The 115,343-nt window shown below is 60.1% G+C and carries 100 protein-coding genes, 1 tRNA gene and 3 pseudogenes (2 of these 104 cut by a window edge); 56 read left to right on the plus strand and 48 right to left on the minus strand.

What is annotated here, in order from left to right:
* The 4 genes from AB6804_RS16125 to AB6804_RS16140 all read right to left on the minus strand — a co-directional run.
* Positions 1-643 carry the 5' end (the start) of a maltotransferase domain-containing protein gene (locus AB6804_RS16125; RefSeq protein WP_370887276.1) on the minus strand. 2,756 nt of this gene lie to the left of the window's left edge, so the window shows 643 of its 3,399 coding nt (coding positions 1-643); the start codon lies at positions 641-643; its stop codon lies beyond the left edge, outside the window.
* Between the two features lie 64 nt (positions 644-707).
* Entirely contained in the window at positions 708-926 is a 219-nt protein-coding gene (locus tag AB6804_RS16130) for a hypothetical protein (protein ID WP_370887277.1), read from the minus strand.
* A 78-nt stretch (positions 927-1,004) separates the two neighbouring features.
* Positions 1,005-2,648 (minus strand): glycogen synthase GlgA, encoded by a 1,644-nt coding sequence (glgA, locus tag AB6804_RS16135; protein WP_370887278.1) that lies wholly within the window; start codon positions 2,646-2,648, stop codon positions 1,005-1,007.
* Positions 2,649-2,999: 351 nt separating this feature from the next.
* Complete coding sequence (locus AB6804_RS16140) at positions 3,000-3,653, minus strand: DUF1345 domain-containing protein (RefSeq protein WP_370887279.1); 654 nt, start codon at positions 3,651-3,653, stop codon at positions 3,000-3,002.
* A gap of 211 nt (positions 3,654-3,864) precedes the next feature.
* Between AB6804_RS16140 and AB6804_RS16145 the strand changes: the two genes are divergently transcribed.
* Positions 3,865-4,602 (plus strand): metallophosphoesterase, encoded by a 738-nt coding sequence (locus AB6804_RS16145; protein WP_370887280.1) that lies wholly within the window; start codon positions 3,865-3,867, stop codon positions 4,600-4,602.
* A 59-nt stretch (positions 4,603-4,661) separates the two neighbouring features.
* Positions 4,662-5,993, plus strand: a complete 1,332-nt coding sequence (locus AB6804_RS16150) for a DNA topoisomerase IB (RefSeq protein ID WP_370887281.1) — start codon at positions 4,662-4,664, stop codon at positions 5,991-5,993.
* A gap of 4 nt (positions 5,994-5,997) precedes the next feature.
* Here AB6804_RS16150 and AB6804_RS16155 read toward each other — a convergent pair whose 3' ends face one another.
* The 3 genes from AB6804_RS16155 to AB6804_RS16165 form a co-directional block, all read right to left on the minus strand.
* Positions 5,998-6,702 (minus strand): RES family NAD+ phosphorylase, encoded by a 705-nt coding sequence (locus AB6804_RS16155; RefSeq protein ID WP_370887423.1) that lies wholly within the window; start codon positions 6,700-6,702, stop codon positions 5,998-6,000.
* A 17-nt stretch (positions 6,703-6,719) separates the two neighbouring features.
* Complete coding sequence (locus tag AB6804_RS16160; RefSeq protein WP_035966077.1) at positions 6,720-7,157, minus strand: MbcA/ParS/Xre antitoxin family protein; 438 nt, start codon at positions 7,155-7,157, stop codon at positions 6,720-6,722.
* A 91-nt stretch (positions 7,158-7,248) separates the two neighbouring features.
* Positions 7,249-7,521, minus strand: coding sequence for a DUF2866 domain-containing protein (locus tag AB6804_RS16165; RefSeq protein ID WP_370887282.1), 273 nt, complete (start codon positions 7,519-7,521; stop codon positions 7,249-7,251).
* Positions 7,522-7,772: 251 nt separating this feature from the next.
* Here AB6804_RS16165 and AB6804_RS16170 point away from each other — a divergent pair, with 251 nt between their 5' ends.
* Together AB6804_RS16170 and AB6804_RS16175 are read left to right on the plus strand one after the other, a co-directional pair.
* Positions 7,773-8,003 carry a hypothetical protein gene (locus tag AB6804_RS16170; RefSeq protein ID WP_035966075.1) on the plus strand — a complete coding sequence of 77 codons (231 nt, stop codon included), beginning with the start codon at positions 7,773-7,775 and terminating at the stop codon, positions 8,001-8,003.
* 36 nt (positions 8,004-8,039) lie between these two features.
* Positions 8,040-8,348: a hypothetical protein gene (locus tag AB6804_RS16175; RefSeq protein ID WP_370887283.1), complete on the plus strand. Its 309-nt coding sequence runs from the start codon at positions 8,040-8,042 to the stop codon at positions 8,346-8,348.
* Between the two features lie 77 nt (positions 8,349-8,425).
* Here AB6804_RS16175 and AB6804_RS16180 read toward each other — a convergent pair whose 3' ends face one another.
* Together AB6804_RS16180 and AB6804_RS16185 are read right to left on the minus strand one after the other, a co-directional pair.
* Positions 8,426-8,584, minus strand: a complete 159-nt coding sequence (locus AB6804_RS16180; RefSeq protein WP_035966072.1) for a DUF3309 family protein — start codon at positions 8,582-8,584, stop codon at positions 8,426-8,428.
* A 266-nt stretch (positions 8,585-8,850) separates the two neighbouring features.
* Entirely contained in the window at positions 8,851-10,437 is a 1,587-nt protein-coding gene (locus AB6804_RS16185; RefSeq protein ID WP_370887284.1) for an inorganic phosphate transporter, read from the minus strand.
* A gap of 158 nt (positions 10,438-10,595) precedes the next feature.
* On the opposite strand from AB6804_RS16185, the gene AB6804_RS16190 reads away from it, so the two are divergent.
* Positions 10,596-11,420 carry a TOBE domain-containing protein gene (locus tag AB6804_RS16190; protein ID WP_370887285.1) on the plus strand — a complete coding sequence of 275 codons (825 nt, stop codon included), beginning with the start codon at positions 10,596-10,598 and terminating at the stop codon, positions 11,418-11,420.
* A 26-nt stretch (positions 11,421-11,446) separates the two neighbouring features.
* Here the strand turns inward: AB6804_RS16190 and AB6804_RS16195 are convergent, their stop codons facing one another.
* Positions 11,447-12,103 carry a phosphatase PAP2 family protein gene (locus AB6804_RS16195; protein ID WP_370887286.1) on the minus strand — a complete coding sequence of 219 codons (657 nt, stop codon included), beginning with the start codon at positions 12,101-12,103 and terminating at the stop codon, positions 11,447-11,449.
* Between the two features lie 326 nt (positions 12,104-12,429).
* Between AB6804_RS16195 and AB6804_RS16200 the strand changes: the two genes are divergently transcribed.
* Together AB6804_RS16200 and AB6804_RS16205 are read left to right on the plus strand one after the other, a co-directional pair.
* On the plus strand, positions 12,430-13,590 hold the full coding sequence (locus AB6804_RS16200) for a PHB depolymerase family esterase (protein ID WP_370887287.1): 1,161 nt from the start codon (positions 12,430-12,432) through the stop codon (positions 13,588-13,590).
* Between the two features lie 137 nt (positions 13,591-13,727).
* A complete protein-coding gene (locus AB6804_RS16205) occupies positions 13,728-13,901 on the plus strand; it encodes a DUF3563 family protein (RefSeq protein ID WP_075583151.1) in 174 nt (57 codons plus the stop codon).
* 83 nt (positions 13,902-13,984) lie between these two features.
* Here the strand turns inward: AB6804_RS16205 and AB6804_RS16210 are convergent, their stop codons facing one another.
* From AB6804_RS16210 to AB6804_RS16220, 3 genes are all read right to left on the minus strand, one after another.
* Positions 13,985-14,806: a BPSS1780 family membrane protein gene (locus tag AB6804_RS16210; protein WP_370887288.1), complete on the minus strand. Its 822-nt coding sequence runs from the start codon at positions 14,804-14,806 to the stop codon at positions 13,985-13,987.
* 15 nt (positions 14,807-14,821) lie between these two features.
* Complete coding sequence (locus AB6804_RS16215) at positions 14,822-15,793, minus strand: homoserine kinase (protein WP_370887289.1); 972 nt, start codon at positions 15,791-15,793, stop codon at positions 14,822-14,824.
* Positions 15,794-15,882: 89 nt separating this feature from the next.
* Positions 15,883-16,305 carry a hypothetical protein gene (locus AB6804_RS16220; protein ID WP_035966059.1) on the minus strand — a complete coding sequence of 141 codons (423 nt, stop codon included), beginning with the start codon at positions 16,303-16,305 and terminating at the stop codon, positions 15,883-15,885.
* A gap of 203 nt (positions 16,306-16,508) precedes the next feature.
* Between AB6804_RS16220 and AB6804_RS16225 the strand changes: the two genes are divergently transcribed.
* Positions 16,509-18,035, plus strand: a complete 1,527-nt coding sequence (locus tag AB6804_RS16225) for an AMP nucleosidase (protein WP_035966058.1) — start codon at positions 16,509-16,511, stop codon at positions 18,033-18,035.
* Between the two features lie 43 nt (positions 18,036-18,078).
* Here AB6804_RS16225 and AB6804_RS16230 read toward each other — a convergent pair whose 3' ends face one another.
* Positions 18,079-18,888, minus strand: coding sequence for a hypothetical protein (locus tag AB6804_RS16230; protein WP_370887290.1), 810 nt, complete (start codon positions 18,886-18,888; stop codon positions 18,079-18,081).
* A gap of 331 nt (positions 18,889-19,219) precedes the next feature.
* Positions 19,220-19,969: a TIGR00730 family Rossman fold protein gene (locus AB6804_RS16235; protein WP_370887291.1), complete on the minus strand. Its 750-nt coding sequence runs from the start codon at positions 19,967-19,969 to the stop codon at positions 19,220-19,222.
* Position 19,970: 1 nt separating this feature from the next.
* Here AB6804_RS16235 and polA point away from each other — a divergent pair, with 1 nt between their 5' ends.
* The 3 genes from polA (at position 19,971) to AB6804_RS16250 (ending at position 25,316) form a co-directional block, all read left to right on the plus strand.
* Complete coding sequence (gene polA, locus AB6804_RS16240; RefSeq protein WP_370887424.1) at positions 19,971-22,709, plus strand: DNA polymerase I; 2,739 nt, start codon at positions 19,971-19,973, stop codon at positions 22,707-22,709.
* 138 nt (positions 22,710-22,847) lie between these two features.
* Positions 22,848-24,221, plus strand: a complete 1,374-nt coding sequence (locus tag AB6804_RS16245; RefSeq protein ID WP_370887292.1) for an NAD(P)/FAD-dependent oxidoreductase — start codon at positions 22,848-22,850, stop codon at positions 24,219-24,221.
* Positions 24,222-24,443: 222 nt separating this feature from the next.
* Positions 24,444-25,316, plus strand: coding sequence for a dienelactone hydrolase family protein (locus tag AB6804_RS16250; RefSeq protein WP_370887293.1), 873 nt, complete (start codon positions 24,444-24,446; stop codon positions 25,314-25,316).
* Between the two features lie 9 nt (positions 25,317-25,325).
* Here the strand turns inward: AB6804_RS16250 and AB6804_RS16255 are convergent, their stop codons facing one another.
* Entirely contained in the window at positions 25,326-26,195 is an 870-nt protein-coding gene (locus tag AB6804_RS16255) for a sulfurtransferase (protein WP_370887294.1), read from the minus strand.
* Positions 26,196-26,292: 97 nt separating this feature from the next.
* Positions 26,293-27,399, minus strand: coding sequence for an aromatic ring-hydroxylating dioxygenase subunit alpha (locus AB6804_RS16260; RefSeq protein WP_035966052.1), 1,107 nt, complete (start codon positions 27,397-27,399; stop codon positions 26,293-26,295).
* Between the two features lie 322 nt (positions 27,400-27,721).
* Here AB6804_RS16260 and AB6804_RS16265 point away from each other — a divergent pair, with 322 nt between their 5' ends.
* The 4 genes from AB6804_RS16265 (at position 27,722) to folE2 (ending at position 31,883) form a co-directional block, all read left to right on the plus strand.
* Positions 27,722-28,054 carry an exodeoxyribonuclease VII small subunit gene (locus AB6804_RS16265; RefSeq protein WP_370887425.1) on the plus strand — a complete coding sequence of 111 codons (333 nt, stop codon included), beginning with the start codon at positions 27,722-27,724 and terminating at the stop codon, positions 28,052-28,054.
* A complete protein-coding gene (locus AB6804_RS16270; RefSeq protein WP_370887295.1) occupies positions 28,051-28,938 on the plus strand; it encodes a polyprenyl synthetase family protein in 888 nt (295 codons plus the stop codon). The genes AB6804_RS16265 and AB6804_RS16270 overlap by 4 nt, the downstream gene beginning before the upstream one ends.
* Before the next feature lie 79 nt (positions 28,939-29,017).
* Positions 29,018-30,928 carry a 1-deoxy-D-xylulose-5-phosphate synthase gene (dxs, locus tag AB6804_RS16275; RefSeq protein WP_370887296.1) on the plus strand — a complete coding sequence of 637 codons (1,911 nt, stop codon included), beginning with the start codon at positions 29,018-29,020 and terminating at the stop codon, positions 30,926-30,928.
* A 157-nt stretch (positions 30,929-31,085) separates the two neighbouring features.
* Entirely contained in the window at positions 31,086-31,883 is a 798-nt protein-coding gene (folE2, locus tag AB6804_RS16280) for a GTP cyclohydrolase FolE2 (protein ID WP_370887297.1), read from the plus strand.
* Between the two features lie 51 nt (positions 31,884-31,934).
* Here the strand turns inward: folE2 and AB6804_RS16285 are convergent, their stop codons facing one another.
* Positions 31,935-32,831, minus strand: coding sequence for a LysR substrate-binding domain-containing protein (locus AB6804_RS16285; RefSeq protein ID WP_370887298.1), 897 nt, complete (start codon positions 32,829-32,831; stop codon positions 31,935-31,937).
* 103 nt (positions 32,832-32,934) lie between these two features.
* Here AB6804_RS16285 and AB6804_RS16290 point away from each other — a divergent pair, with 103 nt between their 5' ends.
* Both AB6804_RS16290 and AB6804_RS16295 read left to right on the plus strand, forming a co-directional pair.
* On the plus strand, positions 32,935-34,173 hold the full coding sequence (locus AB6804_RS16290; protein WP_370887299.1) for an MFS transporter: 1,239 nt from the start codon (positions 32,935-32,937) through the stop codon (positions 34,171-34,173).
* Positions 34,174-34,206: 33 nt separating this feature from the next.
* Positions 34,207-34,839, plus strand: a complete 633-nt coding sequence (locus tag AB6804_RS16295; RefSeq protein WP_370887300.1) for a glutathione S-transferase family protein — start codon at positions 34,207-34,209, stop codon at positions 34,837-34,839.
* Here the strand turns inward: AB6804_RS16295 and tsaD are convergent.
* Positions 34,836-35,864: a tRNA (adenosine(37)-N6)-threonylcarbamoyltransferase complex transferase subunit TsaD gene (tsaD, locus tag AB6804_RS16300; protein WP_035966041.1), complete on the minus strand. Its 1,029-nt coding sequence runs from the start codon at positions 35,862-35,864 to the stop codon at positions 34,836-34,838. The two genes, AB6804_RS16295 and tsaD, sit on opposite strands and share 4 nt — an antisense overlap.
* 61 nt (positions 35,865-35,925) lie before the next feature.
* Here tsaD and AB6804_RS16305 point away from each other — a divergent pair, with 61 nt between their 5' ends.
* The 6 genes from AB6804_RS16305 to AB6804_RS16330 all read left to right on the plus strand — a co-directional run bounded on the left by AB6804_RS16305 (position 35,926) and on the right by AB6804_RS16330 (position 43,574).
* Positions 35,926-37,152 (plus strand): NAD(P)/FAD-dependent oxidoreductase, encoded by a 1,227-nt coding sequence (locus AB6804_RS16305; protein WP_370887301.1) that lies wholly within the window; start codon positions 35,926-35,928, stop codon positions 37,150-37,152.
* Between the two features lie 259 nt (positions 37,153-37,411).
* Complete coding sequence (locus tag AB6804_RS16310) at positions 37,412-37,858, plus strand: GatB/YqeY domain-containing protein (protein ID WP_244795555.1); 447 nt, start codon at positions 37,412-37,414, stop codon at positions 37,856-37,858.
* Positions 37,859-37,879: 21 nt separating this feature from the next.
* Positions 37,880-39,760 carry a DNA primase gene (gene dnaG / locus AB6804_RS16315; protein ID WP_370887302.1) on the plus strand — a complete coding sequence of 627 codons (1,881 nt, stop codon included), beginning with the start codon at positions 37,880-37,882 and terminating at the stop codon, positions 39,758-39,760.
* A gap of 427 nt (positions 39,761-40,187) precedes the next feature.
* Positions 40,188-42,242, plus strand: coding sequence for an RNA polymerase sigma factor RpoD (gene rpoD / locus AB6804_RS16320; protein ID WP_075583150.1), 2,055 nt, complete (start codon positions 40,188-40,190; stop codon positions 42,240-42,242).
* Between the two features lie 153 nt (positions 42,243-42,395).
* Positions 42,396-42,472, plus strand: a tRNA-Ile gene (locus tag AB6804_RS16325).
* Between the two features lie 214 nt (positions 42,473-42,686).
* Entirely contained in the window at positions 42,687-43,574 is an 888-nt protein-coding gene (locus AB6804_RS16330; protein ID WP_370887426.1) for a lipid A biosynthesis lauroyl acyltransferase, read from the plus strand.
* Position 43,575: 1 nt separating this feature from the next.
* Here AB6804_RS16330 and AB6804_RS16335 read toward each other — a convergent pair whose 3' ends face one another.
* Both AB6804_RS16335 and AB6804_RS16340 read right to left on the minus strand, forming a co-directional pair.
* Entirely contained in the window at positions 43,576-44,310 is a 735-nt protein-coding gene (locus AB6804_RS16335) for a tyrosine-type recombinase/integrase (RefSeq protein ID WP_370887303.1), read from the minus strand.
* A 38-nt stretch (positions 44,311-44,348) separates the two neighbouring features.
* Positions 44,349-44,582, minus strand: a complete 234-nt coding sequence (locus AB6804_RS16340; protein WP_370887304.1) for a hypothetical protein — start codon at positions 44,580-44,582, stop codon at positions 44,349-44,351.
* 171 nt (positions 44,583-44,753) lie between these two features.
* On the opposite strand from AB6804_RS16340, the gene AB6804_RS16345 reads away from it, so the two are divergent.
* Complete coding sequence (locus AB6804_RS16345) at positions 44,754-45,161, plus strand: hypothetical protein (protein WP_370887305.1); 408 nt, start codon at positions 44,754-44,756, stop codon at positions 45,159-45,161.
* Positions 45,097-46,293, plus strand: a complete 1,197-nt coding sequence (locus tag AB6804_RS16350; RefSeq protein WP_370887306.1) for a terminase large subunit domain-containing protein — start codon at positions 45,097-45,099, stop codon at positions 46,291-46,293. Before AB6804_RS16345 ends, AB6804_RS16350 begins: the two co-directional genes overlap by 65 nt.
* Positions 46,294-47,797: 1,504 nt before the next feature.
* On the opposite strand, the gene AB6804_RS16355 is transcribed toward AB6804_RS16350, so the two are convergent.
* The gene (locus AB6804_RS16355) at positions 47,798-48,463 is read right to left on the minus strand and encodes a hypothetical protein (RefSeq protein WP_370887307.1); all 666 of its coding nucleotides are present in this window, start codon (positions 48,461-48,463) and stop codon (positions 47,798-47,800) included.
* A 1,032-nt stretch (positions 48,464-49,495) separates the two neighbouring features.
* On the opposite strand from AB6804_RS16355, the gene AB6804_RS16360 reads away from it, so the two are divergent.
* Positions 49,496-50,140: a hypothetical protein gene (locus AB6804_RS16360; protein WP_370887308.1), complete on the plus strand. Its 645-nt coding sequence runs from the start codon at positions 49,496-49,498 to the stop codon at positions 50,138-50,140.
* A 218-nt stretch (positions 50,141-50,358) separates the two neighbouring features.
* Positions 50,359-51,000 (plus strand): hypothetical protein, encoded by a 642-nt coding sequence (locus AB6804_RS16365; RefSeq protein WP_370887309.1) that lies wholly within the window; start codon positions 50,359-50,361, stop codon positions 50,998-51,000.
* A 462-nt stretch (positions 51,001-51,462) separates the two neighbouring features.
* Here the strand turns inward: AB6804_RS16365 and AB6804_RS16370 are convergent, their stop codons facing one another.
* A complete protein-coding gene (locus AB6804_RS16370) occupies positions 51,463-51,861 on the minus strand; it encodes a helix-turn-helix domain-containing protein (RefSeq protein ID WP_370887310.1) in 399 nt (132 codons plus the stop codon).
* A 771-nt stretch (positions 51,862-52,632) separates the two neighbouring features.
* Here AB6804_RS16370 and AB6804_RS16375 point away from each other — a divergent pair.
* The 3 genes from AB6804_RS16375 (at position 52,633) to AB6804_RS16385 (ending at position 54,272) form a co-directional block, all read left to right on the plus strand.
* Complete coding sequence (locus AB6804_RS16375; RefSeq protein WP_370887311.1) at positions 52,633-52,773, plus strand: hypothetical protein; 141 nt, start codon at positions 52,633-52,635, stop codon at positions 52,771-52,773.
* Positions 52,774-53,174: 401 nt separating this feature from the next.
* On the plus strand, positions 53,175-53,789 hold the full coding sequence (locus AB6804_RS16380; protein ID WP_370887312.1) for a hypothetical protein: 615 nt from the start codon (positions 53,175-53,177) through the stop codon (positions 53,787-53,789).
* Positions 53,790-53,864: 75 nt separating this feature from the next.
* Positions 53,865-54,272, plus strand: coding sequence for a hypothetical protein (locus AB6804_RS16385; RefSeq protein WP_370887313.1), 408 nt, complete (start codon positions 53,865-53,867; stop codon positions 54,270-54,272).
* Here the strand turns inward: AB6804_RS16385 and AB6804_RS16390 are convergent.
* Both AB6804_RS16390 and AB6804_RS16395 read right to left on the minus strand, forming a co-directional pair.
* On the minus strand, positions 54,241-55,209 hold the full coding sequence (locus tag AB6804_RS16390; protein ID WP_370887314.1) for a hypothetical protein: 969 nt from the start codon (positions 55,207-55,209) through the stop codon (positions 54,241-54,243). The genes AB6804_RS16385 and AB6804_RS16390 overlap by 32 nt on opposite strands.
* Positions 55,210-56,031: 822 nt before the next feature.
* A complete protein-coding gene (locus tag AB6804_RS16395; RefSeq protein ID WP_370887315.1) occupies positions 56,032-56,286 on the minus strand; it encodes a hypothetical protein in 255 nt (84 codons plus the stop codon).
* Between the two features lie 127 nt (positions 56,287-56,413).
* Here AB6804_RS16395 and AB6804_RS16400 point away from each other — a divergent pair, with 127 nt between their 5' ends.
* Entirely contained in the window at positions 56,414-57,214 is an 801-nt protein-coding gene (locus AB6804_RS16400) for a hypothetical protein (RefSeq protein ID WP_370887316.1), read from the plus strand.
* 575 nt (positions 57,215-57,789) lie between these two features.
* Here the strand turns inward: AB6804_RS16400 and AB6804_RS16405 are convergent.
* The 3 genes from AB6804_RS16405 to AB6804_RS16415 all read right to left on the minus strand — a co-directional run bounded on the left by AB6804_RS16405 (position 57,790) and on the right by AB6804_RS16415 (position 59,839).
* Positions 57,790-57,921 (minus strand): hypothetical protein, encoded by a 132-nt coding sequence (locus AB6804_RS16405; protein WP_370887317.1) that lies wholly within the window; start codon positions 57,919-57,921, stop codon positions 57,790-57,792.
* Between the two features lie 81 nt (positions 57,922-58,002).
* Positions 58,003-58,908, minus strand: coding sequence for a C1 family peptidase (locus AB6804_RS16410; protein WP_370887318.1), 906 nt, complete (start codon positions 58,906-58,908; stop codon positions 58,003-58,005).
* Positions 58,909-58,963: 55 nt separating this feature from the next.
* Positions 58,964-59,839, minus strand: a complete 876-nt coding sequence (locus tag AB6804_RS16415) for an ImmA/IrrE family metallo-endopeptidase (protein ID WP_370887319.1) — start codon at positions 59,837-59,839, stop codon at positions 58,964-58,966.
* A gap of 137 nt (positions 59,840-59,976) precedes the next feature.
* Here AB6804_RS16415 and AB6804_RS16420 point away from each other — a divergent pair, with 137 nt between their 5' ends.
* Complete coding sequence (locus tag AB6804_RS16420) at positions 59,977-61,164, plus strand: hypothetical protein (protein ID WP_370887320.1); 1,188 nt, start codon at positions 59,977-59,979, stop codon at positions 61,162-61,164.
* A 262-nt stretch (positions 61,165-61,426) separates the two neighbouring features.
* Here the strand turns inward: AB6804_RS16420 and AB6804_RS16425 are convergent, their stop codons facing one another.
* The 7 genes and pseudogenes from AB6804_RS16425 to AB6804_RS16455 form a co-directional block, all read right to left on the minus strand.
* Positions 61,427-62,845, minus strand: coding sequence for a hypothetical protein (locus AB6804_RS16425; RefSeq protein WP_370887321.1), 1,419 nt, complete (start codon positions 62,843-62,845; stop codon positions 61,427-61,429).
* A 273-nt stretch (positions 62,846-63,118) separates the two neighbouring features.
* Positions 63,119-63,598, minus strand: coding sequence for a toll/interleukin-1 receptor domain-containing protein (locus AB6804_RS16430; RefSeq protein ID WP_370887322.1), 480 nt, complete (start codon positions 63,596-63,598; stop codon positions 63,119-63,121).
* Positions 63,599-64,992: 1,394 nt separating this feature from the next.
* Positions 64,993-66,300, minus strand: coding sequence for a TniQ family protein (locus AB6804_RS16435; RefSeq protein ID WP_370887323.1), 1,308 nt, complete (start codon positions 66,298-66,300; stop codon positions 64,993-64,995).
* Positions 66,301-66,302: 2 nt separating this feature from the next.
* Positions 66,303-67,322, minus strand: coding sequence for an AAA family ATPase (locus tag AB6804_RS16440; protein WP_370887427.1), 1,020 nt, complete (start codon positions 67,320-67,322; stop codon positions 66,303-66,305).
* A gap of 10 nt (positions 67,323-67,332) precedes the next feature.
* Positions 67,333-70,053, minus strand: coding sequence for a Mu transposase C-terminal domain-containing protein (locus AB6804_RS16445; protein ID WP_370887324.1), 2,721 nt, complete (start codon positions 70,051-70,053; stop codon positions 67,333-67,335).
* An 821-nt stretch (positions 70,054-70,874) separates the two neighbouring features.
* Positions 70,875-71,141: pseudogene (locus AB6804_RS16450) on the minus strand (energy transducer TonB); the annotation flags it as partial.
* A 792-nt stretch (positions 71,142-71,933) separates the two neighbouring features.
* A pseudogene (locus tag AB6804_RS16455) lies at positions 71,934-72,074 on the minus strand (DnaJ domain-containing protein); the annotation flags it as partial.
* Between the two features lie 1,449 nt (positions 72,075-73,523).
* Between AB6804_RS16455 and AB6804_RS16460 the strand changes: the two are divergent.
* The 3 genes from AB6804_RS16460 (at position 73,524) to AB6804_RS16470 (ending at position 75,740) form a co-directional block, all read left to right on the plus strand.
* The gene (locus AB6804_RS16460) at positions 73,524-74,387 is read left to right on the plus strand and encodes a hypothetical protein (RefSeq protein ID WP_370887325.1); all 864 of its coding nucleotides are present in this window, start codon (positions 73,524-73,526) and stop codon (positions 74,385-74,387) included.
* The gene (locus tag AB6804_RS16465) at positions 74,384-75,019 is read left to right on the plus strand and encodes an RES domain-containing protein (protein ID WP_370887326.1); all 636 of its coding nucleotides are present in this window, start codon (positions 74,384-74,386) and stop codon (positions 75,017-75,019) included. Before AB6804_RS16460 ends, AB6804_RS16465 begins: the two co-directional genes overlap by 4 nt.
* Positions 75,020-75,383: 364 nt before the next feature.
* Positions 75,384-75,740, plus strand: a complete 357-nt coding sequence (locus tag AB6804_RS16470) for a hypothetical protein (RefSeq protein WP_370887327.1) — start codon at positions 75,384-75,386, stop codon at positions 75,738-75,740.
* Positions 75,741-76,015: 275 nt separating this feature from the next.
* On the opposite strand, the gene AB6804_RS16475 is transcribed toward AB6804_RS16470, so the two are convergent.
* From AB6804_RS16475 to AB6804_RS16485, 3 genes are read right to left on the minus strand one after another with little or no spacing between them, the layout of a single operon-like run.
* Positions 76,016-76,552 (minus strand): zinc ribbon domain-containing protein, encoded by a 537-nt coding sequence (locus tag AB6804_RS16475; RefSeq protein WP_370887328.1) that lies wholly within the window; start codon positions 76,550-76,552, stop codon positions 76,016-76,018.
* A gap of 18 nt (positions 76,553-76,570) precedes the next feature.
* Positions 76,571-76,840, minus strand: coding sequence for a hypothetical protein (locus AB6804_RS16480; RefSeq protein ID WP_370887329.1), 270 nt, complete (start codon positions 76,838-76,840; stop codon positions 76,571-76,573).
* A 2-nt stretch (positions 76,841-76,842) separates the two neighbouring features.
* Positions 76,843-77,229, minus strand: coding sequence for a hypothetical protein (locus AB6804_RS16485; protein WP_370887330.1), 387 nt, complete (start codon positions 77,227-77,229; stop codon positions 76,843-76,845).
* Positions 77,230-77,512: 283 nt separating this feature from the next.
* Here AB6804_RS16485 and AB6804_RS16490 point away from each other — a divergent pair, with 283 nt between their 5' ends.
* The gene (locus AB6804_RS16490; RefSeq protein ID WP_370887331.1) at positions 77,513-77,755 is read left to right on the plus strand and encodes a hypothetical protein; all 243 of its coding nucleotides are present in this window, start codon (positions 77,513-77,515) and stop codon (positions 77,753-77,755) included.
* Between the two features lie 1,404 nt (positions 77,756-79,159).
* Positions 79,160-79,825 (plus strand): hypothetical protein, encoded by a 666-nt coding sequence (locus AB6804_RS16495; RefSeq protein WP_370887332.1) that lies wholly within the window; start codon positions 79,160-79,162, stop codon positions 79,823-79,825.
* Positions 79,826-79,934: 109 nt separating this feature from the next.
* On the opposite strand, the gene AB6804_RS16500 is transcribed toward AB6804_RS16495, so the two are convergent.
* The 3 genes from AB6804_RS16500 to AB6804_RS16510 are packed head-to-tail and all read right to left on the minus strand — an operon-like array spanning position 79,935 to position 85,031.
* On the minus strand, positions 79,935-81,251 hold the full coding sequence (locus AB6804_RS16500) for a TniQ family protein (RefSeq protein WP_370887333.1): 1,317 nt from the start codon (positions 81,249-81,251) through the stop codon (positions 79,935-79,937).
* 37 nt (positions 81,252-81,288) lie between these two features.
* Entirely contained in the window at positions 81,289-82,284 is a 996-nt protein-coding gene (locus tag AB6804_RS16505) for an AAA family ATPase (RefSeq protein ID WP_370887334.1), read from the minus strand.
* Between the two features lie 11 nt (positions 82,285-82,295).
* The gene (locus AB6804_RS16510; protein ID WP_370887335.1) at positions 82,296-85,031 is read right to left on the minus strand and encodes a Mu transposase C-terminal domain-containing protein; all 2,736 of its coding nucleotides are present in this window, start codon (positions 85,029-85,031) and stop codon (positions 82,296-82,298) included.
* A gap of 122 nt (positions 85,032-85,153) precedes the next feature.
* On the opposite strand from AB6804_RS16510, the gene AB6804_RS16515 reads away from it, so the two are divergent.
* Positions 85,154-85,405 (plus strand): DUF6471 domain-containing protein, encoded by a 252-nt coding sequence (locus AB6804_RS16515; protein WP_370887336.1) that lies wholly within the window; start codon positions 85,154-85,156, stop codon positions 85,403-85,405.
* A 309-nt stretch (positions 85,406-85,714) separates the two neighbouring features.
* Here the strand turns inward: AB6804_RS16515 and AB6804_RS16520 are convergent, their stop codons facing one another.
* Positions 85,715-86,212, minus strand: coding sequence for a hypothetical protein (locus AB6804_RS16520; RefSeq protein WP_370887337.1), 498 nt, complete (start codon positions 86,210-86,212; stop codon positions 85,715-85,717).
* A gap of 119 nt (positions 86,213-86,331) precedes the next feature.
* On the opposite strand from AB6804_RS16520, the gene AB6804_RS16525 reads away from it, so the two are divergent.
* The 4 genes from AB6804_RS16525 (at position 86,332) to AB6804_RS16540 (ending at position 89,035) form a co-directional block, all read left to right on the plus strand.
* Positions 86,332-86,901, plus strand: coding sequence for a DUF6471 domain-containing protein (locus AB6804_RS16525; protein WP_370887338.1), 570 nt, complete (start codon positions 86,332-86,334; stop codon positions 86,899-86,901).
* A gap of 533 nt (positions 86,902-87,434) precedes the next feature.
* Entirely contained in the window at positions 87,435-87,662 is a 228-nt protein-coding gene (locus tag AB6804_RS16530) for a BPSL0761 family protein (RefSeq protein WP_370887428.1), read from the plus strand.
* Positions 87,663-87,963: 301 nt separating this feature from the next.
* Positions 87,964-88,626, plus strand: a complete 663-nt coding sequence (locus AB6804_RS16535; protein ID WP_370887339.1) for a hypothetical protein — start codon at positions 87,964-87,966, stop codon at positions 88,624-88,626.
* A 13-nt stretch (positions 88,627-88,639) separates the two neighbouring features.
* Positions 88,640-89,035, plus strand: coding sequence for a hypothetical protein (locus AB6804_RS16540; protein WP_370887340.1), 396 nt, complete (start codon positions 88,640-88,642; stop codon positions 89,033-89,035).
* 306 nt (positions 89,036-89,341) lie between these two features.
* Here the strand turns inward: AB6804_RS16540 and AB6804_RS16545 are convergent, their stop codons facing one another.
* On the minus strand, positions 89,342-90,292 hold the full coding sequence (locus AB6804_RS16545) for a hypothetical protein (protein ID WP_370887341.1): 951 nt from the start codon (positions 90,290-90,292) through the stop codon (positions 89,342-89,344).
* 400 nt (positions 90,293-90,692) lie between these two features.
* Here AB6804_RS16545 and AB6804_RS16550 point away from each other — a divergent pair.
* Positions 90,693-91,325, plus strand: a pseudogene (locus AB6804_RS16550) (IS30 family transposase); the annotation flags it as partial.
* Positions 91,326-91,478: 153 nt separating this feature from the next.
* Here AB6804_RS16550 and AB6804_RS16555 read toward each other — a convergent pair.
* The 3 genes from AB6804_RS16555 to AB6804_RS16565 form a co-directional block, all read right to left on the minus strand.
* A complete protein-coding gene (locus AB6804_RS16555; protein ID WP_370887342.1) occupies positions 91,479-91,904 on the minus strand; it encodes a cupin domain-containing protein in 426 nt (141 codons plus the stop codon).
* A gap of 348 nt (positions 91,905-92,252) precedes the next feature.
* Positions 92,253-92,639: a carboxymuconolactone decarboxylase family protein gene (locus tag AB6804_RS16560; RefSeq protein WP_370887343.1), complete on the minus strand. Its 387-nt coding sequence runs from the start codon at positions 92,637-92,639 to the stop codon at positions 92,253-92,255.
* 274 nt (positions 92,640-92,913) lie between these two features.
* The gene (locus AB6804_RS16565) at positions 92,914-94,401 is read right to left on the minus strand and encodes an aldehyde dehydrogenase (RefSeq protein WP_370887344.1); all 1,488 of its coding nucleotides are present in this window, start codon (positions 94,399-94,401) and stop codon (positions 92,914-92,916) included.
* A 339-nt stretch (positions 94,402-94,740) separates the two neighbouring features.
* Between AB6804_RS16565 and AB6804_RS16570 the strand changes: the two genes are divergently transcribed.
* From AB6804_RS16570 to AB6804_RS16580, 3 genes are all read left to right on the plus strand, one after another.
* Positions 94,741-96,411, plus strand: a complete 1,671-nt coding sequence (locus AB6804_RS16570) for a GMC family oxidoreductase (RefSeq protein ID WP_370887429.1) — start codon at positions 94,741-94,743, stop codon at positions 96,409-96,411.
* A 133-nt stretch (positions 96,412-96,544) separates the two neighbouring features.
* On the plus strand, positions 96,545-97,627 hold the full coding sequence (locus tag AB6804_RS16575; RefSeq protein ID WP_370887345.1) for a substrate-binding domain-containing protein: 1,083 nt from the start codon (positions 96,545-96,547) through the stop codon (positions 97,625-97,627).
* A gap of 517 nt (positions 97,628-98,144) precedes the next feature.
* Positions 98,145-99,023, plus strand: coding sequence for an N-acyl homoserine lactonase family protein (locus AB6804_RS16580; protein WP_370887346.1), 879 nt, complete (start codon positions 98,145-98,147; stop codon positions 99,021-99,023).
* A gap of 86 nt (positions 99,024-99,109) precedes the next feature.
* On the opposite strand, the gene AB6804_RS16585 is transcribed toward AB6804_RS16580, so the two are convergent.
* Positions 99,110-100,060, minus strand: coding sequence for a helix-turn-helix domain-containing protein (locus AB6804_RS16585; protein WP_370887347.1), 951 nt, complete (start codon positions 100,058-100,060; stop codon positions 99,110-99,112).
* 363 nt (positions 100,061-100,423) lie between these two features.
* Here AB6804_RS16585 and AB6804_RS16590 point away from each other — a divergent pair, with 363 nt between their 5' ends.
* The 3 genes from AB6804_RS16590 to AB6804_RS16600 all read left to right on the plus strand — a co-directional run bounded on the left by AB6804_RS16590 (position 100,424) and on the right by AB6804_RS16600 (position 106,052).
* Positions 100,424-102,904 carry an ATP-binding cassette domain-containing protein gene (locus AB6804_RS16590; protein ID WP_370887348.1) on the plus strand — a complete coding sequence of 827 codons (2,481 nt, stop codon included), beginning with the start codon at positions 100,424-100,426 and terminating at the stop codon, positions 102,902-102,904.
* A complete protein-coding gene (locus tag AB6804_RS16595) occupies positions 102,901-103,926 on the plus strand; it encodes an ABC transporter permease (RefSeq protein WP_370887349.1) in 1,026 nt (341 codons plus the stop codon). Before AB6804_RS16590 ends, AB6804_RS16595 begins: the two co-directional genes overlap by 4 nt.
* A 974-nt stretch (positions 103,927-104,900) precedes the next feature.
* Positions 104,901-106,052, plus strand: coding sequence for a porin (locus AB6804_RS16600; protein ID WP_370887350.1), 1,152 nt, complete (start codon positions 104,901-104,903; stop codon positions 106,050-106,052).
* Between the two features lie 691 nt (positions 106,053-106,743).
* On the opposite strand, the gene AB6804_RS16605 is transcribed toward AB6804_RS16600, so the two are convergent.
* Entirely contained in the window at positions 106,744-106,980 is a 237-nt protein-coding gene (locus AB6804_RS16605) for a hypothetical protein (protein ID WP_370887351.1), read from the minus strand.
* Positions 106,981-107,112: 132 nt separating this feature from the next.
* Between AB6804_RS16605 and AB6804_RS16610 the strand changes: the two genes are divergently transcribed.
* The 7 genes from AB6804_RS16610 to AB6804_RS16640 form a co-directional block, all read left to right on the plus strand.
* Complete coding sequence (locus tag AB6804_RS16610) at positions 107,113-108,027, plus strand: LysR family transcriptional regulator (protein WP_370887352.1); 915 nt, start codon at positions 107,113-107,115, stop codon at positions 108,025-108,027.
* 747 nt (positions 108,028-108,774) lie between these two features.
* Entirely contained in the window at positions 108,775-110,385 is a 1,611-nt protein-coding gene (locus tag AB6804_RS16615) for a sugar ABC transporter ATP-binding protein (RefSeq protein WP_370887430.1), read from the plus strand.
* Positions 110,386-110,474: 89 nt separating this feature from the next.
* Positions 110,475-111,569: a hypothetical protein gene (locus AB6804_RS16620; protein WP_370887353.1), complete on the plus strand. Its 1,095-nt coding sequence runs from the start codon at positions 110,475-110,477 to the stop codon at positions 111,567-111,569.
* A 115-nt stretch (positions 111,570-111,684) separates the two neighbouring features.
* Complete coding sequence (locus AB6804_RS16625) at positions 111,685-112,452, plus strand: glucose 1-dehydrogenase (RefSeq protein WP_370887354.1); 768 nt, start codon at positions 111,685-111,687, stop codon at positions 112,450-112,452.
* 300 nt (positions 112,453-112,752) lie between these two features.
* Positions 112,753-113,322 carry a carboxymuconolactone decarboxylase family protein gene (locus tag AB6804_RS16630; protein WP_370887355.1) on the plus strand — a complete coding sequence of 190 codons (570 nt, stop codon included), beginning with the start codon at positions 112,753-112,755 and terminating at the stop codon, positions 113,320-113,322.
* 179 nt (positions 113,323-113,501) lie between these two features.
* Complete coding sequence (locus tag AB6804_RS16635; RefSeq protein WP_370887356.1) at positions 113,502-114,596, plus strand: substrate-binding domain-containing protein; 1,095 nt, start codon at positions 113,502-113,504, stop codon at positions 114,594-114,596.
* Positions 114,597-114,601: 5 nt separating this feature from the next.
* A protein-coding gene (locus AB6804_RS16640) for an oxaloacetate decarboxylase (RefSeq protein WP_370887357.1) crosses the window boundary here: on the plus strand, positions 114,602-115,343 show its 5' portion. Its footprint extends 149 nt past the window's final position; 742 of the gene's 891 nt are visible here — the first part of the coding sequence; its start codon is at positions 114,602-114,604; its stop codon lies off the right edge, out of view.

Consider the following 115,343-nt stretch of genomic DNA (forward strand, 5'->3'; position numbering starts at 1 on the left):
GGCCGTGCAGATCATGCCGCGACACGCCCACGGTCGACGCGAGCCAGCGCGTGTCCGGATGCTTTTCGCGCACCGCCGCGCCGAGCCTGCGCCACACGTGCGCAGGCACCGCCTGCGGCGATGCGAAGCGAAAGCCGCCAATGCCCGCATCGGCGATCAGGCTCAGTTCGCGCGCCCACCAGGCGGTCAGTTGCTGCGCGGCTTCGCCATCGTTGAAGTTCGCGTGCGCGACATCCCGCTGACTCGGCGGGCGGCGCGGATCGAGCCGCGCATCGGCACTTTCGAATGGTTTGAACCAGTGCTTGTTGTCCTGATAGAGCCCGCCTTCCGCGCTCACGCGATCGATCACGATATCGACCAGCAGCGTGATGCCGTGCTTTTTCGCGGCATTTGCAAGTTCGCGCAGGCCGTCGGCGGCACTGGCGTTCGATTCGAAGACAGGATGCAGGCGATGATGATCCGCGACCGCGTCACGATGCCCGTTGCTGCCGGGCACGAACGGGGAGCCGATCAGAACGTGATCGAAGCCCAGCGCGGCCGCGTGCTCGAACTGGGCAGGCCAGTTGGCGAGAGGGCCGACGAGAAGGGGATCGATGAAGTAGATACGAGGCGCGTACGCGTGATGAGCTTGATGGTTTTCCATCGTTCGTCTTTTCCAGAGTCGTCCTGCGGTGGCGGGGATGCGGGCAACGAAATCGCGATCACGCTCACGGGTCAAACTGGCTGAAGGGCCGGTCCGCACGTTTCGGCGCATCGCGCGCTTCGCGGACCCCATGCGAAAGCTCGGCGCCGTCGACGATGCAGGCCCGGGTCGCGTTTCGCGATGCAAATGGATCGGGCACGGCTGCCGCCACGGTCCAATGGGTTTCCAGCGGGCGTTGCATCGCCTGACAGCACGTTGCGTGCCGCGCCTTTTGCGTATCCAAACGGCGCTTCGTCACAGCGATACTATGCGGCAAGCCGGGGCGCATGTGGGACGCCCCGTTCGCATGCGGTTCAAAACGCTACGCGCTCTTCGCGACGAGCGGCTTGCCGTTGCGGTGCGCGTGGTCGGTGAGGGGTGTCTGCACGTCGGCCCGGACAGGCAGACGGCGCAGGCGCACGGCCGTGCGGCTCGGGCGCAGGCCGGTGAGGCCGGAATACAGCGCGATCATCTTCGATACCGCCTCGGCCCAGCCGAAATCGCACGACATCGCGTTGCGCTGCATCGCGCGCCAGACGGGCGGACGCATGTACGCATCGAGTGCGCGGCCCGCCGCGGTGACGACGTCGTCGGGCGTTTCGCCGTCGAACAGAAAGCCCGTGGGCGCACGCGACGAGGCTTGCATCGCGATGGGCGCATCGTGCGTGCCGTCGCGGACATACACGGTTTCCTGCGGGGCGATGTCGGCTTCGTCGGCATCGACGATGGTATCGGCCAGTCCGCCCACGCGCGACGCAACCGGCAGCGTGCCGTAGCGCATCGCGTAAAGCTGGGTCAGGCCGCACGGCTCGAAGCGGCTGCCGTGCAGAAGAATGTCCGCGCCCGCGTGCAGTGCATGTGCGCGGCGCTCGCTATAGCCGATATGCACGCCGACGCGATCCGGCCACTCCTGCGCGAGCTTGCGGAATCCCTTCTCGATGTACGCCTCGCCCTGGCCGATGACCGCGAGTTGGAGGCGCGGATGCTTCTCCAGCAGGCGCGGAAGCGCCTGAAGCACGACATCGGCGAGTTTCTGACCGGTCATGCGGCTGCCGATCGCCATGAGTGGCGCGAACGGGTCGACCGGCAGGCCGAACATGCGCTGCAGCGTGCGCTTGCAGGCGTGCTTGCCGCGCATGTCGTCGAATGAATAAGTCCGCTCGATCAGCGGATCGATGGCGGGATTCCACGCGTCTTCATCGATGCCGTTCACCACGCCCGACAGCTTGTCCGCGCAGCTTTGCAGCACGCCTTCCATCAGGTGCCCGAAGCGCGGCGTGAGAATTTCGCGCGCATAAGTCTCGCTGACGGTCGTGATGCGGTCGCTATGAACGATGCCCGCCTTCATCAGACTCAGTGCGCCGTAGAACTCGATGCTCTGCGGATCGCTCAACGCATGCACGAGCCACTTCTCCGGCACGCCGAGCGAGCGCCCGAGCGACAGCGCGTAGTTGCCCTGGAACGCCAGATTGTGGATCGTGAAGACGCTCTTCGCCTGCACACCGGCGTGCTTCATCAGGAGCGGCGTCAGGCCGCTGTGCCAGTCGTGCGCGTGGACGATATCCGGCTTCTTGACGCCACGCACGCCCTGCGCGACACGCACGGCGGCCGCCGACAGCGTCGCGAAGCGGACTGCGTTGTCGGGATAATCGCGGCCCTGTGCATCCTGATAAAGCCCGGTGCGCGCATACAGTGCATCGCAGCGCAACAAAAGCACCGGCACGCCGGTATCGGGCATGCGCGCGCGCAAGAGCGAGGCATCGCCGCCGGGGAGATCGTGAAGCGTGCAGACCTTGCTGACGTCCACCGCCGTGGCGAGGGCCTTGGGGTACGCGGGCAGGAGAATCGTGGCGTCGACGCCGGCTGCGCGCAGGGCGGCGGCGTATGCGCTGACCATGTCGCCGAGGCCGCCGGTCTTGGCGAGCGGGACGGCCTCGGAGGCGACCAGCAGAACGTTCAAAGGCAAAGTGGACTCCTGTGCGGGCAAACGCGGGGCGATGGCCATGCGCTCGTGCACTCGACATCGGTGACGAGGACCAGCCGGGCCGCGCATTCCGGGTGCTGATCGGGTGATTTCTTTTTGGCTTGCGCAGTGCAGCAATGTGCATGCCACGACCCTGTCCCGTATGTGCGCGCTCGCACGATCATTTCGGACTTATGTTCGACGAGGGTCCGCTGTCGCGCATCTCGCGACAGCGCAAATGCGCATGCGCGTGCCCCGTGTAAAACTGACAGCGGCACGCGTCGCGTTTTTACACAGGACGTTAAAAGCGTATCGAGGTGATGTGAAAGGCGCGTTACGCGCGGCGCGCTGGCCTTACCCGCCGACCATGCTGGCCGCAATGTTCACCGACAATCCGAGGACCGCCAGATTAAAGAAGAACGACAGTACCGATTGCGCGAGCGCCGTGCGGCGTGCGTCCCGGGAGCAGAGCACCACGTCGGATGTCTGCGAGGCGACCGCGATGGTGAACGAGAAGTACAGGAAATCCCAATAGTCGGGTTTGAGGTGGCGGTCGGGGAACCTGAGCGCGGGGTTGCCGGGTGGCGAGCGATAGTAATGCCGCGCGTAATGCAGCGTGAACATCGTCGGGATGAGAAACCATGCGCCCAGCATCGTCGCGCCGGTCAACGCATAGTTCAGATACGCATGCGCGCCGTGACTCTTCGCCGCCGCGAGTTCCACGACGATCGCGACGAGGCTCGCAACCGCCGCGAGGCTCACGATCATCAGTACGGCGGCGGCGTTTTCATCCTCGCGCTCGGCGAGCGCCTGCACGTTGCTTTGCCGGGTGGTGGCCATCCGCAGCCAGATGAGCGCGAGATACAGCCACACGGCCGAGTCCCAGCCGATGAGCGCGCGCACGATCGGCCGCACGTTCCCCGGAATGAGAACGGTGACGCCAAAGCCGATCGCCAGGCCGATCAGGGCGCGGGGACGGGTACGCAACACGGGTGGAAGAAGATTCATCGTCTCGACGGGGAAACGCGGCAGTCAGCGATTATCACTGACGCGCCTTACAGACGCATCTGCACGTAATGTGATGGCCGCAGCGCCTGCTTTCGGGCGACAATCTGATCGGAGACCATCTCGAAACGCTGCCGCCGCTCGCCTCCCAAAACGCAGCGAAAAGCGACCCAGCACGCACACCGGCCGTTGAGCCGGCGCTAAGATTCGACGCATGAATGATCCTACTTATCCCGTCGTCTGCAGGCATCCAGCCAATGAGATCGGCCGCGATTTCGTCGTCGGCGATCTGCATGGCTGCGTCGATGCGCTGCGTTATCTGTTGCGCGAGATCGGCTTCGACGGCTCGCGCGATCGCCTGTTCTCGGTCGGCGATCTCATCGATCGCGGCACGGACTCGCTCGCCGCGATCGAGTTGATCGACAAGCCGTGGTTCTATCCGGTGCTCGGCAATCACGAGGATTCGCTCATCGCGGTCGCAACTGGAGCGATGCGCCGCCAGGCGTGGTACGCCATCGGCGGATCATGGGCCGAAACGCTGGCGGACGAGCAACTCAGGACGCTCGCCACGCGGCTTGCGCGCTTGCCGCTCGTGCGCGTTGTCGGCGAAGGCGAGGGGCGCTTCAACGTGCTGCACGCGGAATTCTTCGGCAGCGACGCCGATCTCGACGCGGCCGAGTTCGCGGACCAGACGCGCAGCCAGATGCTATGGGGCCGCGGCCTTGCGCTCGGCAATGCGGACCCCGGCCTGCAACGCGGTCTCTCGCCCACGTACTGCGGCCACACGCCGATGCGCGCGGTGAGGCAGATCGGCTCGCAGATTTTTATCGATACCGGCGCGTTCGCATCGGAAGGGCGGCTCACGATCGTCGAAGCCGGCACCGACGAACGATGGTCCGTGAAGGAGCGCTGGGCCGCGTCGGAGGGCGCGCGGGAGCTGGCGTTGCCCTAGAGGCACGGGCGTTGCTCAATTCCTCGCCATGAATCGAAAGCAAACAGGCGAGGCAGGCAGTGGCGACCATCGAAAGCAACGGGGCTAGGAGCGCGAGCGGCAATGGCGGCGCGAGCGGTGCGCAGAGCGACAACGCGGCGGCCTGCATCGAAGACTTGCCACCCGGCCTCCGATACGTCGACGACTCGCGGCGCGGCTACACCCGCGAATGGATCGACGGGGAGTTCGTCTACTTCAATACGCAGGGCAATCGCATCGAGGACGAGGCCGACATCCGGCGCATCAAGGCGCTTGCGATCCCGCCCGCCTATACCGATGTCTGGATCTGCCCGGACTCGCGCGGCCATTTGCAGGCCACGGGACGTGATGCGCGCGGACGCAAGCAATATCGCTATCACCCGCAGTGGCGCGAAACCCGCGATGCGAACAAATACGAGCGCATGCTCGCGTTCGGCGCGGTGCTGCCGAAGCTGCGGGCGCGCGTCACACGCGATCTCGCGCTCGACGGCATGCCGCGCGACAAGGTGCTCGCCACCGTCGTGCGGCTGCTCGATACGACGCTGATTCGCGTCGGCAGCGAGGAATACGCGCGGGACAACCGCTCGTATGGGCTGACGACCTTGAGGAAGCGGCATCTGAAGGTATCGGCGGGAACGCTGCGCTTCAAGTTTCGCGGCAAGAGCGGCATCGAACACGACGTCGCCGTGAGCGATGCGCGCGTCGCGCGAATCGTGAAGCGCTGCATGGACCTGCCGGGCCAGGACCTCTTTCAGTACCTCGATGCGGACGGCACGCGCCACGGCGTGACGTCGTCGGACATCAACGACTATCTGCGCGAGATCACCGGCGCGGATTTCACGGCGAAGGACTATCGGACGTGGGCGGGCAGCGTGTTCGCGCTCGCGGCGCTGCGCAAGCTCCAGTGGGAGACGGTGACGGAGGCGCGCAAGCATATCGTCGGGACGATCAAGGAAGTGTCGCAACTGCTGCGCAATACGCCGGCCGTCTGCCGCAAATGCTATGTGCACCCCGCAGTCATCGAGGCGTTCGAAGCGGGCGAACTCGCGGAAGCGTTGCCTGCGTCGCGCCGTCACGGACTCAAGACCGATGAAGCCGCGCTCGTCATCTTTCTGGAAAAAGAGGCGAAGCGCAGGGCGCGCGAGGCGGCGCGCAAGAACCGCAAGGGCGCAGCCGCAAGCGATACGCGGCTGACCGGCATGCTCGCCGATTCGAGCCGCAAGGCGCGCGCCGGTGCGCTGAAGGGAAGCGCCAAGGATGCGGCGGTCCAGGCGATCGAGACCGTCGCGCGCAAGACCGCGCCGAAGGCCGCGCGTCCGGCGACGAAGAAGCTGTCGCGCACGCGGACATCGACGGCGGTTGCGATCCGATGATCGCCTAGCCGACCTGATTCAGCTCGAACACGTAGTCGATCGTTTCGCCGTTCCAGTTGTATTCGAGATACGCGGCGTGATGGCAGTCGCGCAGCATCGTCGTGCGTAGCGCAGCGAGGCATTCGCCCTGCGGATCACGCACCGACGGATACGCGATGCCCGGTGCGCCCGCCGCCCGGATCGCGCGTCCTAGCGCCTTGCCGGGCGCGTAATCGTCCGGCGCGAGAAGGCGTGGATCGAGACCCGCCTGCGCGATGCGATCGCCCGTTAAATCGACGACCTCGCCCCGCGCGACGACCGTGTACAGGCGCATCTGCTGGCGCAGCGGCGCTTCCTTCGTCGCGGCGAGGAAGAGACCGGCGTGATAGCGCGTCTCCGCGATGGCCGTGCGCCGCTCGCGGGCACAATAGAACACGCCGTAGCTGCCGTCGGAAAAGCGGCTGCCGCTCGGATTCAAATGCGTAAACGCGGCCATGATCGGCCCGCATCCCGGCCCGAAGCAGCGTTCGTCGGGTGGCACCAGATCGAGTTCGCCGGTCTCGGTGCGCAGGCGGTCGTTGGTCATTGCTTCGAGCGCGTAGAGGGCGTCGAAATCTTGCGGCGACGCGACGCGGTCGAACAGATTCACCGCCGGAAAACGCGTCGGAATCACCCGATACGCCGGCGACCAGTCGAGTTCGCCATGCGGCCAGCGCGCCCGCCAGTTCATTTCAGCCTGCTTGTCGTTCACGCCCAGCCGCCTCGCATCGCGTCGAGATATTGGCGCACGGCGACGAGATCGCTGATATTGCCCGCCAGCATGCGATCGAGCGCCGGCTTGCCGCCGAACGGCGGCGCGGTGTTGGGACGCCTGACCCAGGTATCGGCGGCGTGCGGTTCGGGCAGCAGAATCTGCAGCGCCTTGTAGATGCCGAGAATCAGCGACAGGCGTTCGAGCGTGTCACGCGGCAGCCGCGCCGATTCGGGCGTGTTCTTCCATTTGAAGTACGTCGAGCGGCCGGGCGAGCCGAGCAGCTTGATCTGCTCGTCGGCTGACAAGGCCCAGTCGCGGGCGATGTTGATGAACGCGCGCAGGCCGGCCGCAGACAAGTCGCCGATATCCGGCGTGGGGCGCGGGACCGGATGTTCGGTCGTCGCCGAGGCAGCGCGTGCGGCGTGAGGCATGTCGTTAAGTCTCCAAAGGAACTCTTAACGCATGGTAGTCCATATATGGATTTATACAAGCGATATTTCGCCTGCACGCGACGACTGCGAGTTAATCTTCGTCTTCCGGCAGGGTGTAGCGGCGGCCGGGAACGTGGGATTGCAGTGCGTCGGCAATATCGGACGGCGTGCAATCGGCCGGCACCACGCAGCATTGCAGATGCGGATCGCTCTTCAACGACCACTCGACCGTCCTGTACGGCTGACCCCAGGGCGGCTCGATCGGCGCGGACAAGCGGCATCGGCTCAGCTTCAGCGCGGTATGGCTGCGCATCGCCCGGGCAAGATTGGAGAAGGATGAACGCGTGGCGGCGTTGCTGGACATGGCACATTCCTCACGTTGACGGCCCCGTTGAGCCAGATGGCGAGTCGAGTGTGTCCGCGGATAATTAAGCCGCGCTTAATCGGCGGTAACGCAATGCCGAGTGCGGCGAAAAGCCGCTTCCATGCTCCAATGCATTGGGATGCGCCGGTCAAGGGGCGCTTCGGCATTTTCACCACGCGCGGCGGCGTTTGTTTGCCGGCGGGTCAGCTTACTGTATATTCGTACAGTTGTCCGCAACAAGGAGTGTGCCGATGATCTCCCGCAACGATTCGCTCGAAGCCGCCGCGCTCGAACGTTTCATGCGCGCGACACGCGCGGTGAACGCGGCATTCGACGCCACTCGAGGCGAGCCGGCTCTGGAGTACGGCGCGCGCTCCGTGGCGCGTTCGCAGCAGCGCCTGGACGACGCACTGCGCGAACTCGAAACGTCCGAGCGCTCGCTCGACGCCATCCTCTCGCGCAGCGCGCGTCAGGATCATTAGAGGCAACAGGGGCATAAATCGATGGAGCGAAACGACTTGAAACTCGCATTCCTGACGATCGCTTTCGTGTTGAGTTCGTCGCCAGTAGCGGCGGCGACGCATTACACGGAAGTCTGGAATCCGCCCGAAGTACACGTTGTGAAGGGCAAGAACAAGGCGCATGGCGCATCGCGCACGGCCGGAAAGAAGAAGCGCAAGAGCGCGACGGCAGTCAAGCAGGTGGCCGACAAGGCTTCCATCGATCAGCCGGTCGCCGCGTCGCCGCGCAAGGGTAATTCGCCGAAGCAGACTGAGCCGGTCATACCGCGCAAGATCGATCCGAACGGACAGGTCATGCGCGTCTGAGGAACCGGCGCGACACCCAGAACGAGAAAGGGGCGCTCCATCGAGCGCCCCTTTCCTTTGAGCCGGCGACAGGGCCCTTATAGGCGTCCCATCAGCAACAGAACAATCACCACGACCAGCACGACGCCGAGAATACCGCTCGGTCCGTAACCCCAGCTACGGCTGTGCGGCCACGACGGAATGGCGCCGATCAGCAGCAAGATAAGCACGATCAACAGGATGGTTCCGATTGTCATTTGACTTCTCCTTGTAAAAGATCGCGCAACCATCCGGCTCGACGTGGCCTCCCCCAGGCAGCCGCACGTCGGAGCGAGCGGCGCGATGCCGCCGGCCGTTTGATGTTGCGATCGACAAGGAGCAAGGAGCAGCATCCGTGCCATTGGCGCAAAACCCTTACTAAACAAGGCGCGGCGCGCTCCCGGCGACGAAGGCGCGAACTTCGGCGATTGTCAAAAGGAAAGAGTTGATCGAGCGCCTTGAAAGAATAGCATTGGGGTCGGTTTCAAAATACTCCGCGGAAGAGCCAGAACAGCAGGCCGGCGAGCGCGATCGAGACCGGCAGCGTCAGCACCCACGCAAGCGCGAGACTTCGCACCGTGCGCCATTGAAGGCCGGAGCCATTCGCGGCCATCGTGCCGGCAACGCCCGACGACAACACGTGCGTCGTGCTCACGGGCAGCCCGTAGGCATCGGCAGCGCCGATGGTAACCATCGCGACCAGCTCCGCCGATGCGCCTTGCCCATAGGTGAGGTGCGTCCTGCCGATGCGCTCGCCGACCGTCACCACGATGCGCTTCCAGCCGACCATCGTTCCCAGTCCCAGCGCGACCGCCACGGCGACTTTCACCCACGTCGGGATGAACTTCGTCGCGTGATCGAGCTGATGCTTGTAGTTGTCGAGCACGGCGCGGTCATTCGGCGCGAAGGCAGGCGCGTTCTGCTTCCCCATCAAGCGCAACGCTTCCGACGCGATGTACATCTCGTTGCGCACGTTGCGGACATTGCCTTGCGGCACGGCGGCGATGGTCTCGCTGGGGCGGATCTGCGAATCGATGGAATCGATCAACGCCTTCAGCGATGCGACGCTGTCCGGCGCGAGCGTTTTGGTTTGCACGTAGCGTTCGACGCGCGCACGCGCATCCGCACCGGGAGATGCGTCGCCGGCATAACGCTGCAATGCCTCCGATGCGCTGTGGCTTACCGCAAGGAACGTCTGCGTTTCGCCCGAGGTCACGGCCTTGTTGAGCGCGTACGCGGTCGGCACGGTGCCGATCAGGATGAGCATGATGAGGCCCATGCCTTTCTGGCCGTCGTTGGAGCCGTGCGCGAACGACACGCCGGTGCACGTCAGGATCAGCAGGCAGCGAATCCAGAACGGCGGCGGCGTGTTCGGCTTCGGCTCCTTGTAGAGCGCCGGCACGCGCACCACGAGCTTCAGCACATAGAGCAGAAAGCCGGCAAGGACGAAGCCGATAATCGGCGAAAACAGCAGCGACTTGCCGACCGACACCGCCTGGCTCCAGTCGACGCCCGACGTGCCATTGGTCCCGTGCAGCATCTGGTTCATCAGGCCGACGCCGATCACCGAGCCGATCAGCGTGTGCGAACTGGAAGACGGCAGGCCGAGCGCCCACGTGCCGAGATTCCAGATGATCGCCGCGATCAGCAGCGCGAAGACCATCGCGAAGCCCTGCGAACTGCCGACGCCGATGATCAGTTCCACCGGCAGCAATTGCAGAATGCCGAACGCGACCGCGCCACTGGACACGAGCACGCCGATGAAATTCCACGCGCCGGACCACACGACCGCGAGGTTGGGCGTCAGCGAGTGCGTGTAGATGACCGTCGCGACGGCGTTGGCGGTATCGTGGAAGCCGTTGACGAATTCAAAACCGAGCGCGATGAGCAACGCAACGCCGAGCAGAATGTACGGGAACGCGGACGATTCGCGCACCGGCGCCAGATCTTCCAGCAGATGCATGACGCAGTAGACGGCGCCCGCCCCGATCGTGAGCAGAAACACGAGAAAAGCGAGTCGTTGCCCCGGCGTGCGGCCTGCGCGGGTGTTCGGAAAGACGATCTGGTTCATGGCGCGTCCTCGAGCCTGGAACATTGCGGAAAAGGCCATGTTTGCTGGTGCGCGTGTCGGTTTCGTGAACGCGTAAGCCTTTGTTATTTCATATGAATGCGCCTAAGAGAACGTCGATATAATCGCCGCGCTCTTCCTGACCAGCAACGACACGATCGATGACCAAGACGACCCCGCCTGCGCCGCGCGATTCGCTCGAACTCGGCGGCTCAGTGTGGCTGAAAAGCGGCGGCGAGACGCTCGGCGGCGCGGCGCGCATCGCGCTTCTGGCCGCCATCCGCGATACCGGTTCGATCACCGCGGCGGCCAAAGCCGTCGGCATGAGCTACAAGGCGGCGTGGGACGCGATCGATACGATGAACAATCTGGCCGGCGAACCGCTGGTCGCCAGCGCGACCGGTGGCCGGGGCGGCGGCGGGACGAAGCTGACGGCATCGGCGTTGCGGATCATCGACACGTATCAGGCCGTCGAGCGCGAGCATCGCAAGTTTCTTAGGCGGGTAGGTGAAGCCATCGATGGCTTCGAGGACGATTGGCGACTGATCGGGAGACTGGGATTGAGAACGAGTGCACGCAATCAGTTGGCGGGAAAGGTCACGAAGATCACGCGCGGCGCGGTCAACGACGAAATCGAGCTTGGATTGCCGGGCGGACAGACGATCGTCGCGGTCGTCACGCATGAGAGCACGGAGACGCTTGGTCTCGCGGAAGGCAGCGATGCGTTCGCGCTCATCAAGGCGTCGTGGGTCATGCTGATGGAAGACGCCCCGGCGAAGCTGTCGGCGCGCAATCAGTTGCGCGGGACCGTCGCGAGCGTGACGCGCGGCGCGGTGAACGCCGAAGTGACGCTTTCACTCGACGACGCGACGACCGTCACCGCGATCATCACGAATCAGAGCGCGGACACGCTCGGCCTCGCGCCGGGTCAGAAAGCGGTCGCGGTGGTGAAGGCGTCGAGCGTGATCATCGGCGTGAACGACTGACGACTGAGCGCGCGGGAACGCGATAGTCAGCTCAGGCCATCGCGGATTACCTGGACGTCGGTCCGGCGATCCGGCTTGTGATAGCTCTTCGACTTCCAGAGCGCCCGCACGTAAGGGTATGGATGGCCAGACAATCCGAGCGCGATTTCGGTGATCCAATGCTGCGTCGGCACGGGCACGCCATGCAGCGCCACGACGACGGCGGCCAGGCTCGCCGCTACCGGCATCGGCGAGAGCTTGCCCGGCTCCGCGCGCCATGCGATGCGCACGAACGCGAGCGATACCGCCGCGCCGAGCATGCAGCCGGCCACTACTTCCGACACCGAATGCGCGTTCACCACGACACGCGACCCGCTGACCACCACGCCGAGCAGCAAGCCGATCAGCACGCCGCCTACCCGAATCGATTCGCGCGTGGGCAACAGCGCGACGAATATCGCGACGGGCAGGACGGACGTCGCCATATAGGCGTGCCCGCTGATGCCGGTGAAGTCCACATGCCGGATTCCGATGCCCCATCCGATGAACGCGATTTTGCTCACCGCGACGAGCGCGCTGCCGAGGCCGAAGAGCGCGATCCATTCCACCGTGTATTTCCAGCGATAGCCGAGCGCCAGCCACGCAGCGGCGGCGAGCGAGACGGGCAGCATGACGCCCATGCCGCCGAGGGCAGTGATGCTCATCCAGACTGAAAAGGGCAAATCGAGGTTCATTGTGTTCGCGAGGTACGGGTGTTGCTGCACTGCGGCAGACGGACCACTTAATTGCGTGCGAAGCCAAGGAGTATACCCGTTCGGATCAGGCCGAATTTGTCGGAAAGAGTTACCCGCTTATGGCGCTCATCCTCTGCGTAAAGCGGGCATCGTATGATAAGTGCGGTCAAAATTTGTTTGCGCGCACTGAGCGCGTTCAGCTAGAAAACGAATTTGGTGCTATTGTGCAATGCAGCAAGATGCGCGTCTGTTTGTCGCGCACTAATCGAATCAACGTTTGTGGAGAGCCCAGCCGAATGTCGAAAAGCCTTACCAAAGTCTGGTTGCGCGGCTTGAGACGCCTGGTCGCTGGCCAAGTGGACCTGAAACCCCTTTCAAAGCCGCGCGCCGCGACAAAGCCGGTGCGCGCGAAAACCGTTAAATCGAAGATCAAGCCCGGCACAGCGACGAAAACCGCCGTCTCGCCCCGTACTCTGGCGCGCCCCGAAGTGCGCGAGTCTCGGGTGCGGCCGCGTGCGTCGGCGTGGGCGCGAGGCAAGTGGGATCGCTCGTATCATTCCGCGCCGCCTACAGCCGGGCGGTTCGTCAATCACCTGTCGTACGCGCTGTACATGCCGCCGAAAGCCACGCTCGGCCGGCTGCCGCTCGTCGTGATGCTTCACGGCTGCCAGCAGACCGCCGACGAATTCGCGCAAGGCACGCGCATGAACCTGCTCGCCGACAAGTACGGCTTCGCGGTGCTTTACCCGGAACAGTCGAAGCACGAGCATCCGCATCGCTGCTGGCACTGGTACGACGATTCGAGCGGCGCGGGCGGCGGCGAAGCGGCGTCGATCGTCTCGCTCATCAACGCGGTCATCGCGAAGCACGATTTCGATGCCGAGCGAGTCTATCTGGCGGGCATGTCGGCAGGAGCGGGGCTTTCCGCAATGCTGGCGGTGCGCTATCCGCAGCTGTTCGCCGCCGTCGGGCTTCATTCGGGCGTCGTGTTCGGCGAAGCGACGTCGGCCATCGGCGCGATGGACGTCATGCGGCGCGGCAGCCGCTCCGATCCGGTCGCCTTGATCGACGCAGCCGTCGATGTGCGCGACTACCCGGGCATGCCCGCGGTCATCGTCCACGGCGAGCTCGATTCGGTCGTCACGTCGGCGAATGCGGATCAGCTCACTAAGCAGTTCTTGCGGCTGAACGGTTTCATCGATGCCGCGGGCAATCGCCGCGCAGGCGATGTCCGCGAGGAAACGCAGGAAGACGGCGTCGTGCGCGATTACTTCAAGAACGGCCGGCGCGTGGTGAAGACGTCGATCGTTCGCGGGCTCGGCCATTCGTGGGCCGGCGGCGACGACACCGTCGCGTTCCACTCATCGAAAGGGCGGGATTCGGCTGCCCTGATGTGGGAATTCTTCAAGCACCAGCGCCGTTCCAAAGAAGCGGCGCAGGCTGCGTTCGTCGCGTAAGCGGCGGCGCATTGTTTCGACTGTTGCTAAATGATCTTTAGTATCAGTGTTCTAGCGTAAAAAGCTGGCGTCGCATCAGGGATTACCCTATAATCGCTTTCATAGGTAGTTACCCCAGTATTCCAGCGAGGCCAACCATGTTCCTGCTTTCCCGCTTTTTCCTTTTTCTGACCAAGTCCGCTGACCAGCGCGATCGCGAGCGCGACGACGAGTACCTCGCCGAAGCGACTGACATTTACGATCTCGAATATCGCATGAAGAAGCTCGACCAGCGCGCAGCGGCGCGTCATCCGTCGTGGATGTCGAACTAAGTTTTATCGCTTCATCGTTCGCGGTGGATGTGAAAATGCCGGCTGTCAAAGCCGGCATTTTTCATTTGTGCGAGCGATTCAGCTTACGCGCCGGACACATCCGACGCATTCGGCAGGTCGGGCGTATCGGGCGACTGAACGCCGAAGCATCCGCGATACGTCGCGTAGAAGGAACAATAAAGCGCCGTCGTAACGAGGATGGATGCCGGCATCAGCACCGCGAACGCCATTTCCTGGCCGACGCCGATCGCCTGCATCAGCGCGGTCAGCCCGAACGACACTGCCAGCGCAACCGCGATCCACAACACGCCGTATAGAACGAAGGCGCCGCGATTGCGCCAGCACGAAACGAGGCTGAAGAACAGCGCCTTCGCCGTCGGCACCTCGTGCCACGCGATGAGAATCGGCGCGAACCAGAACAGCATCGCGATGGGCAGATAACACGCCATCGCGACCAGCACGGCCAGCGGATTGAAGCTCGCAGCGACGGTCTCGGGATCGCCGGAAGGGCCGTTGCCCATCATCAGGTTGAGCAGCGTGCCGCCGTCGACGAGCGCCGAGACGCCGAAGATCACGCCCATCGCGATGATATACAGCACCCCGAGCGCCAGCAGCCGGCGCGCAACCGCATTGCCGTACGAGCGAAAGCCATCGACGAGAATGGTCGGCCACACGGGCTTGCCCGCGATGGTATTGCGGCATGCCGACATGAAACCCACCGCGATGCCCGGAATGAACAGCAACGGCAGCAACGGGCCGATGAGCGGCACGCGCGAGATCAGCGTCATCACGAACAGATACGCGAAGAACAGCGTGAGGAACGCGAACGGGTTGCGGCGGAACAGCCAGATGCCCTGGCGGAACCATACATAGCCGGTTTTGGCGGGAACTTCGATCAGTCGCATGGATGAGTTGCCGGGTTACCGTTGGGCGTGAGAAGAAGCGGCATGGATTCGCTCGCGCAGAATGCGTTCGAAATGACCGGGATCGTGCGGTTTCAGCAACTCCGCCTCGCGCGGGCGATGGAAGTCGTACAGCCGCGAGACCCAGAAGCGCATTGCGCCAGCACGCAGCATGTCGTTCCAGTGACGGTCTTCGGCCGGCGTGAACGGACGCACGGTCTGATACGCGCGCAGCAGGGCATCGACGCGAGCGGGATCGAGCGCGCCCGTTTCCAGGTCGATGCACCAATCGTTCACGGTGACGGCGACATCGAAGAGCCACTTGTCGACGCCTGCGAAGTAAAAGTCGAAGAAGCCGCCGAGGCGCGCGTGCTCGCGGCCGTGCGCGAACAGGACGTTGTCGCGGAACAGATCGCAATGGCACGGGCCTTCGGGCAGCGTGGCGTAATCCGCCGAGGCGAAGAACGCCGCCTGATGCGCGAGTTCGGTTTCGATGAGTTCGCGCTGGCTGTCGCTCAGAAAACTGGCGATGGCCGGCACGTTTTCCTGCCACCACGACAGGCTGCGCAGATTCGGCTGATGCCGCGCGAAGTCACGGCCCGCGAGATGCATGCGCGCGAGCATCTGCCCGACTTCGATGCAGTGCGCGGGCGTCGGCGCCAGTTCCGGCGCGCCTTCGAGCTTCGTGACGATGGCCGCCGGCTTCCCCTTCAGCATGCCGAAGAGCGAACCGTCGCGGCGCGGCATCGGATCGGGCACCGGCACGCGATGCGACGCGAAATGCCGCATCAGATCGAGATAGAACGGCAGCTGCGTCGCGGTGAGTTTTTCGAAGATCGTCAGCACGTACTGGCCGTGCGTCGTCGTGAGAAAGAAATTGCTGTTCTCGATGCCCGAGTGAATGCCGCGAAATTCGACGACATCGCCGAGATCGTAGTGTTGCAGCCAGTCGCCGAGTTCGGCGTCAGTGACGGGGGTGAATACGGCCATGCAGAATACGTCGGTCTGGTGGATGGCCCGAGCGGGCCGAATGAAGGAGCCCGCTGCTGACGAGCGGGCTTGGGACTATCTTACTGGCGTCAATAGCGCAGATTGACGGATGGCAGGCGCGTGCTCGCCTTGCCGTTGTCGCGCACTTGCGGCGACGTATCCGCAGGCGCGCTCATCTGATAACGCGTGCCGAAATTCGACTGGACGTTGATTTCGACGGGCTTGCCCTTGTCGCGATACTCGGTGATCTCCGTGCCGTTCGAGCTGAGTTCATGGAAGCTCGGCTTGCGCGGCGGCGAGATTTCCACCTTCGAGCTGACGTTGGCGGGCGGGCGATTGATGGCCTTGAGATCCGGAAGGCCTGCGGCTTCTTCCGGCGACATGGCTTGTTGCTTGGCCGGTTGTGCTGCCGGGTCCGCTGCCGATTGTGTGGCGTTGGGCACGGGTTGCGCGAAAACGCCAACGCTTGCGGCGGCGAGGACTGCCGCGGCGGCAGAAAGAAGGGGCTTCATGGGAGTTCTCCAGGCGATGGCGGATTCTAGCAAACCCTAACGCAAGCGAAGCATTGCCTTATTCTGCGCCGCTTTTGCGGCTGGCGGCATTGCACAAAAAAAGATGCAGGCGGAGGCACCCACGCGATGAGGGGCTTCATGGTTCTCACTTTCTTCCGTGTTAATGTGATTTATCACGAGGGCACAAAGACACGCACAAGACCATGACAAACGACCGCACTCAGAGCACTCAGGGCACGCCCGCAAACGACTTCCCGACCGAATCCTTCGACGATCCGGCCGCCGCCGTCACGCGCCTGTCCGCGATCTACGAAGCGAACACCGCCTTTCTGCGCGACGCCTTCGCGCGGTATCGGCGCAACGAGCAGTTCACGCATCGCGTGCGCGCGTGCTATCCGTTCGTGCGCGTGCGGACCGAGCTGAACTCGCAGATCGATTCGCGGCGCTCGTACGGCTTCGTCGCCGGGCCGGGCATCTTCGAGACGACGCTCACGCGCCCCGATCTCTTCGGCGATTACTATCGCGAGCAATTGCGGCTCCTCGCGAAGAATCATCACGTGGGCATCGAAGTGGGCGTGTCGGCGCAGCCTATTCCGATTCACTTCGCATTCGCCGAGGGCATTCATCTCGAGGGCGATCTCGACCGTGATCGCCTGCTCGCGATGCGCAATGTCTTCGATACGCCCGATCTCGCATTGCTCGATGATCGCATCGTCAACGGCACGTACGAGCCGGCGGCGGGCGAGCCGCATCCGCTTGCGCTTTTCACGGCGGCGCGCGTGGATTTCTCGCTGCATCGGCTGCGCCATTACACGGCGACTTCACCGACGCATTTTCAGAACTACGTGCTGTACACGAACTACCAGTTCTATATCGACGAGTTCGTGAAGCTCGGCCGCACGATGATGTCGCGCGCCGACGATGAAGAGACGCGGGCGTATCGCAGCGAGTATTCGTCGTTCGTCGAGCCGGGCGATGTCGTCACGCACAACGCGAACCTCGACGCGCAGCCAGAGGAGGGCGCTCCGCTGGCGCGCCTGCCGCAGATGCCGGCGTATCACCTGAAGCGCGCCGACGGCAGCGGCATCACGATGGTGAACATCGGCGTCGGGCCGTCGAACGCGAAGACGATCACGGATCACATCGCGGTGCTGCGTCCGCATGCGTGGATCATGCTCGGTCACTGCGCGGGCCTGCGCAACACGCAGCGTCTCGGCGACTACGTGCTCGCACACGGCTATGTGCGCGAGGATCATGTGCTCGATGCGGACCTGCCGCTCTGGGTGCCGATCCCGGCGCTCGCGGAAGTGCAGGTGGCGCTGGAGAAAGCGGTGGCGCAAGTCACGCAGCTGGAAGGCGTGGAACTCAAGCGCGTGATGCGGACGGGCACGGTCGCGAGCGTCGATAACCGCAACTGGGAGTTGCGCGAACATCGCGAGCCGGTGCAGCGGCTGTCGCAAAGCCGCGCGATTGCGCTCGATATGGAAAGCGCGACGATTGCCGCGAACGGCTTCCGCTTCCGCGTGCCATACGGAACGTTGTTGTGCGTGTCGGATAAGCCGCTGCATGGCGAACTCAAGCTGCCGGGGATGGCGGATCAGTTCTATCGTGCGCAGGTCGACCAGCATTTGCAGATCGGCGTGAAGGCGATGGAACTGCTGCGGATGAACGGGTTGTCGAAACTGCACTCGCGGAAGTTGAGGAGCTTTGCGGAGGTGGCGTTTCAGTAGGAGCGGGGCAGGCAAGGCCGCGTGGCTCGCGGCCTCGAGCTTCTTATTCCTGCGGACGCGGCGCGGTGAGCAGCCGCGTGTAGTTCATCCATCCCGTCACCGGCGCTTCGGTGCCATGCGAAGGTGTGCAGCCGGTCTGTTGATCCAGTTCTGCCGGCGTGCAGTATGCGCCTTCATAGGTGACACGAACCCACGGCGTGTTCGTACCGGATGCTTCGGTGACGTTGCGAATCGTCGAGGTATCGGCGCTCAGCTTCGAATCCTTCGGAACGATCATAAGCGCCGCGCACGTCGAGCCGGGACAAGAACGCAGATTCATGTCGATGCCACCGAGCCACATATCGATGACGCCGCGGTCGTTCCAAGCCGCGGCGACCGGCGCCGCCTGGATGGGTTGACTCGGCGGCGCGGCCGGCGCGCGCGCGACGCTCAGCCTGCTGATTCGGTTCAGATCGTCGTTGCTGATGCGGCGGACAAAGCCGAGCGTAGCTTGCTGGCCGTCGCCGCCTGTCATCGTCAGGTTGTAGGCCGTGTGGTCCGCGTTCCACTTCTTGCGAAGCGTGAGGATCTCTTCCTTGCGGTCGACCACGGTGTTGACGTTCACCGTTTCCGCGTCGGGGTCGACGTCGCCCAGCGTAACCGCCAAAGGCGTGTCGCCCTGGACGATCTGCAGGCGGCTGTCGGCGTATTGAATCGTTGTCAGCCCCGCCGTCGAGTTCCAGACTCCCGAGATATCTTTCAGAAGAGCCACCTTTTGGTCCTGCGCAGGGTTGGACGACGAGTTAGCCAGCGGACTCGTTCCCTTCTCGCAACTGGCGAGCAGCGAGACGGCGATTGCCGCCGCGACGGCCACACCTAGTGTTCGATTCAACGCTTTGTTCATGCTTGATCCAGGCTTGCCACTCGGGCAATGACGGCGGCTCTTCAATCAGGCGCCCTCTCGAAGAACCGGGATTATCGATGGGAGCGGTGGAATGGACGCGGGACTGCAGCGCGTGCGCTCCCGTATCCGCATCCGATGCGGCGCCGGCGCGCGGGCTTAAGCAGCCGGCGCGCGCGAGAGCATACCGTTCGGACCACTAGGCTTTATGGAAATCTGTCAAGCCGCGGCAAGGTTCTGCCGGGAGAGATGAGGGCGGGGAAGGGAAGGACCGCGCGGTCCTTCCCGAAGTGGGTCTACAGCCTCACAGATAAAACATTCGATCCTCGTCCGACTTGCCTTCAGCCGGCGCCTCGACCGCTTCCTCGCGATCTTCATAGAACCGCAGCACCGCATCCAGCACCTGATCGGGATCGTCTATGACCTGCATCAAATCCAGATCTTTCTCGCTGATCACGCCATTGGTGAGCAGCGTGTTCTTGAACCAGTCCAGAAGCCCCGCCCAGAACTCCGCGCCAACCAGCACGATCGGCACGTGACGCGACTTCTTCGTCTGAATCAGCGTGAGCACTTCGGCCAGTTCATCGAGCGTGCCGAAACCGCCGGGCATCACGACGACCGCATCCGAGTTCTTGACGAACGTGACCTTGCGCGTGAAGAAGTGACGGAAGCGCAGCGAGATGTCCTGCCACTGATTGCCCGACTGCTCGTGCGGCAATTCGATGTTCAGGCCAACCGACGGCGACTTGCCCGCGTGCGCGCCCTTGTTGGCCGCTTCCATGATGCCGGGGCCGCCGCCGGAGATGACCGCGAAGCCTGCATCGGAGAACTTTTGAGCAATTTCGATGGTGCGCTGATAGTACGGCGACTCCGGTTTCAAACGCGCCGAACCATAGATACTGATGGCAGGGCGGATCTCCGAGAGGTACTCGGTCGCCTCGATAAACTCTGCCATAATCGTGAACATCTGCCACGACGCGCGAGCCTTCTTGGCCGTCGCGCGCTCTTGATCTGCGAGCGATCGCAGACTCGGAATCACTTTTCTCTTGTTCATAATGCCTGAAGAACTCAGTCTTGAAGGTAAGACCCTGCTATTGGTCGACGGTTCTAGCTACTTGTACCGGGCTTACCACGCGATGCCAGACCTGCGTGGTCCCGACGGCGGTCCCACCGGCGCGCTGTATGGAATGGTGAACATGCTGCGGCGCCTGAGGCGCGAAATCAATGCAGAGTATAGCGCGTGCGTCTTCGATGCAAAGGGCAAGACCTTCCGCGACGACTGGTACGCCGACTACAAGGCCAACCGTCCTTCCATGCCCGACGACCTCTCGAAGCAAATCGAGCCTATCCACGTCGCAGTGCGTGCGCTCGGCTGGCCGCTCGTCATGATCGAAGGCGTCGAAGCCGACGACGTCATCGGCACGCTCGCCGTTCAGGCCGAGAAGCGCGGCATGAAAGTGATCGTGTCGACGGGCGACAAGGATCTGGCTCAACTCGTGACGGATCATGTCACCCTCATCAATACGATGACCAACGAAACGCTCGATCGCGCGGGCGTCGTGAACAAGTTCGGCGTGCCTCCGGAGCGCATCGTCGACTATTTGTCGCTCATCGGCGATACCGTCGACAACGTGCCCGGCGTCGAAAAGTGCGGCCCCAAGACCGCGCTCAAATGGCTCACGGCATACGAAACGCTCGATGGCATCGTCGCACACGCCAGTGAGATCAAAGGTGCGGTAGGAGACAATCTGCGCAAGGCTCTCGACTTCCTGCCGATGGCCAGAAAGCTCGTCACCGTGCACACGGAATGCGACCTCGCTTCGCAAATTGCGTCGATCGAAGAGACGCTGCCGAGCCGTCCCGAAGCGCGCGACGAACTGCGCGATGTCTTCCTGCGTCACGGCTTCAAGACCTGGCTGCGCGAGATCGAAATCGCGGATGCAGTGGAAGGCCCGACCGACACGCCGCCCGCCGAAGTCACCGAGATCGTTCATCACTACGAGACCGTGCAGACGTGGGAACAGTTCGATGCGTGGCTCGCGCGCATCGAGGGCGCGGAGATCACATCGTTCGATACCGAAACCACGTCGCTCGATCCGATGGTCGCGCAGATCGTCGGCATCTCGGTGGCGGTCGAAGCGGGGCATGCCGCGTATATTCCGGTCGCGCATCGCGGGCCGGATGCGCCCGTGCAACTGCCGCGCGATGAAGTGCTCGCGAAGCTCAAGCCCTGGCTCGAGGATGCATCGAAGAAGAAGGTCGGACAGCATCTGAAGTACGACGAACAGGTGCTCGCGAATTACGGCATCGACTTGCGCGGCGTCGAGCATGACACGCTGCTGCAATCGTACGTGCTGGAATCGCATCGTCCGCATGACATGGACAACCTCGCGCTGCGGCATCTCGGCGTGAAGACCGTCAAGTACGAGGACGTCGCGGGCAAGGGCGCATCGCAGATCGGCTTCGACGAAGTGGCGCTCGACAAGGCCGCCGAATACGCCGCCGAAGACGCGGACGTCACCTTGCGTCTGCATCAGGCGCTGTATCCTCAGGTCGCCGAAGAAGAGGGCTTGTTGCGCGTATATCGCGACATCGAAATGCCGACATCGCGCGTGCTGCGCAAGATCGAACGCAATGGCGTGCTGATCGACCGCGAGAAGCTGGATGCGCAAAGCAACGAGATCGCCAAGCGGCTCATCGAATTGCAGGCGCAGGCGTACGAACTCGCGGGCGGCGAATTCAATCTCGGATCGCCCAAGCAGATCGGGCAGATCTTCTTCGAAAAGCTGGAGTTGCCCGTCGTGAAGAAGACGCCGAGCGGCGCGCCTTCCACCGACGAAGAGGTGCTCCAAAAGCTTGCCGAAGACTATCCGCTGCCAAAGGTGCTGCTCGAACATCGCGCGCTGTCGAAGCTGAAATCGACCTATACGGACAAGCTGCCGCGCATGGTCAACGCATCGACGGGACGCGTGCACACGAACTATGCGCAGGCCGTCGCGGTGACGGGGCGGCTGTCGTCGAACGAACCGAACTTGCAAAACATTCCGGTACGGACCGGCGAAGGGCGGCGCATTCGCGAGGCGTTCATCGCGCCTCCGGGCTGCAAGATCGTCTCCGCCGATTACTCGCAAATCGAGTTGCGCATCATGGCGCATATCTCCGGCGATGAATCGCTGATGCGCGCGTTCAGACAGGGCGAGGACGTGCATCGCGCGACAGCGTCCGAAGTGTTCAGCGTGACGCCGCTCGAAGTCGACAACGATCAGCGACGCATCGCGAAAGTCATCAACTTCGGCCTGATTTACGGCATGAGCTCGTTCGGGCTGTCATCGAATCTCGGCATTACGCGCGATGCGGCCAAGCTCTATATCGACCGCTATTTCGCGCGATATCCGGGCGTCGCCGCTTACATGGACACGACACGCACGACCGCCAAAATGAACGGCTTCGTCGAAACCGTGTTCGGACGGCGTCTGTGGCTGCCCGAGATCAACGGCGGCAGCGGCCCGCGCCGTCAGGCCGCCGAACGCGCGGCCATCAATGCGCCGATGCAGGGCACCGCCGCCGACCTCATCAAGATGTCGATGATCGCGGTGCAGGACTGGATCGAAAGCACGGGCATGCGCACGAAGATGATCATGCAGGTCCACGACGAACTCGTTCTCGAAGTGCCGGAAGAAGAACTGCCGGACGTGAGGAAGCGTCTGCCCGAACTCATGTGCGGCGTCGCTGAACTGAAGGTGCCGCTCGTCGCGGAAGTGGGCGTCGGCAACAACTGGGAAGAGGCGCATTGAGGGTTCGGCGCCGCGCGTATGTCCGGCATGCGGCGGCGGCGCTTGTCGATGCGACGCCGGCTCGCGCACAATGAAGCGAAGCGCCAACACGCAGCGCGTACTCGCGCACTCGATTCCAACGCCATAGGGAGAAGCTCCATGCATCGCTTCATCATCGTCGGCGGCGGAGCCGGCGGTCTCGAACTCGCGACGCGTCTCGGCGACCGCTTCGGTTCGAGCGCCGGCAAGCCGGACACCAAAGCGCCGCGTGCGCAGATCACGCTCGTCGACCGCAATCCGACGCATATCTGGAAGCCGCTGCTGCATGAAGTCGCGGCAGGCAGCATGGACCCTTTCACGCAGGAACTCGAATACGCCGCGCAGGCGCTATGGCACGGCTTCGAGTTTCAGCAGGGCGAACTGATCGGGCTGGATCGCGCGCAGAAGCGCATCAGGATCGGTGCGCTGCGCGACGACGAGGCGGGCGAACTGCTGCCCGAGCGCGAACTCGAATACGACACGCTCGTGCTCGCCATCGGCAGCACCACGCATTTTTTCGGCGTCGAAGGTGCGCAGGAGTTCTCGATTGCGCTCGATACCGTCGGCCAGGCGGAGCTGTTTCGCAAGCGGCTGATCGCGGCGTGCATGCGCGCCGAACACGTCGTGCCCGAGCCGGTTGCGGCGGGCGTCGACGAGAGCGCGCCGCTGCCGGCCGTGGAAGCCGCGCCGCGCATTCAGGTGGCGATCGTCGGTGCGGGCGCGACGGGCGTCGAATTGTCGGCGGAACTACGCAACACCGCACAAGTGCTGGCCGCTTACGGGCTGCACAAGCTCGATCCGAAGCACGACATCGGCATTGTGCTGATCGAAGCGGGGCCGCGCATTTTGCCGGCGCTGAAAGAGAGCGTGTCGAGCGCCACGGCGGAACTGCTCACCAAGCTCGGCGTTCGTCTGATGACCGGCGAGACCGTCGCCCAAGTCACGCGCGACTCGATCCGCACGGCGAGCGGCAAAATCATCCGCGCCGACCTGACCGTGTGGGCGGCGGGCATCAAGGCGCCCGCGGTGCTGTCGCAACTCGACGGCTTGCCCACCAATCGTCTCGGCCAGTTGATCGTGCGCCGCACGCTGCAAACGGAAATCGACGATAACGTCTTCGCCCTCGGCGATTGCGCCGCGTGCCCGTGGCCCGGCACGGAGCGCAACGTGCCGCCGCGCGCGCAGGCGGCGCATCAGCAGGCGAGCTTTCTGTTTGCGGCGTTCGAGCGCCGCATGCAGGGCAAGCCTTTGCCGGAATATACGTATCGCGATTTCGGCTCGCTCGTGTCGCTCGGGCGTTATAGCGCGGTCGGCAATCTGATGGGCGGGCTGATCGGCGGCAACATGCTGATCGAAGGGCTCTTCGCGCGCTTCATGTATATGTCGCTGTACCGGCTGCATATCGCGGCGCTGCATGGCTACGCGCGCATGATGCTCGATACCGTCGCGCACTGGCTGCGCCGGTCCACCGCGCCGCGCGTCAAGCTGCACTGACGGCGCGCATCCGCACGGCAAAGCTGTTTAGAATGAGCGGCGCGCCGATGTCCGGCGCGCCCGGGCATGCGGCCTTCGCCCGTGACAGTCGTCCAGCGCCGCGCTGCATGATGTTCAACGAGAAGCGCGGTTTCCGGTTCAGCGCCATCGACGGTACGCGGCCCGATACAGCCGACGCCCGCATCGGCGGCGCCTTGGCGGCTCTTGCCGCAGGAGCTTCGTATGCTGACTCCCGAAGTCGACAGCCTCATCCCGCACGTTCCGTTCGATCGCCGCGGCTTCATCAAGGCCGCATTGGGCACCGGCTTCGCGGCTGCCGTGCTGCCGGTCTCCGCACAAACCATTCATACCGATAGCGACGGTCTTGAGGCCGGTTCCATCGCCGTGCGCGGCGCGGACGGCACGCTCGTGCCGGCGTATCGGGCGCAGCCGAAGGGCAAGACGCATCTGCCGGTGATCATCGTCATTCACGAGATTTTCGGCGTGCATGAGCATATCGCCGATATCTGCCGCCGCTTCGCCAAGCTCGGCTATCTCGCGATTGCGCCGCAGCTTTTCACGCGCCAGGGCGATGCAGCGTCGATGCCGTCGATCCAGCAGATCAACGATCAGATCGTCGCGAAGCTGCCGGACGCGCAAGTGCTGTCGGACATCGACGAGACCGTCAAATGGGCGGGCGAACATGGCGGCGATACGAAGCGTCTGGGCATTACCGGCTTCTGCTGGGGCGGGCGCATCACGTGGCTCTACGCCGAACACAATCCGAACGTGAAGGCGGCGGTCGCGTGGTACGGGCGGCTCGTCGGCAACAAGACGGCGACGACGCCGAGCAATCCGATCGACAACGTCGGCGAGCTGAAGGCGCCGGTGCTCGGACTGTACGGGCGGCAGGATCAGAGCATTCCGCAGGACACCATCGAGCAGATGAAGCAGGCCATCGCGCACGGGCCGCAGAAAGCGCGCGGTTCGCAATTCGTCGTGTATGACGATGCCCCGCATGCCTTCTTCGCCGATTATCGTCCGAGCTATCGCAAGGCCGACGCCGAGGACGGCTGGAAACGCGCGCTCGCGTGGTTCCGCGAGCACGGCGTCTGAAACGACGGCCTAGGGGTTCGCGCCGGTCGCGACGGGGCGGCCCGGATCGGCGCTCCATTCGCTCCACGAGCCGGGATAAAGCGCCGCGCCATGCAGGCCGGCGACTTCCATCGCCAGCGCGTTGTGGCATGCGGTGACGCCCGACCCGCATTGCAGGACGACGCGATCCACCGGCGTCGGGCCGATCAGCGATGCGAACGCTTCGCGCAGTTCGTGCGCGGTCTTGAAGCGGCCTTCCGGCGTCAGATTGTTCTTGAAGAAGTGATTCAGCGCGCCGGGGATGTGGCCGCCGACGGGATCGATCGTTTCGTTCTCGCCGCGATACCGGTCCGCCGCGCGTGCATCGATCAGCAGATGATCGCGCGTGCCGATGCTGCGCTCGATCGCCTGCGCATCGATCGTCACCTGGAGCGGCGCGGCGGCCTTGAAGCTCCCTTGCGACGTCGGCGGCACGGCCGTGTCGAGCGGCTTGCCGGCTGCTTCCCACGCTTGCAGGCCGCCATCGATCAGCGCGACGGAGTCATGGCCGAGCCAGCGCAGCAGCCACCACAGACGCGCCGCGTACATGCCCCCCTGAGCGTCATAAGCGACGACCTGCTGTCCTTCGTTCAACCCGAAACTGGCGAGCTTCGCGACGAGCGCCGCACGGTCCGGCAACGGATGGCGGCCGTTCGTACCGGTCTTCGCGCCGGACAGGTCGCGGTCGAGATGCAGATAATGCGCGCCGGGAATGTGGCCAGCGGCATAGGCGGCTTGTCCGGCTTCGGGCGCGGCCAGATCGAACCGGCAATCGAAGACGACGACGCTGCCCGGCGCCGTGTCGAGCTGCCCGGCGAGGTTCGTCGCGGATATGAGCGTGGTGTAGTGAGTGTGCGGCATGACGGCTCCTGAGGCAGCGCTTGCAATGCGGGAATAGCCATAAGTCTAAAAGAAAAAACGGGCTCGAAAGCCCGTCTTTTCGCATTGCAAACCGCGCTCAGATGGCGCCGAGCTGGTGGCGCAGGAACTCGTGGAAGTGCTGCATGCCCGATTCCATCGGGCTTTGATACGGCCCGACCTGATTCTCACCGCGCGACATCAGCGCGCGTCGGCCCGCATCCATGCGTTCGGCGATTTCATCGTCCTCGCGCGCGGTTTCCATGTACGCCGCACGTTCCGCCTCGATGAACTCGCGTTCGAACAGCGCGATTTCCTCGGGGTAATAGAACTCGACGATGTTCGTCGTCTTCTGCGTGCCGTGCGGAATGAGCCACGACACGACGAGCACGTGCGGATACCACTCGATCATCAGACCGGGGTAGTACACCATCCAGATTGCGCCGAAGTCCGGCGGTGCGCCGTTACGGAAGCGCAGGACTTCGTCGTGCCACTTGCGATAGATCGGGCTGCCGGGCTTTTCCAGATTCTTGTGGACGCCAACCGTCTGCACGCTGTACCAGTCGCCGAATTCCCATTCGAGGTTGTCGCACGAGACGAAACTGCCGAGTCCCGGATGGAACGGCGCGACGTGGTAATCCTCCAGATAGACCTCGATGAAGGTCTTCCAGTTGTAGTTGCACTCGTGGACTTCGACGTGATCGAACATGAAGCCCGAGAAGTCGAAGTGGCGCGCGGTGCCCAGCTTCGCGAGATCGGCCGCGACGTTGCGGCCCTGCGCCTCGAAGAGCAGGCCTTGCCAGTTTTGCAGCGGCGTTGCGCCAAGATTCAGGCAGGGCTTGTCGGCGAAATGCGGCGCGCCGAGCAACTGGCCGTTGAGATCGTAAGTCCAGCGGTGCAGCGGGCAGACGATATTGTCCGCGCTGCCGCGGCCGTTCAGCATGATGGCCTGGCGATGGCGGCATACGTTCGACAGCAGTTCGATGTCGTTTTGCCGATTGCGGACGAGCACGCGCCCTTCGCCCTCGCCGGGAAGCGCAAAATAGTTTCCCGCTTCGGGAACCATGAGTTCGTGCCCGACGTAGCGAGGACCTTGCTTGAAAAGTGTGTCGAGTTCGCGCGTAAGAAGCGCTTCGTCAAAGTAAGCCGTGACTGGCAGTTGGCTATGAACAGCCTTCAACTGCAATGCATTGCTCAGATTGGACATTCCCACTCCCGTTAAGACGTGAAAGCAGTGAACAACCCAACCATCGAAGATTCGATTTAGGGAGCCCGCGATTATACCGAAATCCGCCACACCGGGGTGTATAAGGTCTTGATTTGGGTATAAATTGTCGCAAGAGTTCCGTCGAACCCGCGATTTTTGCGCGCCCGACGCGCTTCTTGTTCGTTTGAATTTCTCGCGGGCGGCGAAGAGCGGGCTTGCCCCGCGTGTCGTCCGGCATCCGTACCGGGTGCGGGTCGAAAATTTGGCTTTTGCCGTAGAATGTGCGACTTGGTTCCAATTTTCAACTGCACATCCACGATTCATGGCGAAGACCGCAGTCCAGGCAACAGGCGATCAAACCGGCGACAACACGCCGGGCGCAGACGCCGCGTTGCTTCCGGACAATTACGAAGCCGCGCTGGCCGAGCTCGAATCGCTCGTGGCGCGCATGGAAGAGGGCGCGCTGAGCCTCGAAGAATCGCTCGCGGCGTACCGTCGCGGCGCGACGCTTGTGGGCTTTTGCCAACAGCAGCTCGAAAAAGTGGAGCAGCAGGTTCGCGTGCTCGACGGCGAGACGCTCAAGCCGCTGCCCGCCGACGTACAGCGCGCAACTCAGGGCGCGGGCGCCGCCACCGACAACGGGGACGATCTATGACCTTCGAACAATGGATGCGCGCCACGCTCGACCGCGTCGAAACCGCGCTCGAGCATTATCTTCCCGGAACCGACATCGCTCCGGCGCGGCTCCATGAAGCCATGCGCTACGCGGTGCTCGGCGGCGGCAAGCGCGTGCGCCCGCTGCTCGTGCACGCGGCCGGCGAACTGACCGGCGCGAGCGCGCACGCGGTCGAAGCCGCGAGCGCCGCACTCGAAATGATCCACGTGTATTCGCTGGTGCACGACGACATGCCGGCGATGGACGACGACGCCCTGCGCCGCGGCAAGCCCACGGTACACATCCAATATGACGAAGCGACGGCACTGCTCGTCGGCGATGCGCTGCAATCGCAGGCGTTCGTCGCGCTGACCGCCGCAGGCAACGGCCTGTCCGATAGCCAGCAGGCCGCGCTCGTGCGCGAACTGGCCATCGCAAGCGGTTCGGTCGGCATGGCGGGCGGGCAGGCGATCGATCTCGAAAGCGTTGGACGCAAATTGTCGCGGCTCGAACTCGAGACGATGCATCGCAAGAAAACAGGCGCGCTGCTGCGCGCATCGGTGCGCATGGGCGCGCTCGCGGGCGCGCAGCCGGGCGCCGAAGCGCTCGCCGCGCTCGATCAGTACGCCGCCGCCGTCGGCCTCGCATTCCAGGTCGTCGACGACATTCTGGACGTGACCGCCGACTCCGCCACGCTCGGCAAGACGGCGGGCAAGGATGCGCAGCACGACAAACCGACTTACGTGTCCATCATCGGACTCGACGCATCGCGTGAACTCGCTGCTCAACTCGGACGCGACGCGCACGCCGCCATCGAGCCGTTCGGCCCACGCGGCCAGCGGCTTGCTGAACTTGCAGACCTGGTCGTGAACCGGGTGCATTGAACGTTGAATGCGTGACGAACCCCACGGCGCAACAATCGCGCTGAACGAATCACGCCAGTTTTCCTAAAATGGGACGACGATGTACGACTTGCTGAAATCCATCGACGATCCGGCCGATCTTCGGGCCCTCGATCGACGCCAACTGCAGCCGCTTGCCGACGAACTGCGGGCCTACGTGCTCGACAGCGTGTCGCAGACGGGCGGCCATCTGTCGTCCAATCTGGGCACGGTCGAGCTGACGATTGCGCTGCACTATGTCTTCGATACGCCGAGCGACCGCATCGTGTGGGACGTCGGCCATCAGACTTATCCGCACAAGATTCTGACCGGCCGCCGCGATCAGATGCCCGGCCTGCGTCAGCTCGGCGGCATCTCCGGCTTCCCGCGCCGCGCGGAATCCGCCTACGACACGTTCGGCACGGCGCATTCGAGCACGTCTATTTCGGCGGCGCTCGGCATGGCGGTCGCGAACAAGCTGCAGGGCGACAACCGCTACTCGATCGCCGTGATCGGCGACGGCGCGATGACGGCGGGCATGGCGTTCGAGGCGATGAACAACGCGGGCGTCGCCGACGACCTGCCGCTGCTCGTCATCCTGAACGACAACGACATGTCGATTTCGCCGCCGGTCGGCGCGCTCAATCGCCATCTCGCGCGCCTGATGTCGGGCCGTTTCTACGCCGCCGCGCGCGCGGGCGTCGAGCGCGTGCTGCGCGCCGCCCCGCCGGTGCTGGATCTCGCGCGCAAGCTCGAAGAGCACGCGAAGGGCATGATCGTGCCGGCCACGCTGTTCGAAGAGTTCGGCTTCAATTACATCGGGCCGATCGACGGTCACGATCTCGAGTCGCTCATCCCGACGCTGCAGAACATCAAGGAATTGCGCGGCCCGCAGTTCCTGCACGTCGTCACGAAGAAGGGCCAGGGTTACAAGCTGGCCGAAGCCGATCCGGTGCTGTATCACGGCCCGGGCAAGTTCAATCCGGCCGAAGGCATCAAGCCGTCGACCGCGCCGTCGAAGAAAACCTACACGCAAGTGTTCGGCGAATGGCTTTGCGATGCCGCCGCGCAGGACTCGCGCGTGGTCGGCATCACGCCCGCGATGCGCGAAGGCTCGGGCATGGTCGAATTCGAGAAGCGCTTTCCGGACCGGTACTTCGACGTCGGCATCGCGGAGCAGCACGCGGTCACGTTCGCGGGCGGCCTCGCGGCTGACGGCATGAAGCCCGTCGTCGCGATTTACTCGACCTTCTTGCAGCGCGCTTACGACCAGTTGATTCACGATGTCGCGTTGCAGAACCTGCCGGTCGTGTTTGCGATCGACCGGGCGGGTCTCGTCGGCGCGGACGGCGCGACGCATGCGGGCAACTACGACCTCGCGTTCCTGCGCTGCATCCCGAACATGACGGTGATGGCCGCATCCGACGAAAACGAATGCCGCCAGATGCTGTACACCGCGCTGCAGCAGCCGAACCCGACTGCCGTGCGCTATCCGCGCGGCGCGGGGACGGGCGTCGCCACGGTCAGGCAGATGACCGCGCTTCCCGTCGGCAAGGGCGAGATTCGCCGCGAATCGTCGCAGAAGCTCGGCTCCGGCAAGCGTATCGCGATTTGCGCGTTCGGCACGATGGTCGCGCCGTCGCTCGCCGCCGCCGACGAGCTGGATTTGACGGTCGCCAACATGCGGTTCGTGAAGCCGGTCGACGCCGATCTTCTGCGCGAACTGGCCGCGACGCACGACGCCATCGTGACCATCGAGGAAGGCTCGATCATGGGCGGCGCGGGCTCGGCCTGCGTGGAAGCGCTGCTGGCGAGCGGCGTCGTCAAGCCGGTGCTGCAACTGGGCTTGCCGGACGCTTTCATCGACCACGGCGATCCCGCGAGGCTGCTCGCGAGCGTTGGCCTCGACGCCGCCGGTATCGCGCGTTCGATCCGCGAGCGTTTTCTGACTGCCGTCGAAAGCGCGGGCAAGCTGACCAAGCGCGTCGCCTGACGCGCAACCCGGCTGCCGAGGCACGCCCCGGGGTGCGGGCGCGCCGGACTCAAAGTCAGCCATGCGGCGCGGGGTTTTCCCCGCGCCGCTTGCGTTTCATCGCTTATCGCCGCTCAACGCCGGTCGTCTCCGCGGGCGGCGTAAAAGGACATAACAAATGAACCAGATGAATCCCGCCTTCGTCATGCCCGACGTGCAGAGCACGCCGGATACGCGTCAGATCGATATTGCGCGTGTCGGCGTCAAAGGCGTGCGGCATCCGCTGTCGGTCAGGACGGCGAGCGGCGTGCAGCCGAGCGTCGGCGTATGGAACCTCGACGTGCATCTGCCCGCCGACCAGAAAGGCACGCACATGTCGCGCTTCGTCGCGTTGCTCGAAGAGCATCGCGCGCCGCTCGATCAGTCCGCGCTGCAAACCATGCTCGCCGCGATGCTCACAAAGCTGGAAGCGCATTCGGGCCGTATCGAAGTGAGCCTGCCGTATTTCGTGATGAAGACCGCGCCGATTTCGGGCGTGCAAAGCCTGCTCGATTACGAGGTGACGTTCGTCGCGGAAAAGCGCAACGGCGACACGCGCCTGTCGCTGAAAGTGCTCGTGCCGGTGACGAGCCTGTGTCCGTGCTCGAAGAAGATTTCGCAGTACGGCGCGCACAATCAGCGATCGCACGTGACGATCACGGCGGAACTCGCCGGCGATGTGGCGGTGGAAGAACTGGTGCGTATTGCGGAAGAAGAGGCGTCGTGCGAACTCTGGGGCTTGCTGAAGCGGCCCGACGAGAAGTTCGTGACCGAACGCGCTTATGAGAATCCGAAGTTCGTCGAAGACCTCGTGCGCGATATCGCGGTGCGGCTGAACGCGGACGATCGCATCGCCGCGTATGTGCTGGAAGCGGAGAACTTCGAGTCGATTCACAATCACAGCGCGTATGCGGTGATCGAGCGAGACAAACGCTAAGCGTTTCCGCTCTCACGCCGAACGAAAAACCGGTCCTCGCGACCGGTTTTTTCATGCAAACGCCGGTTGCGCGGATACATGCGCTTCCCGCACCGACTCGACGACGAGCGACGCCAGCCGCTCGACCGGCGCTGAACCGCCCGCCGATGCGCGGTGCAATGCGAGCGGAATCGAGGGCAGCGACGGCAAGCCGCATTCGGCTTCGTCGAGCGCGCGCACGGTCGACGGCAGCCCGTAGCACGTCCGCACCGTCACGCCGAGCCCTGCGGCTGCGGCGGCCCAGAGGCCCGCGAGGCTCGGGCTCGTGAACGCGACGCGCCATTTGATACCCGCGCGATCCAGCGCCGCCGTCGCCGCGCTGTGAAAGACACACGGACGATCGAACGCGATCAACGGTAGCGGCTCGCTCGCGTCGCGCTGAAACGGCACCGTCGATGATCCGATCCAGCGCATCCGCGGCGCGGCGATCGGCTCGAATTCCTTCGCGCCCGCCAGGCCCCATACGAGCGCCAGATCGAGCTGGCCGGTATCGATCCGTTCCAGCAATTCTGTATTTCGCGCGACGCGCGCCTCGATCCGCACCTTCGGATGCGCCCGCGCAAAGCGGCCCAGCACATCCGGCAGCACGGCTTCGCCGAAATCTTCCTGCAGGCCGAGCCGGATCCACCCTTCCAGATCGACACCGCGCACCGCGACGGCGGCCTCATCGTTCAGTTCGACCAGGCGCCGCGCGTAGCCGAGCATCACTTCGCCGGCGTCGGTCAGCGCCAGGCCGCGCCCGGATTTGCGAAAGAGTTCGATGCCCGCCTGTTCCTCCAACTTGCGAAGCTGCGCGCTGATCGCCGACGTCGACCGTCCGACCTGATCCGCAGCCTTCGCAAAACTTCCCAACTGCATTCCCGCGACGAAACTGCGCAGCACGGCAAGATCGAATGTCGTTTGGCTCATGGCAACTGTCCCGTTTAATCGAATGATCGATGCAAAACTATTTGATTTTCAGAACGATGCTAAGGCGTCAGACTGGCCGCAGTCAATGATTGCGAGGTGCGGCATGGCAACGACTTTCGACTCGACCGCGCCTGCGGTCGGCGGTGGGCATCGGTGGAAAGTGCTTGGCGTGGGCGTGGCGGCGAACGCGAGCTTTGCCGCCGCCGTGGCCGGGATACCGACGACCGCCGTGTGGTTGCGCAGCGGCTATCACTTGAATAACGCGGAACTCGGGCTCGTGCTGGGGGCGCTCGGGCTGGGCGCGGCGGTATCGGAATTGCCGTGGGGCCTGCTGACCGACCGATGGGGCGATCGCCGCGTGCTGCTGATCGGCCTCATCGCGACCGCCATCGCGCTCGTCGCGATGAGCGTGTTCGTCGCGCCATCGGCAAGCGCGGGCGCACCGTCGCTCGTTTGGCTCGTGACCGGCATGTGCGCGCTGGGACTATTCGGCGGCAGCGTGAACGGCGCGAGCGGCCGCGCGGTGATGGCCTGGTTCGCGGAAGGCGAGCGCGGCCTCGCGATGAGCATCCGCCAGACCGCCGTGCCGCTCGGTGGCGGGATCGGCGCGGCGTTGTTGCCGTGGCTCGCGTCGTCGGTCGGTTTTTCCGCCGTATTCGGCGCGCTGGCCGCGATGTGCGCAGTGTCCGGCGCATTCACCTGGCGCTGGCTGCACGAACCGCCGCGCGCCGCGCAGCCGCCGCAGCATCCGCAGCAAAAGCGCGCCGCGCCGCTCGGCGATGTGCTCGTCTGGCGCATGGTGCTCGGCATCGGCGTGCTGTGCGTGCCCCAATTCGCGGTGCTGACGTTCGCCGCCGTCTTTCTGCACGATGCGGGCCGCTTCGGCGTCACGTCGATCAGCGCGACGATGGGCGCGCTCCAGCTCGGCGCGATGATCATGCGCGTCTGGAGCGGCCGCTACACCGACCGGCATGGCAATCGTCGCGGGTATCTGCGCGTATCTACGTGGATCGCGGTGGCGTCGTTCGCGGCGCTGGCGGCGGCGACCGCGCTCGGCGCGGCGGGCGCGCCCGTATTGCTGGCGACGATGATCGTCCTGGCGGGCGTCTCGATATCGGCATGGCATGGCGTCGCGTACACCGAACTGGCGACGCTCGCTGGCACCGCGCGCGCCGGCACCGCGCTCGGCATGACGAACACCGCCGTCTACGCCGGCCTGTTTCTGACGCCGATCGCCATTCCGCACGTGCTGGCCGCCGGCTCGTGGACGGCCGTCTGGCTCGCGGCGGGCGTGTGCGCCTCGCTTGCGCTGCCATTGTTTCCGAGGCCCGCGCGACCTTAAATTGGGCCGTCTCTCACACTACCGGGCGCGCGAATGATCCTCATTGGCCAATACGATTCCCCGTTCGTGCGACGCGTCGGCATCGCGTTGCATCTTTACGGCATCGCGTACGAGCATGGTCCGTGGTCCGTCTTCGGCGATGCCGGCAAGATCGCGCCGATCAACCCGCTGATCCGCGTGCCGACGCTCGTGCTCGATTCCGGCGACGTGCTGATCGAAAGCGCGATGATCCTGGATTATCTCGACGAACAAGCGGGTGCAGCGCGCGCGCTGATCGCATCGGACGGCGCCGCGCGACGCGAGGCGCTCAAGGTTTGCGCGCTGGCCACGGGTCTCGCCGACAAAGCCGTCGCGCTGGTCTACGAACGCGTGTTGCACGAGGAGGAATCGCAGGCGTGGGTGGATCGCTGCAGGGGGCAGGTCGAGCGCGTGCTCGATGCGCTAGAAGCCGACCGCGCCGCGCGCCCGACGCCCTTCTGGTTCGGCGAATCAATCGGTCATGCGGATATTGCCGTGGCGTGCGCGCTGCGTTTTGCCCGCGAGGCGCACGCGCCGGTTTTCGCCGGCGCACGATGGCCGGCATTGATCGCGCTCAGCGATCGCTGCGAGACGCTCGACGTGTTCCGGTCGGTCGTGCAGCCGTTTAGTCCGCCGAAAAAGAACTAGGCGCGTGCGAGCGAGGTCAGGTCCCAGCGCGGCTTCACGGTGAAGGCGTAGTCGCGCACGGCCTGCTCCGGCCAGCGCGTGAGCCGCAGCGCGCCGGCCAGTGCGATCATCGCGCCGTTATCCGTGCAAAGCGACAAATCGGGATAGTGGACGTCGAAGCGCCGCTTCTTTGCCGCCGCCGACAGCGCTTCGCGCAACTGCCGGTTCGCCCCGACGCCGCCCGCGACGACCAGCCGTTTCAGGCCCGTCTTCTTGAGCGCCGCAAGCGACTTCGCGACGAGCACATCGACGGCGGCATCGACGAAACCGCGCGCCAGATCCGCCTTCGACTGTTCGCAGACGTTCGCGCCGAGCTTGCGGCTCTGCGTCAGCACGGCGGTTTTCAAACCGCTGAAGCTGAAATCGAGGTCGCCGGAGTGCAGCATCGGACGCGGCAGCGTGACCGCGCCCGGCGTGCCGAACTCCGCGAGCCGCGATACTTCCGGCCCGCCGGGATAGCCGAGGCCGAGCAACTTCGCGGTCTTGTCGAACGCTTCGCCGGCGGCGTCGTCGAGCGTTTCGCCGAGCGTCTCGTAGACGCCGACATCGGTGACGCGCATCAATTGCGTATGTCCGCCCGATACCAGCAGCGCGACGAACGGAAACGGCGGCGGCGCATCGACCAGCAGCGGCGACAACAGATGCCCTTCGAGATGATGGATGCCGACCGTCGGCTTGTCCCACGCCATCGCCAGCGCGTTGGCGATGCTCGCGCCGACCAGCAGCGCGCCCGCGAGCCCCGGCCCTTGCGTGAACGCGATGGCGTCGATGGCGGCGCGCTCGACTTTCGCCTCGCTCATCACCTGTTCGAGCAGCGGCAGCGCCCGGCGGATGTGATCGCGCGAGGCCAGTTCCGGCACGACGCCGCCGTACTCGCGATGCATCGCAATCTGCGAATGCAGCGCGTGAGCGAGCAGGCCGCGCTCCGTGTCGTAGAGCGCGAGGCCGGTTTCGTCGCAGGAACTTTCGATGCCGAGAACGAGCATGATCGGGACGTCGGAGGGTAACGGGAAAGTATACCAGCGGGCGCCGGTTACAATGCGCGGCATGGAATCCTTCGACATCGCCGTGATCGGCGCGGGCGCGGCCGGCATGATGTGCGCGGCCGTCGCGGCTCAGGCGGGCCGGCGCGTCGTGCTCATCGACCACGCCGAGCGCCTCGCGGAAAAAATCCGCATCTCGGGCGGCGGCCGCTGCAACTTCACCAACATCAACGCGCAGCCGGCAAACTTCTTGTCGGCGAATCCGCATTTCTGCCGCTCGGCGCTCGCCCGCTACACGCCGCGCGACTTTCTCGCGCTGCTCAAGCAATACCGCGTGAAGTGGCACGAGAAGCACAAGGGCCAGCTTTTTTGCGACGATTCCAGCGAAACGGTCATCGACGTCCTGCGCAGCGAATGCGATGCCGGCGGCGTCGCGTGGCGCCGTCCGGTGAGCGTCCATGCGATCCGTCACGACGGCGCGCGCTTCACGCTCGATACCACTGCTGGCGCGATTCACGCGTCCGCGCTCGTAATCGCGACCGGCGGACTTTCGATTCCGAAGATCGGCGCGACGGATTTTGGTTATCGCGTCGCGAAGCAGTTCGGGCACAAGCTCGTCGATACGCATCCCGCGCTCGTGCCGCTCACGTTCACCTCCGCTGACTGGGCCCCGTTCGCCGCGTTGTCCGGGCTTTCGCTGCCGGTTCGCATCAGCGCGGGCAAGGGCAAGACGCGCGGCGAGTTCGACGAGGACTTGCTGCTCACGCATCGCGGGCTTTCGGGGCCGGGCGTACTGCAAATCTCCAGCTACTGGAACACATCCGAACCGATCCACGTCGATCTGCTGCCCGAACTGGACGCGACGGAACTTCTGCTCGACGCGAAAGCGGGATCGAAGAAGCAGATCGGCAATTTCCTGACCGAGCATGTTCCCGCGCGGCTCGCGCATGCGTGGCTCGACGCGCAGCGCGTGCCCGTCGATGCGCGCCTCGCCGATCTGCCCGACCGCACGCTCAAGGCGCTCGGCGCGTCGCTGTCGGACTGGACGCTGACGCCGAGCGGCACCGAGGGTTATCGCAAGGCGGAAGTCACGCGAGGCGGCGTCGATACGCGCGAACTGTCGTCGGCCACGATGATGAGCGAACGCGTGGCGGGACTGTACTTCGTCGGCGAGGCGGTGGACGTCACCGGCTGGCTCGGCGGCTATAACTTTCAGTGGGCGTGGGCATCGGGCGTCGCGGCGGGCAAGGCGGCAGCCGAGTACGCGCACGGCATCGCAAAGGTCGCCTGAGGGGGCGCGCGGGCGGGCGTTTTGCCGGTCTCGAAACGCGAACCCGTTTGCTATACTCGGACGGTCATCGGAGGATTCCTTGTGCGCTCTCGCGCCGCTCCTTCGCTCTGACTGGCGTTACGGCGGCGCGCATCGCTCGGAGCTTCCAACGACTCGCTACAGTCCCGCTTGAGGAGGCGCTCCCAAGCGGGTTTTTGCTTTCGCGGCGCGGTCGAACGTCGGTCGGGACTTTCCATTTCGCAATTGCACCGGGTGAACGATGAGCCTCAAAGACCAGATCAACGACGACATGAAGACCGCCATGCGCGCACGGGAAACCGAGCGCCTCGGCACGATTCGTCTGCTGCTCGCGGCGATCAAGCAGCGTGAAGTCGACGATCGCGTGACGCTCGACGACGCCGCCGTCACCGCGGTCATCGACAAGATGATCAAGCAGCGCAAGGACTCGATCAGCCAGTTCGAATCCGCCGGCCGCACCGATCTCGCCGACAAGGAAAAGGCCGAACTGGCCATTCTGTCCGCGTACATGCCCGAGCAGCTTTCCTCCGATGCCATCGCCGCCGAAGTGCAGGCCGCGATCGCCGCGACGGGCGCGGCTGGTCCGCAGGACATGGGCAAGGTGATGGGCGTCCTGAAGCCGAAGCTCGCGGGCAAGGCGGACATGACCGCCGTATCCGCGCAGGTCAAAGCCGCGCTCGCCAAGTAACGCACGCCGCGCTGACTACCGGTGATTCCGCACGCATTCCTGCAGGATTTGCTCAACCGCGTCGATATCGTCGACGTGGTGGGCCGCTACGTCCAGTTGAAGAAGGGCGGCGCGAATTTCATGGGCCTGTGCCCGTTCCATAACGAGAAGAGCCCGTCGTTCACGGTCAGCCCGACCAAGCAGTTCTATCACTGCTTCGGCTGCGGCGCGCACGGCACGGCAATCGGCTTCCTGATGGAACACACGGGGCTGACGTTTCCGGAGGCGGTGAAAGACCTCGCGCAAGGCGCGGGGCTCACCGTGCCGCAAGAGCCTTCGAATTCGTTTCGCGGCTCGGGCGGCGGCGACAGCGCGCCCAGCAAGGCGGTCAGCACCGCGTTGACCGACGTGATGCAAACTGCCTGCGATTTCTATCGCAAGCAGTTGCGCGCCGCGCCGAACGCCATCGCGTATTTGAAGAAGCGCGGCCTGACCGGCGAAATCGCCGCGCGCTTCGGCCTCGGCTATGCGCCCGACGGCTGGCAGAACCTCGAAACCGCGTTCCCGGATTATCGCAACGACAATCTCGTCGAAGCGGGCCTCGTGATCGTCAGCGAGAAGACGGACGCGCAAGGCCAGGCGCGCCGCTACGACCGCTTCCGCGAACGCGTGATGTTCCCGATCCGCAATGTGAAGGGCAATGTCATCGGCTTCGGCGGACGCGTGCTCGACGGCGGCGAGCCGAAGTATCTGAATTCGCCGGAGACGCCCTTGTTCAGCAAGGGCAGCGAGCTGTACGGCCTGTTCGAAGCGCGTCTTGCGATCCGCGAACTGGGTTATGCGCTCGTCGTCGAAGGCTATATGGACGTCGTGGCGCTCGCGCAGCTGGGTTTCGCGAATGCCGTGGCGACGCTCGGCACCGCCTGCACGCCGGTCCACGTGCAAAAGCTCTTCCGCCAGACCGACACCGTCGTGTTCAGCTTCGACGGCGATTCCGCTGGCCGCCGCGCCGCGCGTCGCGCGCTCGAAGCGGCGCTGCCGCACGCCGCCGACAACCGCACCGTCAAGTTCCTGTTCCTGCCGAAGGAGCACGACCCGGACAGCTACGTCCGCGAGTTCGGCACGGACGGCTTTGGCGAGCAGGTAGACCGCGCAATGCCGTTGTCGCAATTTCTGCTCAACGAGGTGCTGAACGACAAGGAGCTGGAACAGCCGGAAGGTCGCGCAAAGGCGCTCTTCGACGCCAAGCCGCTCCTGCAGGCGCTCCCGGCGAACGCGTTGCGGGTGCAGATCCTGCATATGCTCGCTGACCGGCTCGATACACCGTTCACGGAAATTGCGGCGCTGTGCGACATCGATTCGCGCGCCGCCGCCGTGGCCCGCGCGTCGGTGCCGAAAAGCGAACGTCGTCGCGTGACCGGCCAGGAACAGCGCGCGCTGCGCAATCTGGTGATGTATCCGGGCATCGCGGTATCGCTCGATGGAGATAGCGAACGCACGCTCGTCACCATGACCGAGCACGGCGAACTGTTCAGCGAAGTGATCGGCCACGCGCGTGAACTGGGCGGCGCGGCGGAATTCCAGATGCTGTCGGATGTCTTGAGAAATGCTGCAAATGCGCCTACATACGAGGATATCTTCCAGGAAATTCTCGCCTATGATGAAAACGTGCGAGATCTGCTGCTTCGCGATCCATCGGATGAAGGTGCGGCGGACCGCGTGGAAGAGCAGAAGCGTCTGTTAGCGGAGGAATTGCAGGCGACGGTGGTGAAGCTGCGTCACGACACGTATCGAGCGCGCCTGGACCAACTGGCGCGGCAATCGAACTTGTCGGCGGAAGAGGTCGCTGAGTTCTCGGACTTGTCGGCGAAAGTCGCGCAGATCAAGGCTGGCAGGGCCGCTAGCGCAGATGCCGAAAGGTGAACTGCTATAATAAAAAGTTCAAAATTCGTTGTTTTTAGTCACTTAGTTTGTCGGGTTCGCGTCAGATCGACGCGGGCCAGCGAGCGACGCGTGACAGAGTAGATCGGGAAGGTCGGGTAGGGTGAAGCAAGGCGCTGGCTGAATCGGCTGTCGAGCGGACGCGGTAGCGGCGAGTGCAGTAATGCGCCGCGAAAGCGTGCCGAGACACGCGGGAACGAGCGGATAAGCACGCCGACGAACAGACGGGCGCAAGCGAAGCGGCTGCTATTGCGGGTAGAGCGATTCACGATCGGGCGCAGTGCGTTCGAACCGCGATAGGGCTCCGGGCAGGGGCACGCGGCAGGTCAGCAGGAAGCGGCGTGCGCATTGGGTATTCACGGTTCAATCGGTTGCCGTCCGGCAGCCGCGAGTCGAGACTAGAGCCTGTATGGCGAACTCCATGACGAAAAAGCTGAACGATGTACCCGTCGAAGACGACGCAACGCAAAACGCAGAGCCGGCCGCCGCACCTGCGGCGAAGGTCGAGAAGGCCAGGGCTCGCGACCGCCGCGCAAAGGAGAAGGCGCTGCTGAAGGACGCGTTCGCGTCGAGCGCGCCCGGCACGGTCGAAGAGCTTGAAGAGCGCCGCTCCAAGCTGCGCGCGCTCATCAAGCTGGGCAAGGAGCGCGGCTTTCTCACGTACGCCGAGATCAACGATCACCTTCCGGACAACTTCACGGAGACCGAGGCGATCGAAGGCATCATCAGCACGTTCAACGACATGGGCGTGGCGGTGTACGAGCAGGCGCCCGATGCCGAGACGCTGCTTCTTAACGACAACGCACCGAATGCATCCTCCGACGATGAAGTCGAGGAAGAGGCCGAAGTCGCGCTGTCCACCGTCGATTCCGAATTCGGCCGCACGACCGATCCCGTGCGCATGTATATGCGCGAGATGGGCACGGTCGAGTTGCTGACGCGCGAGGGCGAAATCGAGATCGCGAAGCGCATCGAGGACGGCCTCAAGCATATGGTCATGGCGATTTCCGCCTGCCCGACGACCATCGCGGACATTCTCGCGATGGCCGAGCGCGTGCAGAACGAGGAAACGCGCGTGGACGAACTCGTCGACGGCCTCATCGATCCGAACGCGGAAGACACCGACGGCTTTTCCGAACAGGAAGCTGAGGCGATCGAGTCCGAGGAAGAGGAAACGGACGAGGAAAGCGACGAAGAAGAGGAAGAGGACGACGGCGCTGCGCAAGCCAGCGCCAACGCCGCTCAACTCGAGGCGCTCAAGCGCCAGTCGCTCGAGAAGTTCTCGCTGATTAGCGAGTGGTTCGAGAAGATGCGCCGCGCGTACGAGAAGGAAGGCTACAAGTCGAAGGCCTATCTGAAGGCGCAGGAGGCGATCCAGACCGAGCTGATGTCGATTCGCTTCACGGCGCGCACCGTCGAGCGCCTGTGCGACACGCTGCGCGCGCAGGTCGACGAAGTGCGTCAGGTCGAGCGGCAGATTCTGCATACGGTCGTCGACAAGTGCGGCATGCCGCGCGCCGAGTTCATCTCGCGTTTTCCGGGCAACGAGACGGATCTCGACTGGGCGGACAAGGTCGTTGCCGAAGGGCATGGGTATAGCGCCGTGCTCGAGCGCAATATTCCGGCCATTCGCGAACAGCAGCAGCGCCTGCTGGATTTGCAAGCACGCGTGGTGCTGCCGCTGAAGGATTTGAAGGAAACGAACCGTCAGATGGCGGCGGGCGAATTGAAGGCGCGGCAGGCGAAGCGGGAGATGACCGAGGCGAACTTGCGTCTCGTGATTTCGATCGCGAAGAAGTACACGAATCGCGGCTTGCAGTTCCTCGATCTGATTCAGGAAGGCAATATCGGCCTGATGAAGGCGGTGGACAAGTTCGAATATCGTCGCGGCTACAAGTTCTCGACGTACGCGACGTGGTGGATCCGGCAGGCCATTACGCGGTCTATTGCAGATCAGGCGCGCACCATCCGCATTCCGGTTCATATGATCGAAACGATCAACAAGATGAACCGCATTTCGCGGCAGATTCTGCAGGAGACCGGTCTGGAGCCGGATCCGGCGACGCTTGCCGAGAAGATGGAGATGCCGGAGGACAAGATCCGCAAGATCATGAAGATTGCGAAGGAGCCGATTTCGATGGAGACGCCGATCGGCGACGACGACGACTCGCATCTCGGCGATTTCATCGAAGACAACAACACGGTCGCGCCGGCGGATGCGGCGTTGCACGCGAGCATGCGCGATGTGGTGAAGGACGTGCTGGACTCGCTGACACCGCGCGAGGCGAAGGTGCTGCGGATGCGATTTGGCATCGAGATGAGCACGGATCACACGCTGGAGGAAGTCGGCAAGCAGTTCGACGTGACGCGCGAGCGGATTCGGCAGATCGAGGCGAAGGCGTTGCGCAAGCTGCGCCATCCGAGTCGGTCGGACAAGCTGAAATCGTTCCTCGAAGGCAGTTGATGCGTTCGGCGGGCTTGTATTGAGAGACGTTGTAAGGCAAACTCGCAGACCTTCGAGAGTCGCCTTGCGCATCGTTCTGAAGCATCAGAAAGCGCCGCTGCGGCGCTTTCTTTTTGTCTCTTTTTGCTTGCTGCGCTTGTATGCGCTGTCTCAGGGCCGGAAGCTTAACTGGTATAAGCTGTCGACTCATAATCGACCGACAGTGGGTTCGAGTCCCACCCGGCCCACCAATATTCCTCCGTAAAATCAAAGATTTAGAGAAATTTAACGCGTTTCAGGGACGTGCCAGGGACAATTTTGAATTCGGAATCCTAAACTGACGGTTAGCTTTCGGTGAAGGTATGTTGCTTTTTCACGATCGAGCCGGTGGACGGCGATGCCGGTCCGGTCAAGCTAACAGGTAGGGTTGCAGTGAATTCCAGTCAAGATGGGCGCGTGCCTCTGCTGAAGCAATGCGTCGGGCAACTCGGCTTGGCTCTGATAGTGGGGCTGCTGCGGTTTTTCGCGGTGCTGCCCTACGCGTGGGTTGCCCGCCTGGGTCACGCGGTGGGCACGGTGCTGTATGCGATTCCGAGTTCCCGAAAACATATCGCGCTGGTGAATCTGCGCCTGTGCTTTCCGGACAAGCATGCGCGTGAGTACGATGACCTGGCGCGAGCACACTTTCAACACGTCATTCGAAGCTATTTCGAACGGGGTATCCAGTGGTTTGGCAGCGAGCAGTCGCTAAACAAGCTGGTGCGTATTGAAAGCCGCATCGACCTGGACGCCCAAGACGCGGGGCCGACGATTTTTCTGGGCTTTCACTTTGTGAGTATTGAGGTGGGGTGCATTCTCTACTCCACGCGTTTGCCGGCGGCGTCCTTGTACACGCGCATGTCGAACGAGCGGCTGTGCGAACTGGCTCGGCGGCAGCGCGGGAGATTTGGCGCGCAGATGATTGAACGCTCGACGAGTGCGAGAAAGATCGTGGGATTGCTGCGCTCGGGCATCCCCGTGATGCTGGCGGCGGACATGGACCACGGCATCGAGAACTCCGTGTTCGTGCCGTTTTTCGGCGTTCCCACCTGTACGCTCACCTCGGTCTCGCGCCTGGCGAAACTGGCCGGAGCGAGGGTCGTGCCGTTCGTCACGCAGGTGCTGCCCGATTACCAGGGCTATCAACTGACGGTGTACGAACCGCTCAGCGAGTTTCCCTCAGACAGCGATACGCTCGATGCAAGTCGAATCAACGCGTTTCTTGAGACGCTGATCCGGCAGTGCCCCGAGCAATATTATTGGGTGCATCGGCGTTTCAAGAATCGCCCAGCGGGAGAGCCTGGGGTGTACTGATTCAGCGTGAGCTTGCCACCGACATGCCCAGCGCCGACTCCAGCCGCGCCATCTCGAGGTCGTTTTGGTTGCCGTCGATCCACTTGGTGTAGATGCGCAGGAACATCTCCACCGTGTGGCCGAGTTGCTTGGCGCAGAACGCGGGCGTCATGCCGGCCATCAGCATGCTGGTGGCATAGCTGTGGCGCATGTTGTAGGGGCGCCGGTAGCGGATGCCGAGCCGCTTCAGGATGCGCGACCAGTAAACGCGCAGGAACGCCTCCTCGCTGTGCCAGGGGCGGCCGTACCGCGGGTCCTGGAACACGCGCCCGCCCGCGAGCCCTGTGACCGCACGTTGGCGCTGTAACGCGGCGCGTGAGCGGCTATTGAGCCGCACCAGCCGCGCTTCGGCCGTCTTGGTGCGATCCTTCTCCTCCCCGCCGACCAGCACGCGCTCGATCGAGACCGCGTCGCCGTAGAGATCCACGTAGCGCCATTCGAGTCCGTTGAGCTCGGAGGTGCGCAGCCCCGTCCAGAACCAGAATTCGATGTAGTTGTGAATCTGCGGATCGACCTTCGCTGCTTCGGCGATGATCGCCTCCGACTCGGCGCGCGAGAACGTATCGGCAGGCTGGCGCTGGTGCTTGGCGCGCGGCACGGCTTCGGCGAGGTTGGTGGACAGCAGTTTGTCGGTGACGGCGAGTGTGAACGCCTGACGCAGCACGGAGACGTAGTTGTTGATGGTCTTGCCACTCAAGTCGACTTGGTGGAGGTGGTTCCTGCGGGCCTCAGCCCCTAGGCGAGCCGGTGGGTGATGTGCGCGACGTACGCCTTCAGGGCTTCGCCGATGGTGAAGCCGTTGTGCAAGGGCGCGATCTCTTTGAGAGCCACGCGAAAGGCACTCGCGTGCTCGCACGAGGAAAAGCCGAGCAGCATGGCGATGCACTCGCGCCCGCTGTCGGACAGTTGTTCATAGAGGTGTTGCGGCGCAGTCGCTGCGCCGACTTGATCATTGACCATGGTGTTCATTTCGGTGGTTCCGTGTTGGGTTGAGGCGGGGAGCATTACCGCTCTGACGCAACGCGAAAGCGAGTCGTTTATGTGGTCATTTGCATCTGTGCGATCGGTGCAACGGCCGCGAGCGAATCTGTCGTGAACCGTTGACCGGGAAGCGATGCCCACCCTCGGGAAGGACGGTCCATGCCACGCAGCGCCTTTACCCCCGCTGCGGCGCAGCGCCAGCTGGTGCTCAAGCTCGCGGCATGCGGGACCTCGGTGGCGGAGATCTGTGCGCTGGTGACGGGCGCGCGTGGCCGTCCGGTGACCGAAGAGACACTGCGCCGCCACTTCGCGCAGGAACTCACTGAAGGCGCGGTGCGCGCCAACAGCAACGTCGCGCAGTCGCTCTACAACAAGGCGACCGGCGGCGACACGATCGCGGCGATCTTCTGGCTAAAGTGCCGCGCGCACTGGAAGGAGACGGCACAGGCGGTCGAGGTCACCGGGGCCAACGGCGGGCCGCTACGTGTGCAGTCGATGAGCGATGCCGAACTCGAAACCATCGTCACCCGAGGACGGCAGTCGCATCAGTTCCGCCGATTGCGTTGACGCCATCAGCGTCGAGAAGGCAGCGGCCGAACTGCTTACGCGGCGCCGTGCTCGGTCGGATATCGTCGAGTATGCGAATGCGATCGAAGTGCCGGGCCGTCCGGTTGGAGGGGACGCCGGCGATGACGCGGACGCCGACGACTGCGATGAGTTCGAGCCGATCGCAAGGCCGCTGGCCGCGCATCATCGGCTGATCATGGAGCGTGTGGAGGCGACCAGCCGCACGCCGCACGGACGGCTGATGATCTTCACGCCCCCAGGCAGCGGGAAGAGTACGTATGCCTCGGTCGTCTTTCCGTCGTGGTATCTGGGCGCGGCGCCCGAGCGCAGACTGATCCTCGCGAGCTATGGCGATGCACTCGCGAGCCGTATGGGCCGGCGCACGCGCTCGATCGTGCGACAAGCCCGCTGGCAACGCATGTGGAACACGGAACTGGCCGCCGACTCTCATGCGGCGCACGCGTTTGCGCTTAACAACGGCAGCGAATATCTCGCGTGCGGCATTCTCTCCGGGGTCACCGGCAACCGTTGTGGCGGGCTTTTGATCGACGATCCCGTGCGCGGACGCGAGCAGGCCGACTCGGAAGTCGTACGCGACAAGGTGTTCGACGCCTATGAGGACGATCTGAAGACCCGCCTGGTGCCCGGTGGCTGGATCGTGCTGATCCAAACGCGCTGGCACGAGGACGATCTGGCGGGCCGCATCTTGCCCGAGGGCTGGCACGGCGAGAGCGGGCGCATCGCCTGCCGGGACGGCAATACATGGGACGTACTGTGCTTGCAGGCTCGCTGCGAGACCGACACCGATCCGCTCGGCCGTGAAAAGGGCGACTACCTGTGGCCCGAGTGGTTCGACCGCAAGCACTGGGCGCAGTATGAATCGAACCCGCGCACCTGGGCGTCGCTGTATCAGCAGATGCCGGCGCCGCCCGAGGGCGATCTGTTCAAGCCCGAGCGCATCGCGGTAGTCGACATCGTCCCGACGACCTACATCGAGTGGGTGCGCGGCTGGGACTTGGCGAGTGTCGAAGGAGATGGTGACTGGACGGCGGGCGCGAAGCTTGGGCGGCTCATCGATGGGAAGCGCAGGGATCGGAAATCGTGCGCGGTTCGTGGTGCAGGCAATGTTTAATTGAGGACGAGTTCGGTCCGCGAGCCACCGAGAGCCATTTCTATCAGGATGGCCTCGAACGCTTGCAATCAGCCGCGCGCCGTCACAACGGCGAATGTCTTGCCACCGAGTACACCGGTTCGCACGACCGTTACCGCTTCCGCTGTGCGGCGGGCCATGAGTGGACACAGTCGGCCAGCCCGATCTGGCTGGGGCACTGGTGCGGCCGATGCGTGAAGACGGCACAGCGCACGTCGATTGAGATGTTGCAGGCGTTGGCCGAATCGCGCGGCGGGAAGTGTCTGTCGACGCAGACGGAAGCGGTAGGTGTTAAGCTCACTTGGGAATGCCGTTTGGGGCATGTGTGGCAGACCACGCCGGCGGTCATTAAGCAGGGATCGTGGTGTCCCAACTGCGCGAACCTTGAAAGGTCAAAGAAGCGGCGCCAGCGCCAGCGGTGGGACGTCGAGGGCTAGCAGGGCAAGCCGGACAGCCGCCGCCATGCGACGTCCATTCGGTTGGTACGCGCGGGTCCGGAACGCAGCCGGGGACAATTCCGGGGACAGTCGAGGGGCATGGAGGGGCATACAGGGGCATGGCCCTTCGACATATCAAACACTTAGTGCCCCTGTGTGCCCCTACATGCCCCAATGGCTGGGTTCGAGTCCCACCCGGCCCACCATGCATTTCTTAGCCTTATCAAACGCTTATTGTGCCGTTAAGCATAAAATGGCCACTTGGACACCTTATGCTTTATTGTCCGTTGGGCCAAGTTATGCTTTATTCGCAGCCTCACACCGCCGCGTAGGGCACCGGCCTGCCTGACCCTCCCGCGTGACACCTCCAGGTCCCCTTCGCGCGGTTGTAGTGTGTCTGCGGCGCCCGCCCGCTCGGGCAAGGTCGCCAAAATTGTACGGTCCGCCGCGATACTCGTGAATTGATGCCCGGATTCCGCGGTCCACATACCGAAAACTTAAACGTGGCTCTCTCCATCGGTGGTAGCCATCGCCGGCACGACATTTTCGGTGACCCTGCTCTCAGGCTCCATGAGCCGCAACCCGCCGGCAGCGAATGTTCTTCTCTGTGCTGCCGATCCCGCTCTTCCTTCTCTGACGGCTTCAGAAGCCTCCAACCCTCGCCGCGCTACTCTCGGTCTCCCTCACCGCCTTTCAAATGGCCTGTGGCGCCGTTTCGACTGCACCAATCGCATACTTCTCCAATATCCGCGAGCTGAACCGGTCTGCGAGCAAGACGTGGCCATGATTTTCCTGCCTCGATGCCGACGGCCTGAGCTTTCGACTTTCTTATTATCCGCTCCGCGGCACTGTTGCGATCTCGCCTTCGCACACGGAACCCAAAGGCCTGCGAAAGGCTTTTCCACGGTGCTGACTTGTCGGAGAGCGGAGCCCCAGCTCTCAGCAGCGCGGTGCCCCAAGCTCTCAGCAGCGCGGTGCCCCAAGCTCTCAGCAGCGCGGTGCCCGGGCCACTCCGTAATCGCAAGTGCCAACCTCTTTGCCAGCGGCTTTTAAATCAAATGGTCGTCGGCCCAATCAGTCGGACCGGTTTCTTTCCAGGAATCGGGAACCTGTTGAGGGAGGCATTCTGTTTCAGTATCAAAAAAGAGAAGGTCTTGACCAGCTCCTTTCCACGAACTGCGAAACTCGTATGGCAGGCACTCCACTTCTCCAACGAAACATAGAGCGCCTTGAGTGCCCATTGAGATGAATGCCTCGGCGTTACGATATTGGTCGTAGAACGCATCGTCCGCATAGCAACGCGCACGCTCATCCCATTCATTAAAATCGTTTTGCAATTTTCTGGCGACTTTCGACCCGAAAGGAACGGCTTGCAACCCGTATCGCAGCAGTTCGAAGAACGGGGGCGGCGTGTTCGGAGTCGCCATCTCCTGGTCGTGACCGACCATCTCAGCCAATTTAGCGAGGAACGACAGATACCCGTTTTCCGCGCAATTTACGTCGAAGTAAAATGCTTCTCCCCATGAGTAGACCGCACCGATTTCAAGTCCTGCGCTGAGTTGCGGATATTCAGCTAGTCCTTCGAAACGGATGAGTTCTTCGCGTCGCTTACCGGATTGTGGGTCGAACAGTGCTGTAACTGGTATCCCCGCGTTCGCGCGCTTCTTAAGACCGCAATAGGTAACGTAATATCCAAGAAAAAACTGGTCCGTCATGCCGCACTCCAAAAAATGCCTATAAATTGTTTTGAGAATTCGGCGCCCACAGATGATTTCGAAGCGTCGAACAAATCTGGTTGAAGTGGCCTGCTGAGACGGCCAATCTATAGTTGAACTTTATCATACAATTCTCTTTGTTTTCAATGGGTTGCGCGAATTTTGTTAATAATGAAAATTACCTACTAAATGAATGTAATTTTTTGATTTCCAGGTCTTAATGCGCCCGGGCCCATTCCAAAAGGTCGGGCTTTTTCGCGCGACGCAGCCGTGCTTACAGATGCTTTTGGCGACCATCGGAGGCAGCGAGGGACGCTCCCCCCAATTTTTTGCAACGCCTGCTCGGAGAACGTCGGGGACGGCCATCTGACCATCTCGCCGATGCACTACGAGCAACTTCATGAGAACCAAAACGACTGCATCACCAGCGAGTTGCCCACCGCCGGCCGGCGTCGTGGTCGAAATAGGCGACCCGCCGACCGGCCGTGGACAACGCGCGGCGCCGCCTAAACCGGAGGGAACCCGCCATCAAGTTCGCGCGAGCATTGTCAGTCGCCATCGCACCGGGAGGATCACGTCGTGCGCGCAGCCCGCTTCCACATCGACCATCCGGTTCGCTCGACATTGCGATCTGCGTCTGGGAGCAAGGCATTGCGGCGAACCAAGCGACGTGAAGGCGAGGTTAGGGTAAACACCTAGATTGAAAAATCATATTCCATTTCCGGCCGCTTTTTTGTTTTTCCCGAAATCACTCGCCTTTACTTGAGTTGGACGCTCTTTTCAATGCCCCACTTCGGCTCTAGAATGCACTCATTCAAATGCCTGACCGGGAAACGAGGCGCGGGGTTAAGGTAGAAAAGTACGTTGGCTTAAATTCGTCTTTTTCGTTTGTTCAACGCCATTAATTTAATCAAGCGACGAGGTACCTGTTTTGCTCTGAATATATTTGATCTCTTGCGCCGGGCACCTATTCGAGCATTCCGGCGTGGTCTCGACGAACTGTCGATTAATCAATTGATTTGGAGTGCAACAATGTACATGGAAGGATGTTTCCTCGTTTACCCGAAAGTCGAAAAGATTGAGGGGCCGTATTCAGAAGGTTCTAGCGATTTCAAGGAGATGGTAGTGGTCGCACCGCCCGATTATCCTAAGTTGGCTGACGGGCTAGAAATCGGCGCCATCTACAAGGCGGTGTTGCGACCCGACGGGAGCAATAGCGCAGTATTGCACGGCATCTCCTCGCGTGAGCAATATCGCGACTGGTGTGAGAAGTTGGTCAGCTTGGTCACGAACGGCAAAAAGCTGCGAGAAAGACCAAAAGACGAGGTCGAATGGTCGAATAAGCTTTCAGAACTCGTCCAAGATAAGGACAACTATCCGGAAACCGACGGGCGTGGACCCTTCTGGGAGATGCTCCGTTATGCCATCCGCGGGATGACTTTCGGGCCGGTCGTCTGCAAGAAGCTGGATGCGGATTTTCACAAATGGAAGCTGAAGGCCTCCGTCTTGGGCAATTCGGATTTCGTTCAGATGTACAATTTTATGTGGTCCACCTTCCGCTTGGTCGGTGACGCAGGGATGGTTATACATCCATGTTACTGGGATGAAGACACGGAGCCAAAGCTCGGAGTAGAAACGATTAAGCTACTTCGCGGTGACGAGTACGTCGACATTTGAATCTTGATTACGTAGGGAAACGCTCAGGCGAACGCAATGCAACGTTCGCCAATTCCAACTGTAATCGCAAACTTTTTTGCGTCCACCGTAATCGGAACGGATAGGAATTGGTTGTGCTCTGAACTTACTTGATCTCGTGCGTCCAGCGCTGTGCCGTGCTTTTTGCGCGTGCTTTCGGCGCGACCGCCGATATCGCAAACCATTCGGAGCATAAATATATGAGTAAGCCCGCGTATTTCGAGGTCAATCCGCTGGTACGGAAAGTAGAGCCACCGTATTATCCTGCCGAGATAATGTGTCCAGGAAGCCCATGGAATGTTTCAACGCACATGGTTGTAGTCGCGCCTCCTGATTATCCCCAGCTCGCTGAAGGACTTGAAATCGGTGCGCTCTATGAGGTGGTGAGGAACCCTGGGGGTACAACCAGTGGTCATTTCTTTCTCGACAACTATTATTTCGAAGGGTGTGAGAAGTTGGCTGCTCTCATTACGGGCGGCGAGCGACTTGCAGAACACCCGAGTCGGATGGTCGACTGGTCGATCCAACTGTCGGAGTTGGTAGTCGACGAAACCAAATATCCGGAAAGCGAGGGTCGTGGGCCGTTCTGGGAACTGCTCCGCTATGGTCTCCGCGGTATGACCTTCGGTCCGGCCGTTTGCAGAAAGCTCGTCGCCGACTTCGAGAAGTGGTACATCGACGCTTGGGCACTAGGTGACCTGAGTTTTACGACTGGTATGTTTTCATGCAAGACTGCTTCGAAACTGCGAACGGTACCGGTATGGTCGTTTATCCGCAGACGTGGTGGGACAAGAAGGGAGATTTCTGGTAACCGAAGCTCGGGCAAGAGACCGTTGAGCTGATTGATGGCCCCCGGAAAATATGGAGTTGCGATTTCAATGACGATGACGCAATCTAATCTGTAAGCAAGCGAGCGCGAGCACATGCTGCTGCGCTCGCTATTTTTTTTCAGGCTAGCGATCCGGGCCGGCCGTCGCGGACTGCCCGACTGCAGAACTGGTCTTTTGGTCCGTGACTCTCCGCCACCGTTGCAACGTTTGCTCGGAAAGTTGCTCTGCGTGCGCAAACCGCTGCCGCTCAACTTCCGCGCAAATGTTGGCGCCCTGATTCTCCGGCGGTGCCATTGACACTGACGAAAAAGAAAACCCGCCATCGCAGGCGGGCAAAATAAGAGGGCGGGTGCGATCCAAGCGCCCGACAGAAGTTTCCTCTGCGACACGGTTCTCTACAAGCGTCGCGGTGAAATGCTGAATTTCGCGATCGACGACAACTCTCGCGTCCTGCCCCGTGGGCCACAGTCGACCTTATTCTTCTTCGCCTGCCGAAGCTTGGTAGGCCCTCATCGCAGCCTGCTGGTCGGCTTGATACCCCAGCACCGATGCCTTCAACACGAAACAGTTGTTTCCCGCTTTGTGGTGAAGCTTAAGCTTTCCCTGTTCGATCAGCTTTGCGACGTGCGGAGGGGACACGAATAGCAGCCTCGCCGCGTCGGCGGTGGACATGAAATCGTCGGCATCAGCGCGACGCGCAAAGTGCTGACTCAGAACCTCGTTGAGTATCGCTTCCATGCCGTCCAGAAGTTCAGGTCGAACATCGGCTGGTAAACGGGGGCCCAGATTCCGAACCAACTCTTCCAGGCGCTTCCGAGCGAGTGCCATCGTGTCTGCCTCTGCTGGCGTCGCAATATTCGCGCTTGTCGACATCGTGGCTCACCAGTGATACGTATCCGATCGAGTGTAGACCATCGGCGAAAACAAGGAAGCGAAGCTGCCTGTGATCCGGCAACGAAGAAATAAGCAACGCCTCGACTTACTGCGCGGACCCGTATGAGTCGCGGCGCAATTCCGCGCGGACGTCGCGGTGAGGCGCGGTCCTGCTGTGATTCCCGTTACAGCTTTTGCTGCGCAAACGGCCGCCGTCGCGCCGATGAGGCTATCTCGAAGCGTAGCAGGCGCTAATCGCCGGCCGGATTCGATAGGGCGCGTCCACGCACGCCGACGATTGATGGCAAGGATGCTCGACAGGCGGTTCGAGCGACGAACCGATTGACGAGGTCGCGAATCTCGTTCTTCCGGATGGACAGGAACGAATCGAACCATCCACCACCTGGCTGCCAACCATCTACCCGAAAGCGGCGCCCACCTCGCCGTAGCCTGGGCGACTCCTGAATCGGGCATCCAGGGTGCAGCGCCGACACCGCATTCGCCACTGTTCGCGACCGGGCAGCGCCGCGACACGACGCCCACGCCTGCCACAGCGCAATTCCCCGCGTCCACGCTCGCTTCTATCAACCAGCAACCCGAACCGGCCATCGGGTCAACTGAAGGAAAGCGGATGTCCGCCGCGCGGTGCGGTCGCTAAATCCGTCGGGATCAGCGACGAACTCAACGGTGATTTTTCGCGGTCGCTTGTTAGTCCCATGTCGCCGCCTCAAGCCGAGCCGCCACGCACGGTATCGCAGGTACGTCGCCGCGATGCGCGGCTGGCTCGAAAGCGAAGTCGGACGTTGCCTGAACCGGCTGGTCGCGGCACGTGCACCGGCCGAGCTCGTGCTGGAGCGGCTGGACTTTCGCGCTCCGGGCCTGAGCCGCCGGCTCAACAGGCTGTTCACATGAAGTTCCGAATCCTCAAGTTCGTCGTGATTCGCGCCGATAACAGAGCTATGGCGCGGAATTTTCGAGCGACTTCGGAAGTACATGAATCGCGCGCCGAAAAGGGTGGCTGTCGAGTGAGTAACCAGGTTGTGTCGACACCGCGACCTCTATCGGCGGTGCAACGACGATCCCGGTTCGCTGAAAGTCAGCGCCAGGCGGCCGAATGTCGCGAATGCGCGAAATTTTGTGTGATCGCACCATCTCCCGTGACCGTCATGCGTGCATGGACGCTCTATACGACAGTGTGGCCCCTTCGTGCTTCACCAGTTCGCGAGGACAGAAGAGATGGGACCCGCACCGGGGTGCGATCGACGCGCCAGAGAGAAGTATTGGATTGTTGATGATTTTGCAGGAGAAGGAAAATGACTAAGCTGAGCGAATCCCAGACGGACCTCGTCGCGACGGGCCAACTTTTGCCGCTGCGATCGTTGGGCAACAGGCCGAAGCATACTCGCGGAATGCCCGATGACACGCCCGTTCTGGTGTTTCCAGTGGCGCCGTATGAAGCTCATCTGTTTTCCAAGGTGGCAGACAGTGCTTGCTTTGGATGTGGACATGTCCCGCTTGTCGACGGAAACTTCATGACCATGCGTTATCAGATGGATGATTTGCAAGTCAATTGGGTTGCCCAGATGACGGACCCAGAGGTTTGGTCGGCTATTGAGTCTTGGAAGCGCGTCGGAAAGGTTGTTGTTCTTTTTGCCATCCATGAAGCCGATGGTAGCCGGCGCGGTCTCATCGGTAGCGTCGACGTTGAGAATCATAGGCTAGCCAAGGAGACGTTCCGGTATCCCGAACAGGCCCCGACGGTGCACGCGTGGCATCAGATGGCATCGCTTGTACGCCTTGGGCTTCTCCAGCTGGGAGCGACAAGCGATATTGACGGCGTGCCGCTTCGACATGTGCTGACGGGCGTTCTTGTCACCGAGCGTCTCGAGGCAGTTATAGGCGAGACGGCGCCGCTCGTAACCACCTAAGGGCAGAAAGCAATACTCTTCAAAAGCGCGGCCGTGGCCGCGCTTTTTTCTTGTGCTCTCGACGGAGCCTTGGCCATGCGAGATGTGATTGAAGTCGCCCGGTTTGCCGAAGGGCACTGGACCGAGCAGCCCGTACTGGTGCTCACGCATTGGCGTGGCCTGAGCAGGGATCTCGGCATTTCGCCGGACACTGAGCACTTGGAGCCGGAGAGCGCCGCCGCGCAAGGTGTGTGCTTTGGGGTGGAGGCGGGCATCCAAGGAGTGAACCTGCGGCGCATGTCTGCAGTTAGCGAGCTCCGCCTCGCGAAAAGGACCTGCGTCGACGCCTCCAATTACAGCGACAGAACCGGCTCGACGATCTGTTCTGTTGACGACGGGGCATCGCGTCCATGGCTGCATCGGTGGGAGTCGGACCTGAACAAACGTCTGAAGCTGCCTTTTTTGCAATGCTTCACGCTTGCGCCGGCCTTATCCTCTGGCTGATTCTGACGCTAGGTCGCTTTCCTTCAGTGCGGATTACTTGCCAGCCATTCCACACGACGGCTTCGAGATCCAGACCCCGCGTGGGTAAGCACATCACAGTTTGGAATTGATTCGACGGGTCCAGAAAGTGTCGAGAGTAGAATTCAAAGAAACCTTCGAATATCAAGCTGGGCACTTCGTCGAGAATTAAAAGTGTCGGACAGTATTTCCCTGAAAGCCTTGCCGCGGCAGTAATTAGTTCAATAATCACGCGCTCAATTTCTCGGGAGCTGAGAGAGCGCAATGCAAGACCAGGGTGTGTCCCGTGAAGGTCACATGTCAGGACATTGGAGCCATCTTCGCTCGGTTCAAAGCGAAGATTTGAAACTTCGGCATGAGCGAAGCTGTTGACTTCGCTCAACAGCGAACGAACAGTTTTCTCTGGGAGCTTCAATGCGTCGGAGAGCATCGCTAAATCGTCGTCGATTGAAAAATTAGGTCTTGAAGGCCTGAATAAGTTGAAACCTATCGGCACGAAGGCGACGGATTTTTGGTCGATGGAATATTTTGTGCCTTCACTGTCACATATGAACTGTAGTGTCTGAAGCTTGGGGTTGAGCAGTGAAAGCCTCACCTCAAGGGGTTGGTCCGACCATTCCTCCCAGCGTTTCAGAATGCGTCGGTCAAAGAACCCGGCGATCCACTCTGTAAGTGCAGTCTTGCCTGTCTCGTTCGGTCCATAAAGAAGATTTAGCTTCGCCAGCTGCACGGTTTGGGGTGATGTAAATAGCGGTCCACGCAGAATCGTCAATTCATGCAACCATCCGACAGGCGGATAAAGTCCCTCATGTTCGAGTAACACGCGAGCCTCGTGTAACGCTTTGTAGCTGAGCAAGGTTTCCGGCGAATAGGCCACGCCGCTGTTGTTATCAACCGCTTTGGCATGAACGCCGCACAACCATATCCCATTGCTTGCGCTGCTAAGCTCTGACGCCGATAGGCCGCCTTGTCCTCGCGGTCCAGCTGCAGACGCGGAATAAATGTGAGCGGCGTAACCCGTTTGCGACGTGGTGTTGTGAGTTGGTCCCGGGCCCGCCGTCCTTCGATTACATCCAGGAAAGCTGCATACATATCCGGCATTCCGTTCGATTGTCTTCCGAACGGCGGCAGTGAAATTCTCTCGCGTCATGCTCTTGTCGATCTTGTTTGATATGCCTTTCCTATCTATCGAGAGCGCTCGCAAATCTCGATGGTAGGAAATAATAGCGTAGAGCACGTGGAACGTGGGCGACTGCACTTAACCAACACGCCGCCGGCGCGAGCTTACTAAAGTTGGCCGGCAAAGCGTCGAGTGACGATCCGTTTTCTTGCCTAACCAAGCAGGACGGACGTTTCGACGTTGTCAGTGAACGTTGCTTGTTGGCCGAACCGAGCTGCACGGCCTTCCTTTTCCTGAACTCGAGTCTCGCCGCGCCGACCCAGCGCAGCATGTGGTTCTCCGCCACCCTGGAGATGTTGAAGCGCGGATGCGCAGCGATCCTCCAAGCGGCAAATATGGGTGCGCCGAAATCCGTGGCTCGCTGCGCGGAGTTTCGGATACGAAGCGGATACTCTCGGTTTCAGCGCAAGGTCGGCGGTGTCGCGTCGTCACGGCGCAAAACCCAACTCGCGCGAACTGTCGCACCGACCGGCCACGACCGGCTTGAAGCAGATATGCCGGGACGTGGAGGGTGGAGGGTCCTGCCCGGCGGTGTTTATGCCGACAGTCCCGCCGCTTCAATCAGACACTCGCCAGTACACGATTCATCTCGCGCTCGGTCAAAAATGCCATGTAAACCTTCTTGGGCAGCGCCACACGTTCGAGTTCGGGCAAATTCCTGAGCAGTGGTATGTCGCCTCCTTCAGTGAGCAGATTGATCCGTCCGCGCGCAAAACACACCTTGACTTCTTCGACCGAGCAAGACTTCGAGAGCGCCTTAATGGCGTTGATGTTGCCGTCACGTTTGATACGCGCGGCCCATGAGTCTTTCGACATCGTGATTCTCCGTATAGCCTGCCGCGGCATTGCAGTAGGTTTGACAAAGCATGCCTCCAGCTCACCGGCGTAGCGATGTCTGCTAAAGTGAAGGCATTTGCTAAACCATTGATTGGCGAAATCTGACATGCTCTCCGTACGAATTTGTCCCGACTTGCACGCGCGGCTGAAAAGAGCAGCGCATCAGCGCGGCGTGTCGATCACCACGGTGGTGGAAGGTCTGATTGAAGAGAATCTGCTTGAGGACGTCACGGCGCAGTTGAAGTTCGACAGCCTACAAGCAATGGCGCATGCGCAAAAGGGTGAACTCCAAATGCTTGAGAGCGTCGTGTTAGCCGCCACCGAACCAGGAAATAAAAAGGACTCGGCGTCTCTTTTGATCAGACTCCGAGACACGATTCAGCGAAACCGCCAAGCCAGGACTCGCACGCAAAAGGAGATCAAGGCGAGCCGCGAGGCGCACGCGCAGATGCGCGACTCACCGCCGCCCAGAAAGCGCGACGCTTCTGTGTTCGACGGACTTGGAGCCGCAGACACGGCGGGCGTTGAGCTCTCGCAACTACCGTTGCCAGAGCGGCGCCGTCTACGTTTGCGCGCTGCCTTGGGCCGATGCCCGAAGGGAACTCGAACCCGCCTTGCCGCTGCGCTTGGAGTATCGCCCTCCTTTTTCAGCCAAATGCTATCGAGCCCCAGCAGTCCAGGCGCACGTCCCGTCAACGAGAAGCGGGCTCGCAGCTTGGAGGTTGAGCTTGGATTGCCCGAGCGGGCGCTCGATGCTATCGAGCCTCAGGCGGCGATCGTTGACATTCAAAGAGCGCTCCTCGACCTTGAATCGGTCCTGCGCGAGGTCAAGCCGCATGCCGCCAGGTCACCACGAAAGCGTCGCCGACCACTGCGTGAGCAATCTCCCCCGTCCTTGCCGTATTGACATAGGACCCGCGAGAGCGCTTCATGGCCGCGACTTCACTAGGCAAAAGGAAGTGTTCCGTAACCGGACGCCTTTGCATCGCCTGACTACGTCTATGCTGTTTTAGAGGAATGCAGCGCGTACTGCGAAGGCCGAGAGGCTACATTTAGGAGAGCGTACATGGCAGAGCATGGTTTCTCTCGTGGGAAGCGGGATGGTTCAATTGCAGGCCACGAGCGATATTCCGGGAATGCCCCCGCGGCATGTGTCGGCCAACGTGTTGCTTACCAAGCGACTCCAAACGGTAGTTCCAAAGGCGATTGGCATAGCAGGCGCTAATCGCCGCCGGCGTTCGAGAAGACCGCGTTCACACGTCCGAAAGTGAACGCGGTTGTCCATGCTGGAAGCAAGCCGGTCAATCTGCCGCTGCACGCCTAGTCCCCATTTCACTTCGCTCCAAGCATCCGGGCGTCGACTGCGAAGGTCAACCGGCGCAGCGTTGGCTCCTTCGGCGTGGAAGTAGCGACCGACCTCACTCAAGCCTTCGCTGCTTCCCCAGCCGCCTAGAGCCGCAGTGTGAGGCACTCGCCTCAGACCTACTCAATACACTGTTCGCGATCGATCATGGTCACCGGATCGGTCGGCAGTGGCGTTCCCGTTACGCCAATAATGCCCCACGCATATCCCGCGACCAGAACGAGCACCATCTGAGACGCGAGCGTGAACATGCGAAGATGCCACTGTAAAAACCAGCATTTCACGGCCGGCGCATCACGAACCTCGTTCAGCGTCTGTCTCCGCGCATCAGGTCAGTCGACGAAACCCGTGGTTTGGTAGACAACCCAAAAATCTCCCGTCCAGTCGGAGTTCTGGAAGTAGTCGTAGTCCATGTCGAAGTAGCCATGGTCGTTCGCGCTTGGTCCGCTGGAATTGCGGATGCGGAACGTTCTTTTGGACTGATCGTAACCAGTGGCCAAGACCGCGTGTCCCATGATCGGAGTCAGCTGATCTGGTCTAGGCTTGTGCAGCACCTTGGTGGATTTATCAAAGGGGCCATAGATCCGGAATCCGAAAGCGAATGGGTAACCGCTGGCGATGCAACTTTCAAGGACGGCAATGTCCCTGCTCAACGGTTCATAGGAGATAGTGCGGTACTTGCCCGCCTTCTGTAAGAGGTTTGAAGGCGGCGCTTGTATCGCGCGGGCGTTTGGGGGAAAGAGGTGGGTGCGCGGGTCGCCCGGTACATTGTCGTAAGGCCAGTCACTTTCGGGGCAGACTCCAACATTGGCCACAGACGCGATGGCGTCCCGCAGCTGTCCACCAGCATCCAGTGTTAGGCTTCCCTCAGTTTTACGTTGCTGATAATAAATGAATAGGCGGGAGGGCGTGAAGTCGTCAGGCTTTTTGTGAACTCGCCTCGCATACTGAACGGCCGCTGCTATCGCATTGGCGGTGCAAGTTCCCATATCGCCCTGGTCATAAGCGGGGGGAAACTTTCCGGAAAGGTCGGCCGACGCCGGCCGCGGTCCTGGATTGGCGAACTGAGGCGTAACGAGCAAGCGGTCGCGCGGATCTGGACGGTCGGGAATCCAACCGCCAGGTAGAGATTGTGGAGTACCCGAAGTGCCGCCCTGCACGGTCCTCGTTAAGCCCACGCCAGCAGCGACGGCCAAACCCGCAGCCAGGACCGTGCGCCGATCGATGAAACGCGCCATATCCTTCTCCTAGACTTGGCTGCGGTGATCGCAAGATTCTTACACCGCCGCACCGTTATTTGAAAACAGCAGCCGCGCTTTCCGGCTGCCCCTGTTCGTTGAGGACGACGACGCGAAGAAGGACTTGCTTCGCCTCTTTCGAGTAAAAGCCGTGAGCCTTTGGATCGCGGGAAAGGTATAGTAACCGGGCGAAGCGAACGACATAGACAGGGTGAGTACCGCTCAACGTCACCGGAATCTGGTCATTGTCGGCAATGACCAGCCCCGGCCCAAGCGGGACTCGAGAGCACGAGGCCGCATTCGTATAGCCCGGACAGGGACACGGGGCTGGAAAAGTTTTCGGACACAGGCTCTTTCTAACCGCCCCGCTTGCAAGGTCGACGATCGTGCCATACTCCAAATCCCGCTCCTGGGGCTTGACGTAGCGGTCAATCAGTTGGACGGCAAATTCGTCCGCGCGCAATTCGATCTTGTATTGAAGGTAGTGGAACACCGAAAAGCCATTTTCGGTGCCGTGATACGCCGCAGATTTGTCACCATGAACGATGTGGCCGAGCTCATGAGCGAGGACGAGTTGCAGGATATGTTCGCGCACCTTAGCCCTTTGGGTCTCGCTGTACACCCGGGCGTAGGCGTCGAGGTCGTCAATCAGATCGTCAAGCAACCTGAGGTCACAGCGAATCGTTCGGGTCGATGAGTCGGCTCTGCAGTTGCTATAGATACCGGGCACGGGGCCTATCCGCGAGTCCCCGACGACGATAGCAATTGGTGTCTTTACTGTGACTTTGGAGGTTTCCCGCGGGAGGTCGTCAAATGTCTGGATTACATAGCGTCCAACCGCTGGCCGGAACTGGTCCATGACGATGGTGACGAGATGTCGTGCGTCGGCAGGGGAAATGGCGTCAGCGGCCACCGCCTGATCTGCGGCCATCACGGCTATAGCCTGGACTGCCGTGGCGCAGAAGAAGAGCAACCTGAGGTATCGCAACACATCAGACCTTGGAATAAGGGGCCGCATCGTCTACTCTACTGTGCCAATACCAATGCTATCTGACAAGGGGTGAAGCGATGGCACTTTGGAAATCTTGGCAAGCGACCGTCGCGTTGGCTCTTGCAGGGTGCGGAACGATCCCCGACGTGACGATAAACTACTACTATCCCCGTGCAAAGACGCAGTTCGCGGTTACGCAGACCATCGGATGCAGCCCAAAAGTGACTGGCAAGCATCGGATTATTCGTTCGGTGATCTCCGTGGCACCGTCCACTACCAATAGCGCGGACGTCGATTGGAAAAATCCGGACGGTTCCACCCATCAGGGGCAACTTCGCTATCGTGCTTTTCATGGCAGTTTTAGCGACGCCGATGCGACAGTGACCTTGACGCCCGATGGGCGCTTGGCGAGCATCAATGCAACCAGTACCGGCCAAGCCGACACGATCATCAAAGACGTGATTACAGTGGCCGGCGCCGTCGCGCTCCTTGGGGTGCCGCCTGCCGGTCCATTCGTCGAGACTGTCGAGGACCAGGCATGTGACCAGGTTGACAAGTATTCGGCGATCGTGGCGGAGGCAGGAGCAAAGAACGCAGCGCTTCTGACGCTGACGTTCAACGCGCTCATCACCTATACCGCCGTAACCGGTGCGGATCCGGTCTTTGCGATCGATAATGCGATTTCGCCTGGCTATGACGAACAACTCGGGAATCAGACCAGCATCAATTTCGTGCCCGATGTGGCCAGCAAGCCGGCGTACGACGCTTTGAAGCAGGTTCTTGGCGACCGGATGACGACTATGCTGAAAGTGACTTCGACCAAGGAAAATCTGCGGGTCATGAATTCCACCGCGCCGACAACTGTGGCGCCGGCGGACGGATTCCCGCTTGAGCTCAACAAGGTCGCGTTATTGAACCTCGAGATTGACGGTCATGCGGGCGACATGCTTCAGTCTAGCCAGATCTGGGGCGGTGTCGTGCCGGTTCCGATGCGCGAAACCTATCAAGTCCCAATTCCCTCGCCGGCAGCGTTCGGGAAGACCGCATTCGGCATCGGACTTTCGGACTTCGGCTCAATCACTTCTCTGCATTACGGAGAGACCAACGGCGCTCCGGATGCCACTGACGCCGTGGGTCAGATCGCTAAGGCATTGCAGCCGAAGACACCCGAGGACAAGGCCAACGCCTTGAAGGGACAAGCCGACCTGATCGCCCAACAGCAGCGGCTCATCGGATGCCAAGTATCGCCCACAACTTGCAAGTGATCAGGGATGCAACTACGCGCCTTATCCGGAAGGAATCAAGCGGTTGAGAACTGGCCAAGACCGTCGCGGCGTCTAAAGTGGCGGGTCGGTTTTCGCGGACGGACCTCGGTCTCGCCCGCCAGCGCACGTCTGGAAGCTTCTTCTCGGTCACCGTGGAAACGGTGCGCTTGTGCATCCCTCATGTCGCACCTTCATGCGAAACCACGGATCCTCAGTTGCTGCCTAATGCACGTGCGCGACCGGTGCCTGACCAGCCGCCGCCTCAAATCGCTGGGAGAAGAAGCGAGTCTTTCGGTTCCTGACTCTCGGCCAATTTTTCCAGTGCCTGCTCGAAGACCCGATCGGCGTTCGCGAACCGCAGGCGCTCGCTTTCGAAAATCGCTTGGATGTCTTCCCTCGTCAAGACCAGCACCCCCGTCTCCGCCGCCGCGCGAAGGTCTGCCTTTACTTCGTCTCGAGTCATTGCCGTGACGATGATCGGCAAAACGCGAACGTGTTGCAGGCCAGACGTAGCGAGCATCTTCCGCAATGCCACTTCGCGAGCGCTCAATTTCGACAACTTGCTCTCGGCTCGGAGCAGCCCGAGCGTGCATTCGACGACAACAAAATCGCCCCGCGGGCTGACTGCCAGAATGTCGAAAGAGTCGCGCGTCTTCGGGCTCATCCCGAAGCTGACGGGCGCGAATCCTAAACCCCACAACACCCAAGCGACGGCCGACTCGAAGTCGTCTGCCGCTTTGCCTCTCGGGGGAAGTTCTGGAAGCAAATATCCCCGCAACAAGGTCCCGGTCTGATCCACGCTCGAAAGGACCGCCGCGCGCGCGTTTTGATAAGTCTGCGGATCGGCGAACCAGCGTAGGTGATGAGCGTGCCCGGCGTACGAAGCGATGCACTGAATCACTGCGCCGCGCGGCACCTCCAGTGAGAACTGACCAACGACGTCGCCTGACCGTTCGCTCCAATCGAGCTGGTTGCCGTCGACCGATCCGCGATTGACCACGATTCCCTTGTCCAGAACTCGATACCCCAGTCGCGCGTTCGCACAGTCGAGGTCTGGCGCCAGCCAAAGCCCCAAAGCAGCATTTCCATCTTTGACGCTCGATCCGACCCAGACCTCAGCTGCGGCGTGTGCGACCACTTCGAGCATCGTCTGCGTGTTTGGGGCGGCGCCGAGGCCGTATTCGACGCTTAGCTCAGTTAGCGAGTCGAAAGGCCGCGCGGCGGCTTTAAGCATCCAGTCTGTTTGCGGCTGCGGGGCGAGCTTATCCCGTCTGCCTCCGCACAGCGTCAAAACCGCGAGCCGATTTCCCTTCGTGAGTCCCTCGTGATGAAGAAGATCTGGCGGTCCAACGGAGATGTTCTGATTGTCGTCGGTATGAAGGACGAGCTTGCCCTCGGGGATTGTGAAGCCGTCGGACGAGGCGATTTCTTCAATGGCTCGGACGAAAGCCGAACTTCCGCCGGATAGTTCTAGCTCGCCCGCAATAAGATCGCCGACCTCGAACAAAGCCTTGGTCGGAGTACGGAAAACCGAGGACAGATACATGCGCGCAGCAAGAATGACGCGAGCGTCGCCGCGTTTGACGGCTACGAAGCTCAGTCTCGCTTTGGAATATGCGGACGTCCACGGCTCAATCGCCTCGAAGAAGGCAGCGATCATGTTTTCGACGTGCTGGTTCACAGGTTCTCCAGGTGGAGCGGCAGCTAGATTAACGGCGTTTCTACGAGCATGTAGGGAAGGGGCGGGAGCAGGGTCGTCGCGCGCGACACCTGCAGTCCCTGGCTGCCAGTGCAGAGCACCCCGCGTTCAGACGAACTCGCGGTGAACTCGTTGCTTGAACCTCGCGATGGCCCCCGACCAAGCGGCCGCCTTGCGATTTTGTTACGACGGTCACACAAACGTCAGGGTGCCAAAGCAGTCCATCTGGATGGCGGACCTGTGCGGACAATGAAGCTAGGGCGTGACAAGCTCGGCAAGCTTGGCCGCGACGTCCGCCATCGACTCTTCGGCAGTGCTCAGGCCGCTTCGTGATCCAAGCAGCGGGCTGACATCGCGGAGAGCGTCATACGTCGTCTCGTGCACGATGGGAACGAGCAGGTCACGCGCTAGGAGTGCCGAAAGCTCTTTGTCGGCGATGCCCTCTCCCCGGACGCGCTTCAGCAGCGCAGGGGTCACCAGGACGATCCCGACTCTCGACTTCGCCAGTCCCTTGTCAATTTCACGGAGCAACGACGTGCCAAGGGCGACGTCCTTCTCGCTGAACCAGACCGAGACCCCGCGCGATTCGAGCAGATCATGCAGATCCTTGGCGGCCCCTTTCCGGTCGTCCCACGCATGGCAGAGAAAGACGTCCCGTAGATCGGGCACGGACGCTCGCTTCTCAACGTTTTCGCGGACCGGAGTGAGCGTACGCACCTCGGCAGGCGTGTACATAACTGACGAACCTGTTCGCGACCAGCGCGGCCTTACGCTGGTGCCGGACCCGCCGACGCTGCTCCGGCTTCCCCCGCTGCTCCCCGACGATGAGTAGGGTGGCGAGTAGGAAGAGGGCGAATATGAGTATGACCGGTAGCCGCCATAGCGGCTACTACATGCGGGGCAGGCCGCTGCCCCGCTCGCTGTGCGATGGCCCTGTGCTGGTGCGGTGCATCTAGCCATGACTTAATCCTTCCATCTGTATCCGCTTGTTCAAGTAGAGGGTTAACAGCCGTTGGTACCGAATGCCATCGAGTCTTTCCGGCCCTACCGCAGAGCGGTGCGGAATAGGGCTGGAAATGCAGAGAAGATGCGCGACGACGCCTACTTTTTCGGCTTGCCCGCGCCGTTGTGAGCGGGGCGGTCCATCGTGTAGCTTTGTCCTGCCTTCGGCGTAGGCGGCATCGGCTTGCCTTTCACCGCCGTTCGTTCTTGCCCGGTCTTACCGCCTCGTGGGCCAACGACTCCATATTCGCCAGATCGCGGCGCAATTTGGCCGGGTTTTAGTTTCTCTGCCATTGCTTAACACTCCTAACCACATGCGACGGCTTGACCCAGCGGATCGCCGGTTTGCTGTCGCGCACTTCCCAAGAATCAGTCGCCTACTCAGCAACATCTCGGCGGCTGGCCAGTGGCGTCACCCCGTACTTCTTACTACCCGTGTAGCCACGAGGCAAACTATACCACAAGCGAACCGTCTAATGTTTGAATTTGCACAAAATAAGGGAGGAGTGGGGGCGAGAAACACAAGATCTTGTGTGCATGCCACCCTTGATCACCACTCCCAGATTATCTGACCCTTTTATTCCGGGTCGCCGGTGCGGTTGACCGATGACGACCGGATCTGGCTTTGGCGCATCCACCGCGTCGGCGGGCATAAAAGAAAAGCGGCTTGCGCTCGCGAGGGCGTGTGCTCGCGCGCATCAGCGACCAAGGCACGATGTTTGCGATATCGCGGCCGAATGCGGCGCGAGCCAGCCGTCGCCGGCCGGCGGCCACACAAACAGGGGAAGCTACTTCTCGAAAGCTGGGCCGAACCGCCAACTCGACCCTGGCGGGCCTTGCCGAAAGTCACCAACAAATTGTCCGCTGCCCAGGCCTCCGCGAGGCAAGGTCACAACAATTGTGCGGTCTCGGCTCTACCGCGTTCGTTGGCGAGCAAATTCAGCGGGATCCGCGCCGAAAGGTTGATCGCGACGCTTCCGGATAGGCCCCAGCCGGCGCAGCCAGACATTTTTGGTGACCTTCGCAAGGGCGCCGACCTGCCAAAGGGCGGCGTATACGCGCCAGCAGCGCGAGTCAGCGGCCTATCGGGAGAGCGACATCCGAGCAGAGTGACTCGGCCGAAAAGCTCAAGCGTTTCCTGTATATTCCTGCAGTATGTCGTAGACACCGGTCAGCCCAGATAAATCTTCTTTAGACACATGGGCGATGATTTCGCGAAGATTCAACGTCTTCCCCTTAGCGGCAACCTCTGGGTAGATCCGCTCGATAATCTTTCTTGTTTTTTTCCGACTTTCCGCGCTAAGCTGCTGTCTGTGTTGATTCCAGCGTAGAGCCAGGACGCGCGCTTCCTCATTGGCGTGAACATATAGCTGGCGGACGCCAACATCTAGGCTTCGCGCCGCTTCGCTAACACTGACGACGACGGCAGATGAGTCATTTAATGCAGCTAGTTGCGCGCGAATCCGGTCCCAATCGTGAACTTTGCGCGGCGCTCGCTTTTTTACTTCAGGAAAGAGGGAGTCCAAATCATGAATGTTGGCGTACGCATCGGGCCAGTCGGTGGGGTTGCCGGCCAGCAGCTGTGGAAGTGTCAATCCGGTTTGTGAGGCGATGCGCAAAAGAGCGGACAGTCTAGGCGTGCCTCCCTCAGAAAGCCAGTAGTGAACATTGGTTTTCGGAAGGCCAATGCGTCGAGCGAATTTCGCGCTTTTCCCGTCGTCCAACCGCTGGACCAGCTCGCGGATGCCGTCGAGCAAGGCAGCCAGTGACGGCCTTGATGTCAAGCTGTATTGCACAGAGAGCGTGGCGCCGAGCTGGCCCGCAATCCAAATTTCTGCGGACGTGGCCGGTTCCGAATCACCAGCCCCAAGAAAGCCCCCACAAGAAGTACACCACCCTGGTACGACATAAATGGAATTGTGCCGAGTGTTGGCGCGGCCACAGTCGGGGCACGCATGCACGAGCCGCGTTTTGTGTTTAGAGCATGCACTTACGACACCGACATCCCACGACAGCCGAAAGTAGGGCGTAGCGCCTGCCGCTCGGTCATCGGCAAGGCAATGCGGGCACCACTGCGCCGACGTAGCCCGAGCACCTTGCTCTGCGATGACGTCGCGCCACGGAAGCAGTGTCAGCGAAGCCAGATTCTCGACGCTGGTCAGCTTCGAAAGTGCGCACACCCAGTCGTGTGCCGTATCGGACATTCCGCTCAGATTAATTGCATGCCATCTCCAGCCGTCCGGGAGGCGCCACTGCATGCCTCTTTCAACGGTGTGTCCAAGTTTGGTCGCTGAAATGCAGTGCGACAGGGCGAGCCGACAGAAATAGCTGACCATGCTCTCCACTTCCGGCGTTCCGACGCCGATCGGTGCGACGGGATTGAGCAGCGAGCGTGGGATTAACAGTTCTTCATTCATGTTTTGCTGACGTTTCATTCTTATCCTGGCGCACGTTTGATTTTGGGCATCACCCGCGTAAAGCTCGGCCCAATGGCGCTCTCTCCGTCGATGATTTCCTCGAGAATCCGCTTGCGCTGTGCCTCCGTAAGGAGCGCGCGTTCTAGTGAATCGACCGACCATGAACCAGCGGCTTCGGCTAGCTTCGCGGCGCGGATAAGCACGCTGCTCAACGTGCCGACGCATCCGAGCGTGTTCTCCAGCAGAGGCTTTGTGTATTGCGTGAGCTGTCCTCCCCAAAGGTTGAGCAGCGTTCTTTCAAACGCGAGAACGCACGCTCCGAACGCCTTCACGTCTTCTGGTCGGTCGTCGCGGTAACGCTCGAAGTGAAGTACGTGAGTGCGTCGCGCAAGTTGCGCGGAAAGAGAAACGAGCAGATACAGGTCGTACGATCCGACCAGGACCATCTGCGTACCGCATTGGTTTGCCAACGACTTGAGCGTATCAAGCTGAATCTCAAGCCGATGGTTGCCGCGGGTCTGGCGAATGATGTGCGCCGCCTCATCGATGACGAGAAACTGAACCTGGCGCTCGCGTAGCCCTCGCTCGACGGCAGTCCGAAGGGCAGCTAGGCTGTTGCCAGTAGCATTGCGCGGCCGTATTGCTCTTCCGGTTTCGTTGTCGACTCCATACAGCATCTTGGGTGCTTCAAGGTCGTCACCGAGCTGGCTCAGAATCCGGCGGTAAAAGAGCCTCCACGAGAAATTGTTCTCGCCCGACGACGGCGCTTCAACGTAGACGGCGGGGATGACGCCACCGTTTGCTTCCATTTGGGAACGACCTTTCTCGAGTGCGGCCTCAACCATGTGCCGCGATAGCGTCGTTTTTCCAGCGCCTGTCGGGCCACATACGAGCAAGATGCTGTCTTGGCTGCCGGTGTAGATGAGCGTATCGAGTTCGCTCATCACCTCCGTGACGCGAGTGTGCTTGATGCGCTTTGCCGTGAGCACCCTTGCCGGGTCGATTGCCGGTGGCTGCAATTTTTCGTTGGGTTGTGACATGTGGTGGCGTTTAAAAATCTTCGAAATCAATAAGGTCGTCGTCGGCATCAATGGTCTCTTCGGACGGCGACAACGGCGGGCTAACGGGTTGTTCTTGCTGAGTTGGCGCTGCCGTTCCCTTCGGCGCATCGGCTATCTGCGGCGCCTCCGGCTTGAGACCAACTCTGCGCGGCGCGACGACAGGTTCGACGCTTGCAAAGTGCAGGTCGCTGTACAGGAGCCGGTTCTCTGCCTGGCGCTCAAACTCTGTCGCAAGCGCTCCCTCCGGCGTGAAAACCTGAATAAAGTCGCGAAGCCGCTGTTTATCGCGCTCGGTATCCGAAACGGATCCGTGCCGACGGGCGTATTCCTCGGTCAACGTTCGCTTCTCGACGTCCGTTAGCAGAGCTAGACCTTGCAGGGTGCGGCAATGCGCACGGACCCAAGTTTCCTTGACGCGAACATAGACTGAAGACGCATCCCAAGGATCGTAGCGGACCTGCACGCTCTCGCCATCGAGCTGTGCTGAATCGAACGCATCGCTCCAGTAGAGCCTCTGGTCCACTTTGACACCACGTTGACGGTGGACCTGGCGCGTGCCCGTGCGGTCGACTGGCGGACACGTCGCAATCAGGAAGTCGCGATTAAATTGGATATGCGTCTGCGAACGTTTGCCGTTCTCTCGCATGCCGCGTACGAAGGCCTCGCGCGGTGACTCTTGGAGTGCCGGATGAAGGTTTTGGTCGTAGAACTCGCAAGCCCAATGCTCAATGCCTGCGTAGAGCGCGCCGAGCGTCCACTCTGCGAGCTTTTGAGGCAGGTGGGAGCCGGTGACCATGCGGACGTTCTTGGTCGCCTTCGTATTGCCAGCAAGGTTGTGGATGTATTCCGTGTTCAAGCGACCGAACATGCGCTCCAGCACGGCTCCATGCCTTGGCTGCCCGGCCGGTCGAAAGCGCAGGTTGGTACCCATCGCACGAAGAAACGACTCGAATGCGGCCGACAGGAAATCGCTGCCATTGTCGACGACGATGAATTCGGGAAGGCGATTGAACCTTCGCACCATGTCCCGGACCGTCATCATGACCGACGTGTACGACGGCGAATCGAACGTTAGGTAGAACGCCACGATGCGTCGCGACCAGGCGTCGACAGCAAGCGACAGCCACGGTCGGCCCAACGGCTTTCCAGTCCGGCTCGAAATCACCTCAATATCGAGTAGCGTGTGGTCAATATGGACGTACTGGAACGGTCGGCTTCCATGCGCCGGTGAGTCGTGGTGCAGGACGTCTATGAACGTGCTTTGCTGATATGCGATTCGCTTTCCGAGTCGCGTGCGGACGTCATCATTGGTCTCCAGCGTCTTAATCCGGTCAATAAGCGTCGGATAGGAGGGCGCCTTTTCGCCCGCCTCATCAAACGCGATGAGAATCATGCGATAGCAAGTTCTGTAGTTGATGGCCTTGCTGTTGCGCCACTCCGTGTCGATGACTTCGTCCATCAATTCGACCTGACGCGCACTCAAGCGTGGCCTGCGATTGCCCTTCGCGCCGGTTTGGGGCACCAATGCAAGAACGTCGTTGTCTCCATTGGCGAGCGCGATTTCTTGGCGCGCTTTCCAGCGGCGAAGCGTGCGGCCGGATACGGATGCTTGGCCCGGCTCTGCCTCAAGCAGGGCCTGCCTGCGAAGCGCAGCCTCGAAGTCTTCCTTCGAGAAGCGACTCAAGTCTTGGCTGGATTGCTTGTCCTGTTGAGGGCAAGTCACTTGGCCTTTTTCGTGCGCGCTCTCGAGCCATGACCGCGTCAACGAGATTGTCGACCCGTCCTGTCTGTTGCAGACGACGGAGTCGCCGGCAACCATCACGATGGTGAGCTCGTTGCCTTCGTAGATGAACTTCGCGCCGTCTGCGATGTTGAGGGCGAAGCGGTCAACACCTGGCAGGTTACCCGTGCGGCTGTCGGCAAGCATGAAATCGCGCAACGCTTCATCGCGGTACAGGTGAAAAGAGCGCTTATCGGCGAGCGACTGGCCATCAAGGTCGGTGGCCACGCGGTTTCCCGCGATCGCCTGGTTCAGAAAGTCCGCGTCGAACTCATGCGGAGCCGCGAGCAGTTCCATGAAGCTGAGGGAGCCATGCTCTTGCAGCGCCGTGTGAAGGCGCGCGAGGACGTCGTCCGGACATGGTTCTGCCAGATGAAGATAGTCGGCCAGGTAGAGCAGGTTATCCACGCGCCGGCGCGGAATCGATGCATCGCTGAAAACGCGATAGCGGATACCGAGGTCGGCGAGCTGTTTCTCGATTTGCGGCGCATACCATTGGCCGTCGCTGTCTTTCGAGAAGCGATACGGGTACTTCTCCGCGAGCCGGGCGAGTTTTGCTTCAGACTTCCATTCCTCCAGCGTAAAGCCGTCTTCGCTAATGGTGAGGAAATCCGGGACGTGGAGCACGTTGCGAATCTGGCCGGTCGATTCATCTTCCAAGCGGAGCTTCAATTCGCAGGGGCGCGTGTAGTACTCGTGCACGTCGTTGGCGTGCTCTTTCGTAACGGCGACGGCAAACTCAATGTGGCGAGTTTCAGTGCGAATTTCGCGGCCCATCTTCTGGCTGGCCAGGACGGTGACCACGGCTCCGGCTTGGGGCATTGCCGGACTGACGGGCGCTTGAATGCGGGCGTCGAGAATGAGTTGGCGACCTGCGCAAGGCGTGCCGAGTTTGTCGAAGAGGGCGGTGAGTTGGGTTAGGTCGAGCATTACGTCGTTGCGAAATGAAGGTGCATATAGAGGTGTAAGAACACCTGCGGCGCATGATCACCACTTCGGTCGCATATGACCGAAAATCGCCGAAGTAACTCTTCGATAAAATGATCGGGGTGGACGAGGGAAGGCGCGGAAGCGGAACGACCGAGAAGTCGCTAGGGTATGCGGCGGGGGGGAGTTGCCGGATTAATGCGCGGTAAGATCGATCCGAAGCTGGCGCTGTTGAAAGCGCGGAGTCGGATACTCAGCCGGCAGCGGCCGAGGAGAGGAGATGGCCGGATGGCTCGACGGCGAGCATCGCGAGACTGCAGCCGGCAATTTGGGAATGGTGCAGCGAGATGACTCTTGGGGCCCTTGCCGCCGCTCAGGGAGTCGTACAACGCGGCCGTGCCAAGCGCTTTCGTCGCTCGGATTCTGGTTACCCAAGCGTTTGCTCGCAGTCTTCACCGGGTGTATGCGACTGACTACGCGCCTCCGCCCCGCACACAACTCGTTTGCATCGCTCCGCCCGTCGAACAATAGCCGCGCCAATTTTCAATCATTGCCGAGTCGAACGAGATTTGCTCCTCGTTGGTTTCCGGCCAATAGCTTGCAATGAATCTGCATTGCTGGCTGAGGAACATGATCACGGGCCGGTATTCGCTCGGTCTGTGCGGCGTCTGCTGGAGCAAGATCGCGTCCGGACATGAAGCTTTAATGGAAGCCAGGTTCCGCGCGGCAGAATCATATGCGCCATCTGCGTCAGGGTGCTGCGCCTTGATCGCGTGGACCCACGCAATAGCCTTGTCCCGACCGGACTGAAGCGCTGGGCTGTCGCCGTTCGGGCTTAACGTTATCGTGAACGACGCAGGGGCTTCTCCGGAAACATCCACCGGCATCGGGTCTGACCTCTGGACTGCACGAAGCGCAGCGTCATCCCATTGGGAGTTCCCGCTCGAGCGCGAAACACTCGCGGACAACAGGGTGCCCGTCCGGCCGAGGCGAACGGCAATCACTGTTTCTAATCCGGAGGTATCGCCCGCCCATATGATGTTCGGTCGAACCCGGCGCTTCACTCGTTCCGCATAGAAGCTCGAAGGAGCCGCCTGGGGTGAGCTAGAGATCGGTTGCGCCGAGACCATGACTCCGCTCTGGCCGGATGTTGTCACATCCGCATTGACAATCGGTTCCGCAGGAGCGGGCGCAGAATCTACCGGCTGGTTCAATATTGCAACGAGGCGATCGCGCTGTTCGTTGTACCAGGTCACGAGACACGACTTGTTGAAGCAATTGGCGTTTCGCCAGTTCCATGCCCTGCGAGCGGTGTCGGCAAACGCCCGCTTGTCGGGTGCGACGCCCTTAGCTTGTGCAAAAACGGTTGCCAAGTCTAAATCCAGAGACGCAAGCTCGGCGTCGTTGCAAATCAGTTTCTCGGACGTGGAACGCGCTTTCGTACAGTCAAAGCTGGTGATGACTTTTGGCTCGTTGCGCACAGGCGCACCATAAGCGGCCGCGGGTGCATTGGATGACAAGTCACTGACCGCGCTGTTTGCAGATTGCGACGGCGCTGCTGTTTCGCTGTTGCTCGAATTGTGCGACGCGCCCACTACCATGCGGATGAAGATGGCAACCACGATGCCGACGATCCAGAACCATCCGGAGCGCTTCTTCCCACCGGTAGCCGAAGCCGAACTCGGAGGGACTTCCGAAGCGGTAGGCTGGGGGTTCGGTGAAGCCTTGTGTTCTTGCTTCTCCCTTTCTGGCGGCTCAGCGGTGCGTTGCTGTTCTCCGCCGGATGCCGGACGGACCGGTTCCTCTTCGTCAAGAAGAGCTGCATCGTATCGTTGCCGCTTTTCAGCATCGCCCAAGACCTCATACGCCTCATTCAGGATCTTCATGATGCGAGTGGCGTCCGGACTGCTGTTCTTATCCGGATGGTAACGTTGGCTCAACGCCTTGTAGGCCGCTCGTATGACTTCGGGCGGCGCGTTGCGGGATACCTTTAGGTTGTCGTAGTGCGTGTGCGGTCGAGACATGCGCGGGAATCGTTTTGAATTTGTCTCTGGATTACGGCACGGCCCACGAAATATTTAGCACGGTAGAAGGGGCGTCTTCACGCTCAGCCACGTTTTCTCGAGATCATTCGGAATCAAAAGATCGGGAGGGCAGCCGCGGACGCAAGCCTGGCGACGCGGTGGCACCGCCGCCGAACGTGAGATGGGTCAGGCTGACTGGCGACGAGCGCTATGGCGCCGCAGCCGGCCCTCGCGGTGAGCCGCAGCAACAGGACAATCACGGGCCGGCTCAGAAGATTTGCGCAATTGCCTTGCATTGCAGGAAAAAGCCCGCTCAAAATCAATGGGCTTTTCACGATTTCGATTCCTCGCAGCGCTGATCACGACGCGTCGGGTCCCGTGCCTTTTCAGCACCAACTTTGACACATTGGTTGAGACCGCAGCGAACGCAGTTCGTCGTTCGTGTTTTTCAGGCTGACTGATTGGTAGTCGCCATGAATCTTCGCGAGGAGCGGTCGGCTTTCTCCCAGTGCCAGCATCGCACGGTCTGCGTTGTCAATGCCTGCGACCGACAGGTTAGCGCGTTCCGCCGGTGCCACAAGTTGGTCGGTCATCGTACCGAATTTGTCGAATGGCCGATGTCGCGACGTCGGAGGATTGCTTCTTTTTTGATAAGCGTTTCGAATCGCCCTCGCCCTCATCACGGTAAATCGGTCGTATGCGACTGAAATGGTGCAAAATGACGCTTCGGTCGCGGATTCCTGCAGGACGAAAGGCTAGCAGCATCGGAGCGCTTCGCTAGCTAGACGCCGCGCTCGTACAAAAGTACGGCGGGCGCCAAGCTCAGCAATGCAAGCGCGGCCGGCCGGCGTAGACGAGCTGCGAGTTGGCGCATCGGAATCTCGAACTTTGAGGGGGAGTGCCATGACTACGCCGGAACAGCGTACCGCATCTGTGTTGGCGACCAGGGATTTCCTGAAACGCTCGTTGACGGGAAGACCTACGAGGTACCGGGCGCCGTCCGAGCTCTCGCGAGGGGGCTTCTCCTGGGCTATCCGACGCCCACCGACATCTTGTTGTCATCGCTGGAGGCTCCCCAGATTTGGGCATTACCGGATGGATCGGCAGAGATATAGTGACCATCGGCGAGGGTCTCTCGCCAGCAGGACCAACCGGCGCCGCCCTGAGAGCAGGCTGGGCGATTGGACGCCTGGCGCTGGGCAGCGGCCGGTCCGTCGGATGGAACGGCGAAGTCTAAAGGCTCCGTCGATGAAGCGACACACGCTGGCCTCGGCAAGCCGCCGTTTCGGAGCGCCGGCCGGTGGCGGATCCGCTTCTACAAACAGTTGACTTTCAGATAAAACGAGCGAACTACTCGGCAAACATCTCAGTGCCGAAATAAGCCAAGTTAGCCAACATAGGCTATACTTCCTCAGTAGCTGCTTCCAGCTCACTCTAGGGAGGTGCCTCATGCCATTGTTCTTTGCTCCGCCGGAGACAAACGCGTCACGGCGCGAACGCACGGACCACCTTGCCTCAATTGAGCAGGGCATCGCACAGATGCTCTCCCGGTTCAAGCCTGGGCGCAGTGGCTCTTTCTCCGTACAAGACCAATTGCACGTCGTGCTTGCCAGCGCCGCCGTATCAGGGCTGCCTGCAGTTTCCAGTTCGATGATCGAGCGTGTAGCGGCGCAACTTCGCAGCCACAACGTAATCGACGAAGCACTCGAGAAGGTAAACAGCGCCCACGTGAAAGCGCTGCGTGGAGCGGGACTGAATGAATCGGTTCTCGAACTGCTGCAGTCCTGGGTCGAGACGATGGTCGAAACGCGTTTGGTGCAACGGCAGATTGAGTTTGAGCGCGTCATCGAGTGCGTGCGCGAGCAAATTCCGCAGGCGCGGGTAGAAGCGCTGCAGGACGATCCAGCTCGGCTGCTTTCGGCAGTTGCGATGGGGCAAGCGCTCGGAGGAATCGGAGATGAGTCCGTGCGTCAGCGGGAAAAAGCTGGAGAGCTCTTTTCTGTCCTCCGACCCGGGCGTAAGCGCGGTCGCGAGTATCCGGCCTTCCAGGCTTGGACGGGCATTTCGGGTGAGCCGCTCAAGCAGGTGCTCGATGCGCTTGAGCGACCGGAGGGCGCAGCTGCGTACGCGTTCTTCACTTCGCCGAGCGATCTTCTGGGAGGGCTCTCTCCCGTCGAAGCGATGCTCGGAACGATGACTTCTCAAAGGAGTCTCGCGGACGATGCTGCAGGATTTTTATCGGCTCCGTCCGCAGAACGGTTGGAGGCGGTACTTCAGGCAGCCAAGGCATACGCGGCGGTGCTCGCATCATGAGTTCAGCGGCGCCGCCTGTGATTCGTGGCAGTGAACTCGAACTAGAATTGCTCGACCCCAACAGCGAAACACTCGTGCGTCTGTTTTCGCATCCGGGCGGAGACTGGGATCCGCCCGATGCAAAGTACCGCAATCTTCGTGTCGATCCGCCGGCTGGTCACAAGGATGACTATGCGGTGCTCTATATGGGTAACACGCTGCCGACGGTGGCGATCGAATGCCATATTCTGTCTGCGGATGCGATGGACCGCTACACATGGCTGACCGAGCGGGCCAAAAGGTATCGCGTGGTCAGGTACACCCTCGACGGTCCCGCCGTGTTCATGCCAATCGACGGTGCTCGCAACCGCTCTGCCTTGGGGCTGGCGGGCGGCCAGAGGAAATTCGCCGGATACGAGCCCTATCAGGAGGTGGCGCACGCGCTGTTCAGGCGTTATGGGAACGTCATTCACGGCCTGAGCTGGGAGTCTTTCCACCGGAATCAGCCGGGTCGGGTCTACGCACTTTGGCACCACCATAAGCCGACAGTCGGGTTGAGAATCACTTCGGCGAACCCTTATCCCTTGCTTATTGAGGATAACGAATGGAATTCGTTTCTCGCAGCTAATCCCGATATTGACGAAATCCGGTAGTGGCGCGTGGATTCCCGAAGATGAGCATGTATGCGCGTGATGCTCAGCCCTGAGAACCCGTAGCCCGTCCTTACGACGGGCTACGTCTTTCGTCGTCCAGCTCTTGCGTCAGCAAATTGCATTGGGCCGTCGACTGGCTTGGTGACCTTGCACGGAGACTGTCGGCTTACACGCCGTCGCGGGGATGTCGGTCCGCATCGATAACAGGATTTCCGCGATCGCAGGCCGTGACGCCAGCAGAAACACTGCAGCCAAGGATGCCGGTGGCCGGCCGGCAATGATGCGGCCGAGCGTTCGGTTCGCGGCAGATCTGCCTATACGGGATTTTCGGCTTGTGCCGTAACCTCGTTCAAAGGAGATCGCCGTGCAGGTGCTCATTTCCCCGCAATTCTGTACCGACCAAGCCGGGCGCCGCCATCACGACGCGATAGGAGCGGTTTCCAAGACGAGCTCCCTCGCAGGCGAAGAGCCGAAGGGCACCGACGATGCTAGCGTGAGCCGCTTCGAGCAACGCCTGGCAACCTTCATACTCGATGGCAAGCGTCGCGGCGGGATGGAGTTTGGGTCGGCGGAGGTCGTGCAGCTGCTGCGGAACGTCGCCTTCCACGACGGCGAATCCTTCGCATGCGAGATGCTCGACCTCGCGAGCCAAGCGTGCGACTCCGACATCGCCGACTATGAGCTGTACCGAGAGGTGGCGTCTACGCCGCTGAGCGCTTGAGCGACCTCTCGCCAGCAGTTGTCTGGCCGGCTGCTCGCAGTCGGCCTTCCGCCGATTTCTGCAGGCCGGCCTTGCCTTCTTGGTGTTCGACGGGCTCGTCTGCGGCACCGAACTCAGCTTCCATCTCTTCCGACGACGCTGCGGCCGGCGGGTAGCGGTGCGCATTGGCGGCCAAATCGGCAGCGATGAGCGCTTGAGTGCGTTGGTCTGAGAGGGCTGTCGCGCGCTTGAGCAAAGCCTTCAGAGGGTATTCGGATTAACGTGTGAAAACCGCTTCACACGTAAGCTTCGATTGACCTCACCGAGGCTGTCCAGGACCGGAAGTACGGATTGGACAATCTCGGGTCGGCAGACCTACCCCGAGGTCTGTTGTATCGCGCGACGTGCTGGCGTACCAGCGCGCCGAGGAGTGCATCGCGAGACGCCCGGCTCGTACCTGTATCACCCAAAGAACGTCTCTGAATCAGGTTACGCGCCGAGTTGACATCCGCGTGCCGACGGTGTCCGCACCACAGGCATTTGAAGTTCGCCTGTTCGGTGCGGTTGTTTTTATCCACGTATCCGCAGGCCGAATCGGCCTGTGAGGAATACGCGGCGATGACTTTGTTGCATGTGATGCCGAAGCGCTCTTCGAGGTCCTTGAGCTTGGCCTCGAAGAAGCCACGGCCCATGTTCGAAAGCAGCCTGTTGAGCCGGCGGCTCAGGCCCGGCGCTCGGAAGTCCAGCCGCTCAACGACAAGTTCCGCCGGCGCGCGCGTCGCGACCAGCCGGTTCAGGCAACGGCCGACCTCGCTCTCGAGCCAGCCGCGCATCGCAGCGACGTACTTGCGCTATCGCGCGTGCCGGTTGGGCTTGAGGCCGCGCTTCTGGAGATACTGCGCAAGGTTCATGATGCGCCGGTCGTAGTATTCGAGCTTCGAGCGCCACTGCCGGCCAATCAGGTCGCCCTGATCGGTCGCGAACAGCGTATTGAGTCCCAGGTCCAGGGCGAGCGCTTCGCACCGCGGCTGGTAGGCGGCGCGTGACGCCGCGAGGGCAGCGGTGACATCGGTCAAGATGCCCACGCCGAAAGTGCCATCGCTGCGTTGGTTGACCTGCACGGTCAGCGCCCGGACGCCGGCGCGCGTCGTGAAGTACGGATAGGTCTGCAGCGGCAGGTTGACGGCTTGCCTTTGTCGAGCGTGGACAGTCGCGCCCACATCCGGAAATGCGACGCCGTTTGTGACGGACTCACAGTCACCATCCGCTGGTCGACGACCATGTTCAGACGGTGCAGCGCAGGTCGGCGGTGACGCTTCATCACAGCGCGGAACATAACCTGTGCAAGCTGTCGCACCTCATAGGAGATAACAACGCCATCACGCATGGTCAGCGGCACAGACAGCGTCTGCCACGCGCGCCGGCGATTGATGAAGTGCAACTGATGCTTGAGCGAGGACGACGACGGCAGCACATCACAACGGTACAGTTTGCGGGTTTTGGTGGGCACGCAGAGTATAGCTCTGCAATGTCACCGTGCCACCGTTCTTTCAAACCTACCCTACAGCTTTCCACACGATAATCCGAATGTCCAAAGTTTATAGGTTGGTCGCCATGTCGAAATCCCGCGTTCTATGCACGTCACTCTAGCGCCTTTCGGAGGGCAGAGCCATCGGCCAGGAGGACGGCTCCACGATCCGGCCGCGCTGCCAAAGCCGGTCGACGCCGCACAGCTTCATCGCGGCTGGCGCCCGCAACCGCTTGCTCCGCCGCATGGCACTAACAAGGCGAGAATGGCCACGATCGCGATCAAATCCGATGCGCACCCGCGGGCACTCGGCATCGCCTCTATCAAGCGACGCGCCCATCCTCGCGACGGCTACCGCGAAACGCGCTCGGTTGCAGAGGGCGCCATCGGTTCGGCCCCGCTCAGGTGCTTCAGGCGGCGGCGCCTCATGCATCGCTCGCTGGATGAGAAGGCGCTGCTCCACAAGTTCATTGACCCGGAAACGGTATTGTTACAAATAAACTCATGATGGCAATTTTTAAAATGAATCACTAAATAGCGGCGATTTTCAGCCTAGGTGAATTGGATGGCGCGTTTCAGGACGAATACTGCATTGTTTTAATGGATTGCGAATGTTATACATCCCACAGTCACGCGTCGGCCGAGCACAAGCCGCCCGACGTCGGTGTCGGCTCTTCCGACTGAAGAGATGCGGCGGTGGCCTCCATGCGTGGACGGGTTGTGACCGGTGGCGCGCTGGAGAAAATTCCGCACCACGGGGATGGGGCCTGAGAAAGCGGACACGCTGGCGAAGCTAGAGGCGTGGGACCCGAAACAGTCTGGCGGAGTCGTCGAGCTAAGTGACGATGGAAGGGGCACCTGCGCTAACGACAGGGGCCCCGGTATTGCCTTTCTACTCTCAAAAAAGATATGCTCACAAAGGAGTTTCTTTAGTGAGCGTATGTTTCCATTTCTCAAAAACGAGATCCTCACTGAAGGATGTGCTCGATCATTAAAACCACATGCTCACGTAAGCATATGCTTTTGTGATTTCGTTTTTCAGCGATTGAGCGCCGCTGCGCGGCTGGCAGCCAGGGCGGTGCGGTGGCGGGCGCGAGGATCATGTGTCGGCCGTTGGCGGCGCGAATGTTCTCGAAGCGAAGGTCGTTTCATCGCGATCCTGCTCAGCGCTGTCTCGATGTTCTCTCGTGAGTAAGGGATTCATGTTTTCCCAGCGCGGTATGTTGGCCGCTGCGCGGCCGGCAGCCAGGGGAGGAGGCGACTGGGCTCTGCGCCTGTGTGTTTCTGTTTGCACTGACTCTATGCGCGCGCTCGAACGTTGAGCGCCGTATGCGAGGCCGATGCCGTCACGAGCGGGTTGCCATTGTCGGTGTGATCGATCTTGCGTTACTCGTTGACGGGAGCAAGAGCACAAGTTCCGCGAACACTTGCGAGCGTTATGCGCCTCGTGTTTTCGCCTGGTTGCCATGCGCGCCGCGCGCGTGCCGCTCTTCGCCGGTCCTATTGGCAAACTGGGGTTGTCTCTCGGTCTTCGCGCAAAGCGCAATGCCTCTCGATACCACTTGTTTTGGCTGAAGAGCGCGCGCCGCATTTCCGCAACAGCGACATTGGCAAAACACATATAGGACCCAACACTGGGCGAAATATAAATTCCGTTTTTTTTAAAGCTGCCGGGAAAATAGCACGAAGCGTTGAAACGTAAGACGAATCGCGTTATAATAGTGGCCAGCTTTATTTTGCATTCTTGCTCGCCGACCAAGCGAGAGGAGTGTGGACCTTTCCGAGGACGAGTTGAACTCGATGCACTGAAACACCTTTGATCTTGGCGCTGGCGCGATATGACTTGTCGCGTCCGCTCGAGTCTGGAGCAAATGCTCCGGGGTGTTGTCGTCCGTGCTTAGACGGATGTGCATTGGATCCGCTGCAATCGCTGCGGCAAAACTCTCATTGGAATAAACCAAAAATGGAAGCGACTTTCTGTCTCAACATCGCAGGCTGTCCCGTCGGAATTGGCGGCATCATAGACTTGCGGTCACTCCCTGTACGCCCGAAGCAAACGGTCGGGATGCCCGCCGACACTCCGGTACTGACGTGTCCGGTCGCGCCCGCAGACGCTCGTTGGCTGTCAAAAAGTAATGGCCGGGCCTGTTTCGGCTTCGGGTATATTCCGCGCAAAGACGGCCTCCTGATGACCATCCGCGCGCAGATTGGCGGGCTGCAAATCTACTGGGTCGCCGAAATGGCCGACCCAGAAGTATGGGCTGCAATCGACCGTTGGAAGAAGCTGAAGCGCGTTCCTGTTTTGCTGGAGACTCATGAAGGTGAGCGAATCGACCACGCGTTTGGTGTGTTCGACTTTCCTGCGGGAACGTTGCACAACGAGGCGCATCGGCATCAGCCTGACCCGGAGCCGACGGTCCAAAGGTTTCAGCGTATCGTATCCTTCGTGGGAAGCGGAGCTTTGCAGATGCGGGCAGGGACGGACATCGCAGGTGTTCCGTTGCAGCAGGTACTGACCAACGTCCTTATCACGGAACGCTTCGCGCCGTTTGTAGAAGCGTCGCCGGTCCCGGTGTAAGGACTCGCCGAAAATGAATGGGAGGTGCGCGTCTTCAGAGCCGCGCGCCTTCTTGGTTGCAGTCGCTCTCCCCGAATATGGCAGTTCGCAGAATATGCGACAGAGATTTTCATGGCAATGTTGCGGACTTCGACTCCTCGATTTTCGCGCTAGCCTCTTGGATCATTGCGAAAAGTCCACGAACACCGCCAAGAACCTCGCGAGAAACCAGTTGCTGAACCTCGCGGAGGTTCGGTGCTTTCCCACTGGAGAGAATATCCGCGACTGCCGCTTCGATCGCGCGGGCGGCTTCAAGCCGATGTTGTTCGCTACGGTGGCGTTGCTGCTCTAACCACTTCGCCCCGATGATGTGCGCCTTCGCATTATCGAGACGATAAAGCCGTCGTCGATGCACGTTCAGTCGCCGCGACGCGTCGCTGACGCTGACCGCGTCGTCTGATTGATGTAGCTCGTCCATCTGCTCCTCGACGTGGCTGCTGTCGCTTCGACGCGGCGATGCGCGCTTTTTGTAGTCGGGGAACAGCTCCGCCAACGAAGGAGTTTCACGCAAGCACGGAATCTCGCCATCAACACATCCAGTAAGCAGCGCCAGGAGCGACACGCCCGTCTGCGATGCGATACGCAGGTGAGCCGCAAGTGTGGGAACGCCTTGCTTGAACCAGTAATGCACGGTTGACTTGTTCGAGCCGATGCGCCGCGCGAACCTTGCGCTCATCCCGTCGTCGAGTTGGTCGATAAGCTTCCGAACTCGCTCCATCATGGCGCCGCGATCCGGTGCCGAGATTATCGAAGCCTGCGCGGCCAGAAGCTGCCCGACCTGCGCAGCTTTCCACGTCTCGGCAGCAGACGCTGATGCATGCGCCTCTTGGACTCTGCCGAGAGGTGCTCCGCAGTAGCAGCACCATCCAGGAACAACGCATGCAGCGTTGTTCCTCGCCCCGGTACGGCCGCAGTCTGAGCAGGCATCCGGGAGTCGGGTGCCATGCTTTGCGCAAACATCGATGTCGCCGACATCCCACGCGAGTCGGAAATAGGGCATTCCTCCTTGAACCAAGTCCTCTTCGAAGCACGCGGCGCACCATCGAGTCGTCGCCGGCGCCTTGCTGCTTTTTGCGATCACGTTGCGCCAAGGACGGAGCGTCAACAAGTCGAGACGCTCGACGCTCGTCATCGCCGACAACGCGCACGCATATCGTTCCGCGACATCGCCCATGCCGCCGAGGTTCACATCCTTCCAGAAGTTTTTTGGCGGAGCCGACCAACCGCACGTCTTCGAAATTCTGTGCAACAAGTCTGTTGAAGATACGCAATGTGCCACTGCGAGGCGGCAGAAGTAGCTCGTGAGGCTCTCCACATCCGCCGTTCCGACGCCGATGGGCGGGAATGCATAAAGCGCCGAGCGAGGAGGGCAATTGTCGTCTTCCATCGGGTCGTCCGTGGCAAACTGGCCGTCTCAGATGCGCTCATGCAGCGATCAGGTTGGGGCCGATTCCCGATTCACCATCAAGAATCTCCTCGAGAATGCGATTGTGCTGAGCCTGGGACAGAAGCGCGCGCTCGAGAGAGGCCGTCGTCCACGCATTCGTGATGGTCGCGAGCCTGGCTGCACGGACGAGCACGCCGCTCAAAGTACCTATGCATCCCAGGGTGTTCTCATGAAGCGCTTTCGAATATTTCGTGAGCTTTCCGCCCCACAGTTCGGGAAGCGTTTTTTCGAATCCGGATACGCAACGCTCGAAGGCCTGGACGTCCTCAGGCCGATCCTGCCTGTAGCGTTCGAAATGCACCACGTGCGTACGACGTGCGAGTTGCCCCGAGAGGGAAACCAAGTGGTGCAAGTCATAGGAGCCGATGAGCACCATTTGCGTTCCACACAGGTTCGCAAGCGACTTCAGTGTATCGAGTTGAATCTCCAGCCTGTTACGGCCGCGAGTCTGCCGAATGATGTGTGCGGCTTCGTCGATAACGAGGAACCGGACCTGACGTGCACGAAGGCCACGCTCGACAGCGGTACGCAGAGCCGCGAGCGTTGTTGCCCGATTGGCTGCGCGAGGACGGCTCATCCGCCCGGTTTCCGGATCTACCCCGCAAGCAAGCTTGGGTGACTCGGCATCGTCGTCGAGCTGCGAAAGGATTCGCTGATAGAGGAGTCGCCAGGAGAAGTCGTTCTCGCCGGACGAGGGTGCCTCTGTGAAGATCGCGGGAATGATTCCACGGTTTGTCTCGAGTTGACCCTGCGCCTGTTTGAGAGCATTGTTGACGATGTACTTGGCGAGCGTCGTCTTGCCGGCGCCGCTTGGGCCACACACGAGCAGAATGCTGTCCTGGCTGCCCTCATAGATCAGTGTGTCAAGTTCAGTCATCACCTCGTTCACGCGCGTGTGTCTGATTCGCTTCGCAGCCAGGGCTTCAATCTGCGAATTGACGAGCGACTTCTCGTTACGATGTTCGGCGGTCATGTCAAATCTCCTCAAAGATCGGCGAAGTCGTCGAGGTCTGCGCGCAAAGCACGATCGACATCGAGCTCCTGAGCCAGCGGGGTGCCATCAGAGGAGTCGCATTCAAATGCCAGCCTGCGCGCAGCGGGCGGTTCGCCTACGAGCACGCTGCGATGAGGCGCTACGATGGGCTCGATGTTTGCCATCTGCAGCGCGGTGTACAGGTCTTTGTTCTCCGACTGGCGCTCAAACTCGAGTGCGAGTGCGCCTTCTGGCTTGAACACCCGAAGGAACTCTCGCAGGCGCTGTGCATGTTGCTCGTCGTCAGCAGGCGCTGTGAGACGGCTGTTGTATTCGGCAGTCAGAGCACGTTTCTCGACTTCAGTCAGTTGTCCAAGCCCGCAGAGGCTTCTACTGATGGCTCGAACCCATCCGTCTTTTAGCAGGACGTAGACAGATGACTTGTCCCACGGATCGTCGCGCGTTGCCAGCGATTCGCCAGCGACGTTTGGCAATCTGAACGAGGAATTCCAATAGAATCGATTGTCGACTTTCACGCCGCGCTGAGGGTTCACTGTGCGGACGCCGGAGCGGTCGACGGGCGGACAGGTAGCGATAAGGAAATCCCGATTAAACATGATGTGCCGTTGAGGGCGGTGTCCGCTCTCTCGTAGGCCACGGCGAAACGCATCTCGCGGTGATTCGCCCAGTGCGGGATGTGTCTCCTGGTCGTAATAGTCAAAGGCCCAGTGCTGCAACCCAAGATATAGACAGCGCAAAGTCCACTCGGCCAGGTTCTTTGGCAGATGTGAGCCTGTAACCATCCGCACGTTCTTTGTCGCTTTCGTGTTGCCCGCAAGGTTATGAATATACTCAGTGTTGAGCCGACCGAACATGCGCTCGAGCACTGCACCATGTCTTGGTTCTCCTTTCGGCCGGAAGCGCAGATGCGTGCCCATCACGCGAAGGAAGGTTTGGAACGCCAGTGTCATGAAGTCGCGACCGTTGTCGACAATGAAAAATTCCGGAAGGCGATTAAACCGGCGCACAATGTCCCGAATGACCATCATGACCGAGCGATATGAGGGCGGATCGAATGTGAGATAGAAGGCAATTATTCTCCGCGACCAGGCGTCAACCGCCAACGTTAGCCAGGGACGCCCCAACGGCTTGCCGGTACGACTCGAAATTAGCTCGATGTCGACCTCGGTATGGTCGATGTGAATGTATTGGAAGGGGCGACTGCCATGCACGGGGCTGTCGTAGTACAGGACATCGATAAACAGGGATTCCTGGTACGCGATGCGTTTTCCATGGCGGGTTCGCACGTCGCGATTCGTCTTTCGCGCTTTGATCCGTGCAATTAGGGTCGGGTATGACGGAGCCTTCTCGCCCGTACCGTCGAAGGCGATGACCATGTTTTGGTAGCACACCGTGTAGTTGATGGCGTTGCTAGTGCGCCACTCAGTGTCGATGACCTCGTCCATGCGACGGAACTGTGTTTCCGTTAGCCTCGGAGTCCGATTGCCTTTCGCAGCGTTGTTGGGTACCAGCGCGAGAGCGGCGTTATCACCGTTAGCCAGAGCGACGAGTCTCCGAGCCAGCCAACGTCGCAGCGTGCGCGAGGACACGTGTCCCTCGGCAATCATCGAGTTAAGAATGGTCTGTCTTCGAAGGGCCGTCTCCAGTTCCGCCTGCGAGTATCGGCTGACGTCTGTGCCTGAGGTCGTCGCTTCTCTTTGGATGGCGGTGATTTGGTTCTTCTCGTGTGCGCTTTCAATCCATTCACGCGTGAGCTCGACGTTCGTGCCATCTTGCCTACTGCATAGGATCGACTCCTCTCCGACGAGGGCCATCGTCAGTTCTTGGCCATCAAACAGGAACCGGGAACCCGGCGCGATTTCGAGCGAAAAGGACTCCGCTCTAGGCAGCTGTCCGAAGTCTCTATTCGCGATGAGCAGATCACGTAGCGCTGCGTCACGGTAGAGGTAGAACGCCTTCTTGTCTGCGAGTGGCTCCTCATCAAGAGCAGTGGCGACGAGATTTTCGGCGATCGCCTGGTTCAGGAAGTCGGCGGAGAACCTGTATGGAGCTTCGAGCAACTCGAAGAACGATAGTGCGCCTTCATCAGCTAGAGCGGCGTTGAGCCGGTCGACGCTGTCCGGCGAAAGCGGTTCCACACCCGGCAGGAAATAGTCGGCTAAGTCAAGGAGATTCTCCATGCGTCGACGTGGAATGCACTCTTCGCTAAAGACTCGGTACCGCACGCCCAACTCGGCAAGTTGCTTTTCAATCTGCGGGGAACACCATTGTCCGTCGCTCGCACGAACGTAGCGGTAAGGGTATTTCTCCGCAAGACGTAGTAGCTTCGCCTCTGATTTCCATTCTTCTAGGGTGAAGCCGTCGCTGCGAATGGTGAGATAATCCGGGACGTGCTGGATCCTTTTGATTTCGCCTGTGATCTCGTCTACAAGATTGAGTTTCAGTTCACAAGGCTGCGCGTAGTATTCCAGGACGTCTTTCGCGTGCTCCTTGGTCACGGCCACCGCGAACTCGATGTGTCGGCTTTCAGTCCGGATGTCGCGCGCCATTTTCTGGCTCGCGAGAACGGTGATGACGTTCCCACCTCGTGAGCTCACGTCGCGAACCGGCGCATGGAGCCTCGCGTTGGCAACGAGCTTCTGGCCGCCAGGCGGAGTGCCGAGGTTTTCAAATAGTTCGGCAAGTTGCGATGTGCTCAGCATGGCGTGTTGCGAGAGCGCGACCAAGATGAGATCGTGTTGGGAGGCGCGTTGTCAGGGTTACCCACGCGACCCGCATATGATGAAATGCTACATGGCGCAAGTGCAGACACCGAGCATGAAGGACCAAACAAACCACGAAGCAAGCCATGAGCAAACAACTGAGCACGGAGCCCGAAACGGACAATGTCTACGAGGAGTGGGAGGAGGCGGCGAGGGAACTCATCGTGTCGAAGATGAACGAGCTTAAGCTCAGCTACAAGGAGTTGGCCCAGCGGCTCGAGCGACTCGGAGTCGTTGAGTCGGCGGGTCAGCTTAATCGCAAGATCAATCGCAAACGGTTTTCCGCTGCCTTCATGCTCGCATGCCTCGACGCGATGGAGGAGGAGAGCTCCGGCTAGCAACACGGATCGTTCCGTTGTGTCGGTCGATGCCAGTGCAGTGTTCGTACTGATCTTCGCTCTCTCGGTCGACATTGCCACCTCCGCTATCACGGCCCCGCCCTCTTCGCGAAGCTCTCTCTACGACGTTCGCAATTGGTTGCTACAAAAAACCGTCTCGTTGAGACAAGGACTCATTGACTCAGCTATCTCTGATTAAGTGATTGCTTACTGCGCGGCCGACGAACATTGAATCCCCATGTCGCGCAATCAACATTTTCCAGGTCGCTTTACAGCGTCGGCGAACGCACAACGCTACTTCACTGAGATCTAGTCGTCGCAAGACGAATCAATGAAGCGACCCAGGATCGCTGCAAAGTCGGATGGGCACCGAGAGTCCGATTCACGTACCCAGATCGAACGGTGCAGCAGTTCCGTAGGGATCGCGCTTCTTGATGCATCGACGATGGTCAGCTGAGTCGGCTGTCGTCGCTCGATGTCCGCACGTAGCAGTTCGACTCTTGCACGGTATGCCGTGGGCCGATTGTGCAGCCGGTTTCCGGCGATTGTTGCGCCAATCGTTTTCTGTGCTATACCATCCGGCAATAGGCGAACGAGTTGCCGAAAGCCGTAGTCCGCTACCAGCCAACTGTTGAGCACGACGTTGAGCTTGGTTGCGCGCTCGATGATTGCAGACACCGGTTCGAGTAACGGCAGCGGCTCTGGAAGAGCGATTATGTGCGCGTGGCACGGAACTGTATGAATGCGTGTGTTGGGCCGAAACAAAATTCCTTCGATGCCCAAGTAGAGGATGGAGACTGAGTCCATGGCGGCCATCTCATATGGCGTGCCGCGTGTTTTCTGCGGGCGATGAGCCCGCGTTGTTGGATTGCGGCGGGGGGCGTGGTCCTCTCAAGGGGCTTTTTTCTTTGTGGCTGAGAGGGCGCATGGGCTACCACATCAGAGGGGAATTAAAGCACAGGTCAGAAAAAACGCAAGACGAAGACACGCACAGTGTCGATTCAGCATGGGCTCATCTTGCCTCTCGAGCGCTTCGGGCCGCGCTGATTTACCAAGGAGTGAGCTACGAAGAGCTGGCACGCAGGCTCGTCGCCCGGGGCACTCAAGAATCAGAACGTTCGATCGAAGGGAAGATACACCGCGGCACGTTCAAGTTCGCGTTTCTCCTCCAGGCCCTTATCGCAGCCGGCTCTGCGCTGCCCGGCACTTGGTTGAGTACGCAACAGTTGCAAGGGTCGTGGGAGGATAGCGCCGCAGCGGCCTTCAAGGCTGACCTTGCGACTCAGCCTTGGTTGGATACGGACATGCTGAGCAGCCGGCTTGAAGAACTGGGCGTGCATGTTCAAGCGGATTCGCTCAGCACGCAGATCGAGGATGGCACGTTCAGCGCCGCGTTGTACTTCCAGTGCGCCACCGTTTGCCGCTTTGACGCGTTGTGGCTTTACCTTGACGTTTCCATCGTCAACAACGTGGCGGTGCAGAGAAAGTTGCTTTAGCAACGATTGCCCTGCAAAGGCTCTTTCTTGAACTTCCCGGACAACGGCATATACTTCCGTCATCGCGCCGTTTACCCCATGCGCAGTTGGCCGAGGTCATAAGTCAAATTTCAGCAGCCTCGCCGCTAGAATCGCCGTCCGGTAAACCGGGCCGCTCGAAGTGACGAGCTGACCGGATACCCGATGTCGGCCCTCTTACAGAGGGTAGTCATGCCAATCTGGTCCCTTCCGCCCGTCTCGAGTGAGCGTTGCATCCGCTTGCTCGAATGGCGCATCTTCGAAATCCTTCCGCAAGACACCCGTCATTTCGTTGGCTTGGACGCGAGCGATCGAACCGGGCGAGTCAGTTCGGCCATCGAGACTTTCGATACGGTGGCCTGGCAAGGCACAACACAGTCCGGACGCATCTACACGCTCGTAGGCGAAAGCGGGTATGCGGCGGATGCGCATTACGTTTGGGACCGATGGTGTCGCGTGAACGGCGTTACGGAGTGCATCGATGTGACTGACAAGGTGAACTCGTGGGCACGCACATGACCACGGCTGAGGAGCGAACGCGATCTGTCGTCGGCGCTCGCGACCTGCTCGAGACTCTCGCGGATGGTCGCGGGCCTTATTGCGCAGACCTCGTGCGAACACTGGCCATGACGTTGCTGCGACACTACCCGACCTCCATAGATATTGACGTTTCGGCGGCCGCGCTACCGAACCTGTGGGCAGAGCCGGAGAAGGTCGCAAGCCGTCGGGAGCAGCGTCGATGATGCGGGCAGCGGGGGGGTGCGTGTGCTGCGACGAGGCGCGCGGGATGGTTGGCGTGGGGGCCGTCGTTGTGCTCGATTGCGAACGTAGAGGCGGGTTGGCGTGACGCGCCTCTGTGCAGGGCGTAGCTTTCCGCCGCTGCCGCTGCCGCTGCCGCTGCCGCTGCCTGGCTGCGCTTTTCCTGATGCGTCGCGTTTCGTATCGAGACATGTCGCGGTGATACCTCGAAGCACCAGGCGCAGCGCACACGTCGGCGCTTCTCTTCGCCAACGGGGTTTCGCATCGATTTCGTAAGGAGCGGCGATGCCACGTTCAGCACGAGAGAATAGCGACCGTCCAACGCTCGGCGACGCCCGGATGGAATACCTATTCCGCCGTGCCGCCGTGGCGGCAGTCCTGTGCGATCCGATAGCGGCCGAAGCGCTTCTGGACCTTCCCGACGCAGAGGTCGGACGGCGCTTCAAGATTTGTCTCGCGCGAGTAATGGGCGTGGCCACAGTCTTGAACGTGGACCTTCGTTCGCTCCGTGAACAAGACGAGAAACAACGCTGCAAACGCAAACGCGGCGCGATCCGCCGAATGTCGTCGCGGAACGCCCTTGTCGCTGAAGGCAAATTGCTGCGAGCAAAAACTTTCTGCGAAGCCTCGGACATCACGGAGCAGAGATTATGCAAACGCGTCGCCAAAGGGCGTATTTTCAGTGTTGAGATTGGGGGTGAACAGTTTTACCCGGCGTTCTTCGTCGCGAACGGGCTTGACCGGAACGATCTATCGAGGGTGGCGCGACGGCTTGGCGGTTTAGCCGGATGGAGCAAGTGGAGCTTCTTCACACGGCCTCAGGAGTCGCTTGGCGGCCTGACACCGCTTCAGGCACTTTTGCGCGGCGACGTGAAGCGAGTCTTGCGCGCGGCGAAAATGGTCGAAAAACACTCTCGGAAGCTCGAGAACGGCAAGGTACCGCGTTAGGGACGCAGGAATCGTGAAGATAATTGAGCAGCTCTCGAACTTCGCTTTGGACAATCCGGTACTACTGCTTGCGCCGGCGATCAGCTTTGCGCTCAGCTTGGTGGCGGTGCGTGTAAAGACTCGGTACGTGAATGAGGGCGTTCTGTTTTTCTGGAAACCCGGCGCACGGCGCGAGGGTGAAAAGCCGAACGCAGTTGAGGAGGGAGAGCTGTCCGTTGGAAGCCACATCGACCTGACCATCGCTCTCAAGAAGATTCATGAGCTCGCAGTGGCAGAGGGTGATCTCGGACACGAATACTGGTACCCGGTCGGGAAGCTTCTAGAAAGGGCGAACAGCATGCAAGCAGAGATAGATTCGCTCAGCAAGGAACTGGAGCGCTGTCGCGCGGTGCTCATGAAAGCGGAGTGAAAAGAGCGCGGAAGAGCGAAGTGTTCGCTTCTTGGCGAGCGGCGTTTCCCGTCTTGTCGCGCGGACGTGTGCTTCGTCTGCTTGGCTGCGTGTGCAGGGCCAACTCTGGAGCAGACCGTCAAAGCGTCGATCGTGACCGATTGACAAAACAATCGCGACGGTGGCGCCGCTTTGGCTCGACGTTATCCACGGAAATTGTGGGCAAGGCTGTGGAAAACGGAAGCGCTGCGCGATCGTTGGTCCCCGCCAGCCCAATCGAACAGCGCCCAGACCACTTGCCGCAGCGTATTTCCCAAGACGTAAGCATCAGCGCTTTTCTCGCGGCGCACATCGTTTGAGGATTTTTTGCCATCCATTACGGGCAATCGTGGCGTCACGGAGAATGTCGAGATATTCTCCGTGGTCCACACGATCATCGGCCCGCAACGAGGCTTTGGCGTGCTGCTCTAGCGCCGCTTGCTGTTGCCGGACGCTTGCGCCTAGAGAGATAATCCGGCTGTAGGCCTCGCATGCATAGGCAAACGTCTCGCGCTTAGTGTAGTCAACGTTAAGGAGATACTCCTTGCGACGGCTCTCGTCTAGGCCGACGGTGGCTCGCTTGCAGTTATGGAACACGTGTGCGGCCTCGTGGACGACGAAGTCTGCGAATGGGTCTGTCTCCTCGAAGTACGCCATCGAGACGTAGCAGGTGGTTTCTTCGCTCAGTCCAACGATGTCTGTCGCCGCTTGCGACAGAACAGGCGCGCCGACACTTGCCAGATAGATGTTGGCCAACTCCCACGCAGTCGACAACCACGTTTGCTGAGTGAGTACTGCCGGGATGTTGTCCGGGGTGAGAAACACGACGCTGCGAGCAAGTGTGTCCAAGATGATGGAACGCTCGTCGGCGGGGAACAGCCCGCATACCATCGGCGCGAGCTTGTCGTGTGCCCACGCATGCAAGTCGCCCGGCAAGCTCACCCGGTTGCGGAAACCGTGCGCTCGCCGGAGAGTCTCTTCCGCCAGCGCAGTCTTCAGACGTTGGGTGGCCCGTTGCGCAACGTCGACAAAGTTGTTCCCCGGCCAGCCCGCGAAGTTGCTGTCGTAGGCACCGCTCGCGAGGTAGCGGTGCACCTCGGAGTCGAGCCACTGCTGCGTACCCACTATGGGCTGCTCGTCGTCGCGCCCTTCAAGATCCGATGACGCTTTCATATCATGAAGCCGGTCGATGTTTGCTGGAATGAGGCCGAAGATACCGCGGAACTCGACATACTTCAATTTGACGCCCGCGCTATGGGTCAAGCGGTGTCAGCGAAGTAGAAGTTCGAGACTGTTACAGTAACCGAGGCGGCCCTGTCTTCTTGCATCGGATCGTCCGTTGCACGATGGGGCAAAGACATCACCGAGCAGCATAGATGCTGCCACCCCCTGTTCCAAAATTCGACCTCCCAGGCGGCTGCCCAAAGCGCCTGCAAGCAGGTGGTCGGTTGCGTCGTGGTTCCCGACGAACCGTCCACGGTATAACTCTCGATTCGAATCCAGAACTATATTCGCGAGGGCGAGAACCCGCTGTGGAGAAACCAACGTCTCACCAGCCTCTTTCAGATAGCGAACCTGACCGTCTTGTAGGGCGGCCTCAAAAGCGAAGTGCAACACCTGTCTCGTATAAGGTGTTGCAATGCCCGACAAAACTTCGTATCAGCAGCTTCAACCTGAAGAACGCCTCGCCATCGCAAGCCTGCGACCGCAGGATGTGAGCATTCGGGCCATGGCCCGAATGCTCGGGCGCTCGCCGTCCACCGTGAGCCGTGAACTAACGCGAAACAGTTCGCCTGCTGGCTACGCATCAGTGCCGGCTTAAGCGCTCAGCGCCGCCCGCCGTAGCGCGGGCCGCCGCCCCGCGAAGCCTTACCTACAAAGCGTTTGCTGGCGGGTCGTGCTCACCCTGCTCGAATGGAAATGGTCACCTCAGCAGATATCGGGCACACTGAAGCGCATGTATCCAACCGACCCGACCCAACACGTATCGCACGAAACCATCTACACGGCTATCTACGCTCAGCCGCGTGGCGAATTGCGCCGCCAGTTGATTGCCTGCCTGCGCCACGGCCACAACACCCGCATGTACCGCACGCGCGGCACCGACCGGCGCGGGCAGATTCCCGACATGGTGAATATTCACGTGCGCCCGCCCGAAATCGAGGACCGCCTGCTGCCCGGTCATTGGGAAGGCGACTGTATCAAGGGTGCCGGAAATCAATTGTCTGTCGGCGTCCTGGTTGAACGGACCAGCCGTCTAGTGCTGCTCGTTTACTCGACGGTTTAGCTGCCGTACGGACGGTCGCATTGGAACCTGTTTAGAGCCGACGAGTTTCATTTCGTCGGCTTCTGCCGAGCCCGGCCGACCTGGTGAAGCGGCGGTCGATACCGGCCCAATACGGTCCGGGTACTTGGCCAACCGCCACTATTGCTCGCTCGCCCAACCCAAGGGAGCTGGGACGGCGCAAGGCCCCTCAACGCCAACGGACGTAAAGTCAGCCGGGCCGACGATCTCGAGGTATTCCATATCCGGCGAGTAGTCAAACAAGAAATGCCGAATTCCTGGCCTCTGATGTACGCAGTCGCCCGCCGTAACAAGAGTCTCGTTCTCCTCGTACATGAAGCGCGCCCACCCCTTGAGCATGTAAACGATGTGGAACTGAGCGGCGTGAACATGCCATCCGGTGCCTGATTTGGGTTCGGCATTGGCGCGAACGAGTTGCGCGATTACTTTGCCGTTCGTCGCCGCGGAAATGCCAAGGTCGCGGTAGATAAAAAAGTCACGCAGGCCGCCTTCTGTGAAATCCGTATCCGAAGGCTTCACGTGCGAAAAATGCGTTTGGTTATCCATCAATCTTCACCAATCGTTAAGTAGGAAATTGTGGCGCTCGATTCTTAATACGCGACCGGTCGCACGATGAGCAATACACAAGGCATCCGTCCGGCGTCTTACCGACGGCCAGAATCAAAAAAAGACCCGTTGGGAGCGGTTCTTCCTTTGATTCTGATCGGCTTCAGTCGGAGTTCAAAGCCTAAGCCGGCGGCCATGCCCCGCGGCTTGAATGGCTCAACCTAAATCGGTTCCGGAAAGCGCTGCGACGCGTCGGCGCCCCCTGTCTCGCATCTGCCTGCGGCCGCGCACAGTCGCAGAAAAGCTCCGCTGGCCCCCACATGTCGCGCACGTTGAACGCATCCGCGGCTACTTTAAAATGTCGAACGACAGCTCTTTCAATGCTTCATTGGCGCTCCTGAAAGCCGCGACTGCAGCTGGGGCGCCGGCATAGACCGCACTGTGCAGTAGAACTTCCTGGATTTCGACTACCGTCGCGCCATTTCTAACGGCGCCCCGAATGTGGCCTTTGAGCTCCGCGGTTTTCCCGAGCGCAGCGAGCATCGCACATGTGCAAAGGCTGCGCGTTTTCAGCGGCAAGCCACTGCGCAACCAGGTACTGCCCCACGCGTGTTCGTTCAGGAATTCTTGCAACGGTCTCGAAAAGCAGTCGGCCGCGCCCATAGCGAGGTCGACGTAATCCTCGCCCATCACCTCTCTGCGCATAGCCTCGCCGTCACTTGCAGCAAAACTCATTCTGAGAAACTCCATTAACAACAGCACACCCGCAGAAAAAGGCTGACGACAACTGACTTCAGTCCGGTGGCATAGCTTAGTGGCTCTTCACTTCAGAAGCGGGCCGATTTGCCGGAGCAAGCGGGTGTTGCGCAACCAAATGCACGTTAATTGCTTACGGTGCGTGCCGCAGACCACATTGACACTCGAAATCACCCGGCGGCCCATGTTTTGCTCGGTGGCGCCCAGTCGGTACGGGAAAGAATCCACTCGGCACCACTGGGAAAATCACCGTTCAAAGCCAGCGTTGAACAAAGGGATTTGGCGGAGCCTTCGCGGCCGCAGACAAGAAAACACTCTTCGTTTCAAGGTATTCGTAGAGAGCCTCTTGGCCATTTTCTCGACCTAGCCCAGACTGCTTGGTGCCGCCAAATGGAACCAAGAAACTGTAAGCCCGATACGTGTTAACCCAAACCGTACCCACCTTCAGCGACTTGGTCATTCGGATCGCTCTCCCCATGTCATTTGTCCAAACTCCTGCGACCAAACCGTAGATGACGTCGTTGCCCAGACGTACTGCTTCCTCTTCGTCATCAAAGCCGATAATAGAGAGGATTGGGCCGAACACTTCCTCTTGAGCTATACGCATGTCGTTGGTGACATCGGCGAAGATCGTAGGCTCAACAAACTGGCCGCCGATCAACCCAGGGCCAGTCGCAGGGTGACCGCCCATGACGCAGCGAGCGCCCTCAGATCGAGCCACGTCGATATACCGGAGTACTTTCTCGTATTGGGGGTGCGTTGCGATGGGCCCAATGCTTGTCTCCGAACTCATCGGATCACCGAGCTTGACCTCGCGAGCCAAAGAAACAAGCCGCTCGGTGAACTCCTCTTTGATAGAGTTCTGCACAAGTAGGCGCGAGCCTGCAATGCACATCTGACCAGCGGCCCCAAAAATTCCGGATACAACGCCCACGGCAGCAGCGTCGAGTTCCGCATCGTCAAAGACGATATTTGGCGACTTGCCCCCAAGTTCAAGAGACACCCGTTTCATTGTCCTCGCAGCAGTCTCGTAGATCTTAAGGCCTGTTGAATCCGCCCCAGTAAACGATATTTTCGCGACGTCCGGATGTTCGACAAGCGCAGCGCCGATTTCTTGACCGAAGCCTGCCACTACATTGAGAACCCCGTCCGGAAGCCCGGCTTCTTTAGTGAGCGCGGCGAATTCAAGGGAGCTCGCAGACGCAAATTCGGATGGCTTAATGACAACGGCACATCCCGCGGCCAACGCCGGCGCACACTTGAGCGCGATGAACTGAAGGGGCGAATTCCATGCAGTCAACGCGACAACCACCCCGATTGGCTCGTGCGTTGTGTATGCGACCATGTTGGGACGATCGATGGGCATTACGGAGCCTTCAATCTTGTCAGCAAGCCCACCGTAGTAGTACCAGTACTCTGGTATGGTTCGCAGCTGTCCCAGCATTTCGGAATACAGCTTGCCGTTGTCTCGGGTCTCGATCTCGGCGAGCCTTTTCGCGTCTTTAGTTATTGCATCTCCGATACGGCGCAGTACCTTTCCGCGCTCCGTCGCTGTCATAGTGGCCCAAGGCCCGTTGGCCATTGTACGCTTCGCCACGTTGACCGCACGAGCCGCGTCTTCCGAGCTTCCACGCGGAATCCTGGCCCATACCTCACCACGGTACGGGTCCGTCGTATCCAGCCATTGACCATTGCTGGGATCGACGTACGCGCCATCAATCCAATGTTGGTACGTTTTCATCCACGCCTCCTGTAATACAGTTAGAAGTATGGACACAGAGTATCGTGGCGTCGCGCCGTAGTATCAAGACCGCGACTTGAGAAGCTACTTATCGCCGGGTGAGAAGCCGCCAGAACAAGCCATCTTTTTGCTGGGCAAGGGTTGGCGTATAGGATCAATCAAAAATGACGTGTGGAATCAGGAAGGCATGCGTTTGTCGTTCTATAGTGACCCGACGACGACTTCTCCATTATTGCCGTCGTGATAAAAAAACGACCGTTACGAAGACAACCACGCAGGCGGCCAACGTCCGGCAAGGCCGGGAACCGCTTCGCGTTAGAGATTACTATGCCAACCGAAATGCCATCCGAAGAGTGGGTCTGGGATCATATTGTTGTGGGAGCCGGTAGCGCTGGATGCGTCGTCGCGAATCGACTAAGTGAATCGGGCTCACGTAATGTGTTGCTTCTCGAAGCGGGGCCTGTCGACACGCTGCTCATGAAACCGCTCGGATTGAGTTGGTATGTCAATCTCTCGCGTTACGAATGGGGCTATTGGTCCCGCCCGGACGCGTCGCGAAAGATGCGAAGTGAGCAGTGGCGAAGGGGGCGGGTAATTGGCGGATCCAGCAGCATCAACGGTATGCAGTTTGTCCGAGGCGCGCGATGCGACTTCGACCGCTGGGCCGCTATGGGCAATTCTGGCTGGGCGGCGGACGACGTTATGCCTATATTCAAGGCGCTAGAATGCTGCGAATCTGACTTTCGTGAGTCTACTGATTTCGAAGTGCGCGGTGGGACCGGACCTCTTTCGATAAGGCAAGCACGACGCTGCCACCCTCTAACTGAGGCATTCATCGCGGCAACACAAGCCGACGGCTTCCCTTACAACCGTGATTACAATGCGGGAGACCAAGCGGGGGTCGGATACATGCAATTCAACCAGCGCCACGGAATGCGATGCAGTTCTGCTGACGCATTCTTAAAGCCAGCTTTGAAACGCAAAAATCTGCATGTGTTGGCTGAAGCCCCTGTTCGACGAGTACTTTTCGAAGGAAATCGTGCCATTGGGATCGAGTACGAGCACGCAGGTCAAATCCGAGTGGCAAAGGGCGGCAGCGTAGTGTTGTGCGGGGGTGCAATCAACACGCCGAAAACGCTTATGCTCTCGGGTGTCGGCGACGCCAACGAACTCACAAAACATGGCATTGACGTAATAGTGGACCGGCCCACAGTAGGTAAGAACCTTATCGAACACCCGATTATAAGACCGACATTCCGGACCAAAATGCCAACTTATAATCCCACGGGTGGCCTGTTGCAGAAAATCGGCTTCATGGCGAAATTCGCATTTAGTGGTCAAGGGCCAATCGCGACGCCGATGGAAGCGAATGCTTTCCTCAAAACTTCCCCGGAACTGGCGCACCCGGATATACAACTGCATTTTTTTCCCCTGGGAATTGTTTACTCATCTAACCCGGCAGTTTACAAGGGCCAAACTATACTTCCTTTTCCCTCTTTTTCAGTTTTTGTAAACAAAAATTATCCCGAGAGTCGAGGCGCGATTAGCCTAGCGAGCGGCGATCCCAATGACGCGCCAGTAATTAATCCAAATCTATTAGGCGACGAGCGGGATGTGGCAACACTGGTTAAAGCGGTCCAGCTTGTGCGTCGTATCGTGTCTCGCCGCCCGCTTAACCAGATGATAATCGACGAAGTTGAGCCGGGTGGTCCCATCAACACCGTTGAATCGATCGCTGAATACGTGCGGGCGCGCACAGGGCTTGCCTACCACCCCGTCGGCACTTGCCGCATGGGCGTGGATTCTCAAGCCGTCGTGACACCGGATCTTCGTGTGCGGGGAGTCGATAATCTTTACATCGCGGATGCCTCCATTATGCCGGACCAAATCAGCGGCAATACAAATGGAGTCTGCATGATGATCGGAGAGAAGCTGGGTCGGCAATTGATGGGCGATCATACAAGTGATTATGGACATTCTAAGCCTGAAAAGACCGTTATGCATGCATAGTGAAGTAATCGTCGAGGGGCATAAGGTTTTGGCGAAGTACTCAGCGACAAAGGCGCTATCTAGGCCTGTAAAGGTGTCGCGGATAGGCAACTGATGAATTTTCAAAAGGTTAATATTAAAAGGACTGGAGACGATGAGACGCTGTTACAAACAAACGGTGATCACTTTAGCGATGTGTATTGGGACTGCGGTCTCGGCGGCAGCTGCGACATCGGGCGTGCTTGTGACAAAACAAGGAGATATAAAACCCATGTGCGGCAGCAAGCCGATGGTCGTCGGTCTCGCCGATGGATATGGCGGCAACACCTGGCGGAAGACCACACTCGCTGAGCTGAAAGATGAGCTTGCTCGCTGTGGCAATGTAAAGCGACTCATTTATACCAATGCGAACGGTGACCAGCAAAAAGCAAATACAGATGTCAATAGCATGGTCGCCCAAGGAGTGAATGTGCTCTTGATCCTTCCTGACTTTGGAGCAGCGCAAATCCCGGCTTTGCGCGCCGCGACCAAGGCTGGCGTCACTGTGATCCCCTATTTGAGTACTTTGCCCGGTCGGGCGGGGAAGGATTATACGATCAATGTCTCCGACGACCTTTTCGCGAGAGGTGCCACGCAGGCTGACTGGTTCGGTAAGAACCTAAAAAGTGGCAATATCATTTTTTTGGGCGGCCTCGCAGGTTCGCCGACGTCTCAAGCAGCGCTCGATGGCTTCAAGTCCCGCCTAGACCGATATCCGGGCTTAAAACTGCTCCAGAACGATTTTGTGGTGACCAACTTAAATCCGGTCGATGCTGCTAAGGCAGTCCAAGGCATGATCGCTAGATATCCGAAGATCGATGGAGTGGTGACTGACTACGGCGTTACTGCTCTGGCTGCTGTTAAGGCGTTTGAGCAATCGCACCTTCCAGTTCCGGCGGTCGCCACGGCAGGCAGTAACAACGAACTTAGCTGTAAGTACACGGAAACGAAGAAATCTGGAAAGCCCTTCGCCTACACCTCACTGGACGGAACTACATCGATTGTGCGCTTTGCGGCGCGTCGCGGAGTTTCAGAATTCCAAGGCACGCCTAATAACGAGCCCACGAGCGTAATCGAGTACGTATACGCAGACAGCGGAGCCGGAATCGATCCGAAATGTGACCTCTCCGCTCCTCCCGACGCGGATTTCTCTTCTGCACTGCAGGCAGACAAGTTGAAAATGCTCTTCTCCCAGTAGAGGTGACCTAGATGCTTCATTCAAATTTCCTCTACGATGGTTGCGATACTTGGGTATGGCGAGAAGTCGAGGCCACTCGACAATACATCGATGCCGCCCAATCCGTTTTTAACGATCTAAGAGAGGTTGCGGGTCAGCTTGCGACTGTGGTGCTATTCGCAGAGTGTCGACTAATCGGCGCCGGGGACAATCCCTTGATGCTGACCGCGGAGCAGCGCTGGTTCATTGCCCAGGACCGATCGGCCTCACTCAGGCCGTCGCCACTTAGCGCACATCATCATCGACACCTGGTTCTTGCGGTTGCTCGGTTTGGGGAGACAATCGCGGCCTTACGAAGACTGAGGCCGTCGGTCAACGGCTGTGAGGAGGCGTTGCGCACACTGCGTGGCGCATGGCGAGAGATGCTACATACCTCGCACGCCCTTCCTGGGTTCGATACGGTCGATCTATCTCAAAGCTGCTGTGGATGCGTTAATTCCCAGCAAATCAGAACAGCCTAATACCAAACGGAGCCAATATGACTGCCTATTCAATCTGGCTGCTTGAATACGCGTATACGGAAAGTTGCCCTGTCGGTACACTTGTTTACGGAAGGCATAATGAAGGGTCGGCGAAGGTTCCATTCGGTTACGTCTTGATAAAAGGTCTAGACACGACAATTCTTGTCGACTGCGGGTATGACAACAGAGCTCACGGTGAAGCGCTCGGAAGGAAAAGCGGAGCACGTCGATGGTATCCGCCACGAGCGGTGCTGGCAGAATGCGGGGTTGAGCCCGAACATGTTGACCACGTAGTGATTACTCACGCACATTACGATCACATGGGAGGGATGAGATTCTTCCCGAACGCGACGTTCTACTTGCAGGAAGCCGAACTGTCAGAGTGGATATCGACGATTTCCCTCCCGCAATCCTTTGAGTGGATGATGTCGGCTACAGATCCAGCCGACGTAATGTACGCGGCAGAACTCGCCGAAGAAAAGCGATTGGTTTTGGTTAGGGGTGACCTTGAAGACTTTGTCCCTGGATTAGACTTACGCCTTGCGGCGGACAGCCATACTGCCGGATCTCAATACTGCGTCGTGAGGAACGACGGGCTTCACAATAGCAAGGATGCTTACGTGTGCGCAGGAGACCTTGTATATGTGCACGAGAATCTTCACGGAGGCACGCCCGAAGATCCGAAGTATGTGCCGGTGGGATACGCTATGGGCAGTCAACGAAATCTGCTATTGGCAAGCGAAGCTATGATGCAAATTGTAGCAAAGGATTATAAGAGGGTATTAGCTGTACATGAAGAAAAGATGTTCTCTATTTACCCATCGAAGACGACTAAGATCGGTTTGAGAATCGCCGAGATCGCGTTGCGAAACGGACAGTCCAGCCTCGTGACGTGATGCGGCATATAACCGACGGAGTCCATGTTAATACGAGCCCCGAATCGCAGCACTCCTGGTGGCGATGTAGTGGTTGCGCTTGGCTCTCAGATGGATTTTTGTTTTAAGAGTTGGTACGGTGCAAAGCCGTAGCTCTTCTTAAAAGCCCTGCTGAAATGCGAGAAATCGCTGAAGCCGCAGGCAGCTGCGACATCTGCTATATGTCTCGCACGTCCCTCCGCCAACAATGCGTGGCTCGCGTCTAGCCGCTTCTGCCACAAACAACGAACCGCAGTCGTTCCATGGATTGCGAAGACCCTGTTCAGAGTTCGTCGCGACACTCCGATCGCGTCACAAAGGCAATCGACGTTGAACTCGGGATCGGATAGGTTGGCGTCGATGTGATCTTTAGCACGTTCCCATATTTCAACGTGCCGGTCGCGAGGTGCTTTCAGTCCTCCGAGTTCAGTCTCAATAGAGGCGGCGATGATGTCTATGACCGAAGAAGCCAGCTTGGAAGCAGCGCTCAACTCTAGCGTGGGGCTTAGTCCCGCTGCTCCGCGCACGACAGAGCCAGCGAACAAACCCATCGGTGACGCGCCGTTAAGCGTCAAGGCTGTTAAACGCTCTGCATCAGCAAGTCTGCAAAGCATCTGTTTGCGCGGTATCCGCAAACACACAAGCTGATAATCGGAAGAGAAGATGTACTTGTATGAGCGGGCCGTGTCGCAAATGACGATGTCGCCTGGGCCTTGTTTCGCCTGTCGGCCATTCTGTTCGACGATTGCCGAGCCCTTGTTAAGCAGGCACGCTACGAACTCGTCACCGTTGTCACGACTTATAGCGCTCGCGGTTCTAACGTAGTGAAGGCCGGGCGCAGCTATGCTCCCGACGCCAAGTTGACCGAAGAGGCTGTAATAGATGCTCGCGTGGAATGTCTCGCCTTGCTCCTCGACATGAGCACAATCGACGTAGGGATAAAGATGGCAAATAAGGTCAAGGTACCGATCAAGGCGTTGAGACGTCTGCACGACTGAGCTGTCAAATTCTACGATCATAGCGTCGATTACTGACATTAAGCGCAAGCTACGGTCGTGACTTGCTAACCTACCGAACTTATATCTGAAACGGCATGGCCTTCAATGCGTGCAAACCCGTAACGGACATCTGTGTGGTCTATTTGCGCGGGGGCGCAACGAGCCGGAGTGGGATATTCAGTACCTTGGCGTGAGAAGTCCAGTTTTTATGGCGTGCCCGGTCGCGACTCCCGGGGCAAGCCGCTTTATATTCTCAGGCAGTAGTCGGCAAGTGACATGAGCGCACGACGAAGCCTTAGATTTGCCCGTAACGCAGGTAAGCGGACCAGTTGTGCGGGAACTTGAAGAATGCGATCAAAGAGGTCTTAGGATCCGGAGGCGGGCATGGAACAAAGCAGCAACGTTGCACTAAGTATTCAAGCCGTTACGAAAGTCTTCGATGGCGTGAAGGCGCTCGATTCGGTCGGGTTTGACGTATTGGCAGGCGAAGTTCATGGCCTAGTAGGCGGAAACGGCGCTGGAAAGTCGACGTTAATGGGTGTCGCATCTGGGGCTCTCACTCCTGAACTTGGACGTGTTGCAATCGTCGGTCGTGAGACTGCAGGAAACACCGAACAAGCCCGGGAGCTCGGACTAGCCATCGTCAGGCAGGAACCCGCTTTAATGCCCGACCTTACTGTTGCGGAGAATTTATATGTTGGTGTGCCTAAGCCGCTCCGCCCTCCGCTGCTCGCAATCGCGCCTTGGGCCGAAACTCTGCTCGAGGAGTGGAGCGACGATCTAACTATCCGAGCGTCGGACCGCGTCAGCAGTCTTGGTTCTGCCGAGCGCTTCATCGTGGAGATTGTAAAAGCACTTGCGACGAAGCCAAAGGTCCTTGTCCTTGACGAGCCGACAGAGCACTTGATGAAAGCGGACGTGGAAAGGCTTTTCGACCGCATACGGAAAGCTGTCGATGACGGGTGCGCCGTCGTCTACATATCGCATCGAATCAGAGAGGTGCGAGCAATTTCCGATCGTGTCACCGTGCTTCGCGATGGAAAGTGCGAGGGAACCTACCACGTAAGCGATCTCACTGAGCACGATATTGTGCACCTCATTGTGGGAGGCGCGCTCGACCGGGAGTTTCCACCAAAACGCGCTCAAGTCGGCGCTGTGAAAGCGCTCGAGCTTACCTCGTTCCGTGGGCTTGGTTTTTCATGCGACTCGCTTTGTATAGCGAGCGGAGAAATAGTCGGTCTGGCAGGCATCGATGGGAACGGGCAGCGAGAACTCATGCGTGCGTTAGCCGGGCTGGAGCGCAGTCGAGGATCCGTAGAAGTTTTCGGAAAAAAAGCGAGGCTAAGTAATTCGCGAGGTTCAGTCGGCGCGGGAATTCTGTATCTACCGGGCGACCGTCATCGAGAGGGAATCTTCGCGGATCTGTCGGTCCGAGAGAACTTTGCGGTCCGCAGTCTGAGCATTGACGCGCTGCGAGGTTTCGTGGGGGCTAAAAGGGAACGAAACCGTGCACTGCAGGCAATCGAACAATACGCTGTCAAGACATCATCTATCGAGACCCCGATCCGAAAACTCTCCGGCGGCAATCAGCAGAAGCTCGTCCTTGCAAGTGTGCTCGCAGGCAAACCGAGAATATTGCTCGTCGACGAGCCAACGCAGGGCGTTGACATCGGAGCTCGGGTCGAGATCTATAAAGTCCTGCGAGATGCAGCTGCTTCCGGCATAGCCATCGTCGTGGTCTCTTCTGATGCGGCAGAACTAGCCGGGCTGTGCGACCGAGTATTGATCTTTTCCCGCGGGCAGATCGTTGAGGAACTGAAGGACACTCAGGTGTTGGAGAACAACATCACGTCGGCTATGCTCACGGCTACAACAGAGCGGCAACGGAGCTCTGCCGGCGCGACAAGAACTCTTCGGTGGGCTGCGGGAGGGTGGGCGCCTATAGTCACCATCGCCGTTGTTATATGCGCGTTGGGGATGTACACGGCGCACATGAACGACACCTACATGTCGGCACGGAGCGTGAGCGGAATTCTGGCGCTCACAGCTACTTTAGCGATTGTTGCGTACGGTCAGCAGGCTCTTATGCTGGTTGGCGGAATAGACCTATCGGTCGGCCCATTGATGGGGCTCATTGTTGTCATTCAGTCGTTCTTCCTCAACGACGGATCGCCTATCGGACATCAGTCAGCGGGCTGGCTGCTTGCCGTATCAGTCGCCGTCTTGGTGGGTGTCGTCAATTGGATTCTCGTCGATCCACTTCGACTTCACCCGATGGTCGCCACGTTAGTGACCTACATGGCCATTGGCGCGGTATCGCTATTGCTGCGGCCGACTCCGGGGGGGCTTATTTCAGACTCGATTGTGGATTCGATTTCGGCGCAAGTCGGTATCCTTCCGGCGACTGCCGTGATCGCGATAGCGTTAGGCTTGCTCTTGGAGTTCGCCTTGTTCAAGACCTCCTTGGGAGTGGCGTTCCGTGCTGTTGGCTCCCGCGTCGAGGCTGCACGGATGTCTGGAATACGATTGCACTCAACGCTGTTCGCTGCGTATGTGGGGTGTTCATTGCTCGCTGCGGTTGCCGCTGTTCCGATGATGGCGCAGGTTGGTTCAGGAGATCCTACCGCAGGTGTGGACTATACACTCGGCAGTGTCGCCGCAGCAGTGATTGGCGGGGCTAGCCTTTTCGGCGGACGGGGATCGTTCGTGGGAGCGTTGCTCGGTGCTCTACTGATCACCCAACTGAACGTTGTCACCTCATTTCTGGACCTCTCCGACTCTTGGCAGTCGTACCTGCTCGGCGGAATGATTCTGGTTGCGGTGTCTTTCTACAGCAAGTGCAGACAAATGGCGGTAGCACGATGAGAAACCTGGATCGGAACCTCGGGGCCGCATTGAGCGGCAACGCATACCCTGGCGGCAGTGACGACCGGAAGAGCTTGCTCCGCCTATTCGACGATTCGTCGCGGATCTGGGTCGGGCTTGCGACTCTGTTCGCCGCAAGCGCCGTCATTGCACCAGGCACCGTCTCCAAAAGCTCGCTTCTGGCAATGCTTCCCTTCGCTGCCATCCTTGCGATCGTAGCAACCGGTCAAACACTGGTGATCCAGCAAAGAGGGATAGACATGTCGGCCACGGGCATGATGGCGCTGGGTGGAGTATTAATGGCCAAGTTGGGGGGAGAATCGGGCTTGGTGTTTTCTGCGGCGTTCGTGGCGATTTTTTGCAGTGGGGTTATCGGTGCACTGAACGGATTTCTCGTTTCGAGAATTGCGATAACGCCACTTGTCGCGACACTCGCAGTCAACGCCTTGATTACCGGGGCGGTTCGCGCGTTCAGCGGAAATGTCCCGATCAGTGTTTCCCCGTCTATGCAGTTCATTGCACACGCGAATCTTTTTGGGATTCCCGCCTGCGCCGTCTTCGCAGGTTCCGTTACAGCACTCGGCTGGACGGTAACGCGGAAGACCACCATCGGTCGGCGGTTTGTCGCGGCAGGCGTGAACGCCGGAGCTGCCGAGGCGGCGGGCGTACGGGTCATCCGGGTCCAAATTGCTGCATACTGCGCTTCGGCGACCTATTTTTCAGTCGCAGGAATGCTGCTAGCTGGATATGTCGGAAGCGCCTCTCAGGCGCTGGGCAACGGGTATTTGCTTCCTGCTATTGCAGCGGTGGTACTGGGGGGTACACCTTTCACCGGTGGTAGAGGCAGCGTTATGGCGAGCGCGGCGGCCGCGTTGTTCATGGCGCAACTTGGCCAGTTGGCACTCGCCCTAGGGGCGGGTCCAGCGGTGCAACTGCTCGTTCAGGCGACTGCGATTCTCGTTGCAACGGCGGTGCGGGCATTGCCGGCAATGGTTAGGACGATACGATTGCGGGCAGATTAGTCTTTTCAAGCGAGCCTGCCACTCTGGTCGTTCATATTGAGAGCGGTCAATGATCGAGCGTGCCTAGAATCGGGAGCGGCGCGGCGCAGCCGTTCGCTCGTTAGAGTGGATAACTTGCGGTGGCCATGATAGGTCAGTAGGGCAGGGATGCCCATGCGTCGGCAAAGAACAAGACCCGTTACCCTAGCCACTCCTTGTCCGTATAAACGACTCTTTAATCGATGCTTGCGTGTTGTGGGGGTATGGAGGTAGATTCGTGACGGGCGCTTTGACGACTACAGCGGCAGTAACGCCGTGACGCGGAAGCCGACCGGTCCTGACGAACTCGCGCCTCTTCATGTCAGGGAGGCGAGCGCTGTTCGCCATCGTTCTAACGGTGCCTGCCAGTAATCTGTCGGAAAGCTCGGGCGCCGTTGTTTGCGTTCAAAGCAAGGCAGCTTACTGCGGCGTGGACTACCTCGTGCCAACGTGTGCTCCTAGACTGTCTCGTCGACGGAGACATCGGCGACGAAAATTAGGATGAACGATCTCGAACGCGCAAATCGCATCGCCGCGCGATGATCCCTCGCCGGAACGCCGCTCAGGATATTCTAGTTCAGGTAAAGCTAATAAAAAAGGAGCCTAAAGCTTAGCTATGCGAAGTTATGCGTGTAGCGACGCGTCCGCTGTCTTAATCGAGAGATTTCGCAAGATTTATACGCCGCGATTCGGTGAGCCTGTGTCAATCTGAGTTACACCAGTTGTTGAATGCGTGGATTAAGTGTGGATAACACCTAGTTCAAATTATGTTCTCAGCATGGAGCTTTTCATGAGATTCAAGAGTTCGTTAATCTCGCTTCCAGGCGCCGCACAGTATCTAAGTAATCCTAAAGAATGGGGGGTGTGGAGACAAAGCATGGAAGAGTTGCTTCCCGTAGCGAAATTACTTAGAGAAGCAGTGCAACCGTGAACGTTTTATTACGTTGGAGGAGACAATGAAAAAGCGTATTCTTATGGCAGCCCTTCTTGGCGCCTGCCTCAATGTGCATGCCCAAAGCAGCGTCACCTTATATGGACGCCTCGACGCGGGACTTGAGTATATGTCTGGCGTTCCGACAAGTCCAAATGCCGCGGGCCAGGCGACGGCCAGCACTCACCGGTTTAGGGCAGAGAGCGGAAACTGGGGAACGAGTCTATGGGGTATGAAAGGGGTCGAGGATCTCGGTAACGGCACGAGGGCGGTTTTCCAGTTGGAAGGTTCGTTCAACACTATGACAGGTGCCGGTCCTAGTAACGGGGGGCTCTTCAATCGGTGGGCAACCGTCGGTTTCGCGGACAACAGGTACGGTACTGTTCTTCTCGGCCGGGAATTGTTCATCTCTAACAATCTATGGGACTTTGATCCGATGGGGCAGACTGCGTGGTCCTCGGCTTCCCTATTCCGTGGCCGAAACTGGCCTTTCTCGAGCAACAACATATCGTACCAGTCGCCTAAGCTAGCGGGATTTGACTTCTACGGGCAGTATTCATTGTCAAACGCCACCAACTGGAATGGGAACGGAACTACCGCACAAGGGCGAGCCGCAGGTGCGCAGGTGACCTACACATCTGCGCTTTTCCAAGTACGGGCACTCTACGATGAAATCCGCAACCCGTCGAACGGGAAACTGTATGGAGCACCTACCGATCCTATCAACACTGCAAACGCTCCGGGCGGCGTATTCCAAGCCTCACGTGAGTATTCAGCGCTCGCGAACGTGTTCCTTGGTCAGTTCAAAATATCGGCCGCTTATCAAGCGCTGAGAACGTCCGGAGCAGTCGGTGTCCTCCCGGGCCAACCGACCACGCTCGATCAAGTGTGGGGTGGCTTGACTTGGCAGGCATCTCCGGCTGCCGCTCTTATCGGCGCCGTCTATCACGTGAACGGGAACAATGGATCGGGCAACGCGAATATCTATACCTTGGGAGCTTCATACAACCTTTCCAAACGAACAATGCTCGATCTGCAGGTCGCGACGGTACAAAATAGCAAAGCCGCTAACTTCGGTTTGAACGCAAACAACCCGGGCACCTCCGTGGCCGCCGACAATCCGCTGCCGGGTCACAGTCAATCAGGCGTTTATGCGGGTATTCAACACTCCTTCTAGGAGGGGATGCGCCAAATTGGACTAGTTTTACGCTGCTGCGAGAGGCGCGTTGCGGTGCAACATCTCCGGACGTTGCCCGCTTTTTTGCTTTTTTCAAACTCGCTGGTACTTCCCCGTCGGCGTAACGTCGGGGCGCGGCGCGCCGGGTTACGCCGGGATATGGATTTCACCGCAGAGGGGTCTTTTTCCGCGTCGTGCCCCTTCCAACCCGCGAGGCCAACGCCCCGTCGAAGCGGCGACCTCTGGCCGAATCAGCGAAATAAAGCGGTCGTAAACTTTGAAGCCAAGTAAAAAGAAATGAATACGTAATTATCGTAAGGCTGCGCATGTCCGCATCGCCAGGCTATTCCTTCCAGCTCATGATGGCATCTCTGACTGGGCCCAGCCGCCAGGCAAGCTTTCTACGCTTGTCTTAGAAGTTCGCTTGGGTTCATGCAATCGCTGCGACTCGCCCGTCACATTGAGCTGTCCGCAATACGATAGCCCTGTTGGTCACCGACCGAATTCCGGGATGGCTGTACGGGTCAGCCAACTAGCGTGAGAAACTGCGTTGCTTGCGGGACGCGGGCGCGCGGTACCCGATATTAAGTCCGTTCGCACCTCCCTCCGCGTTCTTCTTCAGCTGCCGTGTGCGCAAACGCTAAATGCACACGCGCATAGTTATCGCGCGGCGCCCACTATGGCCCGAGTGTCAGTTATAACCGTCGAAGGTCGATGGATTAGCATCAGTATTTACCCTGATGGAATGCGCGGGTTCGAAAGATCGTTTGCCGACGAGCGCCAACGGCGTCACGAAACGAGCAATGGCCATCCGTGGGATGCGACGCCCTTTGGCCAGCGTTATGCCAGCCGCTTGGACCTTGCCGACCATCTCCTCGAGGTAAACCCTGGTTTCGACGCTCTTCGGCCCGCTTTTCGCGCGAAACATCAGAGCTCTGCACGGGGTCCTGCTAGAGTACCGGCAGGTAAGCCCGACAATGGGGAGCGATCTCCCCAGGTTGAGGCTCGCAGAACGCGATAGTACAAAGCGGAGGACTCAGCGGCTTGCGGGGTAACGATCATGGAACAATTCACGCGCATTAAAACATTTATAAAGGCGGTCGAAGCTGGCAGTTTTTCAGCAGCTGCGCGGGACGTTTCCTCTATCAGTTCGGTAGCGCGCCAAGTCAAGTCCCTTGAGGAGGAGTTAGGGGTCAGATTGCTCAATCGGAGCAGCCGAAATCTGTCACTAACGGACGCCGGTCGTCGCTTCTACGAACGCACCACCGGTATAGTCCGGGACCTTGAGACCGCTGTTTCCGAGGCGAAATCTCTTCAGGAGGACGTCAGAGGGCTCCTGCGTGTTGCACTACGGATATCCGCGGGCACCACGGTGGTGGTACCGGCGCTCGCGAAGCTTCAAGCGCGCTATCCAGAGCTGTCTCTCGATATCTCCCTCGTCGACGAGCGACGCGACCTTATTTCGAGCAACATTGACGTTGCCATGTGGTTGGGCGATCTGCCAAATGCCGACATTGTTGCTCGCCGACTTAGCCCGAATCGGCGCATCGTTTGCGCGTCCGAAGGCTACCTCGAAAGGTTCGGAATTCCTGAGACGCCCCAAGAGCTTGTCAAGCACAACTGTCTCGTCTTTTCGGGAGCGCCTTACAGTGGTGGTTGGAGCTTTACACGGGACGGCACTGTTGAAAAGGTCGAGGTGAAGGGAAATGTCCGATCCGACAACGCCATGGTGCTTCTCTCCGCAGGAATAGCCGGGCTTGGTCTCATCATCGTGCAGGAGTGGATGGTGCGGCAACATATTGCCGACGGCAGAATGAGACGGGTACTAGAACCTTGGTCTGTTAGTCCGCGGCCGGGCGACGGCGATCTCTACGCTGTTTTTCCTTCCAGTCGTGGCGTCTCTCGTAACGTCCGAGTTTTCGTTGATTTCTTGATCGAAATATTTGGTGCAGAGATCGACGACAGCCGATACTGACTGACCTTGTCTAGGCGGTCGGCCGTCTACGGAACGCAACTTTCCGGTCGCCCCGCCGCGCCTCCACGCGAGCTGACTTGCGTTGGGCGCGGTGCCATTGAGGCGGAGGGAATCGCCAGCTTGGCAACGCCCGTTAACCAGCGGATTGAAATAAGGCTCACTGGGAACGACGGGCGTGCGGAGGTGAACTCGCTAGTTCCGTGCATTTATCCGTCGCGTTTGGCGCCCGCGCAACGCTAAACGGCCCTATGCACAGGGCCGCTGGATGCATCGTCGGCAGGTGCGTTGGCGTCTGCATCATACGGCGTCGTGGTCGCCGGCATGACGAGCGATTCACAATTGGCGGATCGGCGTCACCGGCATCGTCATGCGGTGCCCCGAATCACATCGGCCCTTACCACGATTCTCGGTGCCGCAAGGGCACAGTGTTCAAGCCCGCCAAGCGCGCCCGTTCTTTGCAGGCAGGGCAATGTTACTTGCCATCCAGCAGTCTGGATGGCCAACGACCACGCTCTTATACTTCCTTTCATCAATAGGGCTACCGCAGTAAAGCGGGGCCCATACAAGACTGGAGACGATGATGGCGACGGAGAGATTTACGGCGTGGTACGCCCACAGCAGTCCGACGGAGCCGCGATCAACGGGTCGAGATCAACGCGTTGATGTGCTCGGTGCCCGATCGCGACTGTGGCTGATGTCCATGGCGACCGACTTATTCATCAAGAAATCGGGGCTCGCCCTATGAATATGTCCGCGAGCACCCGGGCCTCAGGATTGATCCCTCCGTCCAACTTGGAGTCCGAGAATCCACTCCAGTCGCGTGCAGATTCCCCTCTGCTTGTCGGTCGAGGGCTGACTAAGACATACGGGCGTATAACCGTCCTACGTGACGTAGATCTGTCCGTTAAGCCCGGCGAGTTACTTGCCGTTGCCGGCGAAAACGGCGCTGGCAAATCGACGTTGATGAAAATCCTGACCGGGGTAATTCCCCACGGAGAGTACGAGGGGTCGATCGAACTAGGAGGCGAAGCGCAGCAGTTTTCGTCGGCTCGCGCGGGCGACGCAGCTGGCATCGTGCTCGTTCCTCAAGAGCTGCACGTGGTTCCTCATCTTTCTATTGCGGAGAACATGTTCGCCGGACACATGCCAGGGCGATGGGGACTTTACGACGAGCAAACTGCGGTTCGATGGGCGCGTGATGCGCTCAGTACATTCCAGCTCAAGTTCGACCCGCGAGCGCGTTGCTCGTCGCTGACGCCGTCTGAAAGACGCCTAATCGTTTTGGCAGCAGCGCTGCACCGATCTGCTCGCGTTTTGATTCTGGACGAGCCGACTGCGGCATTAACTGACGTAGAGGCTGCGGTACTGCTCGATCAGTTGCGTTCCATACGTGACTCCGGTGTAGCGATCATATACATCACTCATCGACTGGACGAGCTCGATCAAATAGCCGACCGCGTGACGGTCCTGCGCAATGGCGCGGTGGTCTCCAACTATGAGACGGTGCCGCCCAGGGCTCAGCTAGTCGCAGCAATGCTAGGCAATGCGATCCAGATGGTCCAGGAAAAGACCGAGCATGAGTTGCCGCCACGAGTGGGTGACCCCGTGCTGAAAGTGCAGGACATTTCGGTTTACGCAAACAACAGTCGCACCCGCCCTCGCGCGCTGAACGTTAGTTTCGAGGTTTACCCAGGGGAGATCGTTGGCTTGTATGGGCTTGTTGGGGCCGGGCGCACGGAGCTTTGTAGAGCTCTTTACGGGGCTTGGCCCGGGCCAGTAACGGGCAAATGCTCAATCGCCGGCGCCGAAGGAATCCCGGGGAGCACGCATTCAGCAGTCGGAAGAGGCCTATCTCTCCTAGCAGAAGATCGGAAATCGCAGGGGGTGCTCCACGGCCAGTCGGTCGCGTCCAACATGACCGCCTCAATGTTAGACGACCTGAGCTCGCTTCACTTGTTCATCAATCGAAGGAAGGAGCGCGAGCAAGTCGCCGACCTCATGCAGCAGTTGGGCGTCAGACCCGCACGTTCCGACATTGCCATCGACGCTTTAAGCGGCGGGAACCAGCAGAAGGTGCTGCTCGGCCGGTGCCTTGTTAAGGGGTTGAAGATTTTGATTCTTGATGAACCGACTCTGGGAGTGGATATCGGTGCTCGGCAAGACATTTATCGCCTGATAAGAAGAATTGTTGAGGAGCTTCGTATTGGGGTGCTGTTCATCTCCAGCGACGTAGAGGAGGTGCTAGCAGAATCTGACCGCGTGCTCGTTATGTATAAGTGCCGCATACAAGGAGAGTTTTCGCGATCAGCGACTGCTCACGATTTGCTGTCAGCCGCAACTGGAGCAGTGAACACATGACAACGCATTACTCGACGCCTAACACAAAGTCCGGCAGGGGCTCCAGAACTTGGACATCAGTCCTTCGCTTACTAACCTCCCGTTCGACGGTGCTTCTGCTAGCCGCTGCGCTGTTGGTTCTGTATTTCGAGCATACCTCGGGCGGGATATTCGTTACCGCCACAAACGCTTCACTGCTCTTGCGGCAAACGGCCGTAGTGGCCGTTGCGGCAGCGGGCATCGCCATCCTAATCATTATGGGTGAGATCGATCTTTCGATTGGCAGCTCGGCATTTCTGACCGGTCTTGTCGCGGCGCAGTGTCAGGTCGCAGGTTGGGGCGTTGCACCTAGCGTCATGGCGGCCGTAGGCACGGGGATCGCGTTGGGTTTCGTGCAGGGGCTTGTAATTACCCGCCTCGCATTGCCCGCGTTCGTCGTAACGCTCGCAGGTCTGCTTCTCTGGCGAGGGATAGGCCTGATGTGGACCGACGCTGCAGCGATCGGCCCTGTCAGCTCCGAGTTCGCAGATTTGACCGAGGGACGTATGTCCTCCCTCTCGACGACCGTGTTGGCAGCGCTCGTTCTGGCATATGGACTTTGGTCTGCGTACCGCCGATACAAGTCCGTTAAACAGGAGCGAGGGAATGTCGCGATCACCCCTATCCTTGCCGCAGGCGCTGCATGGCCTGTGCTGGCCGGAGCACTGCTGTGGATCGGTGCAGGCCGCACCGGCCTTCCCAACGCCATTCTATGGATCGCAGTAATCGTCATCATCCTTGGCTTTGCACTCTCTCGCGCCAAATTCGGCCGTCGCGTGTACTTGGTCGGTTCTAATCGGGAGGCAGCGATGTATGCCGGGATTAGCGTGAACCGAATCGTGCTGCTGGGCTTCATCATCATGGGCGCGATCTATGGTATTGCCGGGACGATGCTTATTGCACGAGTAGGAACGTCGACGGCCGACTCCGGTATCAATCTTGAGCTTACTGCGATCGCGGCCGCCGTTATCGGTGGCGTGTCGTTGCGTGGTGGAATTGGGTCAATTATTGGAGCGCTCCTTGGCGCCTTTCTGCTCTCCACAATCGACAATGGAATGTCCCTGCTTGGGGTCTCCAGCTACGCGGAGAACGTCGTCAAAGCGCTTATTCTCGTCTTCGCCGTTGGCCTGGACGGATATTTTACAAGACGTCAGCAAATCCGGTGACCTTTCGAATTCCGAAACCTGAAACGCAGCCCATCAAATGCAAGGCAGATGTGGCGTGGACTTTAACGAAGGTTCCTACGATTTTCTATAACCCGACCTCCTAAAAGGAATCACCATGAATCCCGTCTACAACTTTTCCGGACACGTTGCTTTGGTCACTGGCGCTTGCTCAGGCATGGGACTCGCGACTGCGCGTCAGTTCGCGAAAGCTGGCGCATCAGTGGGACTTGTCGATGTGAATCAAACCAGGGTCGCGGCGTTGGAGAAGGAATTTAAAGAAGCCGGCTACCAGGCTATCGGAATTCCGTGCGACGTCTCGAACGAACAACAAGTGGCGGACGCAGTCGAAAGGACGGTCGCCACGTTCGGGCGGTTGGACATGGCGTTCAATAACGCGGGCATTATTGATCCTCCCAGTGAAACCGCCGATGAACCTGCGGAGAACTTTGATCGTGTTAATGCCGTAAACGCACGTGGCGTGTGGGCTTGCATGAAACACGAACTCAGGCAGATGCGTAAGCAAGGTAGTGGAGCGATCGTCAACTGTTCTTCGCTTTCAGGCCTCGTCGGCGGAGCGGGGCGGGCTGCATATCATGCGTCGAAGCACGCCGTTGTCGGAATGACAAGCAGCGCCGCGCTGGAGTATGCGGCGCGCGGCATCCGCATCAACGCAATCTGTCCGGGAACGATCGAGACGCCGATGGTCGCAACGATTGTCGAGAAGGGCGAACTCGTGCTCGCCGATGCGCTAGCCGGTGCGCCCATCGGCAGAATCGGTCAACCCGACGAGATCGCGGCCGCGGTGCTCTGGCTTTGCAGCCCAGGTGCAAGTTACGTAATCGGTGTTGCCCTTCCTGTCGACGGCGGCTTTGTAGCGCACTAGCACCCGGACGAACTTCGTCTTTCCTCCCAACTGACCCTAAAGGAGAAGCCGATGGTTGGCGGAGTACGCTCCTTGCGCGCGGTAGTTACTCACTGGCTTACTTGTGGAAACGCTGAGAAGGTCCGTGTCACTGCCTTCAGGCACGGTCCGGCCAAACACGGTTCTTATGTGCGTGTCGAGGCTGTCCGATCCGACGGTCCTGTGGCTATGTTTTTTTTCCGTCATCTTGACGGATCCTGGCGCATATACCCGCCTAACAGAGAGCGTCTCGCCTTTCGAGTCGCATAGACAGGAGAACACATGCGCCTTCGCAGCTTAACAAAGGAAGAACTGAACGATGGTCAGCTTGCTTTATATAACTCGATCGTTTCGGGACCACGATCTACCGGCCCGCAACATTTCCACCTGATGGACCACACGGGCGCGCTCACTGGTCCTTTTGGAATTATGTTGCATAGCCCGGTTCTTGGTCGTCCTTTACAGGAATTGGGAGCCGCTATCCGGTACCAAACGAGCCTCAGTGACAGGATAAGAGAGCTGGCAATATTGAGCGTCGCCGCCGACACGGACAGCTCGTTCGAGCGTTACGCTCACGAACGGATTGGTCGTGCTATTGGCATGACAGAGGAAGAGCTATCTGGTCTGAGAGAGCGGCGCTTTACAAGCGATGAACCAAGGGAGGCAGCAGCGTATGAACTCTGTGAAATGCTCAACCGCGGCCAACTGCCGTTGAGTGATGATGATTTCGGCCGTCTGAGCGCTATCCTCGGGAATAATGTTCTACTCGAACTTGTCGTTCTAGTTGGATATTACCGGACGCTGTCTCAGCTTCTCCACGTTTTCGCGGTGGGTCCACCGCACGCCGCGTGAGCTACGCGCGCACCGGAACCGTTTGCCGCGGGTGCAAAGCTGCTTCTCGCTAGATTCTATAGGCAATCCTGCTTGCCGCGGTCACACTCACTCAATACGTTGAGAAATGGGCGACCTGTCGCTTCAACAATTATTCGCAAGACAGGCGTTCTCGAAGTTTCACCATAAGGGGAGGAGACATGCGGAATAAATCTAAGATCGACGAACTTAATGATGTGCGGGCTGATGCCGACTCGTGTAAGACCGCACGGCAAGGCATGCATTACGCCAAAAAGGCATGCGCTGCCGCGACCGTCTCGCTTACATTGACAGCGTTCGCGAGCGTCGCGAACGCCGGTGTGCTGATTGGAGTGGTATTCCCCACTCAGAATCAGGTACGCTGGGCATGGGAGCAGAAGATTCTCGTGGCGCAGGCGAAGGCCAATGGCGACGACGTAATCGTTCAATTCTCGAACGAGAGCGCGGCAATGCAGAAGAATCAGGTTGAAAGTATGATCCAGCGCAAAGTCAAGGTGCTGGTCATGGCGGCTATCGACGCTCAAGCAGCGAGTGGCCTCGTGAAGGCAGCACAGGCACAAGGAATCAAGGTTATTACCTATGACCGCGGCGTTACCAGCGCAACAGCCGACTATCATATTTCCAGAAACAACTACGAGATGGGCACAATCCAGGCCGAGTCTGCGCTGGGTGCGGTCCCGTGCGGAAAGTACGCGATTATTAGGGGCGATCAGTCGACGCTCGCGCAGGTTGACATGTCCAAGGCGTACGACAAGCTCATCAAAACTAAGGCTTGCGTCAATGTCGTTTACGACACTATGACGCCTGGCTGGGACACAAGCACTGCGCAAAGAGAGGCTGAAGCCGCACTGCAGAAGTCACCCGACATCAAAGCATTCGTTGTTATGTGGGACAACGGCGCGCAGGCTGTTGTTCAGGCCCTGAAGTCGGCCGGGAAGCGACCTGGGGAGATTTGGGTAACTGGCTCCGACGCTTCAACACCGAGTTTGGCGTACATCGCGCAAGGTTGGCAATCGCAAACGACCTGGACGCCCATTGACAAGATGGCAAAAGATGCGGCAGATATTGCGCATGCGTTAGGCTCGGGCAGCCCGACGCCGGCGCCAAGCGCAACGGTCAACGGTGTTCCGACGGACTACGTCAAGCTCACCAGCGTCACTAGAGCAAATCTCTGTGAATTTGTCATGACAATCGCACCCAAAGGGTGGGTAACCGAGCAGCAGGTGTTCGGCCCGGGCGCTAAGACCTGTAAGTGACGGCCATGGAAAAACCCACAACTAAGCTGCGCCGGATGCTTCAGCGGGAAGGTGTATTGGTTGCGGCCGGAGCGTTTGGTCCCATGCCAGCTAAGCTCGCGGTACAAGCCGGATTTGACGCAGTCTACATGCCTGGCGGAGGCACAGCCCTAAATCGCCTGGGATTCGCGGATCTCGGTCTGATCACTATGACGGAGATGGTCGAAAACGCTGCAGCGATTTCGCAGGCGGTTTCAGTGCCCGTGATAGCTGACGCGGACACGGGTTTCGGCAACCAACTCAACGTACAACGCGCGGTTCGAGAGTACGAACGTGCGGGAGTTGCCGCAATTCATATCGAGGATCAAGTTTTTCCCAAGCGATGTGGAAGTCTTTCTGGTAAGGCACTTGCACCACGTGAGGAGGCGGCACAAAAGATCGCCGCAGCTGTTGCAGCTCGCTCAGATCCGGACTTCTTGATCATTGCTCGTTGCGACGCACTTTCGGAAGAAGGAATGAGCGAGACAATACGTCGTGGTAACGCGTATCTATCTGCCGGCGCTGATCTGCTGTTCATCGAATCGGCCAGTACGATTGAAGAGATCGAAGAGATACCGAAGCGACTACCGGCAGCGCACGTCTTCAACCTTCCTACAAGCGGCAAAACACCGCTGCTATCTGCCGATGAAGTGTCAAAGCTCGGCTACAAACTCATGATTTTACCGAACTTCGCAACGTTGGCAGCGATAAAGGCAATGGCTGAGGTGT

Origin of the sequence: Caballeronia sp. RCC_10 (genome assembly GCF_041360715.1) — a bacterium.
Lineage (GTDB): Bacteria > Pseudomonadota > Gammaproteobacteria > Burkholderiales > Burkholderiaceae > Caballeronia > Caballeronia grimmiae.

Coding starts and splice junctions, on each gene's coding strand:
- AB6804_RS16410 (WP_370887318.1), bottom strand. CDS start 58,908: ATGGCGCGTTTCATCGATCGGCGCACGGTCCTGGCTGCGGGTTTGGCC.
- AB6804_RS16520 (WP_370887337.1), bottom strand. CDS start 86,212: ATGGACTCAGTCTCCATCCTCTACTTGGGCATCGAAGGAATTTTGTTT.
- AB6804_RS16405 (WP_370887317.1), bottom strand. CDS start 57,921: ATGTTCACGCTCGCGTCTCAGATGGTGCTCGTTCTGGTCGCGGGATAT.
- AB6804_RS16505 (WP_370887334.1), bottom strand. CDS start 82,284: ATGACCGCCGAACATCGTAACGAGAAGTCGCTCGTCAATTCGCAGATT.
- AB6804_RS16615 (WP_370887430.1), top strand. CDS start 108,775: ATGTCCGCGAGCACCCGGGCCTCAGGATTGATCCCTCCGTCCAACTTG.
- AB6804_RS16185 (WP_370887284.1), bottom strand. CDS start 10,437: ATGAACCAGATCGTCTTTCCGAACACCCGCGCAGGCCGCACGCCGGGG.
- AB6804_RS16310 (WP_244795555.1), top strand. CDS start 37,412: ATGAGCCTCAAAGACCAGATCAACGACGACATGAAGACCGCCATGCGC.
- AB6804_RS16465 (WP_370887326.1), top strand. CDS start 74,384: ATGAGTTCAGCGGCGCCGCCTGTGATTCGTGGCAGTGAACTCGAACTA.
- AB6804_RS16205 (WP_075583151.1), top strand. CDS start 13,728: ATGTTCCTGCTTTCCCGCTTTTTCCTTTTTCTGACCAAGTCCGCTGAC.
- tsaD (WP_035966041.1), bottom strand. CDS start 35,864: ATGCTCGTTCTCGGCATCGAAAGTTCCTGCGACGAAACCGGCCTCGCG.
- AB6804_RS16460 (WP_370887325.1), top strand. CDS start 73,524: ATGCCATTGTTCTTTGCTCCGCCGGAGACAAACGCGTCACGGCGCGAA.
- AB6804_RS16630 (WP_370887355.1), top strand. CDS start 112,753: ATGCGCCTTCGCAGCTTAACAAAGGAAGAACTGAACGATGGTCAGCTT.
- AB6804_RS16215 (WP_370887289.1), bottom strand. CDS start 15,793: ATGGCCGTATTCACCCCCGTCACTGACGCCGAACTCGGCGACTGGCTG.
- AB6804_RS16170 (WP_035966075.1), top strand. CDS start 7,773: ATGATCTCCCGCAACGATTCGCTCGAAGCCGCCGCGCTCGAACGTTTC.
- AB6804_RS16600 (WP_370887350.1), top strand. CDS start 104,901: ATGAAAAAGCGTATTCTTATGGCAGCCCTTCTTGGCGCCTGCCTCAAT.
- dxs (WP_370887296.1), top strand. CDS start 29,018: ATGTACGACTTGCTGAAATCCATCGACGATCCGGCCGATCTTCGGGCC.
- AB6804_RS16610 (WP_370887352.1), top strand. CDS start 107,113: ATGGAACAATTCACGCGCATTAAAACATTTATAAAGGCGGTCGAAGCT.
- AB6804_RS16160 (WP_035966077.1), bottom strand. CDS start 7,157: ATGCCTCACGCCGCACGCGCTGCCTCGGCGACGACCGAACATCCGGTC.
- AB6804_RS16295 (WP_370887300.1), top strand. CDS start 34,207: ATGATCCTCATTGGCCAATACGATTCCCCGTTCGTGCGACGCGTCGGC.
- AB6804_RS16595 (WP_370887349.1), top strand. CDS start 102,901: ATGAGAAACCTGGATCGGAACCTCGGGGCCGCATTGAGCGGCAACGCA.
- AB6804_RS16445 (WP_370887324.1), bottom strand. CDS start 70,053: ATGCTCGACCTAACCCAACTCACCGCCCTCTTCGACAAACTCGGCACG.
- folE2 (WP_370887297.1), top strand. CDS start 31,086: ATGAACCAGATGAATCCCGCCTTCGTCATGCCCGACGTGCAGAGCACG.
- AB6804_RS16515 (WP_370887336.1), top strand. CDS start 85,154: ATGAGCAAACAACTGAGCACGGAGCCCGAAACGGACAATGTCTACGAG.
- AB6804_RS16575 (WP_370887345.1), top strand. CDS start 96,545: ATGAGACGCTGTTACAAACAAACGGTGATCACTTTAGCGATGTGTATT.
- AB6804_RS16245 (WP_370887292.1), top strand. CDS start 22,848: ATGCATCGCTTCATCATCGTCGGCGGCGGAGCCGGCGGTCTCGAACTC.
- AB6804_RS16490 (WP_370887331.1), top strand. CDS start 77,513: ATGGCCACGATCGCGATCAAATCCGATGCGCACCCGCGGGCACTCGGC.
- AB6804_RS16195 (WP_370887286.1), bottom strand. CDS start 12,103: ATGAGCATCACTGCCCTCGGCGGCATGGGCGTCATGCTGCCCGTCTCG.
- AB6804_RS16590 (WP_370887348.1), top strand. CDS start 100,424: ATGGAACAAAGCAGCAACGTTGCACTAAGTATTCAAGCCGTTACGAAA.
- AB6804_RS16260 (WP_035966052.1), bottom strand. CDS start 27,399: ATGTCCAATCTGAGCAATGCATTGCAGTTGAAGGCTGTTCATAGCCAA.
- AB6804_RS16375 (WP_370887311.1), top strand. CDS start 52,633: ATGCGCGGCTGGCTCGAAAGCGAAGTCGGACGTTGCCTGAACCGGCTG.
- AB6804_RS16225 (WP_035966058.1), top strand. CDS start 16,509: ATGACAAACGACCGCACTCAGAGCACTCAGGGCACGCCCGCAAACGAC.
- AB6804_RS16255 (WP_370887294.1), bottom strand. CDS start 26,195: ATGCCGCACACTCACTACACCACGCTCATATCCGCGACGAACCTCGCC.
- AB6804_RS16430 (WP_370887322.1), bottom strand. CDS start 63,598: ATGTACACGCCTGCCGAGGTGCGTACGCTCACTCCGGTCCGCGAAAAC.
- AB6804_RS16305 (WP_370887301.1), top strand. CDS start 35,926: ATGGAATCCTTCGACATCGCCGTGATCGGCGCGGGCGCGGCCGGCATG.
- AB6804_RS16265 (WP_370887425.1), top strand. CDS start 27,722: ATGGCGAAGACCGCAGTCCAGGCAACAGGCGATCAAACCGGCGACAAC.
- AB6804_RS16345 (WP_370887305.1), top strand. CDS start 44,754: ATGCCACGCAGCGCCTTTACCCCCGCTGCGGCGCAGCGCCAGCTGGTG.
- AB6804_RS16580 (WP_370887346.1), top strand. CDS start 98,145: ATGACTGCCTATTCAATCTGGCTGCTTGAATACGCGTATACGGAAAGT.
- AB6804_RS16440 (WP_370887427.1), bottom strand. CDS start 67,322: ATGTCACAACCCAACGAAAAATTGCAGCCACCGGCAATCGACCCGGCA.
- AB6804_RS16290 (WP_370887299.1), top strand. CDS start 32,935: ATGGCAACGACTTTCGACTCGACCGCGCCTGCGGTCGGCGGTGGGCAT.
- AB6804_RS16340 (WP_370887304.1), bottom strand. CDS start 44,582: ATGAACACCATGGTCAATGATCAAGTCGGCGCAGCGACTGCGCCGCAA.
- AB6804_RS16415 (WP_370887319.1), bottom strand. CDS start 59,839: ATGGCCGCAGATCAGGCGGTGGCCGCTGACGCCATTTCCCCTGCCGAC.
- AB6804_RS16210 (WP_370887288.1), bottom strand. CDS start 14,806: ATGCGACTGATCGAAGTTCCCGCCAAAACCGGCTATGTATGGTTCCGC.
- AB6804_RS16570 (WP_370887429.1), top strand. CDS start 94,741: ATGCCATCCGAAGAGTGGGTCTGGGATCATATTGTTGTGGGAGCCGGT.
- AB6804_RS16270 (WP_370887295.1), top strand. CDS start 28,051: ATGACCTTCGAACAATGGATGCGCGCCACGCTCGACCGCGTCGAAACC.
- AB6804_RS16355 (WP_370887307.1), bottom strand. CDS start 48,463: ATGACGGACCAGTTTTTTCTTGGATATTACGTTACCTATTGCGGTCTT.
- AB6804_RS16555 (WP_370887342.1), bottom strand. CDS start 91,904: ATGGATAACCAAACGCATTTTTCGCACGTGAAGCCTTCGGATACGGAT.
- AB6804_RS16220 (WP_035966059.1), bottom strand. CDS start 16,305: ATGAAGCCCCTTCTTTCTGCCGCCGCGGCAGTCCTCGCCGCCGCAAGC.
- AB6804_RS16525 (WP_370887338.1), top strand. CDS start 86,332: ATGGGCTACCACATCAGAGGGGAATTAAAGCACAGGTCAGAAAAAACG.
- AB6804_RS16635 (WP_370887356.1), top strand. CDS start 113,502: ATGCGGAATAAATCTAAGATCGACGAACTTAATGATGTGCGGGCTGAT.
- rpoD (WP_075583150.1), top strand. CDS start 40,188: ATGGCGAACTCCATGACGAAAAAGCTGAACGATGTACCCGTCGAAGAC.
- AB6804_RS16350 (WP_370887306.1), top strand. CDS start 45,097: ATGCCGAACTCGAAACCATCGTCACCCGAGGACGGCAGTCGCATCAGT.
- AB6804_RS16500 (WP_370887333.1), bottom strand. CDS start 81,251: ATGGAAGACGACAATTGCCCTCCTCGCTCGGCGCTTTATGCATTCCCG.
- AB6804_RS16585 (WP_370887347.1), bottom strand. CDS start 100,060: ATGATCGTAGAATTTGACAGCTCAGTCGTGCAGACGTCTCAACGCCTT.
- AB6804_RS16365 (WP_370887309.1), top strand. CDS start 50,359: ATGAGTAAGCCCGCGTATTTCGAGGTCAATCCGCTGGTACGGAAAGTA.
- polA (WP_370887424.1), top strand. CDS start 19,971: ATGCCTGAAGAACTCAGTCTTGAAGGTAAGACCCTGCTATTGGTCGAC.
- AB6804_RS16385 (WP_370887313.1), top strand. CDS start 53,865: ATGCGAGATGTGATTGAAGTCGCCCGGTTTGCCGAAGGGCACTGGACC.
- AB6804_RS16400 (WP_370887316.1), top strand. CDS start 56,414: ATGCTCTCCGTACGAATTTGTCCCGACTTGCACGCGCGGCTGAAAAGA.
- AB6804_RS16380 (WP_370887312.1), top strand. CDS start 53,175: ATGACTAAGCTGAGCGAATCCCAGACGGACCTCGTCGCGACGGGCCAA.
- AB6804_RS16420 (WP_370887320.1), top strand. CDS start 59,977: ATGGCACTTTGGAAATCTTGGCAAGCGACCGTCGCGTTGGCTCTTGCA.
- AB6804_RS16360 (WP_370887308.1), top strand. CDS start 49,496: ATGTACATGGAAGGATGTTTCCTCGTTTACCCGAAAGTCGAAAAGATT.
- AB6804_RS16475 (WP_370887328.1), bottom strand. CDS start 76,552: ATGCGCGGCTGGCTCGAGAGCGAGGTCGGCCGTTGCCTGAACCGGCTG.
- AB6804_RS16235 (WP_370887291.1), bottom strand. CDS start 19,969: ATGAACAAGAGAAAAGTGATTCCGAGTCTGCGATCGCTCGCAGATCAA.
- AB6804_RS16190 (WP_370887285.1), top strand. CDS start 10,596: ATGACCAAGACGACCCCGCCTGCGCCGCGCGATTCGCTCGAACTCGGC.
- AB6804_RS16625 (WP_370887354.1), top strand. CDS start 111,685: ATGAATCCCGTCTACAACTTTTCCGGACACGTTGCTTTGGTCACTGGC.
- AB6804_RS16145 (WP_370887280.1), top strand. CDS start 3,865: ATGAATGATCCTACTTATCCCGTCGTCTGCAGGCATCCAGCCAATGAG.
- AB6804_RS16250 (WP_370887293.1), top strand. CDS start 24,444: ATGCTGACTCCCGAAGTCGACAGCCTCATCCCGCACGTTCCGTTCGAT.
- AB6804_RS16140 (WP_370887279.1), bottom strand. CDS start 3,653: ATGAATCTTCTTCCACCCGTGTTGCGTACCCGTCCCCGCGCCCTGATC.
- AB6804_RS16530 (WP_370887428.1), top strand. CDS start 87,435: ATGACCACGGCTGAGGAGCGAACGCGATCTGTCGTCGGCGCTCGCGAC.
- AB6804_RS16370 (WP_370887310.1), bottom strand. CDS start 51,861: ATGTCGACAAGCGCGAATATTGCGACGCCAGCAGAGGCAGACACGATG.
- AB6804_RS16200 (WP_370887287.1), top strand. CDS start 12,430: ATGTCGAAAAGCCTTACCAAAGTCTGGTTGCGCGGCTTGAGACGCCTG.
- AB6804_RS16180 (WP_035966072.1), bottom strand. CDS start 8,584: ATGACAATCGGAACCATCCTGTTGATCGTGCTTATCTTGCTGCTGATC.
- AB6804_RS16565 (WP_370887344.1), bottom strand. CDS start 94,401: ATGAAAACGTACCAACATTGGATTGATGGCGCGTACGTCGATCCCAGC.
- AB6804_RS16605 (WP_370887351.1), bottom strand. CDS start 106,980: ATGTTTCGCGCGAAAAGCGGGCCGAAGAGCGTCGAAACCAGGGTTTAC.
- AB6804_RS16165 (WP_370887282.1), bottom strand. CDS start 7,521: ATGTCCAGCAACGCCGCCACGCGTTCATCCTTCTCCAATCTTGCCCGG.
- AB6804_RS16560 (WP_370887343.1), bottom strand. CDS start 92,639: ATGAGTTTTGCTGCAAGTGACGGCGAGGCTATGCGCAGAGAGGTGATG.
- AB6804_RS16285 (WP_370887298.1), bottom strand. CDS start 32,831: ATGAGCCAAACGACATTCGATCTTGCCGTGCTGCGCAGTTTCGTCGCG.
- AB6804_RS16395 (WP_370887315.1), bottom strand. CDS start 56,286: ATGTCGAAAGACTCATGGGCCGCGCGTATCAAACGTGACGGCAACATC.
- AB6804_RS16435 (WP_370887323.1), bottom strand. CDS start 66,300: ATGAAACGTCAGCAAAACATGAATGAAGAACTGTTAATCCCACGCTCG.
- AB6804_RS16535 (WP_370887339.1), top strand. CDS start 87,964: ATGCCACGTTCAGCACGAGAGAATAGCGACCGTCCAACGCTCGGCGAC.
- AB6804_RS16155 (WP_370887423.1), bottom strand. CDS start 6,702: ATGAACTGGCGGGCGCGCTGGCCGCATGGCGAACTCGACTGGTCGCCG.